The sequence below is a fragment of the Streptomyces sp. NPDC040622 genome, assembly GCF_055593965.1.
Window position 1 is genome coordinate 383,594 of record NZ_JBVIXD010000007.1, and the last position, 112,572, is coordinate 496,165.

The 112,572-nt window shown below is 72.1% G+C and carries 100 protein-coding genes, 1 tRNA gene and 1 pseudogene (1 of these 102 running past the window's edge); 46 read left to right on the forward strand and 56 right to left on the reverse strand.

Annotated features, from left to right (window positions below):
• Positions 1-126: 126 nt before the first annotated feature.
• The 5 genes from ACZ592_RS22300 to ACZ592_RS22320 all read right to left on the reverse strand — a co-directional run bounded on the left by ACZ592_RS22300 (position 127) and on the right by ACZ592_RS22320 (position 7,058).
• Positions 127-3,186 (reverse strand): NPCBM/NEW2 domain-containing protein, encoded by a 3,060-nt coding sequence (locus ACZ592_RS22300; RefSeq protein ID WP_471583327.1) that lies wholly within the window; start codon positions 3,184-3,186, stop codon positions 127-129.
• Positions 3,187-3,494: 308 nt separating this feature from the next.
• Positions 3,495-4,724 carry a cysteine--1-D-myo-inosityl 2-amino-2-deoxy-alpha-D-glucopyranoside ligase gene (mshC, locus tag ACZ592_RS22305; RefSeq protein ID WP_471583328.1) on the reverse strand — a complete coding sequence of 410 codons (1,230 nt, stop codon included), beginning with the start codon at positions 4,722-4,724 and terminating at the stop codon, positions 3,495-3,497.
• Positions 4,725-4,871: 147 nt separating this feature from the next.
• Complete coding sequence (locus ACZ592_RS22310; protein ID WP_471583329.1) at positions 4,872-5,693, reverse strand: SCO1664 family protein; 822 nt, start codon at positions 5,691-5,693, stop codon at positions 4,872-4,874.
• Entirely contained in the window at positions 5,657-6,247 is a 591-nt protein-coding gene (locus tag ACZ592_RS22315; protein WP_471583330.1) for a DUF3090 domain-containing protein, read from the reverse strand. The genes ACZ592_RS22310 and ACZ592_RS22315 overlap by 37 nt, the downstream gene beginning before the upstream one ends.
• 124 nt (positions 6,248-6,371) lie before the next feature.
• On the reverse strand, positions 6,372-7,058 hold the full coding sequence (locus ACZ592_RS22320) for a histidine phosphatase family protein (protein WP_471583331.1): 687 nt from the start codon (positions 7,056-7,058) through the stop codon (positions 6,372-6,374).
• Between the two features lie 62 nt (positions 7,059-7,120).
• Between ACZ592_RS22320 and corA the strand changes: the two genes are divergently transcribed.
• Entirely contained in the window at positions 7,121-8,122 is a 1,002-nt protein-coding gene (corA, locus tag ACZ592_RS22325; RefSeq protein WP_471583332.1) for a magnesium/cobalt transporter CorA, read from the forward strand.
• A gap of 45 nt (positions 8,123-8,167) precedes the next feature.
• Here corA and ACZ592_RS22330 read toward each other — a convergent pair whose 3' ends face one another.
• Both ACZ592_RS22330 and ACZ592_RS22335 read right to left on the reverse strand, forming a co-directional pair.
• Positions 8,168-8,956, reverse strand: a complete 789-nt coding sequence (locus tag ACZ592_RS22330; RefSeq protein ID WP_471583508.1) for a ferritin-like domain-containing protein — start codon at positions 8,954-8,956, stop codon at positions 8,168-8,170.
• Positions 8,957-9,170: 214 nt separating this feature from the next.
• Positions 9,171-10,226, reverse strand: coding sequence for an LLM class F420-dependent oxidoreductase (locus ACZ592_RS22335; protein WP_471583509.1), 1,056 nt, complete (start codon positions 10,224-10,226; stop codon positions 9,171-9,173).
• Positions 10,227-10,441: 215 nt separating this feature from the next.
• On the opposite strand from ACZ592_RS22335, the gene ACZ592_RS22340 reads away from it, so the two are divergent.
• Together ACZ592_RS22340 and ACZ592_RS22345 are read left to right on the forward strand one after the other, a co-directional pair.
• Positions 10,442-11,431, forward strand: coding sequence for an aldo/keto reductase (locus ACZ592_RS22340; RefSeq protein ID WP_471583333.1), 990 nt, complete (start codon positions 10,442-10,444; stop codon positions 11,429-11,431).
• Positions 11,428-13,734 carry a helix-hairpin-helix domain-containing protein gene (locus tag ACZ592_RS22345; RefSeq protein ID WP_471583334.1) on the forward strand — a complete coding sequence of 769 codons (2,307 nt, stop codon included), beginning with the start codon at positions 11,428-11,430 and terminating at the stop codon, positions 13,732-13,734. The genes ACZ592_RS22340 and ACZ592_RS22345 overlap by 4 nt, the downstream gene beginning before the upstream one ends.
• Before the next feature lie 75 nt (positions 13,735-13,809).
• Here ACZ592_RS22345 and ACZ592_RS22350 read toward each other — a convergent pair whose 3' ends face one another.
• Positions 13,810-14,586: a hypothetical protein gene (locus tag ACZ592_RS22350; RefSeq protein WP_471583335.1), complete on the reverse strand. Its 777-nt coding sequence runs from the start codon at positions 14,584-14,586 to the stop codon at positions 13,810-13,812.
• A 47-nt stretch (positions 14,587-14,633) separates the two neighbouring features.
• Here ACZ592_RS22350 and ACZ592_RS22355 point away from each other — a divergent pair, with 47 nt between their 5' ends.
• On the forward strand, positions 14,634-14,822 hold the full coding sequence (locus ACZ592_RS22355; RefSeq protein ID WP_471583336.1) for a DUF5703 family protein: 189 nt from the start codon (positions 14,634-14,636) through the stop codon (positions 14,820-14,822).
• Positions 14,823-14,921: 99 nt separating this feature from the next.
• Here ACZ592_RS22355 and ACZ592_RS22360 read toward each other — a convergent pair whose 3' ends face one another.
• The 3 genes from ACZ592_RS22360 to ACZ592_RS22370 all read right to left on the reverse strand — a co-directional run bounded on the left by ACZ592_RS22360 (position 14,922) and on the right by ACZ592_RS22370 (position 17,640).
• On the reverse strand, positions 14,922-15,722 hold the full coding sequence (locus tag ACZ592_RS22360; protein ID WP_471583337.1) for a chaplin: 801 nt from the start codon (positions 15,720-15,722) through the stop codon (positions 14,922-14,924).
• A gap of 139 nt (positions 15,723-15,861) precedes the next feature.
• Positions 15,862-16,095, reverse strand: coding sequence for a chaplin ChpH (gene chpH / locus ACZ592_RS22365; RefSeq protein WP_361177196.1), 234 nt, complete (start codon positions 16,093-16,095; stop codon positions 15,862-15,864).
• Positions 16,096-16,314: 219 nt separating this feature from the next.
• Positions 16,315-17,640, reverse strand: coding sequence for a M20/M25/M40 family metallo-hydrolase (locus tag ACZ592_RS22370; protein WP_471583338.1), 1,326 nt, complete (start codon positions 17,638-17,640; stop codon positions 16,315-16,317).
• Between the two features lie 188 nt (positions 17,641-17,828).
• Between ACZ592_RS22370 and ACZ592_RS22375 the strand changes: the two genes are divergently transcribed.
• Positions 17,829-17,916, forward strand: a tRNA-Leu gene (locus ACZ592_RS22375).
• A gap of 982 nt (positions 17,917-18,898) precedes the next feature.
• Here the strand turns inward: ACZ592_RS22375 and ACZ592_RS22380 are convergent.
• From ACZ592_RS22380 to ACZ592_RS22430, 11 genes are all read right to left on the reverse strand, one after another.
• On the reverse strand, positions 18,899-19,387 hold the full coding sequence (locus tag ACZ592_RS22380; RefSeq protein ID WP_471583339.1) for a glycine-rich domain-containing protein: 489 nt from the start codon (positions 19,385-19,387) through the stop codon (positions 18,899-18,901).
• Positions 19,388-19,880: 493 nt separating this feature from the next.
• Positions 19,881-20,714: a helix-turn-helix domain-containing protein gene (locus ACZ592_RS22385; protein ID WP_471583340.1), complete on the reverse strand. Its 834-nt coding sequence runs from the start codon at positions 20,712-20,714 to the stop codon at positions 19,881-19,883.
• Positions 20,704-21,228 (reverse strand): DUF6879 family protein, encoded by a 525-nt coding sequence (locus ACZ592_RS22390; RefSeq protein ID WP_471583341.1) that lies wholly within the window; start codon positions 21,226-21,228, stop codon positions 20,704-20,706. Before ACZ592_RS22390 ends, ACZ592_RS22385 begins: the two co-directional genes overlap by 11 nt.
• The gene (locus ACZ592_RS22395; RefSeq protein WP_471583342.1) at positions 21,212-21,421 is read right to left on the reverse strand and encodes a hypothetical protein; all 210 of its coding nucleotides are present in this window, start codon (positions 21,419-21,421) and stop codon (positions 21,212-21,214) included. The genes ACZ592_RS22390 and ACZ592_RS22395 overlap by 17 nt, the downstream gene beginning before the upstream one ends.
• A 339-nt stretch (positions 21,422-21,760) precedes the next feature.
• On the reverse strand, positions 21,761-22,444 hold the full coding sequence (locus ACZ592_RS22400) for a response regulator (RefSeq protein WP_471583343.1): 684 nt from the start codon (positions 22,442-22,444) through the stop codon (positions 21,761-21,763).
• Positions 22,445-22,581: 137 nt separating this feature from the next.
• Positions 22,582-23,250, reverse strand: a complete 669-nt coding sequence (locus ACZ592_RS22405) for a potassium-transporting ATPase subunit C (protein WP_471583344.1) — start codon at positions 23,248-23,250, stop codon at positions 22,582-22,584.
• A gap of 5 nt (positions 23,251-23,255) precedes the next feature.
• On the reverse strand, positions 23,256-25,409 hold the full coding sequence (gene kdpB, locus ACZ592_RS22410; RefSeq protein ID WP_471583345.1) for a potassium-transporting ATPase subunit KdpB: 2,154 nt from the start codon (positions 25,407-25,409) through the stop codon (positions 23,256-23,258).
• The gene (kdpA, locus tag ACZ592_RS22415; protein ID WP_471583346.1) at positions 25,406-27,070 is read right to left on the reverse strand and encodes a potassium-transporting ATPase subunit KdpA; all 1,665 of its coding nucleotides are present in this window, start codon (positions 27,068-27,070) and stop codon (positions 25,406-25,408) included. Before kdpA ends, kdpB begins: the two co-directional genes overlap by 4 nt.
• 8 nt (positions 27,071-27,078) lie before the next feature.
• Positions 27,079-27,168, reverse strand: a complete 90-nt coding sequence (kdpF, locus tag ACZ592_RS22420; protein ID WP_471583347.1) for a K(+)-transporting ATPase subunit F — start codon at positions 27,166-27,168, stop codon at positions 27,079-27,081.
• The gene (locus ACZ592_RS22425; protein WP_471583348.1) at positions 27,165-27,350 is read right to left on the reverse strand and encodes a hypothetical protein; all 186 of its coding nucleotides are present in this window, start codon (positions 27,348-27,350) and stop codon (positions 27,165-27,167) included. The genes kdpF and ACZ592_RS22425 overlap by 4 nt, the downstream gene beginning before the upstream one ends.
• A 71-nt stretch (positions 27,351-27,421) precedes the next feature.
• Complete coding sequence (locus ACZ592_RS22430; RefSeq protein WP_471583349.1) at positions 27,422-29,284, reverse strand: APC family permease; 1,863 nt, start codon at positions 29,282-29,284, stop codon at positions 27,422-27,424.
• 236 nt (positions 29,285-29,520) lie between these two features.
• On the opposite strand from ACZ592_RS22430, the gene ACZ592_RS22435 reads away from it, so the two are divergent.
• Positions 29,521-31,461 carry an APC family permease gene (locus tag ACZ592_RS22435; protein WP_471583350.1) on the forward strand — a complete coding sequence of 647 codons (1,941 nt, stop codon included), beginning with the start codon at positions 29,521-29,523 and terminating at the stop codon, positions 31,459-31,461.
• A gap of 107 nt (positions 31,462-31,568) precedes the next feature.
• Here ACZ592_RS22435 and ACZ592_RS22440 read toward each other — a convergent pair whose 3' ends face one another.
• Both ACZ592_RS22440 and ACZ592_RS22445 read right to left on the reverse strand, forming a co-directional pair.
• A complete protein-coding gene (locus tag ACZ592_RS22440) occupies positions 31,569-32,051 on the reverse strand; it encodes a VOC family protein (RefSeq protein WP_471583351.1) in 483 nt (160 codons plus the stop codon).
• A gap of 47 nt (positions 32,052-32,098) precedes the next feature.
• Positions 32,099-32,506, reverse strand: a complete 408-nt coding sequence (locus tag ACZ592_RS22445) for a cupin domain-containing protein (RefSeq protein ID WP_471583352.1) — start codon at positions 32,504-32,506, stop codon at positions 32,099-32,101.
• A gap of 52 nt (positions 32,507-32,558) precedes the next feature.
• Here ACZ592_RS22445 and ACZ592_RS22450 point away from each other — a divergent pair, with 52 nt between their 5' ends.
• Both ACZ592_RS22450 and ACZ592_RS22455 read left to right on the forward strand, forming a co-directional pair.
• Positions 32,559-33,674 carry a helix-turn-helix domain-containing protein gene (locus ACZ592_RS22450; RefSeq protein ID WP_471583353.1) on the forward strand — a complete coding sequence of 372 codons (1,116 nt, stop codon included), beginning with the start codon at positions 32,559-32,561 and terminating at the stop codon, positions 33,672-33,674.
• Between the two features lie 73 nt (positions 33,675-33,747).
• The gene (locus tag ACZ592_RS22455; protein ID WP_471583354.1) at positions 33,748-35,355 is read left to right on the forward strand and encodes an acetolactate synthase large subunit; all 1,608 of its coding nucleotides are present in this window, start codon (positions 33,748-33,750) and stop codon (positions 35,353-35,355) included.
• Positions 35,356-35,430: 75 nt separating this feature from the next.
• Here the strand turns inward: ACZ592_RS22455 and ACZ592_RS22460 are convergent, their stop codons facing one another.
• Together ACZ592_RS22460 and ACZ592_RS22465 are read right to left on the reverse strand one after the other, a co-directional pair.
• Positions 35,431-36,810: a hypothetical protein gene (locus ACZ592_RS22460; RefSeq protein WP_471583355.1), complete on the reverse strand. Its 1,380-nt coding sequence runs from the start codon at positions 36,808-36,810 to the stop codon at positions 35,431-35,433.
• Complete coding sequence (locus ACZ592_RS22465) at positions 36,797-39,712, reverse strand: peroxidase family protein (RefSeq protein WP_471583356.1); 2,916 nt, start codon at positions 39,710-39,712, stop codon at positions 36,797-36,799. Before ACZ592_RS22465 ends, ACZ592_RS22460 begins: the two co-directional genes overlap by 14 nt.
• Positions 39,713-40,087: 375 nt before the next feature.
• Here ACZ592_RS22465 and ACZ592_RS22470 point away from each other — a divergent pair, with 375 nt between their 5' ends.
• On the forward strand, positions 40,088-41,365 hold the full coding sequence (locus ACZ592_RS22470) for a lipase family protein (protein WP_471583357.1): 1,278 nt from the start codon (positions 40,088-40,090) through the stop codon (positions 41,363-41,365).
• Between the two features lie 72 nt (positions 41,366-41,437).
• Here the strand turns inward: ACZ592_RS22470 and ACZ592_RS22475 are convergent, their stop codons facing one another.
• Positions 41,438-41,845, reverse strand: coding sequence for a YchJ family protein (locus ACZ592_RS22475; protein WP_471583358.1), 408 nt, complete (start codon positions 41,843-41,845; stop codon positions 41,438-41,440).
• A gap of 129 nt (positions 41,846-41,974) precedes the next feature.
• Positions 41,975-42,676 carry a FadR/GntR family transcriptional regulator gene (locus tag ACZ592_RS22480; protein WP_471583359.1) on the reverse strand — a complete coding sequence of 234 codons (702 nt, stop codon included), beginning with the start codon at positions 42,674-42,676 and terminating at the stop codon, positions 41,975-41,977.
• A 138-nt stretch (positions 42,677-42,814) separates the two neighbouring features.
• Here ACZ592_RS22480 and ACZ592_RS22485 point away from each other — a divergent pair, with 138 nt between their 5' ends.
• A complete protein-coding gene (locus tag ACZ592_RS22485) occupies positions 42,815-43,336 on the forward strand; it encodes a gluconokinase (RefSeq protein WP_471583510.1) in 522 nt (173 codons plus the stop codon).
• A 55-nt stretch (positions 43,337-43,391) separates the two neighbouring features.
• A complete protein-coding gene (locus tag ACZ592_RS22490; protein ID WP_471583360.1) occupies positions 43,392-44,789 on the forward strand; it encodes a GntT/GntP/DsdX family permease in 1,398 nt (465 codons plus the stop codon).
• A gap of 175 nt (positions 44,790-44,964) precedes the next feature.
• Here ACZ592_RS22490 and ACZ592_RS22495 read toward each other — a convergent pair whose 3' ends face one another.
• The 3 genes from ACZ592_RS22495 to ACZ592_RS22505 all read right to left on the reverse strand — a co-directional run bounded on the left by ACZ592_RS22495 (position 44,965) and on the right by ACZ592_RS22505 (position 49,370).
• On the reverse strand, positions 44,965-46,530 hold the full coding sequence (locus tag ACZ592_RS22495) for an APC family permease (RefSeq protein WP_471583361.1): 1,566 nt from the start codon (positions 46,528-46,530) through the stop codon (positions 44,965-44,967).
• A 41-nt stretch (positions 46,531-46,571) separates the two neighbouring features.
• Positions 46,572-47,534 (reverse strand): hypothetical protein, encoded by a 963-nt coding sequence (locus tag ACZ592_RS22500; RefSeq protein WP_471583362.1) that lies wholly within the window; start codon positions 47,532-47,534, stop codon positions 46,572-46,574.
• Positions 47,535-47,714: 180 nt separating this feature from the next.
• The gene (locus ACZ592_RS22505) at positions 47,715-49,370 is read right to left on the reverse strand and encodes an FAD-binding dehydrogenase (RefSeq protein ID WP_471583363.1); all 1,656 of its coding nucleotides are present in this window, start codon (positions 49,368-49,370) and stop codon (positions 47,715-47,717) included.
• 233 nt (positions 49,371-49,603) lie between these two features.
• On the opposite strand from ACZ592_RS22505, the gene ACZ592_RS22510 reads away from it, so the two are divergent.
• The 6 genes from ACZ592_RS22510 to ACZ592_RS22535 all read left to right on the forward strand — a co-directional run bounded on the left by ACZ592_RS22510 (position 49,604) and on the right by ACZ592_RS22535 (position 53,595).
• Positions 49,604-50,494 carry a DMT family transporter gene (locus tag ACZ592_RS22510; protein WP_471583364.1) on the forward strand — a complete coding sequence of 297 codons (891 nt, stop codon included), beginning with the start codon at positions 49,604-49,606 and terminating at the stop codon, positions 50,492-50,494.
• A 239-nt stretch (positions 50,495-50,733) separates the two neighbouring features.
• On the forward strand, positions 50,734-51,387 hold the full coding sequence (locus tag ACZ592_RS22515) for a TetR/AcrR family transcriptional regulator (protein WP_471583365.1): 654 nt from the start codon (positions 50,734-50,736) through the stop codon (positions 51,385-51,387).
• Positions 51,384-52,154 carry a glucose 1-dehydrogenase gene (locus tag ACZ592_RS22520; protein ID WP_471583366.1) on the forward strand — a complete coding sequence of 257 codons (771 nt, stop codon included), beginning with the start codon at positions 51,384-51,386 and terminating at the stop codon, positions 52,152-52,154. The genes ACZ592_RS22515 and ACZ592_RS22520 overlap by 4 nt, the downstream gene beginning before the upstream one ends.
• A 100-nt stretch (positions 52,155-52,254) precedes the next feature.
• A complete protein-coding gene (locus tag ACZ592_RS22525) occupies positions 52,255-52,791 on the forward strand; it encodes an NUDIX hydrolase (protein WP_471583367.1) in 537 nt (178 codons plus the stop codon).
• 23 nt (positions 52,792-52,814) lie between these two features.
• Positions 52,815-53,207 (forward strand): YidH family protein, encoded by a 393-nt coding sequence (locus ACZ592_RS22530; protein ID WP_471583368.1) that lies wholly within the window; start codon positions 52,815-52,817, stop codon positions 53,205-53,207.
• 58 nt (positions 53,208-53,265) lie between these two features.
• Positions 53,266-53,595, forward strand: a complete 330-nt coding sequence (locus tag ACZ592_RS22535) for a DUF202 domain-containing protein (RefSeq protein ID WP_471583369.1) — start codon at positions 53,266-53,268, stop codon at positions 53,593-53,595.
• Between the two features lie 420 nt (positions 53,596-54,015).
• Here ACZ592_RS22535 and ACZ592_RS22540 read toward each other — a convergent pair whose 3' ends face one another.
• The gene (locus ACZ592_RS22540) at positions 54,016-54,951 is read right to left on the reverse strand and encodes an NADP-dependent oxidoreductase (protein WP_471583370.1); all 936 of its coding nucleotides are present in this window, start codon (positions 54,949-54,951) and stop codon (positions 54,016-54,018) included.
• A gap of 191 nt (positions 54,952-55,142) precedes the next feature.
• Here ACZ592_RS22540 and ACZ592_RS22545 point away from each other — a divergent pair, with 191 nt between their 5' ends.
• From ACZ592_RS22545 to ACZ592_RS22555, 3 genes are all read left to right on the forward strand, one after another.
• On the forward strand, positions 55,143-55,439 hold the full coding sequence (locus ACZ592_RS22545) for a hypothetical protein (protein WP_471583371.1): 297 nt from the start codon (positions 55,143-55,145) through the stop codon (positions 55,437-55,439).
• Between the two features lie 230 nt (positions 55,440-55,669).
• Positions 55,670-56,710, forward strand: coding sequence for a phosphotransferase family protein (locus tag ACZ592_RS22550; protein ID WP_471583372.1), 1,041 nt, complete (start codon positions 55,670-55,672; stop codon positions 56,708-56,710).
• A gap of 9 nt (positions 56,711-56,719) precedes the next feature.
• The gene (locus tag ACZ592_RS22555; protein WP_471583373.1) at positions 56,720-57,934 is read left to right on the forward strand and encodes an acyl-CoA dehydrogenase family protein; all 1,215 of its coding nucleotides are present in this window, start codon (positions 56,720-56,722) and stop codon (positions 57,932-57,934) included.
• Positions 57,935-58,460: 526 nt separating this feature from the next.
• On the opposite strand, the gene ACZ592_RS22560 is transcribed toward ACZ592_RS22555, so the two are convergent.
• From ACZ592_RS22560 to ACZ592_RS22570, 3 genes are read right to left on the reverse strand one after another with little or no spacing between them, the layout of a single operon-like run.
• On the reverse strand, positions 58,461-59,054 hold the full coding sequence (locus ACZ592_RS22560) for a TetR/AcrR family transcriptional regulator (RefSeq protein WP_471583374.1): 594 nt from the start codon (positions 59,052-59,054) through the stop codon (positions 58,461-58,463).
• Between the two features lie 21 nt (positions 59,055-59,075).
• Entirely contained in the window at positions 59,076-60,776 is a 1,701-nt protein-coding gene (locus tag ACZ592_RS22565) for a class I adenylate-forming enzyme family protein (protein ID WP_471583375.1), read from the reverse strand.
• A complete protein-coding gene (locus ACZ592_RS22570) occupies positions 60,773-61,540 on the reverse strand; it encodes an SDR family oxidoreductase (RefSeq protein ID WP_471583511.1) in 768 nt (255 codons plus the stop codon). Before ACZ592_RS22570 ends, ACZ592_RS22565 begins: the two co-directional genes overlap by 4 nt.
• A gap of 125 nt (positions 61,541-61,665) precedes the next feature.
• Here ACZ592_RS22570 and ACZ592_RS22575 point away from each other — a divergent pair, with 125 nt between their 5' ends.
• Entirely contained in the window at positions 61,666-62,919 is a 1,254-nt protein-coding gene (locus ACZ592_RS22575; protein WP_471583376.1) for an exo-beta-N-acetylmuramidase NamZ family protein, read from the forward strand.
• A 29-nt stretch (positions 62,920-62,948) separates the two neighbouring features.
• Here the strand turns inward: ACZ592_RS22575 and ACZ592_RS22580 are convergent, their stop codons facing one another.
• Positions 62,949-63,647, reverse strand: coding sequence for an alpha/beta fold hydrolase (locus ACZ592_RS22580; RefSeq protein WP_471583377.1), 699 nt, complete (start codon positions 63,645-63,647; stop codon positions 62,949-62,951).
• Between the two features lie 127 nt (positions 63,648-63,774).
• On the opposite strand from ACZ592_RS22580, the gene ACZ592_RS22585 reads away from it, so the two are divergent.
• The gene (locus ACZ592_RS22585) at positions 63,775-65,109 is read left to right on the forward strand and encodes an MFS transporter (protein ID WP_471583378.1); all 1,335 of its coding nucleotides are present in this window, start codon (positions 63,775-63,777) and stop codon (positions 65,107-65,109) included.
• A gap of 90 nt (positions 65,110-65,199) precedes the next feature.
• Complete coding sequence (locus tag ACZ592_RS22590) at positions 65,200-66,465, forward strand: serine-threonine protein kinase (RefSeq protein WP_471583379.1); 1,266 nt, start codon at positions 65,200-65,202, stop codon at positions 66,463-66,465.
• A gap of 72 nt (positions 66,466-66,537) precedes the next feature.
• Here ACZ592_RS22590 and ACZ592_RS22595 read toward each other — a convergent pair whose 3' ends face one another.
• Positions 66,538-69,369 carry a penicillin acylase family protein gene (locus ACZ592_RS22595; RefSeq protein WP_471583380.1) on the reverse strand — a complete coding sequence of 944 codons (2,832 nt, stop codon included), beginning with the start codon at positions 69,367-69,369 and terminating at the stop codon, positions 66,538-66,540.
• A 293-nt stretch (positions 69,370-69,662) separates the two neighbouring features.
• Between ACZ592_RS22595 and ACZ592_RS22600 the strand changes: the two genes are divergently transcribed.
• Positions 69,663-70,271: a hypothetical protein gene (locus ACZ592_RS22600; protein WP_471583381.1), complete on the forward strand. Its 609-nt coding sequence runs from the start codon at positions 69,663-69,665 to the stop codon at positions 70,269-70,271.
• Positions 70,272-70,283: 12 nt separating this feature from the next.
• Here the strand turns inward: ACZ592_RS22600 and ACZ592_RS22605 are convergent, their stop codons facing one another.
• Complete coding sequence (locus tag ACZ592_RS22605; protein ID WP_471583382.1) at positions 70,284-70,802, reverse strand: hypothetical protein; 519 nt, start codon at positions 70,800-70,802, stop codon at positions 70,284-70,286.
• Positions 70,803-71,014: 212 nt separating this feature from the next.
• On the opposite strand from ACZ592_RS22605, the gene ACZ592_RS22610 reads away from it, so the two are divergent.
• Positions 71,015-72,079 (forward strand): RNA ligase (ATP), encoded by a 1,065-nt coding sequence (locus ACZ592_RS22610; protein WP_471583383.1) that lies wholly within the window; start codon positions 71,015-71,017, stop codon positions 72,077-72,079.
• 21 nt (positions 72,080-72,100) lie between these two features.
• Here ACZ592_RS22610 and soxR read toward each other — a convergent pair whose 3' ends face one another.
• Positions 72,101-72,571, reverse strand: a complete 471-nt coding sequence (gene soxR / locus ACZ592_RS22615) for a redox-sensitive transcriptional activator SoxR (protein ID WP_471583384.1) — start codon at positions 72,569-72,571, stop codon at positions 72,101-72,103.
• 118 nt (positions 72,572-72,689) lie between these two features.
• On the opposite strand from soxR, the gene ACZ592_RS22620 reads away from it, so the two are divergent.
• Positions 72,690-73,154: a MaoC family dehydratase gene (locus ACZ592_RS22620; RefSeq protein ID WP_471583385.1), complete on the forward strand. Its 465-nt coding sequence runs from the start codon at positions 72,690-72,692 to the stop codon at positions 73,152-73,154.
• Here ACZ592_RS22620 and ACZ592_RS22625 read toward each other — a convergent pair.
• From ACZ592_RS22625 to ACZ592_RS22635, 3 genes are all read right to left on the reverse strand, one after another.
• Positions 73,145-73,783 carry a TetR/AcrR family transcriptional regulator gene (locus ACZ592_RS22625; protein ID WP_471583386.1) on the reverse strand — a complete coding sequence of 213 codons (639 nt, stop codon included), beginning with the start codon at positions 73,781-73,783 and terminating at the stop codon, positions 73,145-73,147. The two genes, ACZ592_RS22620 and ACZ592_RS22625, sit on opposite strands and share 10 nt — an antisense overlap.
• 117 nt (positions 73,784-73,900) lie before the next feature.
• The gene (locus ACZ592_RS22630) at positions 73,901-74,188 is read right to left on the reverse strand and encodes a YiaA/YiaB family inner membrane protein (protein ID WP_471583387.1); all 288 of its coding nucleotides are present in this window, start codon (positions 74,186-74,188) and stop codon (positions 73,901-73,903) included.
• Positions 74,189-74,280: 92 nt separating this feature from the next.
• Entirely contained in the window at positions 74,281-75,432 is a 1,152-nt protein-coding gene (locus ACZ592_RS22635) for an acyl-CoA dehydrogenase family protein (protein WP_471583388.1), read from the reverse strand.
• A gap of 105 nt (positions 75,433-75,537) precedes the next feature.
• On the opposite strand from ACZ592_RS22635, the gene ACZ592_RS22640 reads away from it, so the two are divergent.
• Positions 75,538-76,185 (forward strand): TetR/AcrR family transcriptional regulator, encoded by a 648-nt coding sequence (locus ACZ592_RS22640; protein ID WP_471583389.1) that lies wholly within the window; start codon positions 75,538-75,540, stop codon positions 76,183-76,185.
• Between the two features lie 99 nt (positions 76,186-76,284).
• Positions 76,285-76,994 (forward strand): annotated as a pseudogene (locus ACZ592_RS22645) (ArsR/SmtB family transcription factor).
• Between the two features lie 130 nt (positions 76,995-77,124).
• On the opposite strand, the gene ACZ592_RS22650 reads toward ACZ592_RS22645, so the two are convergent.
• On the reverse strand, positions 77,125-77,700 hold the full coding sequence (locus tag ACZ592_RS22650) for a TetR/AcrR family transcriptional regulator (RefSeq protein ID WP_471583390.1): 576 nt from the start codon (positions 77,698-77,700) through the stop codon (positions 77,125-77,127).
• A 69-nt stretch (positions 77,701-77,769) separates the two neighbouring features.
• Between ACZ592_RS22650 and ACZ592_RS22655 the strand changes: the two genes are divergently transcribed.
• The 3 genes from ACZ592_RS22655 to ACZ592_RS22665 are packed head-to-tail and all read left to right on the forward strand — an operon-like array spanning position 77,770 to position 80,481.
• Positions 77,770-78,372: a dihydrofolate reductase family protein gene (locus ACZ592_RS22655; RefSeq protein WP_471583391.1), complete on the forward strand. Its 603-nt coding sequence runs from the start codon at positions 77,770-77,772 to the stop codon at positions 78,370-78,372.
• Between the two features lie 32 nt (positions 78,373-78,404).
• Positions 78,405-79,355, forward strand: a complete 951-nt coding sequence (locus tag ACZ592_RS22660; RefSeq protein ID WP_471583392.1) for a DMT family transporter — start codon at positions 78,405-78,407, stop codon at positions 79,353-79,355.
• 55 nt (positions 79,356-79,410) lie between these two features.
• Entirely contained in the window at positions 79,411-80,481 is a 1,071-nt protein-coding gene (locus tag ACZ592_RS22665) for an urea transporter (protein ID WP_471583393.1), read from the forward strand.
• 22 nt (positions 80,482-80,503) lie between these two features.
• On the opposite strand, the gene ACZ592_RS22670 is transcribed toward ACZ592_RS22665, so the two are convergent.
• Positions 80,504-81,583 (reverse strand): zinc-binding dehydrogenase, encoded by a 1,080-nt coding sequence (locus ACZ592_RS22670; protein WP_471583512.1) that lies wholly within the window; start codon positions 81,581-81,583, stop codon positions 80,504-80,506.
• 46 nt (positions 81,584-81,629) lie between these two features.
• Entirely contained in the window at positions 81,630-83,018 is a 1,389-nt protein-coding gene (locus tag ACZ592_RS22675; RefSeq protein WP_471583394.1) for an aldehyde dehydrogenase family protein, read from the reverse strand.
• Positions 83,019-83,516: 498 nt separating this feature from the next.
• On the opposite strand from ACZ592_RS22675, the gene ACZ592_RS22680 reads away from it, so the two are divergent.
• Positions 83,517-84,731: a S8 family peptidase gene (locus tag ACZ592_RS22680; protein ID WP_471583395.1), complete on the forward strand. Its 1,215-nt coding sequence runs from the start codon at positions 83,517-83,519 to the stop codon at positions 84,729-84,731.
• Here the strand turns inward: ACZ592_RS22680 and ACZ592_RS22685 are convergent.
• From ACZ592_RS22685 to ACZ592_RS22695, 3 genes are all read right to left on the reverse strand, one after another.
• Positions 84,715-85,962, reverse strand: a complete 1,248-nt coding sequence (locus ACZ592_RS22685; protein WP_471583396.1) for an MFS transporter — start codon at positions 85,960-85,962, stop codon at positions 84,715-84,717. The genes ACZ592_RS22680 and ACZ592_RS22685 overlap by 17 nt on opposite strands.
• Positions 85,962-87,410, reverse strand: a complete 1,449-nt coding sequence (locus ACZ592_RS22690) for a CitMHS family transporter (RefSeq protein WP_471583397.1) — start codon at positions 87,408-87,410, stop codon at positions 85,962-85,964. The genes ACZ592_RS22685 and ACZ592_RS22690 overlap by 1 nt, the downstream gene beginning before the upstream one ends.
• Positions 87,411-87,566: 156 nt before the next feature.
• Positions 87,567-88,304 (reverse strand): TetR/AcrR family transcriptional regulator, encoded by a 738-nt coding sequence (locus ACZ592_RS22695; protein WP_471583398.1) that lies wholly within the window; start codon positions 88,302-88,304, stop codon positions 87,567-87,569.
• Between the two features lie 101 nt (positions 88,305-88,405).
• On the opposite strand from ACZ592_RS22695, the gene hmgA reads away from it, so the two are divergent.
• The 3 genes from hmgA to ACZ592_RS22710 are packed head-to-tail and all read left to right on the forward strand — an operon-like array spanning position 88,406 to position 91,799.
• The gene (hmgA, locus tag ACZ592_RS22700) at positions 88,406-89,806 is read left to right on the forward strand and encodes a homogentisate 1,2-dioxygenase (protein ID WP_471583399.1); all 1,401 of its coding nucleotides are present in this window, start codon (positions 88,406-88,408) and stop codon (positions 89,804-89,806) included.
• 12 nt (positions 89,807-89,818) lie between these two features.
• Positions 89,819-90,568 (forward strand): GntR family transcriptional regulator, encoded by a 750-nt coding sequence (locus tag ACZ592_RS22705; protein WP_471583400.1) that lies wholly within the window; start codon positions 89,819-89,821, stop codon positions 90,566-90,568.
• A gap of 25 nt (positions 90,569-90,593) precedes the next feature.
• Positions 90,594-91,799 carry a type ISP restriction/modification enzyme gene (locus ACZ592_RS22710; RefSeq protein ID WP_471583401.1) on the forward strand — a complete coding sequence of 402 codons (1,206 nt, stop codon included), beginning with the start codon at positions 90,594-90,596 and terminating at the stop codon, positions 91,797-91,799.
• Positions 91,800-92,062: 263 nt separating this feature from the next.
• Here ACZ592_RS22710 and ACZ592_RS22715 read toward each other — a convergent pair whose 3' ends face one another.
• Positions 92,063-92,332: a hypothetical protein gene (locus tag ACZ592_RS22715; RefSeq protein WP_361168343.1), complete on the reverse strand. Its 270-nt coding sequence runs from the start codon at positions 92,330-92,332 to the stop codon at positions 92,063-92,065.
• 747 nt (positions 92,333-93,079) lie between these two features.
• Here ACZ592_RS22715 and ACZ592_RS22720 point away from each other — a divergent pair.
• Positions 93,080-94,798 (forward strand): serine/threonine-protein kinase, encoded by a 1,719-nt coding sequence (locus ACZ592_RS22720; RefSeq protein ID WP_471583402.1) that lies wholly within the window; start codon positions 93,080-93,082, stop codon positions 94,796-94,798.
• Here ACZ592_RS22720 and ACZ592_RS22725 read toward each other — a convergent pair.
• Positions 94,782-95,603: an SGNH/GDSL hydrolase family protein gene (locus ACZ592_RS22725; protein WP_471583403.1), complete on the reverse strand. Its 822-nt coding sequence runs from the start codon at positions 95,601-95,603 to the stop codon at positions 94,782-94,784. The two genes, ACZ592_RS22720 and ACZ592_RS22725, sit on opposite strands and share 17 nt — an antisense overlap.
• Before the next feature lie 271 nt (positions 95,604-95,874).
• Between ACZ592_RS22725 and ACZ592_RS22730 the strand changes: the two genes are divergently transcribed.
• The 6 genes from ACZ592_RS22730 (at position 95,875) to ACZ592_RS22755 (ending at position 104,242) form a co-directional block, all read left to right on the forward strand.
• Positions 95,875-96,264, forward strand: coding sequence for a hypothetical protein (locus ACZ592_RS22730; protein ID WP_471583404.1), 390 nt, complete (start codon positions 95,875-95,877; stop codon positions 96,262-96,264).
• 1 nt (position 96,265) lies between these two features.
• On the forward strand, positions 96,266-97,366 hold the full coding sequence (locus ACZ592_RS22735) for a GNAT family N-acetyltransferase (RefSeq protein WP_471583405.1): 1,101 nt from the start codon (positions 96,266-96,268) through the stop codon (positions 97,364-97,366).
• 361 nt (positions 97,367-97,727) lie between these two features.
• Positions 97,728-98,561, forward strand: a complete 834-nt coding sequence (locus ACZ592_RS22740) for a glycosyltransferase family 2 protein (protein WP_471583406.1) — start codon at positions 97,728-97,730, stop codon at positions 98,559-98,561.
• Positions 98,558-99,559: a glycosyltransferase family 2 protein gene (locus ACZ592_RS22745; RefSeq protein ID WP_471583407.1), complete on the forward strand. Its 1,002-nt coding sequence runs from the start codon at positions 98,558-98,560 to the stop codon at positions 99,557-99,559. Before ACZ592_RS22740 ends, ACZ592_RS22745 begins: the two co-directional genes overlap by 4 nt.
• Positions 99,556-100,359 carry a polysaccharide deacetylase family protein gene (locus tag ACZ592_RS22750; protein WP_471583408.1) on the forward strand — a complete coding sequence of 268 codons (804 nt, stop codon included), beginning with the start codon at positions 99,556-99,558 and terminating at the stop codon, positions 100,357-100,359. The genes ACZ592_RS22745 and ACZ592_RS22750 overlap by 4 nt, the downstream gene beginning before the upstream one ends.
• Positions 100,352-104,242 carry a lipopolysaccharide biosynthesis protein gene (locus ACZ592_RS22755; RefSeq protein WP_471583409.1) on the forward strand — a complete coding sequence of 1,297 codons (3,891 nt, stop codon included), beginning with the start codon at positions 100,352-100,354 and terminating at the stop codon, positions 104,240-104,242. Before ACZ592_RS22750 ends, ACZ592_RS22755 begins: the two co-directional genes overlap by 8 nt.
• A gap of 52 nt (positions 104,243-104,294) precedes the next feature.
• On the opposite strand, the gene ACZ592_RS22760 is transcribed toward ACZ592_RS22755, so the two are convergent.
• On the reverse strand, positions 104,295-105,719 hold the full coding sequence (locus ACZ592_RS22760) for a GH39 family glycosyl hydrolase (RefSeq protein WP_471583410.1): 1,425 nt from the start codon (positions 105,717-105,719) through the stop codon (positions 104,295-104,297).
• Positions 105,720-105,858: 139 nt separating this feature from the next.
• Between ACZ592_RS22760 and ACZ592_RS22765 the strand changes: the two genes are divergently transcribed.
• Entirely contained in the window at positions 105,859-106,953 is a 1,095-nt protein-coding gene (locus ACZ592_RS22765) for a DUF5925 domain-containing protein (protein WP_471583411.1), read from the forward strand.
• Between the two features lie 24 nt (positions 106,954-106,977).
• On the opposite strand, the gene ACZ592_RS22770 is transcribed toward ACZ592_RS22765, so the two are convergent.
• Positions 106,978-107,358, reverse strand: a complete 381-nt coding sequence (locus ACZ592_RS22770) for a GntR family transcriptional regulator (protein ID WP_471583412.1) — start codon at positions 107,356-107,358, stop codon at positions 106,978-106,980.
• A gap of 135 nt (positions 107,359-107,493) precedes the next feature.
• On the opposite strand from ACZ592_RS22770, the gene ACZ592_RS22775 reads away from it, so the two are divergent.
• The 3 genes from ACZ592_RS22775 to ACZ592_RS22785 all read left to right on the forward strand — a co-directional run bounded on the left by ACZ592_RS22775 (position 107,494) and on the right by ACZ592_RS22785 (position 109,168).
• Positions 107,494-108,432 (forward strand): GNAT family N-acetyltransferase, encoded by a 939-nt coding sequence (locus tag ACZ592_RS22775; RefSeq protein ID WP_471583413.1) that lies wholly within the window; start codon positions 107,494-107,496, stop codon positions 108,430-108,432.
• On the forward strand, positions 108,413-108,934 hold the full coding sequence (locus ACZ592_RS22780) for a ribonuclease FAU-1 family protein (protein ID WP_471583414.1): 522 nt from the start codon (positions 108,413-108,415) through the stop codon (positions 108,932-108,934). The genes ACZ592_RS22775 and ACZ592_RS22780 overlap by 20 nt, the downstream gene beginning before the upstream one ends.
• 96 nt (positions 108,935-109,030) lie before the next feature.
• Positions 109,031-109,168 (forward strand): hypothetical protein, encoded by a 138-nt coding sequence (locus tag ACZ592_RS22785; RefSeq protein ID WP_471583415.1) that lies wholly within the window; start codon positions 109,031-109,033, stop codon positions 109,166-109,168.
• A 52-nt stretch (positions 109,169-109,220) separates the two neighbouring features.
• Here ACZ592_RS22785 and ACZ592_RS22790 read toward each other — a convergent pair whose 3' ends face one another.
• The 4 genes in view from ACZ592_RS22790 to ACZ592_RS22805 are tightly spaced (at most 1 nt apart) and all read right to left on the reverse strand, a layout consistent with a single transcriptional unit that may run on beyond the window.
• Positions 109,221-109,694: a GNAT family N-acetyltransferase gene (locus ACZ592_RS22790; protein ID WP_471583416.1), complete on the reverse strand. Its 474-nt coding sequence runs from the start codon at positions 109,692-109,694 to the stop codon at positions 109,221-109,223.
• Positions 109,691-111,199 carry a tripartite tricarboxylate transporter permease gene (locus ACZ592_RS22795; RefSeq protein WP_471583417.1) on the reverse strand — a complete coding sequence of 503 codons (1,509 nt, stop codon included), beginning with the start codon at positions 111,197-111,199 and terminating at the stop codon, positions 109,691-109,693. Before ACZ592_RS22795 ends, ACZ592_RS22790 begins: the two co-directional genes overlap by 4 nt.
• A gap of 1 nt (position 111,200) precedes the next feature.
• Positions 111,201-111,746, reverse strand: coding sequence for a tripartite tricarboxylate transporter TctB family protein (locus ACZ592_RS22800; RefSeq protein ID WP_471583418.1), 546 nt, complete (start codon positions 111,744-111,746; stop codon positions 111,201-111,203).
• Positions 111,743-112,572 carry the 3' portion of a Bug family tripartite tricarboxylate transporter substrate binding protein gene (locus ACZ592_RS22805; protein ID WP_471583513.1) on the reverse strand. Its footprint extends 154 nt past the window's final position, so only the last 830 of its 984 coding nucleotides appear in the window; its start codon lies beyond the right edge, outside the window; the stop codon is at positions 111,743-111,745. The genes ACZ592_RS22800 and ACZ592_RS22805 overlap by 4 nt, the downstream gene beginning before the upstream one ends.

Consider the following 112,572-nt stretch of genomic DNA (forward strand, 5'->3'; position numbering starts at 1 on the left):
AAAATTGACCTCGTGACCGGTTGCGGGGGGTGGGGGGGGGTGGGGGCGGAATGCTGCCTGGGGGAACGGACGGCGGCGCGGGGCGGACCCCTCCCCCCCCGCCCCCGCTTTCCGTCCGCGAAAGGCTCAGGCGCAGCTGAAGCGCGCCGCGGCCCAGTCCGCGTGGTCCCCGCTCTTGGAGCCGTTGGTGTCGGTCACCTTCAGTTCCACGTGCCGGGCGCCCCGCACGTCGACGTCCACCGGGACGGTCGCCGAGGCGCCCGTCACCTTCGGCGAGGTCCACAGCACCTTGCCGTCGGCCTCGACGGAGAAGGCCACCTCTCCGTAGCCGTTGATCTCGTCGTCGATGCCCGCGTCGGCGGTGAACTTCGTGCAGCGACCGCCCGGATAGACCTCGATCACGGAGTCGGCGTGCGTGCCGATCCCCTTCTCGTACGTCTTGCCGGCGAGGGTCAGCGTGCGGCCGTCGTCGGCGCCCGACTCACCGTTGCTGCGGTCGCGTTCGGCCGGGCCGTAGCCATTGGTCGACTTCAGCCACTCCATCTCGCTCGCCCAGGTGTCCTTGCCGGGCGCCTCGGGCATCACGCCGAGCGCGAACCGCCCGGTGGCAGTGCGGTCCTGGCCCGCCGAGCGGTAGCGGGCGCTCGCGTCGAGCGGGAACTCGCCCGGCTTCGCATCCTTGGCCGGGGTGACGGCCACCTCGACGCGGCGCGTGGCCCCCGCCGGGATCCGGCCGGCCCTCGCGGGCGCGACGGTCCACCCCTTCGGCGCGTCGACGGCGACGTCGACGCCGGTGGCGTCCGCGGTGCCCGCCGTGACGTCCACGGCGAGCTTGCCCGGCGTGCCCGCGCCGAGCTCCTGGCCCGCGGGGGCACTGACGGCCACGGCCGCGCCGGGACGGGCGCCGCCGACGGCGCTGGTGTCGTCGAGGGCCAGCTCGAAGGAGCGGTCGGTGCGCCGCGCGGGCGTCTTCACCTGCACGACACCGCCCCGGTCGTCCCGGTCGTAGAACCAGCCCTGCCCGGCCTTGTCGTACGCGCTCTTCGAGGTGAGCCGCGGCAACCGGTGCCCGTCGAGCCCGACCCGGCTCGGCGCGTCCCCGGTGTGCAGGGTGAACGCGTAGGGCCGCTTCGTCTGCTTGCCCTCGAAGCCGCCCTTGCTCGCGCCGATCCGCACGCGCACGTCACCCGCTCCCGACCGCGGCGCCCGCACGTCGGCGCGCTGCGTGGCGTACTTCCCGGCGCGGTGCTGCCGGGTCACGCCGTCGTCCTCGTACAGCTCGAAGGACGACGTGCCCTGGGGGTAGATGTCCCAGGCGAGCGGCGAGTCCGCCGTCCGGTCCTCGTAGGAGCGGATGCCGCCCGGCCACATCGGCACGGTGGCGCCGCCCTTCACAAAGAGGGGCAGGGTGTCGAGGGGCGCGCTGTAGCCGTCGATGGTGGTCGGGCCCCGGTAGGTGCGCCCGCTCCAGTAGTCGGTCCAGGTGCCCTTCGGCAGGTAGATGCCGTCGCGCGTGGTGGTGTCCTGGTAGACCGGCGCGACGAGGAAGTCCTCGCCGGTCAGGAACTCGTACTTCGCGGCGTCGGTCGCGGCCTTGGGGTCATGGGGGTACTCCAGGGCCAGCGGCCGCACCGCGCCCACACCGGTCTGCGTCGCCTCGTGGGCGTACGAGTACAGGTAGGGCAGCAGGGATTCGTGCAGCTTCAGGTACTTACGGTTGATGGAGGTGTAGGGCTCGCCCTGGCGGAAGGGCTGCTTGTCGCTGGCGGCCCAGCCGTCCATCGTCATCGTGACCGGCAGGAACATCTTCCACTGCAGATCGCGTACGTACGTCTTGGGGCTGCCGCCGAAGATGCCGTCGACGTCACCCGTCGTGTAGGCGAGGCCGGACATCGTGGACCCGGCGTACGTCGGGATCTGCCAGCGGATGTACTCCCAGCTGCCGCTCTGGTCGCCGGACCACTGCACGCCGCAGCGCTGCGCGCCCGACCAGCTCTCGGGGGCCCAGGTGAAACCGCGGGCGTCGCTGTTGTCCTCGATGCCCCGGTAGGCGTCCTTGCAGCCGTCGAGCGCCTTCTTGTAGCCGTCGCCGACCCAGGCCACGTCGAGCTTGGCGACGCGCTGGCCCGCCTTGACCTGCTCGGCGATCTTGTCGAGGCCGTCCTCGGTCCACAGGCCCGTCTTCATCTTGCGCTCGGCCAGGCCCTTGGAGGTCTCGGCGAGGTTCTCGTACCCGCAGCCGTAGCCGTCGTTGACGAGCATCCAGCCGTTGGGCATGTCGTTCTGGACGTAGCCGTCGGCGACCTTCAGGGAGTCCAGGGTGTGGCGCTCGCCGCGGTTGGCGTTGTGGAGGTAGCAGTCGGCGTCGCCGATCTCCATGCCGTAGACCGGCGGCAGGAAGGGCTTGCCGGTGAGCTTCGTGTACTGGCCGATGACGTCCTTGGCCGCATCACTGCCGCGCCCGGCGAAGTAGTAGGCGTCGAAGCGCTGTTCCTTCGCGGTGGCGGTCACCGGCTCGGCGAAGTCGTAGGTGTTGGGGGCGTAGGTGTTGCGGAAGACGCCGTAGCCCTGCGAAGACAGGTAGAAGGGCACGGAGTTGGGGTGCCCGCCGTCGTCCCAGTTGTAGTCGACGCCCACCTCGACCTTCTTGCCGCGGTGCGAGGTGTTGCCTCGGCCGTTCTGCATCCCGGCGCCGTAGAACTGCTCGTCGGCCCCGCGCGCCAGGCTCTGCGTGGTGGCGTCCTTGGTCCAGGACAGCCCCTTGGACTCGGCCCAGACGCGGCTGCCGTCGGCGCGGTGGAGGGCGAAGCGGAGCGGCGACTTGTAGGCGCGCAGCGTCACCTTGGAGGTGCTGAGCTCGTAACGGTCACCCTTGTCGGCCCACTTCGTGCGGGGCGGGTCGCCCTGCGGCAGGACGATGTCCTTGCCCGCGGGGTCGGTGAACGTCCCGTCGGGGGCGAGTTCGAGACGGAAGGTCTCCGTCGTGACGAAGCTGACGCGGGCCTCGGCCTTGCCCGCGGTCAGGTGGTAGACGGGCCCTTCGGCGTCGAAGCCGGTGACGTCGCCGACCGTGGTCGCGGGCTCGTCGGCGGCCTGCGCGGAGCCGCCGCCGGGCCCCGCGAACACCGCGAGAAGGCCCAGGAGAGCGACCGCGGCCGCCGATCTGAAGCGCGTGGGAGATCTCATGGCGGAGGTCTAGCGCCTCAAAGGCTGCCATGGCCATGGACTTTGCTGGGCCACTCCTGGATTTCCCGGAGCGGCCCAGCACGAGCTGAAGCCCGCCCGGCGCTTGCGGACGAACGGTTCAAGCCCGCCCGGCGTTCGCGGACGAACGGTTCAAACCCGCCCGGCGTTCGCGGACAAGCAGTTCAACCCGCCCGCCGCTTACGGACAAGCGGTTCAAACCCGTCCAGCGATCACGGACAAGCAGTTCAAGCCCGTCCGGCGCTTGAGGACGAGCCCGCAGGGCGATCGACCTCAGCAAAGGCCAACCGCTACAAGGCCACGCCAAGCAACGCGTCGACCGCACGGGACACCACACCCGGCGCCCCCTCGTCCGTACCGCCCTGCGCACCCTGCCGGGCGGCCCACCGGTCGACCGCGGCGAGCGCGGCCGGCGCGTCCAGGTCGTCGGCGAGGGCCTCGCGGATCTCCTCGACGAGCGCCTCGGCGGAGGTCCCGTCGGGACGGGAGACGGCCGCGCGCCAGCGGCCGAGCCGCTCGACGGCCTCTTCGAGGACGCCGTCCGTCCACTCCCAGTCCGCGCGGTAGTGGTGCGCGAGCAGGGCGAGGCGGATCGCGGCGGGGTCGACGCCGTCGCGGCGCAGCTTCGACACGAAGACGAGGTTGCCCTTGGACTTGGACATCTTCGCGCCGTCGAGGCCGACCATGCCTGCGTGGACGTACGCCTTGGCGAAGGGGTACTCGCCGGTCAGCGCCTGGGCGTGGGATGCGCCCATCTCGTGGTGCGGGAAGGCGAGGTCGGATCCGCCGCCCTGCACGTCGAAGCCCATGCCCAGGTGGTCGAGGGCGATGGCGACGCACTCGATGTGCCAGCCGGGCCTGCCGCGGCCGAGGCTCGCGCCGTCCCAGCTGGGCTCGCCCGGCCGTGCGGCCATCCAGAGCATCGGGTCGAGCGGGTTCTTCTTGCCGGGCCGGTCCGGGTCGCCGCCACGCTCGGCGGAGAGCAGCTTCATGGCGGCGACGTCGAGCCCGGACACCTCCCCGAAGTGGGCGTCGGACTCGACGGAGAAGTAGACGTCGCCCTCGAGCTCGTAGGCGGCACCCATGTCACGGAGCCGTTCGACGAGCGGCACGATGCCGGGTATCGCCTCGACGGCTCCGATGTAGTGCCGCGGCGGCAGGAGGCGGAGCGCGGTCATGTCCTCGCGGAACAGCGCGGTCTCGCCCTCGGCGAGCTCGACCCAGTCCTTGCCGTCGCGGTTGGCGCGTTCCAGGAGCGGGTCGTCCACGTCGGTCACGTTCTGGACGTAGTGAACCTGCCGCTTGGTGTCGAGCCACACGCGCTGCACGAGGTCGAACGCGTTGTAGGTCGCCGCGTGACCCATGTGGGTCGCGTCGTACGGAGTGATGCCGCAGACGTAGATACGGGCGACGGGACCGGGGTCGAGGGTGACGAGTTCACCGGTCGCGGTGTCGTGGATCCGGAGGTCGCGGCCCTTGCCAGGAAGGGCGGGGACCTCAGAAGCGGGCCAGGCATGCATGCCCTGAGCCTAACCGGACGGGCCGTCCGTATACGAGTGGGGATCTACTGGGGATCTACGAGGCGGTGGCCGATCCCGCGCTCTTGCCGGATCTGGCCCGGTGTGCGGGGCCTTTCGTGGCCCCGCACCGGATCCGCCGGACGGGCGTCAGACCGGTGGCCAGGGGATCGCGGGCCAGTCCCCGGTGGGCACCGGGTGGCGTCGCGAATCCAGGAGCGCGCCCACCCGTCCGCGCAGCGCGTCGACCTCCGCGACGGTGATCAGGGCGGCCAGCCGCTCCGCGAGGTCGGCGCCCTCCTTGAGGCCGTCCCGCAGGACCTGGAGGGCCTCGACGGCCTCCCCGGTCAGGGGCTCGCCCGCCCACCCCCACAGCAGCGTCCTGAGCTTGTTCTCGGCGTGGAAGGTGACGCCGTGGTCGATGCCGTAGAGGCGCCCCTCGGTGGCCAGCAGGTGGCCGCCCTTGCGGTCGCTGTTGTTGATCACGGCGTCGAGGACGGCGAGGCGGCGCAGCCGTACGTCGTCCGCGTGCACGAGGAGCGCCGTCCGCTCCTCGTCGACCTGCGCGAAGCCGACGGCCTTCCAGCCCTCGCCCGGTTCATCGCCGTCGACCAGGGCGAGCAGCTCGCTCTCCCCCGACGCCTCGATCCACAGCTGGCACATGCCCTCGCCGTGCGGCCCGTCGCGCAGCACGGTCGGCGGCACCAGGTCCCAGCCGGTGGCCCGCGACACCTCGTACGCGGCGACCTCGCGCTGCGCGAGCGTGCCGTCGGGGAAGTCCCACAGGGGGCGCTCCCCGGCGACCGGCTTGTAGACGCAGGCGGCCTCCTGGCCCTCGTGGGCGACCGTGCAGTAGAGCACGGCGTTCGAGGCCTCCCGGATCCGGCCGCGCACGGTCAGCTCCCCGCGGGTCAGGAGCGTGACGGGGTCGATGCTCACGCTCCCCGCCGGTATCCGTTCTGGCGCGGGCATACGTGTCCTTCCGGGTCGAGCGGGAGGCTGCACAGCGGGCACGGCGGACGGCCCGCGTTCACGACGTCGAGGGCGCGCTTGGCGAAGGCGCGGGCCTGGGCGCCGGTGAGCCGGACGCGGAGCATCGGCGGGCCGTTCTCCTCGTCCTGGAGGAGCTTCTCCTCGGCCTCGGCCAGATCGTCCTCGGATTCGGCGTCCAGCTCGACGAGCGCCTGCGCCTCGACGATCATCCGCTCCTCCTCGCCGTCCCAGGCGAGCGCCATCGTGCCGACCCGGAACTCCTCCTCCACGGGGGAGTCGAGCGGCGCGCTGTCGGCGACCTCGGTCGGCACCACGGCGGGAACGGGGGCGTTGCCTCCGCTGCGGCGCACGACCTCGTCGAGGAGCTCCTCCATGCGCTCGGCGAGCGCGGCCACCTGGGTCTTCTCCAGGGCGACGCTCGTCACCCGGATCCCCGCGGAGGCCTGGAGGAAGAAGGTGCGCCGTCCGGGCAGCCCGACCGTGCCCGCCACGAATCGCTCCGGGGGGTCGTAGAGGAACACCTGACGGGACACGTCCTGTCTCCATTGGATCGACTGCGGGGTACGGGTGCCGCGACGGGTCCGACGCGACGGCTGAACGGCCACGAGCGGGCTTCGGGGCCCGCTCCGGCCCGGTTCACCCTACTGCGGGTGACGATCACGGTGCGCCCGCACCGCCACCCACCGTGGCGTCGTCGCCCGACGGCACCTCGCGCGGCGCCAGCGAGGCGAAGTCACCGGTGTCCCCGAGGCGTACGAGGAAGGGGCGCAGCCGGGTGTAGCGGATGGCCGTGACAGAACAGGGCTCCACGGAGATGCGCTGGAAGAGGTCGAGGTGCAGTCCGAGGGCCTCCGCGACAAGGGACTTGATGATGTCGCCGTGCGAGCACATCAAGTAGACGGCGTCCTCGCCGTGCTCGCGCTCCACGCGCGCGTTCCACTCGCGGACCGCCTCGGCCGCGCGCGTCTGCATGGCCCGCATGGACTCGCCGCCGGGGAACGCGGCGGCGGACGGGTGCCGCTGCACGACCTCCATCAGCGGCTCGTCGGCGAGCTCGGCGAGCTTGCGGCCCGACCAGTCGCCGTAGTCGCACTCCCCGATCCGGTCCTCCGTGTGCTCGGGGAGGCCCGGGCGGGCGGCGAGCAGCGGCGCCACGGTCTCCCTGCAGCGCTGCAGGGGGCTCGTGACGACCTCGGCCAGGGGCAGCGCCGAGAGCCGTTCGGGCAGCGCGGCGGCCTGCGCGGCGCCGCGCTCGTCGAGGGCCACACCGGGGGTCCACCCGGCGAGCAGGCCGGCGGTGTTGGCGGTGGAGCGTCCGTGCCGGACGAGGATCAGCGTGGGCATGCGGCTCAGCCTAAGCGCCCGAGGGGGTGCGGCCGGGGTGCGGGTTGGGAAGAATGCACTGCGTGATCGTCGACTGCGCCATCTACCGCGAGGGGCGACGTACCGAGGGCCCCGAAGACTTCTCCGATGCCTTGGACGAGGCACGGGCGGCCGGGGACGCCTTCGTGTGGATCGGCCTGCACGAGCCCACGGAGGATGAGTTCGACAAGGTCAGCCAGGAGTTCGGGCTGCACCCGCTGGCCGTGGAGGACGCCCTCAAGGCCCATCAGCGGCCGAAACTGGAGGTCTACGACGACTCGCTGTTCATGGTCCTCAAGCCGGTCGTCTACGAGCCCGACAGCGACACCGTCTCCTCCGGCGAGGTCATGATCTTCATGGGCGACTCGTTCGTGGTGACCGTCCGCCACGGCGAGGGGGCGCCCCTGGGGGTCGTGCGCCACCGTCTGGAGGCCGACCCCGACGTCCTCAAGCACGGCCCGACCGCCGTCCTGTACTCGATCGCGGACGCCTCCGTGGACCACTACCTGGAGGTCGCCGACGAGCTGCAGGCCGACCTGGAGGTGCTGGAGGCCGAGGTCTTCTCCCCGGAGGGCGGCAGTTCCTCGCGGAACACGGCGTCGCGGATCTACACCTTCAAGCGGCAGATCCTCGAGTTCCGCCGCGCCACGGGTCCGTTGGCGCTGCCTCTGGCACGCCTCTCCGGAGTGGGCCCCTTCGCCCCGTCCGTGCCCTTCGTGGACGAGTCGGCGCAGCCCTTCTTCCGGGACGTCAACGACCACCTGACGCGCGTCAACGAGTCCGTGGAGGGCCTGGACCGGCTGGTGTCGGACATCCTCTCCGCCCACCTCGCGCAGATGAGCGTGCGGCAGAACGACGACATGCGGAAGATCTCGGCGTGGGCGGCGATGGCCGCGGTCCCCACGATGATCGCGGGCGTCTACGGCATGAACTTCGACCACATGCCCGAGCTGCACTGGTGGTGGACCTACCCCGCGGTGATCCTCTTGATGGCCGTCCTGGAGGTCGTCCTGTTCCGGATGTTCAAGCGGCGCGGCTGGCTGTAGCGCGCGGGGCCGGGGGCCGGTCGGGGGCCGGTTCCGGGCCCGGCCTCAGGCGAATTCGGGGGCCGGCGCCGCGGGCCCGCCCAGGGCGTCGCGCCGCTGGGGCATCTCCAGGGAGACCATCCGCCGCCAGCCACCGGCCCGCTCGACGGCGTACACCGCGTGGATGCCCGCGGTGAGCAGCTGCCGCTTGGCGTGCGGCCAGCCCAGGATGCGCCCCATGTGGTCCATCACGGCGAGGCTGACGTCGCGGTAGACGCGGATCTCGGCGAGCGCGCACTCGCGCAGGACGCGCTGGATGGCGCGGCCGTGTCCGGCGCGGGCGAACCGCAGCAACTCCTCGTGGCAGTACGCCAGGTGGTTGTCCTCGTCGTGGGAGATCATCCGCACCGCGCGCCCGATGTCCGGGTGGTCGGCGAAGTACCGGAGCAGCAGCCGCATCTGCTCGGAGGCGCGCTGCTCGGTGACCCTGCTGTGCGCGAGATAGGTGACGACGTCCCGTACGGCGAGCGGCTTGTCGCCCTTGAGCTGTTCGTGCGCGAGGCCGATGCCGTGCTTCTCCAGGAGCATCGTGTAGTCGGCCTCGTGGGGGACGTCGACGGGCCGCAGCCCGCGCTTCTTCAGCAGGGCGTGGAAGATCCTGCCGTGCTTGTCCTCGTCCGCGCCGTGCCGTGCGATCTTGGGCGCGAGCGCGCGCTCGCCCGCCGGGACGAGCGCGGCGATGCGGCCGTTCTCCCAGCCGCCCTGGGCCTCGCCGCTGGCGGCGATGGAGCAGAACAGCCGGAACGACTCGTCGTCGTCGAGGATCTCCCCGAAGACGCTCTTGGCCGACAGCATCACTGGTACCTCCATGCCCTGGGCGGGAACCTCCGCAAAGAACGAGTCAAGTGCGAGGTTCCGCATCGGGCAACAGCTGTACGGGTCTGCTGCGCCGAACGAAGGACATGACCGCCGCCACGAGGCCGTAACCGCGGGCCCGGTGACGCGTTGTTCCCCGTGACGGCCGTGGCGGGGAAGACCCCCCGAGCCCCCACCACGGCCGTGGACTTCCCTACGCGAGACCGGCGCGCTCCAGGGCCTCCGTACCGGCCCGCAGCGCGGTGAGCCGCTCCTCCAGCGTGAAGCCCGCGGGGGCCAGCGTGAGCGTGGTGACGCCGGCCGCGGCGTAGGCCTGCATCCGGTCGGCGATCCGGTCCACGGAACCGAGCAGGGTGGTGGAGTCGATCAGCTGCCGCGGCACGGCGGCCGCCGCGCCGTCCTTGTCCCGCGCCAGGTACTTGTCCTGGATCTCGGCGGCCTCCTTCTCGTACCCCATACGCTGCGCGAGCTGGTTGTAGAAGTTCTGCTTGCGGCTGCCCATACCGCCCACATAGAGCGCGGTGTACGGCCTGAACATGTCGGCGAGCGCGTCGACCTGGGAGTCCTCACCGACGGCCAGCGGCAACGTGGGGACGATGTCGAAGCCCTCCATGGTCTTGCCCGCCTTCTCGCGCCCGGCCCGCAGGTGCTTGACCGCGGTCTCCTCCAGGTGCTCGGCGGCCGGGAAGATCAGCAGGGCGCCGTCGGCGATCTCGCCGGTCTGCTCCAGGTTCTTCGGGCCGATCGCGGCGACGTACAGCGGAATGTGCTCGCGCTGGGGGTGCACGGTCAGCTTGATGGGCTTGCCGGGGCCTCCGGGCAGCGGCAGCGTCCAGTGCTCGCCCTCGTACGAGAGGCGCTCGCGGGTCATGGCCTTGCGGACGATCTCGACGTACTCACGCGTGCGTGCCAGCGGCTTGTCGAACTTCACGCCGTACCAGCCCTCGGAGACCTGCGGCCCGGAGACGCCGAGGCCCAGCCGGAAACGGCCGCCGGAGAGCGAGTCGAGGGTGGCCGCCGTCATCGCGGTCATCGCGGGCTGCCGGGCCGGGATCTGGAAGATCGCGGAACCGATGTCGATGCGTTCGGTCTGCGCGGCCACCCAGGACAGCACGGTCGCCGCGTCCGAGCCGTACGCCTCGGCGGCCCAGCACACCGCGTAGCCCAGCCTGTCGGCCTCCTTGGCGACGGCGAGATTGTCCGCGTCCATCCCCGCGCCCCAGTAGCCGAGGTTGATCCCGAGCTGCATGACCGATCCCCTTACCGCTGTACTCATGAGTAACGTTCCTGTGCCGGGGACTGTAGCGCGCGGGAATGGATCCGTCAGTGACGGAGGGAACGGGTGGCCGAGTTGTCGGGAACGGGTGACCGGATCTCCTGGAACGGGTGACCGAGATCTTCACTCTCGCTGGTTTGTCCACAGGGTCGCCCACCGCGGGGATCCGGCCAGTAATCTCAGCGCCCATGGAGCAGAGGCATCTCGGCCGGACCGGCCTGCGCGTGTCCCGCATCGGACTCGGCACCCTCACCTGGGGGCACGCCGAACAGACCGACGAGAACGACGCCGCCGACATGGTGAAGGTGTTCTGGGAAGCCGGCGGCAGCCTCGTCGACACCGCCGATGTGTACGGCGACGGGGAGGCCGAATACCTGCTCGGGCGCCTCATCGAGCGCCTCGTGCCCCGGCGCGACCTGGTCATCGCGACCAAGGCGGGCAGCGTGCCGGACCCCGAGCGGCGCTTCGACGGCTCGCGCGGCCATCTGCTCGCCGCGCTCGACGCCTCCCTCGCCCGCCTCGGCACGGACTACGTGGACCTGTGGCAGGTCCACGCCTTCGACCCGGCCACGCCCCTGGACGAGACGCTGCAGGCCCTCGACATCGCGGTCAGCAGCGGACGGGCCCGCTATGCGGGCGTCTCCAACTTCTGCGGCTGGCAGCTCGCCAAGGCCGCGACGTGGCAGCTCGCGCTGCCGGGCACCCGCGCCCGCCTGGCCAGTACGCAGATGGAGTACTCCCTCCTGCAGCGCGGCGTCGAGCGCGAGGTGCTGCCCGCCGCCCTCGATCTGGGCGTGGGCCTGCTGCCCTCCTCGCCGCTCGGCCGGGGCGTGCTCACGGGGAAGTACCGGCACGCCACGCCCGCCGACTCGCGCGGTGGCTCCGACCAGATGGCGCCCTTCGTCGCGCCGTACCTCGACGAGACGGCGAGCCGCATCGTCGACGCGGTCCGGACGGCCGCGGACGGGCTCGCGGCCACCCCGCTCCAGGTCGCCCTCGCCTGGGTGCGGGACCGCCCCGGAGTGACGGCCCCGATCATCGGCGCGCGCAACGCGCAGCAGCTCACGGCCGCATTGTCAGTGGAGACCCTTAGTCTTCCTGACGAGATCTGCCAGGCGCTCGACGACGTGTCGGCGCCCGTGCACCGCTATCCCGATCACGACTGGAGCACGCTGTGAGTACGGAACCCGCTGCCGCGGAGCAAGCGGAGTCGCCCGGCGCGGAGGACGCCACGCCGGCGGCACCGGAGGGCGGGGTCGCGCAGGACGTCGCGCAGGACACCGAGGCCACGCCGGACACCGACGCCGCGTCGGAGGACGACGCGCCCCGGGCCGCCGGCGGGGACGGGGCCGAGGACGACGGCGAGAGCGAGGGATCGGGCGAGGAGAAGGCGGCCGAGGGCACCGAGCTGTCCGAGGCCGAGGCCGAGATCGCCGCGCAGCGGGAGCTGCGGGAGCGCATCGAGGAGCGGAAGGCGTCGAAGCAGGCGCCGATCGACGCCGGGACGAAGCTGAGCGGGACCGCCGCCGACCTGCTGGCCGCCGTGCGGGCCGTGGAGAGCGGCGAGAAGCCCGTCGCGAGTGCCTTCCGTGAGCCGGCGCCCGCACCGCGCAGGCCCGCGCCGACCCGCGCGCCCGAGCCCGTGCCCCCGCAGCGGCCCGGCGCGGCGCAGGCACCCGCGGCGGAGACCGTCGAGGCGATCACCGCCGTGCTCGCCGAGGGAGGCGCACCGGCCGCGCTCGCCGCGCCGACGGCCGCCGCGCTCGGCGAGGGCGCCGAGGAACGACTGCGCGCGGACCCGTGGCAGTTGCTGCGGGTCACCGGTGTACGGCCCGAGCAGGCCGACGGGTTCGCCAGGGCGCTGCTCGGCGCGGAGTGCGGGCCCGCCGACGAGCGCAGGGGCCGGGCGGTCACCGTATGGCTCCTGGAGCAGGCGGCCGTCGCGGGGCACACGGCTCTCGACGCGGCGGCCCTGACCGCCGCCCTCGGGCAGCGCGCGGTGCCGGACCCGGACGCGGCCGTGCAGAGCGCCCTCGCCGAGGGCGATGCCCTGGTCTTCCAGGACGCCCTCGAAGGGACCGACGTGCCGGTCCAGCGCTCTCAGGCCGAGGGTGCGCGGGGCGCGGAGGAAGGCGAGGGGAACCAGGGGGGCGAGGACGAAGGGGACGGCACGGAGCCGGAGCGCCCGGTCCGCGTCCTGATCGGCCTCGAGCGGTACGCGCTCGCGGAGGAGAGCCTTGCCGACGGCCTCGCCCGCGTGATCAACTCCCTGTCCGGCGAGGGCGGCCCGGGCGCCGGGGACGCGGACTGGGAGGCCGCCGCCGCGCAGGCGTCGGGCTCCACGGCCGAGCTGATCCGCGCCACGGCGGGGCACGGCCTCGTCCTGCACTCCGGCGGCGAGGAGGCACGCGCCGAGCCGGCCGCGCTGGCCGCCGCCGCGGCAACCCTTGGCCTGCGGGTGTGTGCCGCCGCCCACAGCGCCGACGGGCGCCGCCGCCTGGCACGGGCGACGGGCTCGGAGGAGGCCGCGGTGACCGTGGCGGGGCTGCTCTCCGGCGCCGAGGGCCCCGGACGCGACGCGGACGGCGCCCTCGCCCTCGACCTCCTGGTCGTCGTGGACGCGCCGCAGCTGGACGTCGAGAGCGCGGCGATGCTCGTGGAGTCCCTGCCGGACGGCGCCCGCCTGGTGCTCAGCGGCGACCCGGGGGTGCTGTGGTCGGCGGGCCCCGGCCGCGTCTTCGCCGACCTGCTCTCCGCTCGCTGCTGCCCGCACATCGTCTCGCGCACCCCGGACCCGGGCCCTCTCGGCGAGCTGACGTCCGGCATCGGCATCGGCGAGCTGAACCAGGTCGACGCGCCCGGCAAGGAGGTCGTCCTCGTCCCGGTGCGCGACGCCCCCGAGGCGATCCACCGGACCGTCCAGCTCGTCGCGGACTCGGTGCCGAGGGCGATCGGGGTGCCCGCGGAGCAGACGCAGGTCATCACGCCCGGACACGGCGGTGCGGCGGGCACCCGCGCGCTCAACGCCGCTCTGAAGGAACGGCTGAATCCGGGCCCCGGCCGCTTCGGCGGATTCGACCCGGACGACCGGGTCGCACACGTCCCGGCGGCCGGCCGCACGACACTCGGCCGGGTCGTGCGGGCCGACGCGGAAGGGCTGCACCTGGAGTGCGACGGCGCCCCCGTCGTCGTGCCCAAGGACCGCGTGGAGCGTGAGGTGCGGCACGGCTGGGCACTCACCGCGCACCAGGCGACGGGGCAGCGCTGGCCCGCGGTGGTCGTGGTGCTGCCGGGCGACGCGGCGCAGTCGCTGACCAGGCCGTGGGTCTACACCGCGTTCAGCCGAGGCGAACGGCACCTGTCGGTCGTGCAGGGCGTGGAGCAGGAGCTGCCGCGGGCCGTGGCGGAGCGCCTCTGGAAGGACCGTACGACGCGGCTGCAGACCCTCCTGCGCCCGCAGGTGCCGGCCACGACGGCCTGAGCCGCGCCGCCGATTCACCGCGCCGCCGCTCCCGCCGCCTCTTGCAGGCGGTGGGAGCGGCGGCGGAGCGGGTGGTCAGCGCCCGGCCTTCCGGACGCCCCGCCCCTCCCCGTCGACACCCTGGTCCGCGTCGTCGGCGTCATCCGAGTCGTCGGCGTCATCGATCTCGTCGAGCGGCACCGCCACGTCCGGGTCGATGTCCACGTCCACGTCCGCGTCGAGGCCGTCGAGCCCGTCGTCGTCCAGTTCGTCGTCGAAGACCACGCTGACGTCGAAGCGGCACACCACCCGGTGCGGGTCGGCCTGGTCGAAGGGGGCGTCGAGCCACTCCCCCGGCTCGGCGGGGGCGTCCACCGCGTTGACCCAGAGGGTGGAGTCGCCCTCCTCCAGGCCGAACTCCTTGTGCCGGGAGGAGATTTCGTCCGGTTCGAACTCCCCGAAGAGGACGCCGAGCGCGCTGTGCACCGTGTCGGCCGAGCCGGCGCTCCTCTCCCTGCCCGCGTCGAGGTCGGCGACCCGCTGGGCCTGGGCGAGAAGTCGCTGCGGCTCCACCACGCTGTAGTCACGGCGGATCAGCACGCTCAGCGCGTTCGCCTCCTCCGGGCCCTGGTACGGCGGCAGTGCGTCCTCCGTGCCGGGGATCTCGAAGGGGGTGACCTCGTCGTATCGGTCGTAGAGGAGTTCGTCGTACTCCTCGGCCGCGGCGGCGAGCTCGTTGAACGCTTCGTAGACGGCCGGATCGTCCTCGCCCGACCTGCGTTCGACCGCGGCCAAGTGGCGGTCGAGCGCGGTCTTGACCGCCTCGGCGGCGGCACGTACCTCGGCAGCGGTGGGCTGCGCAGCATCAGACATAGTGCAGACGCTATCCGTACCGGGCCCATGCCCGCACAATAGATGCGATGCCGGAATACGAATTTGTCGACGTGTATGTACCGCGCGGGGTCACCCGCAAGGAAGCCACACGCCTGCTGACGGACCACGCGGAGTACGGACTCTGGGAGTTGGACCGCCTGAGTCTGCACCGGGACGGCAGCCGCAGAGTGCGGCTGAAACGACGGATCATCCGCCAGGTGAGAGCCACCTGGTGAGCCGTCGGTACGGATACGACTGAGCGGGACAGGGGAAACGGAGCGGGCCCCGCCACAGCGGGGCCCGCTCCGTTCGGCGTCCTCGGGACGCAGGGTGTCTCAGGCGGCGGCCCGAGCCCTGCGGTAGAGCACGGTGCCCGCGAGCAGCGCGCCCGCGCCCACCGGCAGCACGAGGCCGAGCGGCAGTTCGCTGCCCGTCGAGGCGAGGCGCGCGGTGCCCTCGGGGCCCGTCGACGCGAGCTGCGACGTGCCCTTGGGCGGCGTGGCGGCCTGGGCACCGGGGTGGTTCGGGATGGCGCGGTCCTCGATCGGGCCGCCGGGCTTGCCCGGGTGCGCCGGCTTGACCGGGTTTTCGGGCTTACCGGGGTGTTCGGGGTGTCCCGGGTTGCCGGGCTGCTCCGGCTTGCCCGGGTGTTCGGGGCCCGTCGGGGGCTTCTCGCCGCCGGGCGGGGTGGTGACCGAACCACCGGAGTCGTTGGCGCACTCGTTGCCCAGGGCGGCGTTGCCGAGGCCGCCGATGGTGACGCTGTTGCCGCAGGCGTTCACCGGCGCCTGGACCGGTGCCTGCACGGTGTTGCCGGAGCCGACACCGGGTGAGTCGCCGCTGTGGCCGTTCGCCTGGGCACCGCCGCCGGACGGCTTGTGCCCGCCGCCGTGGGAGGTGTTGGCGCACTTGTTGCCCGCCGCCGGGTTGAGGACCCCGACCACATTGACGGTGTTGCCGCACACGTTGAGCGGAACGTGCACGGGAACCTGGGCGGTGTTGCCCGCCAGTACGCCGGGGGAATCCGAACTGCTCCCGCTGGCACCCGAGTCCGCGTGTGCGTAACCGCCGGTCGCGGCGAGCACGCCGGTCGCGGCCGCCACGGTGATCAGGCCCTTGCGCGTGACCTGTCGCATAGCTGTTCCCTGCCTTTTGCCTACCGGAATACGTACGGGCCCACTTGCCCGGACGCGCAATGCCCGTCGGCCCCGGAGCGCATGGCACGCACTCCGGGGCCGACGGCCTCAGCCCCTCAAGGGGTGAGGCACCACAACGTCACTTGTTGATGCAGGTGTTGCCGAAGGTGGGGTTCAGCAGCCCGATCACGGAGACCGTGTTGCCGCAGGCGTTCACCGGCACGTGCACGGGCACCTGGATAACGTTGCCCGAGACCACACCGGGGGACTTCACGGCGGCACCCTGGGCACCGGCGTCGGCAGCGGCGATGCCCGCACCAGCGAGCACGAGACCACCAGTAGCAGCCGCAGCAGCGACGACCTTCTTGATCATTATTCCTCCTTGTTGGCAATGCAGTCCCAGCCGCGGACTGCACCACCTGTAACGAGGGGGAAGTAGTGGGGCTACGAGCCTATGGTCCCTTTCACTCTTTTCAGTCAAGTACGCACGCGCTGACGATTGTTGGAGAGTCGTTTCAGCACGCAAAGCGGCCGGATTCCGCAGGGTTTCCGGCCGCAGTGCGTCGGGAGCCGTCGCCTCGGGCCCGTCGCGTCAGGAAGCGTCGATGAACCGGTCGAGCACCCGGACCCCGAACTTCAGGCCGTCCACCGGCACGCGCTCGTCGACACCGTGGAACATGCCCGCGAAGTCCAGCTCCGGCGGCAGCTTCAGCGGCGCGAAACCGAAGCCGCGGATGCCGAGGTCGTCGAACGACTTGGCGTCCGTGCCGGCCGACAGCATGTACGGCACGGCGCGGGCGATCGGGTCCTCGGCCCGCAGCGCGGTCTGCATCGCGTCGACGAGCGCGCCGTCGAACGTGGTCTCCAGGGCCTTGTCGGCATGCACGTCCTCGCGCTTGACCCGCGGGCCGAGGATCCGGTCCAGGTCGGCGAGGAACTCCTCCTCGTACCCCGGCAGGTAGCGGCCGTCGACGTGCGCGGTGGCCTGCCCGGGGATCACGTTCACCTTGTAGCCGGCGCCGAGCTGCGTCGGGTTGGCGGTGTTCTGCAGGGAGGCGCCGATGAGCTTGGCGATGCCGCCGAGCTTGGCGAGCGTCGCGTCCATGTCCTCCGGGTCGAGCTCGGTGCCGAGGGCGTCGCCGAGCTCGTCGAGGAAGTGCCGCAGTGTCTTGGTGACCCGCACCGGGAACTTGTGCCGCCCGAGGCGGCCGACCGCCTCCGACAGCTCGGTGATCGCGTTGTCCTTGTGGATCATCGAACCGTGGCCCGCGGTGCCGTCCACGGTCAGCTTCATCCAGTGCATGCCCTTCTGGGCCGTCTCGACCAGGTAGAGCCGCAGGTTCTCGTTGACGGTGAAGGAGAAGCCGCCGACCTCGCTGATCGCCTCCGTGCAGCCCTCGAAGAGGCCGGGGTGGTTGTCGACGAGGTGCCGCGCGCCGAACGTGCCGCCCGCCTCCTCGTCCGCGAGGAACGCGAGCACGATGTCGCGCGGGGGCTTGCGGCCCGTACGCATCCGCTCGCGCACGACCGCGAGGGTCATCGCGTCCATGTCCTTCATGTCGACGGCGCCCCGGCCCCACACACAGCCGTCCGCGATCTCCCCGGAGAAGGGGTGGTGCGTCCAGTCCGCGGCGTTGGCCGGCACGACGTCGGTGTGGCCGTGGATGAGGAGCGCGGGCCGCGACGGGTCCTCGCCCTCGATCCTGGCGACGGTGGAGGCCCTGCCGGGGTGGGACTCGAAGATCTTGGGTTCGAGACCGACCTCGGCGAGCTTCTCGGCGACGTACTCGGCGGCCTTGCGCTCCCCCGGGCCCGAGTGGTCGCCGTAGTTGCTCGTATCGATCTGGATCAGTTCGCGACAGAGGTCGACGACCTCGTCCTCACCGGTGACGGCCTTGCCCGTGCTGGACCCGCTCACGCTGGCTCCTCCCGCATTCGCTGCTGGTGGTCCCCTTCATCCTCTCTCTCCGGGGCTTCGCACCCAAGGCCGGGCGGGTGTCGTCATCAGCCGTTCACAGCTGATCACGGGGGTGATCGAGTACCCCGGGAAGCCTGGTAATGTTCTCTGTGTCGCCGCGGGGAACACACCGCCGCGACAGACACCTGGTCCGGGTGGCGGAATGGCAGACGCGCTAGCTTGAGGTGCTAGTGCCCTTTATCGGGCGTGGGGGTTCAAGTCCCCCCTCGGACACCAGCTAAGACCCCAGTTCACCTGGGGTTTTTTGCTTTTCTGGGCAGTGGCGTGCCCAACGGTCCAGAATCTTCCCAGGTCAGACCAGGCATGACAGGCCGGAATCTGACGGAGGAGGCTGGCGGGGATGCCGTCGGTCTCTTCCGCCTCGTTCATCAGCCTGCCGATGGCCCCCGGATCACCGTCCACGTTGGATCCGAGGGTCAGCTCGGAGGGGCCGTAGTACTGCGCCCAAGGACGCCCGACTCATGTGGCGCACCGTGCGCCGATACGCGCGCATCCTGGGTGAGACCCTGCCCGAAGCTCAGGCCGTGTTCATCGAGCGAACCGCAGAGCAGACACTCAGGGTCGCGGTGCCTCGCCGACAGGATCCGCGCGCGGATCGAACTGCCCGGCAGTGTCGGCACGGTGGAGGGGCCGGGGAAGACGGGGCGTCCTGCCACCGTTTTCACTCTCCACGGTGACGATTCCCGTCACTCTGTGTCGCGGCCGGCCAACTCTCAGCGTGACCAGAACCCTGCCACGGTCGTGCAGATGGACGCCTACCGTTCGGCACCCGCGCAGGCCCCGGGGCCCGCTCCGGAACCGAAGCGTTCGGAACCGCTCGCCGCCAGCCCGTTCCGCGCGTTGCTGTGAACCGATCGAACAAACCGAAGAACGCCCTTGCCGCGAATGGCAAGGGCGTTCGTTTGTTGGTCAGCGTCGCAGACTCTCAGCCATCCTTGGGCGGAACGATAAAACCTCGCATCGGTCCTGAACCCGGTTTCCCCTCCGGGAACTTGGCGGCCACAGATGCGAGCGCATCAGCGGTCACGTCCCGGCGCGTGGCCGGGTCGGCCGTGTCGTACACGCGCCAGGGCCCTGCCGTGTTCTCCGGGTCCTCTGGTGCGACCACACCGGGGATACCCAACTGCCTCAGCACGGCGTCAACTTGCCGGGCCTGCTCAGCATTCACGCTTCCGCCTTCCGTCTGCTCGCGGCCAGCCTAGCTACCGCCATCGCCCGAGCAGTGCGAAGCGCACTTGCCCGGATTGATCGGGCCACAGCCGCCGGGCTTCGGTGTGTGGGAGCAGTTCGCCGCCACCGATACCAGGGCCTTGGCAGGGCCCGTCCACAGTTCGCTGTCCACGGCGTGCCCGGCCTGCTCGATGATCGCCACCGTGCGCGTGAGCGCGTGTTCGTCGTGCCGCTCGGCGTCAGGACGCTCGGGCCAGTGATGCACGAACCGCCCCAGACGCTCGCACAGCTTCTCGTACAGGTTCGTATGCAGGATCAGCGCGTGCCATCCCTCGTCCACCACGTTGGAGGGCGTGATCCTGACGGTCGGGAACTGCGCGGCGGTGTCCATGAACTTGAGCGCTTCCACCACGATCCGCTCGGCCGTAGCCTCCTCCATGCCGGGGTTGTTGTCGATGACGGTTGCGACGACACCCCCGAACGCGGCAGGGGTGAGTAATGCGCGTACATCGTGCATGTGCGTTCCTCCCTGTTGTGGCACTTCACAACCCGCCCCGGTAGCTCGACTCGCCGAAGTTTCCGCTACCGGGGCGGGATGGGCCGGTAGTCCGTCACGGGGACGACGGACGCACCGGAGCCTTCTCAACCCGTTGCACGGAATCTGGCGAGACCAGCCACTCAGCGCCGCCGGACTCCGGCCGCAGAAACGTCGTCGGGCGCTTCCGGCGCTCCTGCGGCAGGTCGGCGGGCTCCTCGAAGTCCGGGATCACATCACGCAGCACTCCGACCCTGCCCCACGCATCCGTGACGAGGGCCCCGATGTCTCGGGCCGTGACCATCAGTGGCCCTCCGGATGCCGCCGCAGGAATGAGGACGCCGCGAACTGCCTAGCCTCTTCTGTCGATTTCGTCCCGCTCGCCATTCCGATTACCTCCCCGCGATCCGTGGGACTCGATAATCCCCCGGACCGGAGCGGGTATCCCACTGTATTGGCGTAGCGGGGTAGACGATCACGCGCGGCAGTCTGCGGCCCACTGTCCGAGCAAGGCTCTGACTTCCTCGCCGAACAATGCGTGACGCTCGTACGTGCGGAAAACTTCGAGGTGTTCCGCGATATCCCTGGCGTCCTGGAAGACGATTCGTCCGGTGAATGTCTCGACAGTTGCCAGCCGTTGGTCGTAGACGGTGAATGTGTTCATTGGTCCGCGACCCACAACTGTCCCCGTGGGGATGACCCCGATACGCACGTTGGGCAGGTGGGAGATTGAGGCGAGCCGATCCATCTGAACGGCCATCGCCGCAGGCGGGACCATGGCCCACCTCACGGCTTGTTCTGTCAGCAGGAAGGTGAAGTGCTTCGTGCTGTCGTAGAGGACCGCCTGCCGTTCCAGCTTCCTCGCGACCGTCTTGGTGGTATCCACTGGGGAGTTACTGAGGCTGGCCCTGATGTATTCGGGTGTGGCCAGGAGCCCCGTCACCATGGCAGGCAGGAAGTATCGAAGCGCCGAGGCTTCGCCTTCGAGGCTGGCCAGCTCGGCTTGTCGCTTCTCCAGGCCTCTTCGCCAAGATGCCCGCTTACCCTGCCACTCCGTATTGGCGAGCCGCGCCAGGGCGGCAACTTCGGCCAGGAGTTCCGGGGGTGCGTCGAGGGCTCGAAGAATCAACTCAACATCGACAAGGCCGGGGGTGACTCGTCCGGTCTCGATGTTGCTCAGCTTGGTCTGAGAAATATTGCAGCGATGAGCGAGCCAGACTTGGGTGCGCCTGGCTCGCTTTCGCATGCTGCGGAGCGCCTCTGCCAGGTCAGCCTTTGACTGGCCTAGCTGGTCAGGGTCAAGCGTCAAGACCCTTCACGTACTCCTCGAAAGGTACTGCGTACTCCAGGGCGACCCGCTTCCACTCCCGATAAGACCCCGGATCACCTTCGTACGCTTCGCGATTGATCTGAGTTCCGTCCGGGCGAAAATTCAGGTGGGCGATGCGGGACTCGTCGAACATCCACCAGTCGCACCCGGAGAGCGGCAGGCCGTATTCCTCCCGCGTCACATCCAGTACGCGGATGTCCTCTCCGGCCGCGATGTTGCCGGGGATGCCCCAAGCGAATTGATAACGCTGGTAGTCGGTGAGCGGTTGACGCACGATGCGGACACGTCCGATGCGCTTGCCGGATTCGACGTACCCGCGTACTCGCTTGTGCCAGCGGGCATTGTGGCCGGTGGGCTTGTCCTCGCCGCGCAGGAAGCGGGCTACGTTCTCCTGCTCCTTCGGCATGGTGTACGTAGGCTGCGCCTCGAATCGCCACGCTTCGCGCTCGAAGGCGTCGAAGAACCGGCGCCAGTCGTCACCATCCAAGAGCACGGACAGCCTCCCTCAGAATGTGCTCGGGGATCTCCACCAGTCCCTCGCCCGAAGGCGGAGTGAACGCGTCGGACACGTCGCCCTGGACGACGATCGAACCGCTCTTGGTCCGGTAGACGTTCGGGCAATCGTCGTCGTCACAGTTGGTTCCGCCGGCGTTGCCGGTGAGGCGGGTCAGTTCCTCACGCGCCATGGTTCCCCTCCTCGGGCTCAGGGGCGTTCCCTGCCGCCATGAGGACGGTAGGCCGGGTCCGCGTACCAGGTCTACGGCACTTCGCCGATATTCGCGTTGCCGGGTAGACGATCTTGAGAACCCCTGCCGGGTATGGGGCGAGTGAGGGTTGGCCAGGTGACCGACCCAGTCCGTCAAGTACGGACACTCAGGGGCAAGTTTTCTCAGGTCAGCCAACCAATGAGCCAGTGCCCGAGTGGAGAGTTCAAGTCCCCCTCGGACACCGGCAGAGGCCCCAGTCGAGGGACTGGGGCCTCTCACGTGTGGGACACGCCCCGGCCCGCCCCGGGGGCGGGCCGGTCACTCCTCGAAGCGATACCCCATCCCCGGTTCCGTGATCAGGTACCGCGGGCGCGAGGGGTCCGCCTCGAGTTTGCGTCTCAGCTGGGCCATGTAGACCCGCAGGTAGTTCGTCTTCGTGCCGTGGGACGGGCCCCAGACGTCGAGCAGCAGCCGGTGCTGGGTGATGAGGCGGCCCGGGTGGCGGATGAGGATCTCCAGGAGTTGCCACTCCGTGGGGGTCAGGCGTACGTCGTGGCCACCGCGCCGGACCTTCTTGGCGATCAGGTCGACGGTGAAGTCGTCGGTGGTGACCACGGCGGTCTCCTCGGCCGCGGGGACGGGTTCGGTGCGGCGGACCGCGGCGCGCAGCCGGGCCAGGAGTTCGTCCATGCCGAAGGGCTTGGTGATGTAGTCGTCGGCGCCGGCGTCGAGCGCCACGACCTTCTCCGCGGAGGCCCGCCGTGCGGTGAGGACCAGGACCGGGGCGCGCGTACGGCCGCGCAGGTCCCTCAGCACGTCGATGCCGTCCATGTCGGGCAGGCCCAGGTCCAGGATGACGACGTCCGGCTGCCGGGCGGCGGCCAGGCGCAGCGCGGTGGCTCCGTCGGGGGCCGCGTCCACTCCGTACTTGCGTGCCCGGAGGTTGATCACCAGGGCCCGTACGAGCTGCGTGTCGTCCTCCACCACCAGCACCCGGGTCATCCGTGTGCCGCCTTCTTCCTTGTCGGTGTCGGCAGGTGTGCCGGGGTGTGTGCCGGGGTGTGTGCCGTGGGCGTGGGAGCCGGCGGGGCCGGGGCGTTGCCCGGGGCGCCGGCTCCCACGGCTGGGGGATAAGGCCATCAGCCCTTCTCGGTGAGTTCCTTCAGGGCGATGTTGAGCTGGAGGACGTTGACGCGCGGCTCGCCCATGAAGCCGAGGATCCGTCCGTCGGTGTGGTCGTCGACCAGCTTCTGGATCCGCGCGACGCTCAGGTGGTTCCTGTCCGCGACGCGGTGCACCTGGAGGTCGGCGTACTCCGGGGAGATGTGCGGGTCGAGGCCGGAACCGGAGGAGGTGACCGCCTCGGCGGGCACGTCCGAGGGGGCGACCTTGTGGCCGGGCGTGGAGTTGTCCTTGATGACGGCCGCCTTGGTGTCCTTCACCTGCTGGATCAGGTCCTTGTTGTCGCCCGAGAGGTTGGTGGCGCCGGAGAGGATCAGCTTGTACCGGGTGTTGACGCTGTTCTCGCCGAGTCCGTTGGAGGGGCGCGGCTGGAACCACTTGAGGTCCGGCGCGGCCGTCTCCTGGCCCTTCTTCAGCGGCAGGTCGTAGCGCTGGCCGATGAGTTCGGAGCCGACGGTCCTGCCGTCCGCCGTCACCTCGGATCCGTTGGCCTTGTCGTGGAAGAGGGCCTGGGCGACGCCGGTCACCGCGAGCGGGTAGAGGACGCCGCAGACCACGGTCAGGACGAGCAGGGCACGCAGGCCCGCGCCCATCAACCGGGCGGAGTTTCCTACGGAGTTGTTCATGGCGCTCAACCGATTCCGGGGATGAGGGAGAGGAGCAGGTCGATGATCTTGATGCCGATGAAGGGGGCGACGAGCCCGCCGAGGCCGTAGATGCCGAGGTTGCGCCGCAGCATCCGGTCCGCGCTCATCGGCCGGTAGCGCACGCCCTTCAGGGCGAGCGGCACGAGGGCGATGATGATCAGCGCGTTGAAGATGACCGCGGAGAGGATCGCGGACTCCGGCGAGGCCAGGCCCATGATGTTGAGCTTGTCCAGGCTCGGGTACGCCACGGCGAACATGGCCGGGATGATCGCGAAGTACTTCGCGACGTCGTTGGCGATCGAGAAGGTCGTCAGCGCGCCCCGGGTGATGAGGAGTTGCTTGCCGATCTCGACGATCTCGATGAGCTTGGTCGGGTTGGAGTCGAGGTCGACCATGTTGCCGGCCTCCTTGGCGGCCGACGTGCCCGTGTTCATCGCGACACCGACGTCGGCCTGCGCGAGGGCGGGCGCGTCGTTGGTGCCGTCGCCCGTCATCGCGACCAGCTTGCCGCCGGCCTGCTCGCGTTTGATCAGCGCCATCTTGTCCTCGGGCGTGGCCTCGGCGAGGAAGTCGTCCACGCCCGCCTCGTCCGCGATGGCCTTGGCGGTCAGCGGGTTGTCGCCCGTGATCATGACGGTCTTGATGCCCATGCGGCGCAGCTCGTCGAACCGCTCGCGCATGCCCTCCTTGACGACGTCCTTGAGGTGGATCACCCCGAGGACCCGAGCGCCTCCGGCGTCCTCCAGGGCGACGAGCAGCGGTGTGCCGCCGGCCTGGGAGATCCGGTCGTTGAGGCGCTGCGCGTCCTCGGCGACCTCGCCGCCACGCTCCTTGACCCAGGCGATGACGGAACCGGTCGCGCCCTTGCGGACCTTGCGTCCGTCGACGTCCACGCCCGACATGCGGGTCTGGGCGGTGAACGGCACCCAGTCGGCGCCGGTCAGCTCGCCCTGGTGGCGTTCGCGCAGGCCGTACTTCTCCTTGGCGAGTACGACGATGGAGCGGCCCTCGGGCGTCTCGTCGGCCAGTGAGGAGAGCTGGGCGGCGTCGGCGAGCGCGGCCTCGGTGGTGCCCCGCACCGGCACGAACTCGGCGGCCTGGCGGTTGCCGAGGGTGATGGTGCCCGTCTTGTCCAGGAGCAGTGTCGAGACGTCGCCGGCGGCTTCGACGGCGCGTCCTGACATGGCCAGGACGTTGCGCTGGACCAGGCGGTCCATGCCCGCGATGCCGATGGCGGAGAGCAGGGCGCCGATGGTCGTCGGGATCAGGCAGACGAGCAGTGCGGTCAGGACGATCATCGAGGTCTGGTCGTCGGCCCCGGCGTAGATCGCGAAGGGCTTCAGCGTGACGACGGCGAGCAGGAAGACGATGGTGAGGGACGCGAGGAGGATGTTCAGCGCGATCTCGTTGGGCGTCTTCTGCCGGGCGGCGCCCTCGACCAGGTTGATCATGCGGTCGATGAACGTCTCGCCGGGCTTCGTCGTGATCTTGATGACGACGCGGTCGGAGAGGACCTTCGTACCGCCGGTGACGGCCGAGCGGTCGCCGCCGGACTCCCGGATGACGGGGGCCGATTCGCCGGTGATCGCGGACTCGTCGACGGAGGCCACGCCCTCGACGACGTCTCCGTCGCCGGGGATGATGTCGCCGGCCTCGCAGACGACCAGGTCGCCGATGCGCAGGCCGGTGCCGGGCACCGGCTCCTCGGTGCCGCCGGTCAGGCGGCGGGCGACGGTGTCGGTCTTGGCCTTGCGCAGGGTGTCCGCCTGCGCCTTGCCGCGGCCCTCGGCCACGGCCTCGGCGAGGTTGGCGAAGAGCGTGGTCAGCCAGAGCCAGGCGGTGATCGCCCAGCCGAACCAGTCGCCCGGGTCCTTGACCGCGAGCACGGTGGTGACCACCGAGCCGGCCAGGACGACGAACATGACCGGCGACTTGACCATGACGCGCGGGTTCAGTTTGCGGAAGGCGTCCGGCAGGGACTTCAGGAGCTGGGCGGGGTCGAAGAGACCCGCGCCGACCTTGCCGTCGTCGGCGGACTTGTGGCCGGTGGGGACGTCCTGGTGGGGGGCGCGCTCCGCGGTCGCGACCGCTGCCCCGCCCCGGTCGTCCCGTTCGTGCTGCGTGGTGTGAGTGCTCATGACGCCAGCCCCTCGGCAAGCGGTCCCAGCGCGAGCGCGGGGAAATAGGTGAGACCGGTGATGATCATGATGGTGCCGACCAGCAACCCGGTGAACAGCGGCTTCTCGGTACGCAGGGTGCCCGCGGTCGCCGGGATCGGCTTCTGTTCGGCCAGCGACCCGGCGAGCGCGAGGACGAAGACCATCGGCAGGAAGCGGCCGAGCAGCATGGCGAGACCGATGGTGCTGTTGAACCACTGCGTGTCGGCGTTGAGCCCTGCGAAGGCCGAACCGTTGTTGTTGGCCCCGGACGTGTAGGCGTACAGGATCTCGGAGAAGCCGTGCGCGCCGGAGTTCGTCATCGAGTCGCCCGGTGTGGGCAGGGCCATCGCGACGGCGGTGAAGCCGAGGACGAGGGCCGGGGTGATGAGGATGTAGCAGGCCGCGAGCTTGATCTCGCGGGTGCCGATCTTCTTGCCCAGGTACTCCGGCGTACGCCCGACCATGAGACCGGCGATGAACACCGCGATGATCGCCATGATCAGCATTCCGTAGAGGCCGGAGCCGACGCCGCCGGGGGCGATCTCACCGAGCTGCATGCCCAGCATGTCGATGCCGCCGCCGAAGCCGGTGTTGGAGGAGTGGAAGGAGTTGACCGCGCCGGTCGAGGTCAGCGTGGTGGCGACCGAGAAGATCGCCGAACCGCCGATCCCGAAGCGGGTCTCCTTGCCCTCCATCGCCCCGCCGGCCAGGTCGAACGCCGGGCCGCCGTGGTGGAACTCGGTCCACATCATCAGCGCGGTGAAGCCGAGCCAGATCGTCGCCATCGTGGCGAGGATCGCGTAGCCCTGGCGGACCGAGCCGACCATCGTGCCGAAGGTCCGCGTCAGCGCGAAGGGGATCACCAGGATCAGGAAGATCTCGAAGAGGTTCGAGAAGGCGTTGGGGTTCTCGAAGGGGTGGGCGGAGTTGGCGTTGAAGTAGCCGCCGCCGTTGGTGCCCAGCTCCTTGATGACCTCCTGGGAGGCGACCGCGCCGCCGTTCCACTGCTGCTCGCCGCCGGTGAACTGGCCGACCTCGTGGATCCCCGCGAAGTTCTGGATGGCTCCGCAGGCGACCAGGACGATCGCGCCGACGACGGCGATCGGGATCAGGATGCGGACGGTGCCGCGCACCAGGTCGGACCAGAAGTTGCCGAGTTCACCGGTGCGGGAGCGGGCGAAGCCGCGGACGAGAGCCACCGCCACGGCGATCCCCACGGCCGCCGAGACGAAGTTCTGCACGGCGAGGCCGCCGGTCTGCACGACGTGGCCCATGGCCTGTTCGCCGTAGTACGACTGCCAGTTGGTGTTCGCCACGAAGGACGCGGCGGTGTTGAACGCCTGGTCCGGGTCGATGGCCTTGAAGCCGAGCGAGCCGGGCAGCGAGCCCTGCAGGCGCTGCAGCAGGTAGAGGAAGAGGACACCGGCCGCGGAGAAGGCGAGGACGCCGCGCAGGTAGGCGGGCCAGCGCATCTCCGTGTCGGGGTCGGCACCGATGGCCTTGTAGATCCACTTCTCGACGCGAAGGTGCTTCTTCGAGCCGTAGACCCGGGTCATGTGGTCACCGAGCGGGCGGTATGCCAGAGCGAGCGCCGCTACGAGAGCGAGCAGCTGGAGCACACCGGCAAGGACGGGGCTCATATCCGTACTCAGAACCTCTCCGGGAAGACGAGGGCGAGGACGAGATAGCCCAGCAGGGCGACGGCCACGACGAGGCCGGCGATGTTCTCGGCGGTCACAGCTTGGTCACCCCCTTGGCGACGAGTGCCACCAGCGCGAAGACCGCGATCGTGGTGACGACGAAGGCCACGTCGGCCATCGTGAGCTCCTGAAGGAAGAAGTGGATGCGTGAATCACGTGCTCGGACGATTAGAGGAAACCGCCGTTTCGGCCGCCCGCGACCTGCGTTGACGCCCTCCATACGCCGCTTTCGGCCGTCTTGACGGCTCTCTTACGGTGCGCGGCGAGCTGCCCGGCAGGTCGGCTTCGGCGTCAGCCCCGGCCGGCCGGAATCCGCAGGCGCAGCCGGCAGATCACGGCGTCGGTGTCGCGCCGCACGGCGTGCGCGAGGACCGCGCCCCGCTGGTTGTGCAGGATCCGCTGCCAGGCGTGGGCGGGCTCCACCTCGGGGATCAGGACGGTGACGCGGGTACCGGGTGCGGCGGCCGCGACGGCGCGTACGTACGCGGCCACGGGGCGGCCCACGGCGCGCCGGGCGGAGGGCAGGCGGACCAGGTCCACGCCCGGGTTCCACAGGGCCCAGTCCCGCTCCAGGGCCTCGGCCTGCGCGCGGTCCTCGGCGTCGGCGTGGCAGACGGTCACGGCGCGGACCTCGTCGCCGAGGGAGACGGCTGCCGTCAGGGCCTCGCTGGTCAGGCGGGACAGGGAGGAGACGGGGACGATCACCAGGGAGCGGTCGCGGTGCGGGCAGTCGGGGACGCGGCCGAGGCCGAGACGTGCGCCGATCGCCGCGTAGGCGCGGTGGACCGCTTCGAACGCGGCGACGAGGACGGGCAGCGCGACCACGATCAGCCAGGCGCCGTCGTGGAACTTGGTGGCCGTCACGACGACCGCGCAGACCCCGGTGAGGACGGCGCCCAGGCCGTTGAGGACGGCCTTGCCGCGCCATCGCGGGCCGCGCTCGCGGCGCCAGTGGACGACCATGCCGCTCTGCGCGACGGTGAAGCCGACGAAGACGCCGATCGCGAAGAGCGGGACGAGGGTGTTGGTGTCGCCGCCGGAGAGGACGAGGAGCGCCGCGGAGACGCCGGCGAGGGTGAGGACGCCGTAGCGGTGGACCTGGCGGTCGGCCTTCAGGGCGAAGACGTGCGGCAGGTAGTTGTCGCGGGCGAGCAGCTTGAGGAGCACGGGCAGGCCGCCGAAGGAGGTGTTCGCGGAGAGGGCGAGCAGGATCATCGTGGCGAACTGGATGACGTAGAACGCCCCGTTGTGGCCGAGGGAGGCATCCGCGAGCTGGGCGAGGACGGTGACGCCCTCGACCGGCTGGAGGTGGAAGCGGGAGATCAGCACGGCGAGGCCGACCAGCATGACTCCCAGCACGGCGCCGAGGGCGATCTCGGCGTGCTGGGCGCGTTTGGCGCGCGGGGCGCGGAAGGACGGCACGGCGTTGGCGATGGCCTCGACGCCGGTGAGCGCGGAGCAGCCCGCGGCGAAGGCCTTCAACAGAAGCAGGGCGCCGACGGTGGTGGCGTTGTCCGCGACGACGGAGGCGTGGCCCTCGGCGGCCTCGGTGCTGAGGGGACCGGAGCGGAAGAGGCCGACGGTGATCAGGGTGAGCATCGAGAGGACGAAGACCGCGGTCGGGGCGAGGAAGGCCTTCGCGGAGTCGGCGATGCCGCGCAGGTTGACGGCGGTGACCAGGACGAGGACGGCCAGGCAGATCCAGAGCCGGTCGCCGTACAGGCCGGGGAAGGCCGAGGTGAGGGCGGCGACGCCGGCGGTCACGGCGACCGCGACGTTCAGGACGTAGTCCAGGACGAGGGAGGCGGCGGCGACCAGACTGGCGCGCCGGCCGAGGTGGGTCCTGGCCACGGCGTAGGAGCCGCCGCCGTCGGGGAAGGCCGCGATGACCTGGCGGTAGGAGGCGACGAGGACGGCGAGCAGGGCGGCTATCGCGAGGGTGACGGGCAGGGTGAAGCCGAGACCGTGGCCGCCGGCGGCGGCCAGCACGAGCACGATCGCCTCGGGGCCGTAGGCGACGGAGGCCATCGCGTCCAGGGAGAGCGCCGCGAGCCCCGTGACGGCGGTGAGCCGGTGGCGTTCACCGCCGTCGGGGGTGTCGGGCGGTTCCTCGTCGCGGGGTGCGGTTCCCGGCTCGGTGGTCAGGACGGACATGCGCGTACTCCTTCGGGGCCCGGGGCGGGGGCCCGGGTTCGAGGGCCCGGGTTCTAGGGGCCGGGGCCGGGCGGACGACAGGGCGCCCCGGTGCTCCGGGGCGGCGGACCCGTTCGTGGGCGGGTGCGCCCAGGTTCTGTCCGGTGCGGTGCGGCCGAGGGCTTCCCTTGCGCGTTCTTCGCGCGAAACGGCCCGGTCTTCACGGACTTCTGACGCCCCGGGGTGACGATGTGCGGATGACCGCGAAGTCCCCCCACCGCCTGCGTGCCTGGCTCCTCGACGGACTGACCGAGCGGACGGCGCGGCACCAGGGGCCGCACGGCACCCCGCCCGCCGAGCACGAGGGCCACCGGTGGTGGCGCGTGATGTGCCTGACCGGCGTCGACTACTTCTCCACGCTCGGCTATCAGCCGGGCATCGCGGCGCTGGCGGCCGGGCTGCTCTCGCCGCTCGCCACCCTCGTCCTGATCGCCCTGACGCTGCTCGGGGCGCTGCCCGTCTACCGGCGGGTGGCCAAGGAGTCCCCGCACGGCGAGGGCTCCATCCACATGCTGGAGCGGCTGCTGCCCTGGTGGTCGGGGAAGGTCTTCGTCCTGGTGCTGCTCGGCTTCGCCGCCACGGACTTCATCATCACCATCACCCTGTCGGCGGCCGACGCCGCCGCGCACGTCGTGGAGAACCCGTTCGCCCCGCACTGGCTGGACGGCGAGAACGTCCCGATCACCCTCGTCCTGGTCGCCGCGCTCGGCGCGGTCTTCCTCAAGGGCTTCCGCGAGGCGATCGGGGTCGCGGTGACGCTCGTCGGCGTCTTCCTGACGCTGAACCTCGTCGTCCTGGTGACCGCGGCCTGGCTGGTGCTCACCGAGCCCGTGCACGTCGAGGACTGGTGGAGCGCGATGACGGCCGAGCACTCCTCGCCGTTCGTGATGATCGGCGTGGCGCTGCTGGTCTTCCCGAAGCTGGCGCTCGGCATGTCCGGCTTCGAGACCGGGGTCGCGGTGATGCCGCAGGTGCGGGGCGATGTCACGGACACGTACGAGAAGCCGGCCGGGCGCATCCGTGACACCCGCAAGCTGCTGACCACGGCGGCCGTGATCATGAGCTGTTTCCTGCTGCTCTCCAGCCTGGCGACGACGATCCTCATCCCGCAGGACGACTTCAAGAAGGGTGGCCCGGCCAACGGGCGGGCCCTCGCCCACCTGGCGCACGAGCGCCTCGGCGAGGTGTTCGGCACGGTCTACGACGTCTCCACCATCGCGATCCTGTGGTTCGCCGGCGCCTCGGCGCTCGCCGGGCTGCTCAACATCGTGCCGCGCTATCTGCCGCGTTACGGCATGGCGCCCGAGTGGACGCGGGCGGTGCGGCCGCTGGTCCTCGTCTTCATGGCGGTCGCGGTCGGCATCACCCTCTGGTTCAACGCCGACGTCGACGCGCAGAGCGGCGCGTACGCCACCGGCGTCCTCGTCCTGATGCTCTCCGCCTCCTTCGCCTCGACCGTGGCGGTGCACCAACGGGGGCACCGCGGGGCGGCCGTCGGCTTCGGGCTGATCACCGCGGTGTTCGCGTACACACTGGTGACGAACGTGGTGGAACGGCCCGACGGCATCAAGATCGCGGCTCTGTTCATCCTCGCGATCGTGCTCACCTCCTTCGCCTCGCGCGTGCACCGCGCCTTCGAACTGCGCTCGGCGGGCGTGGAGTTCGACGAGGAGGCGGGCCGCATCATCGACGCGGCCGCCGCGGCGGGCCCGGTGCGGATCATCGCGAACGAGCCGCAGGAGCACAGCACCGCCGAGTACCGGGCCAAGGAGTACAGCCAGCGCGAGCACACCCACATCCCCGGCGGCAAGCCGGTGCTGTTCCTGGAGGTCTTCGTGCGCAACTCATCCGACTTCACCGCCGAGTTGAGGGTCCAAGGCGACGAGAAGCACGGTGCGCGCAGGCTGCGCGTGGCGGGGCCCGGGGTACCGAACACCATCGCGGCGGTCCTCATGAGCATCCGTGACCGCACGGGGCAGGTCCCCCACATCTACTTCAACTGGACCGAGGGCGATCCGCTCGGCCACCTCCTGCGCTTCCTGGTCTTCGGCGACGGCGAGGTCGCGCCGGTGACCCGCGAGGTGCTGCGGCGCGCGGAGTCGGACCCGGCGCGCAGGCCCTGGGTGCACGTGGGCTGAGCGCGCGCCCGCTCCCCCGGGCTGTTCGCGCGGCTCGGCCAGGCGGACCAGGGCGTCGCGCGCCGACGCGCGCTGCGCGTCGGCGAGCCGGAGGCCCGCGGCGCGGGTCAGCAGCCCCTCGGCGAGGCCGTCGTCGCCGAGGCGCCGGGCAGGTCCTCCTCGGAGTCGGCGAACAGGTCGGCCATGTGCAGGGCCTTCGCGAAGATCCGCGCGGGCACGGGACGGTGGGACTGGTCCTCGCCGGCCCGCTGCCCGACGCGGATGCTGTTGCCGCCGGGGTCGGTCATCGGGAACTGCCGCATGCCGTACGACATGTCCTCGATCGGTCCGATGCGGGGCAGGCCGCGGGTGGGGATCCTGCCGTGCGCCGCCTTCAGCCCGGCGCGGAAGGCGGTGTGCAGCGTCGCCACGTCGTCCGTGACGACGCAGCAGCCGGAGGACGACTGCTGGGGGTCGTACTCCTTCATGCCGAAGAACTGCAGCTCTGTGCTGCCGCGTTCGACGACGGCGTACGGGTACGGGCTCCACTGGAAGAAGGTCGTCTCGAAGCCCAGCACGGTGGAGAAGTCGACCACCGGCCGGATGGCCATGCACGGGAGGAGCGGGATCATTCTCCCGGCCATGCGACCCGGTCCAGTCAAACTTGCACAGGGAGCGTCAGGGCGTGCCCCGTCGTCACGTCCACGTGGTCCGGGATCTCGTCGTGACGGTCGCCGACCGTCGGCGTCCCGGTGGGCTCGAAGAGGAGGATGCGGGCTCCTCGCGGCGCGCAGGGCCGGTGCTCGGTGCCGCGCGGGACCGTGAAGACCGAGCCCTGCGCGAGCGTGACCCTGCGCTCCCCCGCCGGCTCGCGCAGGTCGATGTGCAGCTCGCCGCCGAGCACCAGGAAGAACTCGTCGGTGTCGTCGTGGACGTGCCAGACGTGTTCGCCCTCGACCTTGGCGACGCGTACGTCGTAGTCGTTGACGGAGGTGACGATGCGGGGGCTCCACAGGGCGTCGAAGGAGGCGAGGGCGCGGTCGAGGGAGACGGGTTCGTTGGGCATGGTGCGATCCTCCGCCGCGCACGGGAGCCTGCGTGAGTGCTAGAAATCGCACATGGCGCAAGAATCCTCTCACCCGGCCCCGGCCCCGGCCCCCGCCCCGGAGCCCGTCCCGGCAGCCACGCCGGGCCTCACGCCCCGGCCGCACCGCGTCGTCGTCATCGTCGACGAGAACTCCAATCCCTTCGAACTCGGCTGCGCGACCGAGGTGTTCGGACTGCGCAGGCCCGAACTGGGCCGGGAGCTGTACGACTTCGCGCTCTGCTCGCCGGAGCCCGGCACCCTGATGCGGGACGGCTTCTTCACACTCACCGGAGTGGCCGGGCTCGAAGCGGCCGACACCGCGGACACGGTGATCGTGCCCAACCGGCCGGACACCGACGTACCGCGGCGGCCCGCCGTCCTGGCCGCCGTCCGGCGGGCGCACGCGCGCGGCGCCCGCCTGGTGGGTTTCTGCAGCGGGGCGTTCACGCTCGCCGAGGCGGGGGTGCTCGACGGGCGCCGGGCCACCGCGCACTGGCAGTGGGCCGACTCCTTCAGGGAGCGGTTTCCGGCCGTGCGTCTCGAAGCGGACGTGCTCTTCGTGGACGACGGCGACATCCTCACCGCGGCGGGCAGTTCGGCCGCCCTGGACCTGGGCCTGCACATCGTGCGCCGCGACCACGGCGCCGAGGTCGCGGCCTCCGTGAGCAGGCGGCTCGTGTTCGCCGCCCACCGGGACGGCGGGCAGCGGCAGTTCGTGGAGCGGCCCGTGCCCGACGTGCCCGATGTCTCCCTCGCCCCGCTCCTCGCCTGGGCCCAGGAGCGGCTCGGCGAACCCGCGACACCGTCACCGGCCCCGCCCGTGCCCCTCACCGTGGCCTCGCTCGCGGCCCGCGCCGGGGTCAGCCCCGCGACCCTGCACCGCCGATTCCGCGCCCAGCTCGGCACCACCCCGCTGGCCTGGCTCACCGGCGAGCGCGTGACGCTGGCCTGCCGACTCATCGAGCGCGGCGAGGAGCGCCTCGACGTGGTCGCGCGCCGCAGCGGCCTCGGCACGGCGGCCAACCTGCGGGCCCGGCTGCGCCGCGAGACGGGGCTCAGCCCGTCCGACTACCGGCGCAGGTTCGGCCCCACCGCACCCGCGGCGGCTGGCCGGATCCCGGCTGCCGCCGCGGCCCGCACCCCGTGAAGACTGGCCTCCCCCACGCACCGGGCGCCGCCGCCCACCGCGCGCCCTCGCCACCGAGCAGAGGCGGACCGCCATGCCCAACGGAGCGCAGATCCTGATCAACGGCCTCGTGGACGGGGGCGTCCGCGCGTGCTTCGCCAACCCCGGCACCTCCGAGATGCACTTCGTGGCCGCCCTGGACCGGACGCCTGACCTGCGGCCCGTGCTGTGCCTGTTCGAAGGCGTGGCGACCGGCGCCGCCGACGGGTACGGGCGGATGACCGGACACCCCGCGTGCACCCTGCTCCACCTCGGTCCCGGACTGGCGGGCGGCCTGCCCAACCTGCACAACGCGCGGCGCGCGGCGACGCCCGTCGTCAACGTCGTCGGCGACCACGCCCTGGACCACAAGCGCCTCGACGCGCCCCTGGAGTCCGACATCGGGGCGCTCGCCCGCACCGTGTCGGCCTGGACCCGGCGTACGTACTGCGCCGCCGACATCGCCGGCGACGTCGCGGCCGCCGTCACCGCCGCGTGCGGGCCGCCCGGGGCCGTCTCCACGCTGATCGTGCCCGCCGACGTGTCCTGGACGCGGACGGACCGCCCCGCCGCCGCGGCACGCCCCGCCCCGCCGCGGCGCGGCCTGGTCTCCGTGGACGCCGTGACGAGTGCCGCGGGCGCGCTGCGGTCCGGCGAGGGCGTCGCCCTGCTGCTCGGCGGCGAGGCCGTACGCGGTGCCGGGCTCGCCGCGGCGGGGCGGATCGCCGCGGCGACGGGGGCGACGCTGCTGTGCGAGACCTTTCCCGCGCGCCTGGAGCGGGGCGCGGGGCGTCCCGCCGTCGAGCGCCTCGGCTACCTCGCGGCGGGCGCGCGGCGGCAACTGGCGGGCGTACGGCACCTGGTGCTCGCCGGAGCCGCGTCGCCGGTGGCCTTCTTCGCGTATCCGGAGCAGCGGGGCGTGCTGGTGCCCGAGGGCTGCGCGGTGCACGCCCTCGCGGCCGGCGCGGAGGACGTGACGGCGGCGCTCGAAGGGCTTGCCGAGGTGGTCGGGTCCGGCGCGGGGGTCACGCGGTCCGGCATGTCCGGCCTGTCCCCCCTGTCCGCGCCTGCCGGGCGGGAAGCGTGGGCCCGGCCCCCGCTGCCGACCGGTGACCTGACCGCCGAGTCGGCGGCCGCCGTGATCGGGGCGCTGCTGCCCGAGGACGCCGTCGTGGTCGACGAGGCCAACACCTCGGGCCTGTGGCTGCCCGGCGCGACCGCGGGCGCGCCACCGCACGACTGGCTGACGCTGACCGGCGGAGCGATGGGGCAGGGGCTGCCGCTCGCGGTGGGGGCGGGGGTGGCCTGTCCGGACCGGCCCGTGCTGACGCTGGTCGGGGACGGGGCATCCATGTACACGCTGCAGGCGCTGTGGACGCAGGCGCGGGAGGGGCTCGACGTCACGACCGTCGTCTTCGCCAACCGTTCGTACGCGATCCTCAATCTGGAGCTGGGGGCGGTGGGGGCGGTCGCCGAGGGCACGCGGTCCCGTCGACTTCTCGACCTGTCCGGACCCTCGCTCGACTTCGTCGCGCTGGCGCGCGGCATGGGGGTGCCCGCGGAACGGGCCACCACGGCCGAGGAGTTCGCGGTGCTGCTGAAGCGGGGGCTCGCGGAACCGGGACCGTTTCTCGTGGACTGTGTGGTGCCGGCGCTGGGGTGAGTGCGGGGTTCCTTGGCCCGGCCCGTCACCGGCTCCGCCGAGTTCGCCCTCAGACGCCGGACGGGCCGGAACTCCTCATGTGTCCCACACGCTCTCGTGGCCGCGGTGCGCCCCCGTCAGGCCGTTCGCGAAGAACGTGTCGTAGTACTCCGTCTCCACGTGGTGGACCTGCAGCCACACCCCCGGTACGTGGATCGCGTCCGTGTGGGCGGGGAAGCGGCGGTGTGTCGTGAGGATGTACTCACAGATGTCCCGTGCGCAGTCGATCACCCGGTCCTCGTACGCGCTCGCCTCCGCCAGGTACCGCCCGCCGTATCCCTCCTTGTAGATGCGGGTGAAGACGTCCTTGTCGTCGTAGACGCCGCCGGGGCCGAACTTGGCGCGGATCACCGCGTCGACCGCCTCGCTCATCGTGCGGTGCGCGGGTGGGCACGCCGCCTCGATGAGGGGTTCGCCCGTGGGTGAGCGCAGGCCGACCGGGTGGGAGCGCAGGGCCGCGTACTTGGGAAGCGGGACGTGCCAGCGCCACACGTCCGGCAGGCGCCAGCGCGGGGTGACGAAGGTGAAGCCGAGCATCCTGCCGTAGGCGCGGGAGAACTTCGGGTCACCGAGGGCGATCTGCGGGTTGACGGAGGCGTGGATCCAGGCGCCGAGGCCCATCGCCTCGGCGGTCAGCATCAGGTTCTGCAGGAGCAGGTCCGCCTCGATCTGGGTGCGCAGCGGGCCGAGGGCGCCCAGCGGCAGCTTCAGGTCGCCGTTGAGGAAGCCGTTGCGGACCCACTTCCGCACGCCGGCGGGACGGTGGAAGTTGCGGTCGTCGACCAGGGTGGGGCGGGCGTCGTCGGGCTGGGTGAGCAGGTACATCAGGGCGTTGACGTACTGGTGGGAGAGGTCCACGACCGGGAAGAGGAGCGTGGTGCCGGGGAGGTTGGACAGGAAGCGGTTCGAGTCCAGGTAGGCGGGAAAGTCGCGCAGGCCGTCGGCGACGTCCAGGCGGTGGTCCAGGACGCGGACCTTGGCCTGCCGGGCGCGCGCCACCAGGCCGGCCGCGTCGAGGGGTTCGGACGGCGCGGGCGGCAGTCTGCGCAGGAAGTACGTGCCGGAGTCGTTGATCAGGAAGAAGTGCGTGCCCTGGGCGTTGTCGGGGCTGCCCGCGGTGCGGCCCGCCATCGTCATGTTGGGCTTGGCCATGATGGGCTTGCCGTCGCGCGGGTCGTCGAAGGGCCGGTCCGGCATGGTCAGTCCGGTACAGCCGGTCAGCGCGATCAGCACCGCCTCCTCCAGTTCGGTCAGGGGGCGCGGAGCGTGCGGCGAGCGGTAGCTCATCGAGCCCGCGGGGACGGCGGCGCCGCGGCTCACCCGGTGGGTGCGGCGGCGCCAGACCGTCTCCAGGAGGGGCCTGGAGAACAGGTCGTCCAGGCCCGGGTGGCCGAAGCCGCCGTCAGCCGCCGGCACGTGCGCTCCCGTCGCTCACCGGCTGCACCTGGCGCCAGGGCGCGAACGCGCTCGCGCCACGCGGCAGCAGGCCCGCGAGTTCGGGGCAGTGGCGCAGCAGGACGGAGTTCATGCCGCCCTTCTGAACCCAGTCGATGCCGAGCGGCGTGTAGATCTCGGGGCGGAAGTCGACGGTCAGGAAGCGGTCGCTCTGCAGCCGCCGGGTGGCCATCAGGATGAAGATGCGGAAGGCCGTGTCGCTGAAGCCGAAGCCGTGCGGCGGGTTCTCGGCGAACAGGCCGACGACGGTGTCGATCTCGTCGACCGAGCGGTAGACGTCCCTGAGCGCGGCGACGGTGCCGGGGTCCTGCGACAGGTCCTCGAAGCGGCGGATGCGCTGCTTGTGCAGGCCCGCGCGGAAGTCGTTGTAGCGGGGCACGCCGCGCCTGCGGGTGCGGACGAGGTCGACGACGGACAGGTCGATGATCTCCCCGTCGCGCTCGAAGTGCTGGAGGGCGTGCGGGAAGTTGTGCAGGGTGATCGCGCCCGGGTGGGCGATGCCGAAGGAGTACAGGGCGTCGGCGAGTCCCGTCTTGCGGATGGCGGCCTCGGCGGCGGCGCCCTGGATGTCGCGGAAGCCGAGGGTCTCCACACGCTGCCCGAAGTGGTGCTCGCGCATCTCGAAGTCGTCGGGGATCAGCGGGTGCATGCGGTAGACGGTGACGAAGTCCTCGGTCAGCGAGTACGGGGCGCCGTGGTGGTCCGGCAGCGTCGCGGGGATGCCCGTCAGCGAGTGGGCCTCGAAGAGCCAGAGGCCGAGCTTGTTGAGCCAACTGCTGGGCGGTCCTTCCCAGTTGGTGCGCAGGCCGATGTCGATGGCCTCGGTGGCGAGGACCGCCGGGGTCCACTCCACCGTGTGGATCTTGGCGATGAGGGCGGAGACGACGAGGCGCGCCGTGTGGTAGACGCTCTCCTCGCCCATCGAGGGGTAGGCGTGCCGCAGCGCGTCGCAGACCGCGTTGTGCTCGCGGGCGAAGAGGGTGTGCAGGGCGCTGAGGCCCAGCCACCAGCTCTCGGCGAAGCCGGTGAGGGGGATGCCGTTCTGGCCGATGGGCAGGTGGCCCTCGTCCAGGCGGAGGGTGGCGCCACCACCCGGCTCGCGCAGGAACCGTGCGGTGTGTTCGTTCTCTCCGTACACCTCGGAGCCGTCCCACCAGTGCGACGCGGTGTTGGCGAAGAGGAGCGGCGGCTGGTCCCCGGGCAGTTCGATGCCCTCGTCGTCGGCGAAGCGCATCACGTGCTCGGCGGGCCCGCCGGGCGTGTTGAACCAGGTGGTGCCGGGCGGCAGCGGAACCTCGACGGCCTTGCCGCCCGGCTTGTGGCGGCGGTGGTTGACCCAGTCGTGGACCTGGAACTGGATCCAGGCCGCGGCCAGGACGTTCAGCGAGGTGGCGGGCAGGAAGGTGTCGCGGTGCAGCAGTCGGCGGCTGACCGTGACCGGGTTCGGGACGTCGAAGAGGTCGGGCCGGTAGACCGGCTTGAGGTTGCGGCCGAAGGCGGCGCCCACGGCGCCCATGGTGGGCTTGGACAGGTCGTTGTACGTCCCGTCGAAGGAGCGGACGGTGCGCAGCTGTTCGTCGAAGGGGGCGGGTGCGGGCCCGGTCTTCGGGGGCGCCTCGGGCACGTCGGTGTCGATGAGGTTGTGGCGGCGCAGCGCCTTGCGGAGGAAGACGAGGTTGAGCAGGCCCGCGTCCACGGGCAGCTTGTGCCAGGGCACGGAGCGGTTCAGGAGCCGGAAGACGGCACCGAGGGGCGCGCCGAGCACCTTGTTGCGCAGCGGTTCGCCGGTGACGAAGCGCAGGCCTTCCCGGTACGCGGCGCCGGCCTCGTAGGCGGCCTTGCGGGCGCGGTTGAGGTTGCCGAGCGGGCGGAAGTCCTCGGTGCTGAACCAGGGGTTGAACCCGGTCGCCTCGACACGTCGGGCGGCGCCGCGCGCCTCGGCGGTGTCGAGGTCCTGGCTCGGCACGGTGAGCCGGGCGACGGGCACGGCGGGGGCGACGGACTCCAGCCACTCCACGGCGCCGTGCTCGACGGGGGTGCGGCGGCCGTCGACGTAGCGCTGCACGCACAGGTCGAAGGTGATGTCCTGGCGGGCCAGGCGGGTCTCCAGCTCCCTGCGCAGGTACTGCGGGTCGCGGCGTCCGGGGTCGGACGTGCCGGCGGCGCCGCTGATGCCGCCGACCCCGCCGACCCCGCTCACTCCGCTGTCAACAGGACGCAGCAGGTAGCGGACCGGGCCCGCCTCGCCCCACAGGATGGCGCTGCGGCTCCAGTACGTCTCGGCCGCGAGGCTGTGCACGGGGTGCCGGGTGGCGGCCCGGATGTTGCGGCGCATGCGGGCGGCCGAGGTGAGGCCGACGGCGAGCGGGAGTGTGACGAAGAGGCCGACGGCCTTGCGCAGCGTGGTCGTGGCGCCCGCCATGGCCTTGGCGAAGGCCACGAACTCGCGGGCGTCGCGGGCGTGCGAGACGGGGTGGTTGGTGGCGAGCAGGTCGTGGCTCTCCTCGGCCGAGACCGTCACGCGCACGGCGGCGCCGCGCAGGTCGGGCGCCCCGTCGGCCTGCCGGATGCCGGCGGCGTTGGAGAGCCGCAGGGTCGCCGGGTAGTCGGCGCCGGGCTGTGCGAAGCCGTGGCGAAGGTCCTCGGGGAGGTCGTCGAAGAAGCGCAGGCGGGCGTTCTGCACGCCGAGCGCCGCCTTGGCGTGCAGGGCCCGCTCCACACCCGCGGCCCGCGCCGCGCGGCGGTTCTTCTCCTGGACCTTCATCAGTTCCAGGGCCAGGCGCTCGAAGAGCCGGCGCTCCGCTTCAGGGCTGCCGCCCAGGTAGCGCTCGTAGCTCTGCTGATGCTGTCCGGTGTCGGCCATCGGGCGCCTCTTCCTTCGCACAGCTGGTTGCGGACTGCGTACGGACAGGTGGGCAGGCAGACACTATTGGCGGCGTCGGCCGGCCGCAGCGGCGGTTCCCGCCTATGTGCACGGCCCCTGAGCCGCCTCGAACTGGCGGCCGGGCCAGGGCGTTTGGGCCCGTGGGCGGCCCGCCCGCACCCTCGGCGGACGGGCGCCGGGCCTGCCGCGCACCCCGGGTGAATCCCCGCTCCCCAGCAGCCCCACGCGCGCGGGGTGCGCGATGGCCGGGTCCCGACGGGTGCGGGCGGCCGGTGCGCCGTCGAGTTGACGGTGCGCCGGGGTGGTGGTGTGCTCGCACCTCCGGTGCAGCCACCGCTCGTTGTGGGGGACGCCATGCGGGACGACTTCGCCAGGGGACCGGGCTTCGCCGAGCTGCGGCCGCTCAAGGAGCCCACCGGGGGCGGTCCCGGCCGGCCCGGCTTCCCCGTCCACGAGCACCTGGCGGACCTGCTGGCCGCGGACCGGGGCAAGCCGGACACCGAGGGCCCCGTCCCGCACACGATGGCGACCTGTGCCGCGTACGCGTACGCCGGTGCCGGGCGGGTCGGCGACCCGAGGACCGTCGCCATGATCATGTCCCGGCTCGGTCTGGAGGAGAACCGCTGCCGGCTCTTCGAGCAGCGCGTGGACGCCATGTACATCGCGTCGGCCGCGTACCTGATCCAGGACAGGGACCGGCGCGTGGTGATCCTCTGCTACCGAGGCACCCAGCCCGAGGACATCATCAGCATCCTCACCGACGCCGACGTGCACCCCGAGACGCTCTCCGTGGACCTCGCGGGCGAGCGCCACCAGGTGCACGCGGGCTTCTACCGCAACATGCGCGCCACCCGGCACCTGGTCATGCAGGCCCTGGTCAGGGCGGCGCGCGGCGAGTCGGTCGACCCCACGGAGAAGGGCGTACGGGGGGACGGCATGGAGGCGCTGTACATCACGGGGCACAGCCTCGGCGGGGCGATGGCGGCCCTGATGGGCGTCGTACTGGCCCACGAGCCGCGCTACCAGGACGTCGCCGACCGCCTGCGGGCCGTCTACACCTTCGGCCAACCGCTGCTCGGCGGGCCCGAGTTGGCGGCCGCCTGCGCGCGGGCGACCGACCACCGCGGCGAGCACGTGCTGGGCGAACGGCTGCTCCGCTACATCTTCGACCGTGACGTCGTGCCCGCGCTGCCGCCGCGGCCCGTCGGCCCCTACGCCCCCTTCGGCCGCGAGTTCCACTACCGCAGGCCGCGCGGCGTCGCGGAGGGGGCGCTCGCCCTCGCCGCGGAGACCGCGATCGACACGGTGTCGCTCCCCGGGGACCTGCTGCGCGGGCAGCTGCGGAGCATGGCGGGGCGCAGGGCGCGGGCAGCCGGGCGCTCGCTGGCCGCGCTCGCCCGGGGGCCGCGGGAGGGCGGCTGGGCCGAGGTGCGCGATCCTGGCCTGCACTATCCGCAGATGGACAGCCTGGCGGGGCTCGCCGTGGTCGCGCCGCTGGCGTTCTTCGCGGCACGCCTCGCGCTGACCCGGACGATCCCCTTCACGTACTCCTTCGAGGACCACGGCCCGGGGCACTACGTCAACGCGCTGGCTCCGCCCGGGGTGCTCAGCGAGTACGGCGACGTGCTGTGACGCACCGTCCCGCGGCGGCTCCCGCGACCGCTCGTTCTACCCGATCTATTCGGTCTACCCGATCTACTCGATCTACTCGATGAACGTGCCGTCGACGTACACCCACGCCCCGTCGACCCGTTCGAACCGGCTGCGTTCGTGCAGGGAGTCAGGGCGGCCGCCGTCGGTGTACCGGGCCCGGAACGTCACCGTGCCGGTGGTGTGGAACGCGGTGCCCTCGGACGTCGCACCGATCTCCAGGCCCACCCAGCGCAGCGCCGGGTCGAACTCCACGCGGGGCGGCCGGGTGCGCGGGTGCCAGCTGCGCAGCAGGTAGTCCTCGTCCCGCACGGCGAAGGCGCTGTAGCGGGAGCGCATCAGCTCTTCGGGGGTGCTCGCCGCGGCTTCACCCCGGTGCAGCCTGCCGCAGCACGTGTCGTACGGCTGGGGGTGCCCGCAGGGGCAGGGCGTGGCGGTGGGGCGTGCGGCGCGTCGGGACATGGCACCCATTCTCGCCGACCCGGGGCGGCGGTCCGGAGCAGGGGGCGGCGTGGGGCAGGAGGCGGCGCGGCACAGGAGGCGGCGCGGCACAGGAGGTGCGGGGCAGGAGGCGGCGCGGCGGGCCCGGCCTCAGGGCGCGAGGACGTCCAGCTCCTCCAGGGCGCCCAGGGCGATCTCGCGCGTCAGCGCCTCGGCACGGACCGCGTCGCCCTCCCTGACGGCCTCGGCGACCTTGACGTGCAGGGTGACGGCGGGCGGGTCCGGGTCCTCGAACATCACCTGGTGGGCGGTGCGGCCGGTCAGGACCTCGGCGACGACATCGCCGAGGCGGGCGAACATCTCGTTGCCGGACGCGTTGAGGATGACCCGGTGAAAGGCGACGTCGTGCTTCAGGTAGCCCTCCAGCTGGTGGCCGCGCGAGTGGGCGACCATGCCGAGGGCGCACTCGGTGAGCTCCGCGCACTGCTCGGCCGTGGCGTACCGGGCGGCGAGGCCCGCGGCGACCGGCTCGACGGCGGAGCGCAGGACGGTCAGGGAGCGCAGCTGGCGGGGCCGGTCGGCGCCGGCCAGGCGCCACCTGATGACCTGGGGGTCGTAGACGTTCCACTCCTCGGTGGGCAGCACCGTCACGCCCACCCGGCGGCGGGACGCGACCAGGTGCATGGACTCCAGGACCCGGACCGCCTCCCGCATCACGGAGCGGGACACCTCGAAGCGCTGGCCCAGCTCGTCGGTGCGCAACACGCTGCCCGGCGGATACTCGCCCGCGGTGATGGCGGGCCCGAGGCTTTCCAGTACGCGGGAGTGCAGCCCTCGGGCAGGTGCGGTCATGCCGAAAGCCTACGAGGAAGAGGCCGGGAACAATAAGTCAGACTTTTATGTCACAGACTCTTGAATTCGTCAGACCTAATGGGTTTCAGTGACGTGAACAACCGACCGATGTCGATGAAGACAGCGAGGCAGGACGCGATGCAGGAACGGCGCACCCCCCACGTCGTCGTAGTCATGGGCGTGGCAGGGACCGGCAAGACCACGATCGGCCCCCTCCTCGCGGACCGGCTCGACGTGCCCTACGCCGAGGGCGACGACTTCCACCCGCCGGCGAACATCGAGAAGATGTCCTCCGGCACACCGCTCACCGACGACGACCGGTGGCCCTGGCTCGACGCCATCGGCGCCTGGGCCCACGGACGGGCCGGGCTCGGCGGGGTGGTCAGCAGCTCCGCGCTCAAGCGGAGCTACCGCGACCGGCTGCGCGCCGCGGCTCCCGACATCGTCTTCGTGCACCTGACGGGTGACCGCGAGCTCATCGAGGACCGGATGTCGCACCGGCAGGGCCACTTCATGCCGACCGCGCTCCTCGACTCCCAGTTCGCCACGTTGCAGCCCCTCGGGGCGGACGAGGCGGGCGTGGACGTCGACGTCGCCGGCACTCCCGAGGAGATCACCGCCCGGGCCGTCGCGGCCCTGCGCCCTCTCGCCGCCGCCTGACACGGCCGCGGGACCGCACCGCACCTTCACCGACCCCACGTACAAGGAAACGACCGTGACCAGTCTCAGCGTCGAGATGCTGGCAGCGGACCCCGTCGAACCGATCACCTCGGCGGGCCACGCCCAGCTGGGGATCGCCGTCCTCGCGGGCATCGCCGTCATCGTCCTGCTCATCACCAAGTTCAAGCTGCACGCGTTCCTCGCGCTGACCGTCGGGTCGCTCGCGCTCGGGGCCTTCGCGGGCGCACCCCTCGACAAGGCCATCACCAGCTTCACCGGCGGGCTCGGCGACACCGTCGCGGGTGTCGGTGTGCTCATCGCGCTCGGCGCGATCCTCGGCAAGCTGCTCGCCGACTCCGGGGGCGCCGACCAGATCGTCGACACGATCCTCGCCAAGGCGGGCGGTCGCGCGATGCCCTGGGCGATGGTCCTCATCGCCTCGGTGATCGGTCTGCCGCTCTTCTTCGAGGTCGGCATCGTGCTGCTGATCCCGGTCGTCCTGATGGTCGCCAAGCGCGGCAACTACTCGCTGATGCGGATCGGCATCCCGGCGCTCGCCGGTCTCTCCGTGATGCACGGGCTCATCCCGCCGCACCCCGGTCCGCTCGTCGCGATCGACGCGGTCAAGGCCAACCTCGGCGTCACGCTCGCGCTCGGCGTCCTCGTCGCCATCCCGACGGTGATCATCGCGGGCCCGCTCTTCTCGAAGGTCGCCGCCCGCTGGGTGGACGTACCGGCCCCCGAGAAGATGATCCCGCAGCGGCCCTCCGAGGACCTGGCCAAGCGCCCGGGCTTCGGCGCCACGGTCGCCACCGTGCTGCTGCCCGTCGTCCTGATGCTGGCCAAGGCGCTGGTGGACATCGTGGTCGACGACCCCGGCACCACCGTGCAGCGGGTCTTCGACGTCATCGGCTCACCGCTGATCGCGCTGCTCGCGGCCGTGATCGTCGGCATGTTCACGCTGGGCCGGGCGGCCGGCTTCACCAAGGACCGCCTGTCGACCACCGTCGAGAAGTCGCTCGCCCCGATCGCGGGCGTGCTGATGATCGTGGGTGCGGGCGGCGGCTTCAAGCAGACGCTCATCGACGTCGGCGTGGGCCAGATGATCCTGGACTTCTCCAAGGACTGGTCGATCCCGGCACTGCTCCTGGCCTGGCTGATCGCGGTGGCCATCCGGCTCGCGACGGGCTCCGCGACGGTCGCCACGATCTCCGCGGCCGGCCTGGCGGCGCCGCTGGCCGCCGACATGTCGACCTCGCACACGGCGCTCCTCGTGCTCGCCATCGGCGCCGGTTCGCTCTTCTTCTCCCATGTGAACGACGCCGGATTCTGGCTGGTGAAGGAGTACTTCGGCCTGGACGTCGGCCAGACGGTCAAGACGTGGTCCGTGATGGAGACGATCATCTCGGTGGTCGCGGGAGGCCTGGTCCTGATCCTGTCACTGATCATCTAGCGAAGCCGCGGCCGCACTGAGGACGGTCCGGTGCGGCCGCGGCACGCAGCCGGCCGGACCGAGGCACATCCAGCACGGTCAGGCCACATCCAGCACGGTCAGGCCATATCCAGCCCGTCCGGCGCTTGAGGACGAACTCGGCGAAGCCGGTGACATGACCGAGCCCCGCCCCCCGTCACGCCCCCGGCGAGCCCGACGCCTTCTCGAGCTGGAACGCCTCGTTGCCGAGCCCGATGCGGGCGTGCGCGGCGGGATTCCGGGAGCGCAGGACCGCGCCGTGGACGACGCCGATCAGCGCCGCGGCGAAGATGACGCCGGGCAGCACCCAGCTCAGCGTGGAGCCCTCGCCCGCGCCGACCAGGACATCGAAGTCCTTGACCGTGTAGCCCGCGATGACGAGCAGGCCGACCGTGGCGAGCGCCGACGCCGTGATGCGCCAGGCCTGGGCGCGCGCGGCGCCGCGCCGGGCGAAGAAGGCGATGACGGCGACGGACGCGGTCGCCATCAGCAGGATCACGCCGAGCGCGCCGATGTTGCCGCCCCAGGTGAACAGGTGCAGGACGGGCGCGGTGGGGTCGCCCGCCTTGCCGTCGTCCGCGACGGCGAAGCCCACGACGACCACGACGGAGATCGCGGTCTGCAGCAGCGAGCCGGTGCCCGGGGCGCCGGTGGAGGTGTTGGTGCGGCCGAACGCGGCGGGCAGCAGTCCCTCACGGCCCATCGCGAAGGCGTACCGCGCCACGACGTTGTGGAAGCTGAGGATCGCCGCGAACATGCCGGTCACGAACAGCACGTGCAGGACGTCGGTGAAGGTGGACCCGAGCCGGGACTCGGTGAGACCGAAGAGCAGCCCCGCGCTCTGTTCCTGGGCCGCGGGCACGATGCCGGAGGGCCCGGCGGCGACCGTGAGCGCCCAGGAGCTGAACGCGAAGAAGACCGCCACGAAGCCCACGGCGAAGAACATCACGCGGGCGACGACGACCTGCGGCCTGCTGGTCTCCTCGGCGTACACGGGGGCCTGCTCGAAGCCGGTGAAGGCGGCGATGCAGAAGCAGAGCGAGGTGGCCACGCCCGCGCCGGTGAGCGTGTCGGGGTTGAACGCGTGCAGCGACAGGCCCTCCTTCGCCGGGTCGACGACGGCGGCGATGTCGAAGATGACGACGAGCGCCACCTCGATGAGGAGCAGCACACCGAGCACGCGCGCGTTCAGGTCGATCTTCAGCCAGGCGAGGACCGCGACGACGGCGACGGCGACGAGCGCCGGGATCCACCAGGCGACGTCGACCTCGAGGTAGGTCTGCAGGAGCCCGGACACCTCGAAGCCGAGCAGCCCGTACAGGCCCGCCTGCAGGGCGCTGTAGGCGACGAGCGCGACGAGTGCGGCGCCCGCGCCCGCGGTGCCGCCGAGGCCGCGGGATATGTAGGCGTAGAAGGCGCCGGCGTTGTGGACGTGCCGGCTCATCTCGGCGTATCCGAGGCTGAAGAGCGCGAGGACGACACCGAGGATGAGGAAGAGCAGCGGCTGGCCGACGACGCCCATGACGCCGAAGGTGGTGGGCATGACGCCGGCGACGACCATCAGGGGGCCGGTCGCGGCGAGCACGGAGAGCAGCAGGCCCGCGGTGCCGAGCCGGCCCGCGCGCAGCGCCCGCTCCTGCCCCTTGTACGTGCTGATCCCGCTGTCACCCGTGGGGCCGCCGGGTGATCTGGTGCCGCTGGGGCTCGAACTTCCCGTCGCCATGGCGCGGTTGTCCTTTCGGAGGTGCTGATCGGGGACGATTCTCAGGCCGAGCCGAACGCGGTGGCCCGCGCGGCGGCGAACGCCTCGTACGGGTCCCGGTCGGGGTAGGACCAGGGGGCCGGGGTCGCGTGCCGTCCGATGCGGTGGAAGAGCGCGGCGGCCTCGGCCGCCCTGCCCTCGCAGGACTTCGCGTGGGCAAGGAAGTTCAGGTCGACCTGGCAGCGCGGATGGCCGGGGCGGTCGGGCGACACCCACTCCAGCCACCAGTCGAAGGCGGCCTTCATGACCCCGCGGGCGCGTCGGCCGACCCAGTGCCCGGACGCGGCCGGGTCCGGCGTCTCGAGGCCCGCGGTGGCGAGGACGCGGTAGCGCTCGGCGTGCGCGACGACGGGGAGCACCGCCAAGGGCGAGTCGGCGGGCGCCTGTTCGGCGGCCCAGGACGCGAAGTCGTACACCTCGTGCATGGGGTCCTGGCCCGCACCGGGACGCCGTTCGGCGAGCCGGGCGACCATCAGGTGGTGGGCGTGGTGGTGTCCGGGGTGGCGGTGGCGGATCTCGTCGAAGAGGCGTACGACGTCCTCCTCCCGGCCCAGCGAACGTTCGAGCAGGAGCAGCGCGAGCCAGGGAGTGGGGTCGGCGGGGACGCGTGCCGCCGCGTCGCGGCACTTGGCACGCGCCTTGTCCGAACGTTCCTTGCCACGCAGCGCCTTGTGCACGGCGGCGAAGACGAGCAGCACCTCCGCGTCGTGGCTCTCGGGCTCGGCGAGCCGCCAGTCGCGGGCCCACGCGGTGGTGGTGGGCTCCTGCCCGAGCACGTCGAAACGGTGTCCCCTGCGGTCCCAGTCGTCGCCGGTGGCGGCGAGCAGCGCGCGGACCTCGCTCCAGCGGCCCTGCGCCAAGGCCCCTCGTGCGGTGACGAGTTCGGCGTCGTCGAGGGCGGCGTCGAAGCTGTGGCCCGCCGCCTTCTTGCGGGAACGGCCCAGTGGGGGCGGGGGTGGTGACACCGCGGGACGTCCTCCCCGGCGCGGCTTGCGTACGGATGATCACGCACAGCAAAGCGGTACGCACCGCTCCACGTCAAGGCCCGGTGGTTCCACCGCCTTCACCAACTCATTTCAAAATCGGCAGACTTCGCCCCTCACCTGCGAATACCTCTCTTCACCGAAGGCCCGCTCGAATCCCGCTCAATTCACCGCGCGGGCCGCGGCACGGCCCGCCGTGCGCCCCGAGAAGAGGCAGCCGCCGAGGAAGGTGCCTTCGAGCGAGCGGTATCCGTGCACTCCGCCGCCGCCGAACCCGGCGGCCTCCCCCGCCGCGTACACACCCGGCAGCGGCTCGCCGCCCTCGGCCAGGACGCGCGAGGAGAGGTCGGTCTCCAGGCCGCCGAGGGTCTTTCGGGTGAGGATGTTGAGGCGCACGGCGACGAGCGGGCCCGCCGCGGGGTCCAGGATCCGGTGCGGGGCGGCGGCCCGGATGAGGCGGTCGCCGAGGAACTTGCGGGCGCCGCGGATGGCCGTGACCTGGAGGTCCTTGGTGAAGGGGTTGGCGATCTCACGGTCGCGCGCGGTGATCGTCCGGTGCAGGGCGGCCTCGTCGATGAGCGGCTCCTTGGTCTTCGCGTTCATGCCGCGCACGAGGGCGCCGAGGTCCTTCTCCACGACGAAGTCGACGCCGTGGTCCATGAACGCCTTGACCGGGCGCGGCACTTCGGCGCGCGCCCGGTCGATGACGCCGCGCACGGACTTGCCGGTCAGGTCGGGGTTCTGCTCCGACCCGCTGAGCGTGAACTCCTTGCCGATGATGCGCTGGTTGAGCACGAACCACGTGTAGTCGTAGCCGGTCTTCATGATGTGGTCGAGGGTGCCGAGGGTGTCGAAACCGGGGAAGAGCGGCACCGGCAGGCGGTCGCCGCGGGCGTCGAGCCACAGGGACGAGGGACCCGGCAGGATGCGGATGCCGTGCCGGTCCCAGATGGGGTTCCAGTTCTCGATGCCCTCGGTGTAGTGCCACATGCGGTCACGGTTGATCAGGCGCGCCCCGGCGTCCTCGGCGATGCCGAGCATCCTGCCGTCCACGTGCGCGGGCACCCCGGAGATCATCTTCTCGGGCGGGGTGCCGAGTCGCGCGGGCCAGTTGGCGCGTACGAGGTCGTGGTTGCCGCCGATGCCGCCCGAGGTGACGATCACCGCCTGGGCGCGGAGCTCGAAGGTGCCGGTCACCGTGCGTCCACTGGCCGTGCCGCGCTCGGCGGCGGAGGGTTCGAGGATCTCGCCGGTGACCGTGTCGACGCTCCCGGCGCTGCGGCCGAGGCCCGTGACGCGGTGCCGGAACCTCAGCTCGACCAGGCCGCGCGCGACGCCCTCGCGCACCCGCCGCACGAACGGCGCGAGCAGCCCCGGGCCCGTTCCCCAGGTGATGTGGAAGCGGGGCACCGAATTGCCGTGGCCCTGGGCGTCGTAGCCGCCGCGCTCGGCCCATCCGACCACCGGGAAGAACCGCACGCCCTGCCCGTGCAGCCAGGAGCGCTTCTCGCCGGCCGCGAAGTCGACGTACGCCTCGGCCCACTTGCGCGGCCAGTGGTCCTCCGGCCGGTCGAACGCCGCCGTGCCCAGCCAGTCCTGGAGGGCGAGCGCGTGCGAGTCCTTGATCCGCAGCCGCCGCTGCTCCGGCGAGTTGACGAAGAAGAGCCCGCCGAAGGACCAGTGCGCCTGACCGCCGATGGACTGTTCGGGCTCCTGGTCGACGAGGACGACCCGGCGCCCCGCGTCCACGAGTTCCGCGGTCGCCGCGAGTCCGGCGAGCCCCGCCCCGATCACGATCACATCTGCGTCGTACGCCATTGAGGTCGTCCTCCTCGACAAGGTCCCGCAAGGTTACCGGCGGGTCAGATCCCGGACAGGTCAGATCCTGAACAGCTCCGTGACGCACGTCAACCGACAGAGTGGAGGAATGCGTCAACCTCCGGGGCGCGGGGTGGGCGGATCGCCGCTATCGTCGGCCAAGTCACCCTTTGCCGCCCCGGCTTGCCGATCTCCGGCGCAGGGGCTCCCGTCCCCGTCCCCAGGTGTATGACGTGTCGGTTCTGGTTCTCGCCCTCGCCGTCGGCGCCGCCTGCTGCCTCGGCCTCGGCTTCGTCCTCCAGCAGAACGTGGCGCGGCACGCACCCCTGGGCGACTTCCTCTCGCCCCGGCTGCTGCTCGACCTGGTGCGGGTGCCGCGCTGGCTTGCCGGGATCGGCCTGATGGCGTGCGGGATGGCCCTCGGCGCGGTCGCCCTGGGGCACGGGGAGGTCTCGCTCGTCGAACCGCTCCTCGCCACCAACCTCCTCTTCGCCCTCACCCTCTCCCGCCACCAGACCAAGCAGCCGCTCGGCCGCCAGGGGTGGGCCGGGCTCGCGCTGCTCGCGGGCGGCGTCACGGCGTTCATCGTGGCGGGCGAACCGCGCGGCGGCGACGCGGTCACCGATCCGGTGCGGCACTGGCTGATCATCGGCGTGATGGTGGGCGCCGCGCTGCTCCTGACCGCGTGCGCGAAGCGGTCCCGGCTCGGCGCGGGACCCGTCCTCCTCGCCCTCGCGGCGGGGCTGCTGTACGGCGTGCAGGACGCGCTGACGCGGGTGAGCGGGCAGCGGCTCTCCGAGGGCGGCATCGCCGCGCTGCTCACGGGATGGCAGCCGTACGCGGTGCTGGTGCTCGGCGTGACCGGGCTCGTCCTCGTCCAGAGCGCGTTCGAGACGGCACCGCTGCGGATGTCGCTCCCCGCCCTCACCGCCGCCCAGCCGCTGGCCGGGATCGCGTGCGGCGTCGGCTTCCTCGGCGACCGGCTGCGGGCGGACGCTGGGGCGCTGGCGTGGGAGGCGGCGGGGCTCGCGGCGATCGTGGCGGGGGTGGTGCTGCTGGGGCTGCATCCCGCCATGCCTGGCGCGGGGCGCGGGCCGGAACGGGTGCTTCTTCAGCGGCGATGAGGGGTGGGGCGGCGATGAGGGGCTGAGGCCTGCCGCCGGCCGCGCCGGGCTCGTCCTCCATCGCCGGACGGGCCTCAGCTACCTGCACGGACAGGCTCCAGGCGCCTCCTCGGACGGGCTCCGGACACCTGCTCGGACGGGTTCCGGACACCTGCTCGGACGGGCTCCGGACACCCGCTTCAGAGTCTGCGTCCCGTCGTCGCTCGCGTTTTAATAATGGGCAGCATTAGAATGGGTGCATGGCCAGAACATCGGGTTCCGACACCCGGGAGAAGCTCATCCGTGCGGGCGAGGAGGTCTTCGCCGCACAGGGCGTGGACGGGGCCCAGCTCAGGGACATCGTCCGGCTCGCGGGCCAGAGCAATCCGTCCGCCGTCCAGTACCACTTCGGCTCGCGCGGCGGTCTGCTCGACGCCGTGATGGCCGAGCGCCAGCGCCGCACGGAGCAGGTGCTCGCCGCCGAGCTGGAGCGCGCCGGGGACGCCGCCGCCGATCTGCGCGGGCTGCTCACCGCCCTGATGAACGCCGAGGCCAGCGAGTTGCGCACGGAGCGGGGGCGGCGCTGCCTGCGTGTCTCGGCGCAGCTCAGCCACGAGAGCGGCGTACGCACCCGCACGCCGCACCCCACCCTCGACGGCACCGTCTACTGGACGCTGATCGGGCGGATCGAGGACTGCATGGCCCGCCTTTCGCCCGCGCTCCCCGAGCCGATCCGCCTGGAACGCCTCGACCTCGCGCTCACGATGATCGGCGCCGCCCTCGGCGACCGCGCCCGGCAGTACCTGACCGGCAGCACCCCCCTGACCGGCGAGGACGTCTTCCTCGCCGATCTCGTCGAGACCTCCGCAGCGCTGCTGCGGGCCCCGCAACCCACCCTTGGAGACCCCTCATGACCCAGCACGACCTCACCGGGCGGACCGTCATCATCACCGGCGCCGCGCGCGGGCTCGGCGCGGAGGCCGCCCGTCAGGCCATCGCCGCGGGCGCCAACGTCGTCCTCACCGACGTGCTCGACGAGGAGGGCGGGGCCACCGCCGCCGAGCTCGGCGAGCGGGCCCGCTTCGCACACCACGACGTCACGTCCGAGGAGGACTGGCAGCGCGTCGCCGACCTCGCGGTCGCCGAGTTCGGCGGCATCCACGGCCTGGTGAACAACGCCGGCATATCCACCGGCCAGTTCCTGGAGTCGGAGTCCGTCGAGCACTTCCGCAAGGTCCTCGACATCAACCTCACCGGCGTGTTCATCGGCATGAAGACCGTCGTGCCCGCCATGAAGGAGGCCGGCGGCGGCTCGATCGTCAACATCTCCTCCGCGGCGGGCCTGATGGGCCTCGCGCTCACCGCCGGGTACGGCGCATCCAAGTGGGGCGTGCGCGGGCTCACGAAGATCGGCGCGGTCGAGCTCGGCACGGCCCGCGTGCGCGTCAACTCCGTCCACCCCGGCATGACCTACACCCCGATGACCGCCCAGGTCGGCATCGAGAAGGGCGAGGGCAACTACCCGAACACGCCGATGGGCCGGGTGGGCGAGCCGCACGAGATCGCCGGCGCCATGATCTTCCTGCTCTCGGACGCCGCGTCCTACGTGACCGGCGCGGAGCTCGCCGTCGACGGCGGCTGGACCGCGGGCCCCACGGTCAAGTACGTCATGGGGCAGTGAGACGGCCCCTCGTGGGCAGGGGGACAGCGGGGCAGCTGGCCGGTGGGGCGGTTCCGCCCCCTCACGATCTTGTTCGGGGACGTGGGGTTGGATGGTCGGCATGACTGATTCCGCCGCCGGTCCTTTCGACCCCCGCGAAGAGATCCTCGCCGTCGTCGACGAGCACGACGAGGTCGTCGGCGAGGCCCCGCGCGCCGAGGTGTACGCGCGGGGCCTGCGTCACCGCTGCGTGTTCGTCCAGGTGCGGGAGGCGCGGGGCCGGGTCTTCGTGCACCGCCGCACCCCGGTCAAGCTGGTCTTCCCCTCGCTGTACGACATGTTCGTGGGCGGTGTGGTGGGGGCGGGCGAGTCGTACGACGACGCGGCGCTGCGCGAGGCGCAGGAGGAGCTGGGCGTCGAGGGACTGCCCCGGCCCACGCCCCTGTTCAAGTTCCTCTACGACGACGGCGCCGGGCACTCCTGGTGGTCCTCCCTCTACGAGGTGCGCTGCGACCTGCCGGTGAACCCGCAGGTCGAGGAGGTCGCCTGGCACGCGTTCATCACCGAGGAGGAGTTGGAGGAACGGCTCGGCACGTGGGAGTGGGTACCGGACGGACTCGACGCCCACCACCGCCTGAGGGCCTTCCGCGCGAGCTGATCACCACGGCTTATGGTGCGGCCGTGAGCAACTTCGTACAAAGCCTTCGCCTGTGGTTCGCCCCCGAGCGCATCCGCGAGGAGGGTGACACCCCCGACTACCGCTTCTCGCTCGCCAACGAACGCACCTTCCTGGCCTGGCTGCGCACCGCCCTCGCGCTGATCGGGGGCGGCTTCGCCGTCGACCAGTTCCTGCCGGACCTGCGGTGGGGCTGGCGGATCGGGCTCGCGCTCGCGCTGCTCGGCGCGGGCGTGCTCAGCTCGCTGCGCGCGGTCAACCACTGGGTCCGCTGCGAGCGCGCCATGCGGCGCGGCGCGGACCTGCCGGCCAGCCGCTTCCCCATGGTGCTCAGCCTGGCGGTGGCGGTGGTCGCGCTCGCCATGGTGGTGGTCGTGCTGTTCGGGTGGGAGGGGTGAGGGGTGAGGGTGGTCAGGCCCTTCGGGTGGGCGGGGTGACAGGAGTCGCGCTCGTCGGGTGGCAGGAGTGACGGGGGCGCCGGCCACGGTTCGTGATCCCGGGCTCCAGCCGGAACGGACGCGGCTCGCCTGGCGGCGTACGACACTCTCCTTCACGGTCGCCGCGGTGCTCGCGGGGCGCGCGGTCCTGCACGGCGGGGCGACCGCGACCGGCGTTCTGGCCTGCGCCCTGTGCCTGCTGCTCTGGCTCGGTTTCCTCGCGGTCGCACATCGCAGGATGGTGGCGCTCACCGGGACCAGGCCCCGGGCACTGACGGCCGGAGGCGCCCGCACGGCGGCCCTGTGCACGCTCGCCCTCGCGGTGTGCGCGGCGGCGATGGTGTTCTGAGGGGGCGTCGGGGGGGGGCTCGGCGCGGTGCGAGTGCGGCGGGGCCGGGACGAGCGCGGCACGGAGGCCCGGCCGAACGGGCGCGGCGTGGAGGTGACGGGCCGACCGCAGGCCGGTCGGGTGCGCCGGGTCGGCCGGACGCGACGCGGGGATGAGGAGCCGGGCACGACCATGACGGACCACGGCGGTGAGAGGTCCCGCCCGAACGTGCCGGACCGCAGACGTCAGGGGCGCGGCGCGACCGTGCCGGCCCGGCCGGACGCGGAGCGGATGCACCGGGCCTGCCGGATGCACCGGGTCTGCCGGGCCTGCCGGGTCTAGCGGGTCTAGCGGACGCACCGGACGCGCCGGACGCGCCGCCGGCGGGGGTGACGGGCCGACCCACAGGAGGCAGCTGCGCCCACCCCACCGCACGCCCTGTCAGTCCTCCCAGGCCACCGTCACGACCACCTTGCCGCGGGTGCGGCCCTCCGCGCTCAGGCGGTGGGCCTCGGCGGCCCGTTCCAGGGGGAACGTCTCGTCGACGTGGACGGTCACGACGTCCTGTTCCACCAGCTCGGTCAGGCGTTGCAGGTCGGCGGCGTCGGGGCGGACGAAGCAGTAGTGGCCGCCCAGGCCGACCACCTCGCTGTCGGCGATGGACGCGAGCCGGCCGCCGGGCGCGAGCAGGTCGGCGGACGCCTTGAGCGTGTCGCCGCCGATCGTGTCGAAGGCCGCGTCGACGCCCTCGGGGGCGAGCGCGCGGACCCGCTCGACCAGGCCGTCCCCGTAGGTGACCGGTTCGGCGCCGAGCTCCCGCAGGAAGTCGTGGTTGCGTTCGCTCGCCGTGCCGATGACGCGGGCGCCCGCGTGCCGGGCGAGCTGCACCGCGATCGAGCCGACACCGCCCGCCGCCGCGTGCACGAGGACGACGTCCCCCTCGGTCACCGCCAGCGCCCCCGTGACCACCTGGTAGGCGGTGAGACCGGCGAGCGGCAGGCCCGCGGCCTCCTCGAAGGTGAGGTTGCGGGGCTTGCGGGCGAGGGTGCGCACGGGCGCCGCGACGTACTCGGCGAAGGTGCCGCGCGAGAGGAAGTCCTCCCGTACGTAGCCGATGACCTCGTCGCCGACGGCGAACTCGGGTACGGAGGCGCCCGGTTGCACCACGACGCCGGAGACGTCCCAGCCGGGGATCACGGGGAAGACCGGGTCGAGGGCGCCGTCGAGGTACCCCTCGCGGCACTTCCAGTCGACGGGGTTCACGGCGGCGGCCCGCACCTTCACCAGGACGGAGTCGGGGCCGACCTTGGGGTCGCGCACCTCGCCGTACTCGAGGACTTCGGGTCCGCCGTAGCTGCGGTAGCTGATCGCCTTCATGGGAGTCGCCTTCGCGGAGGTCGGGGGGGAACAGGAGAACGGGGAGAACGGGGAGAACGGGGAGAACGGGGGAACGGGGGAACGGAGGAACACCGCCGGGAGCGACAAGGGTCCCATAACGGAATTAACGGGGCATCGGGGGCTAGCCTGAGAGGGTCAACCCCTCCCGGCAGTCACAGAAGGTGCGCGTCATGACCACGCTCCACCACGAACACCCGGTGCACGACCACGTCCACGGCCCGGCCTGCGGTCACCCCGAGGTGCCGCACGGCGACCACGTCGACTACGCGCACGACGGCCACATGCACCGTCTGCACTCCGACCACTACGACGAGTGCGAGCCGACCGGCCACACCGCGCACCAGGGCCACGACCACCGGCACGGGGACGGCTGCGGCCACGACGCCGTCACGCACGGCGACCACGTCGACTACCTCCACGACGGACACCGGCACGCGGAGCACGACGGCCACTGGGACGACCACTAGGGCCCGTCTTCACACCCCTGGCCCGGCCTCGCCGCGTCAGGCCTCGCGACGCGGCCCGCGTCTTCCCCCGCACCGCCGCCGACTGGCAGGCTGGTGCGGGGGATCACTCCTTTTCCGGGTCCTTTCCCGATCTTTTCCGGACCCCGGGGCGGGGCAGCCTCTGGACGACATACCGACTGGTCGGCATCATGTGGGGGGACAGCCACCTCCCGTCCGATCAGGAGCGCATGATGAGCTCAGACCACCCGCCCGGCCTCGACCTGGACCAGTTGCGCGGCCATCTCGACCGCGAGCGGCCCGGCCTGGTCGGCGGACCGCTCACCGCCCGGCTCATCGAGGGCGGCCGGTCGAACCTCACGTACGCGGTCACGGACGGCGCCTCGCGCTGGGTGGTGCGGCGTCCCCCGCTGGGCCACGTCCTGGCCACCGCGCACGACATGAAGCGCGAGTACCGGGTGATCGAGGCCCTGCACCCGACGGACGTGCCGGTGCCCGCTCCCCTGCTCCTGGGCGAGGCGGCCGAGGACAACGCGGCCCTCGGGGCGCCGTTCTACGTGATGGAGTTCGTCGACGGGACGCCGTACCGCACCGCCGAGGAGCTCGCCCCGCTCGGCCCCGACCGCACCCGCGCGGCGGTGCTCGGACTCGTCGACACCCTCGTCGACCTGCACGCCGTGGACCCCGCCGCGGTCGGGCTCGCCGACTTCGGTCGCCCCGAAGGGTTCCTGGACCGGCAGCTGCGCCGGTGGGGCAAGCAGCTGGACGCGTCCCGCAACCGCGAGCTCGCCGGCATCGACGAGCTGCACGCGGCGCTCGGGCGTGCGCTGCCAGACTCCCCCGCGGCGACCGTCGTGCACGGCGACTACCGCCTGGACAACGTCCTGATCGGCGACGACGACCGGATCAAGGCCATCCTCGACTGGGAGATGTCCACGCTCGGCGATCCGCTCACCGACCTCGGCCTGCTCGTGATGTACAGCGCGAAGCTGGAGGTGGCCGAGTCCCCCGTCAGCACCACGTCGGGCGCGGCGGGCCACCCCGACCCGGCCGAGCTGATCGAGCGGTACGCCGCGCGCTCGGGGCGCGACGTGTCGGCCGTCTCCTGGTACACGGCGTTCGCCTGGTTCAAGCTCGCCGTGATCCTCGAGGGCATCCACTACCGCTACACGCTGGGCCAGACGGTCGGCGCGGGTTTCGACCGGATCGGCGAGCTGGTGCCGGTGTTCATCGAACACGGCCGCCACACGCTCCAGGGACGACAGGAAGGCTGAGACAGCGCCATGGACTTCGCATTCGACGCCCGCACCGAAGAGCTGCGCGAGAAGCTGCTCGCCTTCATGGACGCGCACGTGTACCCGGCCGAGGCCGTCGCCGACGAGCAGCGCGCCGCGCTGGACTCGCCGTGGGACACGCCCGCCGTGGTCGGGGAGCTGAAGGCCGAGGCCCGCAGGCAGGGCCTGTGGAACCTCTTCCTGCCGGACGCCGAGCACGGCGCCGGGCTGACCAACCTCCAGTACGCGCCGCTGGCCGAGATCACCGGCCGTTCCCCGCAGCTCGCGCCCACGGCGCTGAACTGCGCGGCGCCCGACACCGGCAACATGGAGGTGCTCGCACAGTTCGGCACCGACGAGCAGCGAAAGCGGTGGCTGGAGCCGCTGCTGGCCGGTGAGATCCGCTCGGCGTTCGCGATGACCGAGCCGGAGGTGGCCTCTTCGGACGCCACGAACATCACGACGGTGATCGAGCGGGACGGTGACGACTACGTCATCACGGGCCGCAAGTGGTACATCTCCGGCGCGATGAACCCCGACTGCAAGATCTTCATCGTGATGGGCAAGACCGACCCGGACGGCGCCGACATCCGCCGCCAGCAGTCCATGGTGCTGGTCCCGCGCGACGCCCCGGGCCTCGAAGTCCGGCGCGCCATGCGGGTGTACGGGTACGAGGACCACTACCACGGCGGGCACGCCGAGGTCGTCTTCGACCGCGTCCGCGTCCCCGCCTCGCACCTCGTCGGCGAGGAGGGCGGCGGCTTCGCCATCGCCCAGGCGCGGCTCGGGCCCGGCCGCATCCACCACTGCATGCGGCTGATCGGCATGGCCGAGCGGGCCATCGAGCTGATGTGCGCGCGGGCGGTGTCGCGCACGGCGTTCGGCAAGCCGCTGGCGCAGCAGGGCGTCGTGCAGGAGTGGATCGCGGACGCGCGGGTCGCCGTGGAGCAGCTGCGGCTGCTCGTCCTCAAGACGGCCTGGCTGATGGACACGGTCGGCAACAAGGGCGCGCACACGGAGATCCAGTCCATCAAGATCGCGACGCCGCGCGCGGTGGTCGACATCCTGGACCGTGCGGTGCAGCTGCACGGCGCGGGCGGCGTCAGCCAGGACTTCCCGCTGGCCGAACTCTGGGCGGCCGCGCGGACGTTGCGCCTGGCCGACGGTCCCGACGAGGTGCACCAGCGCTCCCTCGCGCGACGGGAGCTGAAGAAGTACCGGTGAAGTACCGGTAGCCGCGCGGGGCGCGTGTGCCCTGGGGCCCGCCCCCGCGCACCTCCTCCGGTCGTCGCCGCGGAGCCCGGGCTCGGCGGCAACGACCGGAGGGCGGGGAACTGCGTGCGCGAGACGCGGAGTGCGGCGGAGCGGGAGACGGCGGTGCGGGCCGTCGCCGGGCGCCGGGCCCCCACGGGTCCGGCCGCGCTGCAGCGGCGGCGCGGCGAATGCCGCGGTGGCGCACTGGGCGCAGCGCCGGGCTGGCTGGCTGGCTGGCTGGCTGGCTGGACGGGCACTACGCCACGCGGCCCACCGAGCACCCCCAGTGGGGACCGGACCAGGAGCTGACGTAAAGCCGCGGGCATCCCCCGGGACGCGGCCGACGCGGCCTGGCAGCTCCTGCCCGGCGGGTTCGACTCGCAGGGTGGGCTGAACGACGAGGCCGCCGCCGCCCACGCGAGCATGGAACAGCTGCTCGTCACGCACGGCCACGAGGACGCCGACTGAGGCCTGCCGGCCCGGTCACCCGCTCATCTCACGGCCGCAGCGCCCGCAGCAGCAGGTCGGCCAGGTGGTCGGCGACCTGCTGCCGGGTGAGCGGTCCTTCGGGGCTGTACCAGGTGGAGAGGTGGTGGACCGAGCCGAAGTGGTAGTCGACCACGAGGTCCGCCGGGGTCGCCGTGGAGAAGACGCCCGACTCCTGACCCTCCTCGATGAGGGCCCGGAAGCGCTCGTGGTAGCGGCGCCGCTCGGCGCGGACCTGCTTGTTCTTCTCCGGGCTGAGGTGGTGCATGGAGCGGAAGAAGATCGAGGCGTCGTCGAGGTTGTCGATGGTGGTGACCACGACGTCCGCCGCGGCGTCGCGGACCCGCTCGGCGACCGGTGCGTCCGAACCCGCGATGGCGTCGAGCCGCTCCTGCTGGACGCGGAGCATGCGGGCGTAGACCTCGTGCAGGAGGTCGTCCTTGGAGCCGAAGTAGTGGTAGAGCGCGCCCTTGGTGACGCCGGCCGCCTCCACGATCTCCTGCACCGACGTGCGGTCGTAGCCCTGGTCGGCGAAGAGCCGGGTGGCGGCGGCGAGGAGCCGTTGCGGGACGGGCGTGCCGTCACCGTCCGTCGTTCGGGCCACTGCCGCCACCTGCCTTTCGCGTCACTTGCTGTTCCGTGCGCGGGAACGCAGTTCCCGCCGGAGGATCTTCCCACTTGTCGTCTTCGGCAACTCCGCGAGGACCTCGACCTCGCGCGGGTATTTGTACGCGGCCAGCCGCTCCTTGCAGTACGCGGTCAGCTCGTCGGGTCCGGCGTCGCCGCCGGGACGCAGGCTGACGTACGCCTTGACGCTCTCGCCCCGGTAGCTGTCGGGGATGCCGACGACGGCCGCCTCGCGCACGGCGGGGTGGCTGTAGAGGACGTCCTCCACTTCGCGCGGCCACACCTTGAAGCCGGACGCGTTGATCATGTCCTTCTTGCGGTCGACGACGTAGAGCCAGCCGCCCGTGTCCATGAAGCCGATGTCGCCGGTGCGCAGTTCGCCGTCGGGGAAGGTGTCGGCGGTGGCGTCGGGCCGTCGCCAGTAGCCGGGCACCACCTGCGGGCCGCTGACGACGATCTCCCCCTGCTCGCCGAGGGGGACCTCGTGGCCGAGGTCGTCCACGATGCGTACGACCGTCTCGGGACCCGGGACGCCGACGGCGAGGGTGGCGGAGACCGGGTCGACCGGTGCCTCCTGTCCGGGCGGCACGGAGGCGCAGGGCGCGGTGCACTCGGTGAGGCCGTAGCCGTTGTGGAGGTAGGGGCCGAAGGAGGCGCGGAACTTCTCCACCAGCGCCGGGGGCAGCGGCGCGCCGCCCGAGGAGATCATCACGAAGGAGTCGAAGTGCGCGCGGGTCACCGAGGGGTGGGCGGCCAGCGCCATGAAGGCGGTGGAGGGGCCGACGGTGTACGCGGGGCGGTGCTCGGCGAACGCGTCGAGGACCACGCCGGCCTCGAAGCGGTAGGCGAGCGCGAGCGTGCCGGCGTTGGCGATGCAGGCGGCGACCTGGGCGACCATGCCGGTGATGTGGAAGAGCGGCGCCATCGCGAAGTAGCAGGCGCCTTCCGCGATGCCGGAGCCGGTGCGCTGGCGTTCGGCGTTGTAGGTGATGTTGCCGTGGGTGTTCATGGCGCCCTTGGGGGTGCCGCTGGTGCCCGAGGTGTAGCTGATGAGCGCGACGTCGGACGGGCCGAGCGTGCGGTCGGCGGGGGCCGGGAGTCCCTGCCGGGCGACGGCCAGCAGGTCGTCGGCGTCGTCGGCCTGCGCCAGGCGCTCGAAGTCGAGGACGCGGGGGTCGTCGCGGGTCTGCAGGTCGAGCTGGCATGCGGTGAGGACCACCTCGACCCTGGAGCCCCGAGAGCCCTGCGAACCGGCCGCGGTCTCGCGCAGGTACGTCTCCCAGGCGCGGTCCGAGCAGATCAGCGCGCTCACCCCGGCGTCCGCCAGGACGTGCCGGACCTCGGCCGCCTTGTACATCGGGTTGACGGGGACGACCGTGGCGCCCGCCTTCCACGCGCCGAGCAGCGCGAGCACGAAGTGCGGGGTGTTCTGCAGGAGGATCGCGACGCGGTCGCCGCGGGCGATGCCGCGTGCGGCGAGGTGTCCGGCGACGGAGTCGCTGAGCTCGTCGGTCTCCCGGTAGCTCAGGCGCCCGTCGAAGTAGGCGAGGGCGGTGTGTCCGGGGGCCCGCGCGACGGCGTCGCGGAAGGCGTGCGGCACGGAGGCGGCGGGGTGCACGGGGCCGCGCTGGGCCTCGTTGAGCCGGGCGAGCCAGGGCTTGGCGGCGTACGGGGATCCGGTGGGGGGAAGGGTGCTCACCGCTCGGTCTCCTCCCACTTCTGCTGGAGGTGGTTCATGCCCGAGAGCCACTTGTCGGGGGTGGCGGACCGCGCCTGGTAGTACGCGGCGACCTCGGGGTGCGGCAGGATCAGGAAGCGGTCCTCCGCCATGCCGGCGAAGAGCGCGGCGGCGACGTCGTCCGGTTCGATCGCGGTGGGCGTGAGCACGAGGTCGCCGGCGGTGCCGGTGGCGGCGAGCATGTCGGTGCGCACGCCCTGCGGGCAGATCGCGTGGACCTTGAGGCCGCGGTGGCGGTACGTGAGCGAGAGCCACTCGGCGAAGGCGTACGCGCCGTGCTTGGTGACGCTGTACGGCGCGGCGCCGATCATGGTGAGCAGGCCGGCCGCGGAGACGGTGGAGACGAAGCGGCCGCCGCCGCGCTCCAGCCAGTCGGGCAGCAGGGCCTGGGCCGCCCGCACGTGTGCCATCACGTTGACGTCCCAGGCCGCGGCCCAGACCTCCTCGGGCGCGGCCTCGCTGCCGCCGGAGCCGAGCCCGGCGTTGGCGCAGTACACGTCGACCGTGCCGCCGAGCGCCTCGCGGGCCTCGGGCACGACCACGGACGCGTCGCCCGGCACCGCGATGCCGCCCACCTCGTCGGCGACGGCCTTCGCCTTGGCGCCGTCCAGGTCGTTGACGACGACGCGCGCTCCTTCTTCGGCGAAGCGGCGGGCGAGTGCGGCCCCGATCCCGCCTCCCCCGCCGGTGACGACGACTCCCTTGTCCTGCAGGGTCTCCACGATGGTTCTCCTTCGGCCCGCGGCTCGGCTTCGCTGGCAGACTAACCAGTCGGTATGTCGTGGCGAAAGGGGTGCGCGCGGGCCGGGTTCGTTCGTCCGCGGGGCACGGGGCACTAGCGTGCGGAGCCATGAACCTCTCCAGGCGAGGGCTGCTCGCCGCGACCGCGGGCACCGCGGGCACCTTGCGCACCGCGATGGTCCCGCCCGCCCCGGGAGCCCCATCCGCCCCGGCGTCCCGGACGCGTACCGGCTTCGAGCGCCTGGCCGACGACGGCTACGCGCTCCTGGCAGGGCGGCGGATCGGCGTCGTCACCAACCCCACGGGCGTGACCCGCGACGCCCGCCACATCGTGGACGTCCTGCACGCCGACGCGCGCGTGGACGTGGTCGCGGTGTTCGGCCCCGAGCACGGCTTCCGCGGCACCGCGCAGGCCGGCGGGTCCGAGGGGCGGCACGACGACCCGGCGACCGGACTGCCCGTGTACGACACGTACCGGAAGAGCGGCAAGGAGCTCGCGGAGACCTTCGCGGGCTCGGGCGCGGACACCCTGGTCTTCGACATCCAGGACGTGGGCGCCCGCTTCTACACGTACATCTGGACGCTGTACGACTGCATGGTGGCCGCGCGGCGCGCGGGCCAGCGCTTCGTGGTCCTGGACCGGCCGAATCCGGTGACGGGCCGGGAGGCCCGCGGACCGGTCCTGGAGCGGAAGTTCGCGAGCTTCGTGGGGCGGGAGCCGATCGCGCAGGCCCACGGGATGACGGTCGCGGAGCTGGCCCTGCTCTTCAACGGGGAGTTCCTGGAGCGCCCGGTCGAGCTGGAGACCGTGCTGATGCGGGGCTGGCGGCGCGCCGACTTCTTCGACGCGTCGGGCCTGCCGTGGGTGCCGCCGAGCCCGAACATGCCGACGCCCGACACCGCCCTGGCCTACCCGGGCACCTGTCTGTTCGAGGGCACGAACCTGTCGGAGGGGCGCGGCACCGCCCGCCCCTTCGAACTGCTCGGCGCGGCGGGCATCGACCGGCGGTGGGCCGCGGAGCTCGCCGGACTGGACCTGCCCGGCGTGCACTTCAGGGAGGCCTACTTCTCCCCCACCTTCTCCAAGTTCGAGGGGAAGACCGTCGGCGGCGTCCAACTCCACGTCCACGACAGGGAGTCGTACGACCCGGTGCGCACCGGCATCGCGCTCCTGGTGACGGCGAAGAAGGTGTGGAGCGGCTTCGCCTGGCGCTCCGACCACTGGATCGACAGGCTGACGGGGTCGGCGCGGGTGCGCACGATGATCGACGCCGGCGCGGGCCACGACGAGGTGGCGGGCGCCTGGCAGGACGGCCTCGACCGCTTCCGCGCGGTGCGCCGGAGGTATCTGCGCTACGCGTAGGGCCCGTGCGTCAGGGCGCCCGCCGGACTCTAGCCGCGCACGCTCGCGTGCAGGATCCTGGCCAGCTCGCGGGGCTGGGAGAACATCGGCCAGTGTCCCGTGTCCATCTCGACGAGCCGCCAGCGCTCGCTCTTGAGCAGCTCGGCCACGTCGTCGTTCGGGTCCTCGCCGTCGAGCAGACACTTGATGTAGGTCGCGGGCAGCTCGCCGAGGTTGCGTTCCAGGACGGCGGGCTCGGTCAGGCTGGCGCCGGGGTGCGGGGTCGAGCCGCTGGCGATGCGGGCGACCTGCTCGCTGTCCAGGCCCTGCCCGTCGAAGTCGGCCGCGTTCAGGGGCGACCAGTAGCCCTCGCCCTCGGCGAGCTGGGCCTCGAAATCCGGCTGGCCCCGCCACCACAGGGAGGCGAAGGACTCGCCGTCGACGGGGACGCCGGCGTCGACGAACACGACACGGTGGAGCCGGTCACCGATCCGCTCGGCGGCCTGGCCGACGGGGATGCCCGCGTAGCTGTGCCCGACCAGGACGACATCGCGCAGGCCGAGGCGCTCGACCTCCTCGACGACGTCCCGCACGTGGGTCTCCTGACCGGCCGGCACGTCCTGCTTGTCGGCGAGGCCCGACAGCGTCAGCGGGTGGGCGCCGTGTCCCGCGTTCCGCAGGTCCAGCGCCACGTCCTCCCAGGCCCACGCGCCGAGCCACGCTCCTGCCACGAGAATGAAATCCGCCATGGCGCAGAACGTACACGTCCCGGCCGTGGCGGGGCAGACCCCTCGGCCCCCTGACGGACCCGCGAACGGCCCGGTCTCAATGACCGAGACGCCCCGTCCCAGGTATTGACTGGCCCATACATCCACCATGAGAGTGCCGCTCGTGCACAGCGAAGCGACAGCAAGCGAGAAACAGCAGGTCCAGGATGCGGACGGCAGCCCGGAGAGCCTGCGCCGGGTGGCGGTGGCGTCCTTCATCGGGACGGCCATCGAGTTCTACGACTTCTACATCTACGGCACGGCGGCCGCCCTCGTCCTGAACGAGGCGTTCTTCCCGACCCTCGACCCGGTCAACGCCACCCTCGCGTCGTTCTCGACGTACGCGGTGGCGTTCGCGGCCCGGCCCATCGGCTCGGTGATCTTCGGGCACTTCGGCGACCGGGTGGGCCGCAAGTCCGTCCTGGTGGCCTCGCTGCTCCTGATGGGCCTGTCGACCGCCCTCGTCGGACTCCTGCCCGGCTACGGCACCTGGGGCATCTGGGCGCCCCTGCTGCTCATCCTGCTCCGCTTCCTCCAGGGCATCGGGCTCGGCGGCGAGTGGGGCGGCGCGGCGCTGCTCGCGGTGGAGCACGCGCCGAGGAAGAAGCGCGGACTGTACGCGGCCTTCCCCCAACTCGGCCCGTCGGTGGGGTTCTTCGCTGCCACGGGTGTCTTCTGGCTGCTCTCGTCCGCGCTCTCCGACGACGCGTTCCGCTCGTGGGGCTGGCGCGTGCCGTTCCTGCTCTCCTTCCTCCTCGTCGCCGTCGGCCTGTTCGTGCGGCTGCGGATCAGCGAGACGCCGGTCTTCGCGAAGGTCATTCAGGCGCAGGAGGCCAGCAAGGTGCCCACGCTCGACGTGCTGCGCCGCCACCCCCGCGAACTGCTGCTCGGCGCCGGCGGCATGGTCGTCGCGTACGGCCTCTTCTACACCGCCACGACCTACTGCCTCGCCTACGCCACCGGCACCCTGCACATCTCCCGCAACACGATGCTCGGCCTCTCGATGGTGGCGTGCCTCTTCCTCGCGGCCGGCACCTGGCTCGCCGCGACGCGCTCCGACGGGGCGGGGCGGCGCAGGCTGGTCCTCGCGGGGACGGCGCTCGCGGTGGTGTGGGGGCTCGTGCTCTTCCCGCTCCTGGACACCGAGCAGCCGGTGCTCGTCGCGCTCGCGATCGGCGGCGCGCTGTTCTGCATGGGGGTGGTCTACGGCCCGATGGGCGCCTACCTGCCCGAGCTGTTCGCCACCAGCGTGCGCTACTCGGGCGCCTCGCTCGCCTACAACCTGGGCGGTGTCCTCGGCGGCGCGGTCTCGCCGCTGGTGGCGACCCGACTGCAGTCGGAGTTCGGTTCCTCGTCGGTGGGCTGGTACGTGAGCGCGATGGCCGTCGTCTCCCTGCTGTGCGTGCTCGGGCTGCCGGAGACGCGGGAGCGCGAACTCGCCTGAACCGCGCGCGGCAGAAGCGACCTGACCGGCGGGAGGGCAGAACGTGCGCGGCATCTGGCCAGGTGGCCCGGGCCGCAGGACCATACCGGCGTGGAGCCCTACTGGGAATTGACCTTCGACGCCGACGGCGACGTCGACACCGCGCAGCGCGCGCAGCTGCTGGCCGGCGCGGAACGTGAGAACGTGACCGATCTGCTGGTCTTCGCGCACGGCTGGAACAACGAGAAGAAGGACGCGCGCAAGCTGTACCAGCGCTTCTTCGCGCCCTGCCAGGACCTCGCGGGGGCCGGGGTGCGCCTCGGCTACGTCGGGGTGCTCTGGCCCGCCATCCGCTTCCCCGACGAACCGATCCCCGACCTCGACCCGTCGGCCGCCGCCGTCGCCGCCACCCCACCGGGCGAACCCGTCCTGGACGCGGCCACCCGGCAGGCGCTCGACCGCGCCTTCCCCGACCACGCCCAGACCCTCGACCGGATCGCCGAACTCCTCGCGGAGCGCTCCCAAGTACCCTCGCGCGTCTACGAGTTCGGCAGGCACGTCCGTGAACTGGTCTCCCTGCGCGAGACGCATCCGGCGCGGCACTTCGGCCAGGACACCGGCGCGGGCGAGCCCGCCATGCTCACCGACGACGCCGTCCAGGTCTGCGAGATCTTCGCCGCCGCGCGCGCCGACATCGGGGATCCCGCCCTGCTCGGACGGCTCCGCGAGCGACTGTGGGACGGCGCGCACGAACTCCTGCGGCAGGGCACGTACTACGCGATGAAGCGCCGGGCCGGCGCGGTGGGGCAGCTCGGGCTCGGGCCCGCGATCGGGCTGCTAGCCGCCGACGTGCCCACGATCAAGGTGCATCTCATCGGGCACAGCTTCGGCGCCCGCCTCGTCTCGTACGCGCTGCGCGGCATGCCCGCGGACGTGCGCGCGGTGAAGTCGGTGACGCTGCTGCAAGGGGCCTTCTCGCACTACACGTTCGCCGAGCGGCTGCCGCACGACACGTCGCGGGGCGGCGCCCTGCACGGCATGCAGCACCGCGTCGACGGCCCGCTGGTCTCCTGCCACTCCCGCTTCGACGACGCGCTGGGGCGGATCTACCCGCTGGCTTCGAAGCTGGCCGGCGACTCGTCGGGCTTCCTCGACCTGTGGGAGCGGTGGGGCGCCATCGGCTACAACGGCGTCCGTTCCGTGACCGGCACCAAGCGCATCAAGCTGGGCCAGAAGATACCGGCGAAGGGGTGCGTGAGCCTCGACGCGGCGTCGGTGGTGCGGCGGGGCGGCCCGCCCTCCGGGGCGCACAGCGACGTGTGCCACGAGGAGCTGGCACGGGTCGTGTTCGCCGCGGGGCGGATCGCGCGCGCCTAGGGCGCGACGCACCTGGGCCGCGCCCGGGGCCTGTCCGGCGGACAGGCCCCGGGCTGCCGGAACGGTGGCCGGCTACTCGCGGTGTCGCGGGAATTCCACGACCTGCTGGTACGTCGGGCGGTTCTGCCACTGGATCGGCTTGTGCGTGATGCCGCCCAGCGCCCGGTGGACGACCGAGTCCGCGCACCACTGGTCGCCCGCCTTGCACGCGTCGTCACCGGGGTAGACCTCGGTGGCGGGCTTGGCGACGGCCCGGGCGAGCGTGCCGAGCAGGGCGTCGCGGCAGGCGTCGAGCTTGCCGTCGCCGCAGTAGGACTCGGCGAGCTCGCCCCGCACGGGCTGTCCGAGGACCTTGCGCAGGTCCTTGTCGGCGTAGCCCCACCAGCCGTACTGGAAGGCCGATCCGGCGTGCGCCCCGGTGGGCCCGTGCCCGGCCGATGGCGCCTCGTCGGTGGCGAGCTGGGACGTGAGCGCGTCGTAGAGGTCCGCACCGAGTCCGGGCTTGAACTCGGCCTCGACGAGCAGCGGCCACCAGGCGTCCATGACGCGCACGGCGTCGGGGTGGGCGTAGGTCCTGGAGCCCGCCGACGTCTGGTTGCGCTGTGTGCCCGCCTTGCGCCAGGCCTCCAACTGCTGCACGGCCTTGGCCAGTTGCGGGTCGGTGACCGGCTTGCTGCGCAGCACCTTGAGGAGCTCGGGCAGTACCTGCTCGCCGCGCAGGTCGGTGACGGCCGCCTCCGACATGGCCTGGGTGAGCGAGGCGCGGGTGACGCCGCCCTCCTCGGTGAGCTTCTTGACGCGCCCGTCCAGCAGGTCACCGCGGTGCACGGCGCTCACGCCGAATCCGGCGGTGCTGAAGTCCTTGGCCTGTTTGTTGTTCCAGGAGATGTAGTAGTCCTGGTTGACGGACTGCGGGTGCTCGGCGGGCGGGGTCTGCGCCGAGGTGTTGTCGGCGGGGTCGAAGTCCCGCCACTCATTGGCCTGTTCGGCCTTGACGGGCAGGGCGGGGTCGATGTTCTCGGCGCGCTCGGGGTTGGCGCCGCTGTTGTAGTACGCGATGTCGCGCGAGTCTGCGTAGAACCAGTTGAACGCGTAGCTGATGTGCTGCGCCGCTTTCTTGAACGTCGGGACGTCCTTGACGTACGTGGGGTCGTTCAGCATCTGGAAGCCGATGATCGAGTCGGCCTCGTGGCGGTAGGTGGAGCGCAGCGAGACGTAGGCGACGGGCTTGCCCCCGGCGCTCGCGCGGTGTGTGACGACGCCGTACTTCGTGCGGAAGACCTGCATGCGGTAGGAGCCGGCGGCCGTGGAGTCGGCGAGCGTCGGCTTCCAGGCGTTCTTGCGCTCCAGCTTCTCCATGGGCGTGCACGTGCCCTGGTAGAGATAGCCGGTGGACTGCTTGGTGGGCGTGCCGCCGCCCGGCTCGCACAGCTCGACGGCGTAGGTGTCCGTGATGTCCTGCCCGGCGGAGGTGGCCGACCACGCGTAGTCCTGGCCGCGCCCCAGCTGGACGTACATCCCGACGCCCGCGAAGGAGACGCCCCGGGCGCTGATGCCGGGCCCCTGGAGCTCCTGCTGCATGAGGAGCTGCGGTGCGAAGTAGCCGGTCTGGGGGCCGAAGACGGCGACGGGGTTGCCGCTCGCGGTGTGCTTGCCGGAGACCAGCAGCGCGTTGGACATGCCCTTCTTGTGGCCGTCCCGGCGGAAGAGGTCCGAGGGCAGCACACCCTTGTCGTACATGCCCTGGAGCGGCTTGAGCTTCTTGGGCGCCCGCACCGGGTCCTTCGCGCCGGTCCTGGCGCCGCCCTCGCGGTCGTACACGAGCTGTTCGCGCTCGACCGAGCCGGCGTCGGGCATCGCGGTGCCGCGCGCCGTGTCCGGCTTGCCCGCGTAGGGGAAGCTCGTGCCGTCGTGGATGGTCTGGACGGCCTCGGGGTCGTTGCGGGCGCGGAAGGACTCCCAGACCTTCGTGCCCTTCTCCACGCCGTACTTCTCCTGGGCCTTGAGCAGGGAGACGGCCGACTCGACCTCGCCGCCGCCGCCGTTGCCGAAGAGCCCGCCGACCACGGAGGCCAGGGCGATCATGTCGGTGATCTTGAAGGGTTCGATCTCGCCGGCGTTGGTGATCGCGTCGATCTTGCCGGTGAGGACGTACTCGCCGGGGAAGTAGCGGCCGTTCTTGGACTTCACGCGGTAGGCGTTGAGACCGTCGATGTAGGCCTGCGCGTCCTCCATCGCCTGCTTGCCGCGCTCGCCCTGGGTCGACCTGATGTACTCGACCTGCTTCTCCAGGTCCTCTTCGGTGTACGGGGCCTGCGGCCAGAACTGCTGCTCCAGGCCCTGGTTGGCGAGTGCGCCGCCCGCGAACGACGTCAGCTGTCCGCGCCCGATGTGCCGGAAGAGGTCGATGAGCCAGAGCCGGTCCTGTCCCGCGGCGAAGCCCGCTCCGTACTCGGTGCCGTAGCGGGTGGTGCCCTTGATGTGCGGGATGCCGTACTTCTTGTCGCGGGTGATCGTCACGTCGTCGCGCGGCTTGGTGACGGAGGCGACCTGGCCTTCGCCCACCCCGAACGAGGCGTCGTTGAAGAACTCGGTCAGCCGGTCGTCGGTGAGCGAGGGATAGCCGGAGGAGAGCGCGTCGTAGGGGCCCAACTGGTCGTCCGCGTGCGCGGGTTGGGTGCCCAGGAGCCGGTGGGCGAGGATCTCCGCGAGCGTCGCGCCGCCGTTCGCGCCGGGCGGCAGGACGTCCGCGCACTGGCCCGCGCAGTAGTCCGTGGCCTCCTGTCCCGGGGCCGGCTCGCGCGCGGCGGCCGCGGCGCCCGACTGGGGCGCGAGGAGGCCGGCGGCGAGCGCCAGCGCCGCTCCCGCCGTGAGAGTTCTGAGCCTGACGTTGCGTCGTCGCATGGGTGCTCCTCCGGGTCCTGCGGAAGGCCGATGCGGCGGAGGCTACTGGCGGGTTGGCGAACCCGAAAGATGAACATGCGTCGCCTTTTCCGAATCACCACAACGCGCCCCCCTTGTGTCTGCATCACACCAGCTCACCGGGGCAGGCGAAAAACGGTGGCGGGATGAGGGAGCCGATTCGCGTGTCGATACGTCTACTCGGCGACGTCGTTTCGAACTCGATCGACCTCGACGCCGGCGATAACGGAACACGGGGACCAGTACGGAAGTACGTGTGACGGAGGTGCAGGGCGATGGCCGGATTCCGGAGTCTCGCGAGACAGGTGCGTGATCCGCAGAGCGATCTGGCACTGCGGCGGTACTCGCTGCGCAAGTGCCTGGAGAGGTTCGCCCCCTACGGACACCGGGCGACCTGGGACCATCTGTGCTCCCGGGCGGGCTTCGCCCCCGAGGACAGGTCTCCCGACCCGGCGCGGCTGGTGGCCGCGCTGAACGAACTGGAGGCGGCGCGAGCGGTCTGGCTCGCCTACGAGGCGGGCTTCGCGGAGCGCCGCCGCAAGGAGAAGCACGACGGGCTCAGGCGCCCCGGCAGCACCGACGACTGGCACCGCTGCACGTGGGGCGGGTGCGGGGTCGCCTGGTGCGACGACCCGGACGTCCACCCGCGGGAATCCCTCGCCGAAGTCCTGCGCCGGCTCATCGCGGCCCTGGAGAGGGAGCCGGGCACGTCCTGCCCGGTCTGTGCGGACACCGCCCTCGTCTGGATGCACGGCCTGGCGCACGAGCCGTCCTCGGGGGCGGTCTGCACGGGCTGCGGCATCGTCGTGCCCGGCCCCGTCCTCACCGAGGACGCGGTGTCCCGGGCACGGGTGAGGCGGCTTCGCCCCCTGGTGTCGGCGTGAGGTGCGCCGCGTTCAGGGCGTGACCACGTCCGTGTGGATGGCCAGCTTGAACTGGGCGTGAATCAGCGGCGTGGCGAGCTTCACGTCTCCCGCGCCGCGTGCCGAGACCTTCACGCCCAGGGGCGTGTCCGGGTGCACGAACATCTGCCAGAGGTAGGTCCGGTACTGCCCTCCCCGCGTCGGCGTGGAGTCGGTCGTCGCGGTCGAGTCGTACCCCGTCGACAGGCTGAGCGGGTCGCGGACGTAGCGCGCGCGGAACTCGGTCGCCCGGGAATCCGGCTTCCAGAAGACCATCGCGGAGAGCAGGGCCCAGCCGTCGTGGCTCGGCCAGATCAGTCCCGAACGGGCGTCGGGGAACTTCGACGGGGACGTGAGGCCCTTCGACGGGTCGTGCATGCGCCACGGGTCGTAGGACTCGTCACCCGCGCCGTACGGGAAGCGCACCAGGTGATAGCCGTCACTGTCGTACGTGACGGACTGCGGACCGTGCCGTGCGGCGTCCCACAGCAAGGAGCAGATGGCGACGGACATGGGCTTCCCCCGATCGGCGTCGACGTGCGCTGGGTGCTGGCTCGTGCGTCCTCGTGCTTCCTCGTACGTCCTTATGCAGAACACACGTTGGTACGTCCCGCCCGGTTTCGGCCAGACCTAGCACAGGGAAATTCCGGTGGTCATGTCGTTTTGCGGCACGGCAGGGTGATCGCCGGTGACGGACACCGGTGATCCCTGAGGAGAGACAGGCCATGTCGACGCTGCGCGTCACCGCCGAAGTACTGACGATCCACGAGCATCCGGGCGCCGACGCCCTCGAACTGGCCCAGGTGGGCCTGTACCGCGCGGTCGTCGCCAAGGGCGCCTACCGCACCGGCGAGAGCGCGGTGTACATCCCCGAGCAGGCGGTGCTGCCCACCGCGCTCATCGAGGAGTTGGGGCTCACCGGGCGTCTCGCCGGCGGCAACGGCGACCGGGTCAAGGCGGTTCGGCTGCGCGGCGAGCTGTCGCAGGGCATCGTGTGCCGGCCCGCCGCACTGGCCGGCGTCGACCTGGCGCGGGCCGCGGCCGACGGCACGGACTTCGCCTCCTGGCTCGGCATCACCAAGTGGGTGCCGCCGATCCCGCCGACGATGAACGGCGACGTGGAGGCCGCGCCCGACCTGCTGCCGTGGGTCGACATCGAGAACATCCAGCGCCACCCGGACATCTTCGCGCCCGGCGAGCAGGTCGTCCTCACCGAGAAGCTGCACGGCTCGGCCTGCCTGGTGACGTACGTCGCCGGCACCGGCCGCACGTACGTCTCCTCGAAGGGGTTCGGCGCCAAGTCGCTGGCCCTGCGGGAGGACCCGCGCAACCTGTACTGGCGGGCGGTCCGCGGCCACGGTGTCGCGGCCGCCGCGGCGAAGCTCGCGGAGCGGCTCGGGGCGCGCCGGGTCGGCATCTTCGGCGAGGTGTACGGCGCGGGCGTGCAGGACCTGACGTACGGCGCGGACGGCAGGCGCGACACCCTCGGGTACGCGGTCTTCGACGTCGGCGTGGACATCGCAGGACGGCTGGGCTGGCTGGACCCCGCGGAGCTGGAGGGCGAACTGCCCCTGGTGCCACGCCTGTACGAGGGCCCCTACGACGCCGGCCTCGTCCTGGAGCTCGCGTCGGGCCGCGAGACCGTCTCGGGGCGCGACCTGCATCTGCGCGAGGGCGTCGTGATCCGGCCCGCCGTGGAGCGGTACAGCCCGGTGACCGGCGGGCGGGCCATCGCGAAGGCGGTCAGTCCGGCCTATCTGACGCGCAAGGGCGGCACGGAGTACGAGTGAGACACCGGCCCCGGCGGACCCTCACGTCCGCCGGGGCCCCCGGTCCACCATCAGGCGGGAGCCGCTGTGCCGCTCGCCGAAGACGTCGTCGGGGTTGGAGAGCACGCAGGTGTCCAGGGACAGGCAGCCGCAGCCGATGCAGTCCGTGAGGTGATCGCGCAGCCGGCCCAGCTGCTTGATGCGCTTGTCCAGCTCCGAGCGCCAGCCCTCCGAGAGCCGCGCCCAGTCCTCGCGGTTGGGGGTGCGCTCCTCGGGGAGCGAGTCCAGGGCCTCGCGGATCGTGGAGAGCGGGATGCCCACGCGTTGCGAGGCGCGGATGAAGGCGACGCGGCGCAGCGTGTCCCGGTGGTAGCGGCGCTGGTTGCCGGAGGTGCGGCGGCTGCTGATGAGGCCCTTGGACTCGTAGAAGTGCAGGGCGGACACGGCGACACCGCCGCGGTCGGCCAGCTGGCCGACCGTGAGTTCGTGGACCTTCTCCGGAATCTGGGGCACCCCTCAAACCTACTGGCAGGTCCGTTGACACGCGTCGGCACACCCCGCATGCTGAGCAAGCGCTTAGTCTGCGCACGTTTCTGCATGCGTTGCTGCATACGTCTAGGAGGCCAGGGACATGGCGGAGCCGAGGATCTTCACGTCGGCCGAGGAACTGCGAGCCGGGGTCGGCGAGCCGCTCGGGCCCAGCGACTGGCTGGAGATCGACCAGAAGCGGATCGACCTCTTCGCCGAGGCCACGGGCGATCACCAGTGGATCCACGTGGACGCCGGGAAAGCGGCGCAGGGCCCCTTCGGGACCACCATCGCGCACGGCTACCTGACCCTGTCGCTGCTGCCGAGCCTGGTGCCGCAGACGATGCGCGTCGAGGGCATGAAGATGGGCATCAACTACGGCACGGACAAGGTCCGTTTCCCCTCCCCGGTGCCGGTCGGCTCACGGCTGCGCGCGAGCGCCGTGCTCACCGACGTGACACCGACGAAGGACGGCGGCGTCCAGGTGACGGCCAAGGTCACCGTGGAGCGCGAGGGCGGCGACAAGCCCGCGTGCGTGGCGGAGTCGGTGTCCCGCTACTACTTCTGAGGTTCCCCGGGCCGCGCGCCCACCATCCGCAGCACGAGGTCGGCGTAGAGCGCGCCGACCTCGTCGGGGGTCCGGTGTCCCGCCGTGTTGAACCAGCGGGCGACGTCGATGCAGAGCGAGAGCACGGCGAGCGTGGTGCCCGGCACGTCGGGAACGTCGAACTCCCCCGACCGCACGCCGTCGTTGATGATGTCCCGCACGGCCGCGTCCGACCTGCGGCGCAGCGCGACGATCTCCGTGCGGTGCTCCTCGCCGAGGGCGTCGAGCTCGTACTGCACGACCCGCGCGGTCATGTGGTGGGCGGCGTGCCAGCCGACGAAGGAGCGCACCGCCGCCGCCAGCCGCTCGGCGGGGCCGCCCTCGCCGTCCGCCGCGGTCCGCAGGATGGCCAGGGCCTTGTCGTGGCCGATCCTGCTGATCCGGTGGAGCAGCTCTTCCTTCGTCTTGTAGTGGATGTAGAGCGCGGCGGGGCTCATGCCGGCGCGGCCCGCGATGTCCCGCGTCGTCGTCGCGTGGTAGCCGCGCTCGGCGAAGGCCTCGACGGCGGCGACCAGCAGCCGCCTGGCCGCGTCGGGGCTGACCTCGCCCCACGGCTGCTCCTCGCCGCCGGTCTCCTCCGCCGCACCCATGCCCACTCCTTCGTGCCTGCCCCGGTCTGCCGGGAGGGACACCATACCCCTGTCGGTGAGCAAGCGCTTAGGGCGGCGGCGGGCGGGCGTGGGAAGGCGCGGCCGCGGAGGGCGCGGTCAGGGCTTGGCGAACGGGTCGTGTTCGGCGAGCAGCCGGTCGACGCGGGCCTGGTCGACCCTGCTGACGATCTGCTCCACCTCCTGACGGTCCCTGATCACCTTGGCCAGGGTGAACGCGGAGGTCGTCAGGTAGAGCACCGAGATGGCCAGGAAGCCCCGCACCCAGGCGGAGGCGTCGAGGTAGCCGATGCCGACGGACACCGCGCCCAGGGCGACGGAGAAGGAGGCGATGGCCTGGCCGTAGAAGGCGGCCGTGGTCTGCTGCTTGACGGGAGGCTCGGTCATGGAGGCAGTGTCGGGCGCCGGTGGCCCCCGCCGCATCCGCTCGTGTACTCAGCCGCGTACTCAGACGGGACCGGTCCCCCGCGCCCCGGCCCTCAGAAGGCCGAAACCCCGGTCAGCGCACGGCCGATGACGAGCTTCTGGATCTGGCTGGTGCCTTCATAGAGGGTCATCACGCGGGCGTCGCGCAACAGCTTGCCCGCCGGGTACTCGTCGATGTAGCCGTAGCCGCCGAACACCTGCAGGGCGTTGTTGGCGGCGCGCACGGCGGCCTCCGAGGCGAACAGTTTGGCCTTGGAGGACTCGGTGGCGAAGGGCTGGCCGCGATCGATGAGGTCGGCGACCCGCCACGTCAGCAGGCGCGCGGCGTCCACGTCGACCGCTATGTCGCTGAGGAGCTCCTGCACCAGCTGGTGGTGGGCGATGGTCTTGCCGAACTGCTCGCGCTCGGTCGCGTACGCGACCGCCGCGTCGAGGGCGGCCTGGGCGATGCCCACGCATCCGGCGGCGACCGACATCCGTCCCTTGGCGAGGGCCGACATGGCGACCGAGAAGCCCTTGCCCTCCGGCGCCATCATGGCCGACGCGGGGACGCGGACGTCCTCAAGGACGAGTTCGGCGGTGGCCTGGCCACGCAGGCCGAGCTTGCCGTGCAGGGTGCGGCGGGTGAGGCCGGGAGTGTCGGTCGGGACCAGGAAGGCGGACACGCCCTTGTGGCCCGGGGCGTCGCCGGTGCGGGCGAAGAGGAGGACGACGTCGGCCCAGGTGCCGTTCGTGATGAACATCTTGGTGCCGTTGACGACGTACGAGTCGCCGTCGCGCACGGCGCGGGTCGTGAGGCTGCCCGCGTCGGATCCGGTGCCCGGCTCGGTGAGCCCGAAGCAGCCGACGTACTCGCCGGAGGTGAGCCCCGGGAGCCACTGCCGCTTCTGCTCCTCGCTGCCCCAGTGCGCGATGGTCTTGGCGACCAGGCCGAGCGAGACGGAGACGATGCCGCGCACGGAGGAGTCCCCGCGGCCGAGCTCCTCGGTCACCAGGCAGTACGCGAGGTGGTCGCCGCCCGAGCCGCCGTACTCCTCGTCGACGGTGAGCCCGAGGAAGCCGACCTCGCCGAGCTTCTTCACGACGGCCCGGTCGACGCTCTCGGCACGGTCCCACGCGACGACGTGCGGGGCGATCTCGCGCGCCACGAAGTCCTTGGCCAGCCGGCGGACGGCGGTCTGCTCGTCGCTGAGCTCCAGGTTCATCGCGGGCACCTCTCCACGGTCGGATCACGGCCGAGATCCGAAGCGTCACGGTCGAGATTTAAATTAGCACTGCTAGTTTGTTGCGGCAGCCCTACTATGTGCCGCATGGCCCGACCGCGCAAGCCCCTCCTCAGCAGAGAACGCATCGTCGAGACGGCGCGCGCGCTCGTGGACTCCGAGGGACTCGCGGCCGTCTCCACCCGCCGCCTCGCCGCCGAGCTCGGGGTGAGCGGGCCCTCCCTCTACAACCACTTCCGCACCAAGGACCAGATCCTGGAGGCGGTCGCGGATTCGGTGAGCGCCCAGGTCGACCTGTCGATGTTCGACCCCGGCGACGGACGCGGCTGGCGCACGGCGCTGCACGACTGGGCGGTCTCCTACCGGGCCGCCCTGACGCTGCACCCGAACATCGTGCCGGTGCTGGCCGGCGGCCCCGGCCGCCGCCCGGCCGGACTGCGGCTGGCCGACGCCGTGTTCGGGGCCATGGTCGACGCGGGCTGGCCGGCCGCACAGGCCACGTCGATCGGCGCGCTGATGCGCTACTTCATCATGGGCTCCGCGCTCGGCTCGTTCGCCGGGGGCTTCGTGGACGACGAGACCGCCTACGACCCGGCCGACTACCCGCACCTGGGCCAGGCCCACCTGCTCGCCGACCGCCAGGAGGTCATCGACGAGCGGGCCTTCGAGACGGGCCTCCAGGCGCTGCTCGACGGCCTCGCGCTGCAGTACGAGCAGGTCGCGGCGCGCACCTGACGGGCCGCGCCCGACGGGCCGCACCGGTCCGGCACGCGCCGCTCACGCCGGCCGGACGGTTCGGTGCGCGCCGAAGGGTTCCTGACCGATCCTGGGGACATGAAGCCGGGTCACTCGAAGAACGCCGTCGCTCCCGCCCTCGCCTCCCTGGCCGCGCTGTTCGCGGACGAGACGCGGGCGGCCTGTCTGCTCGCGCTGCTCGACGGGCGGGCCTGGACGGCGGGCGAGCCGGCCCGGCACGCGGGCGTCGCGGCGTCGACGGTCAGTGAGCACCTGGGCCGGCTGGTGGCGGGCGGCCTGCTCGCCGAGGAGCGGCAGGGCAGGCACCGCTATGTGCGGCTCGCCGGCACACGGGTCGCGCAGCTCGTCGAGGACCTGGCGGGCCACGCGGCCCCCGGGGCGCGGGCGCGGCCCCGCACGCTGCGCGAGGCCGGCGCCGCGGGCGCGATGGCGCGGGGCCGCACCTGCTACGACCACCTGGCGGGGCGGCTCGGGATCGCGATCACCGGGGCGATGACGGAGCGGGGCTGCTGCGGCAGGACACCGGGTTCGCGCTGACCGACCAAGGGGTGGCGTGGTTCGGTGAGTTGGGGATCGAGTTGACGCACGGCGGGCGGCGGCCGCTGGCCCGGTACTGCGTCGACTGGACGGAACGCAGGCCCCACCTGGCGGGGGTCGCGGGGGCGGCCCTGTGCCGGCACGCGCTGACCACCGGCTGGTGCGAGCGGATCGGTTCGGAGCGCGCCGTGCGCGTCACCCCGGCGGGGGCGCGGGCGTTCGCGGCACACCTCGGCATCGAGGACCTCTGAGACGGCCGTTCCCGAGGCTGCGTTGTCCGAGGCCGTCGCCTCCGAGGCCGTCGTGTCCGAGGCCGTCGTGTCCGGACTGAGGCCGCGCGCCCGCGAGTTCACCCACCTTCCGGAGCGCCAACAGCCTCGCTCACTCCGTCACGACACGCTCCACCGCCGCCACGACGATCGCCTCCCTCTCCTCCTCCGAGAGCACGTCCGGCAGCGTGAGCTGTTCGACGATGAGCCAGTTGAAGGCCAGGTACAGGAGCTTGACCGCCATCGCGTCGCCCGGCAGACCGGATTCCGCGTGGTACGCGAGGTTGGCGTCGAGGTCGGCCCGGACGCGCTCGGTCAGGACGGCGCGCAGCTCCGGCCGCCGGGTCGCCTCCAGGCGCAGTTCGAGCAGGGCCAGATAGCCGGTGCGGAAGCCGCTGACGCGCCCGACGACCTCACGCATCAGCTCGACGTAGGTCTCCTTGTCGCGCCCGGCGGTGCGCTGCCGCTCGACGGCCGCCGCGTCGGGCGTGAGCCGTTCGTAGACGCGGGAGCCCGCCTGGGTGAGGAGGTCGTCGCGGTTGCTGAAGTAGTTGGAGGCCGTGCCGGCCGGCACCGCGGCCTCGGTGTCCACCGCCCGGAAGGTCAGCCCGCGGGCCCCCTCCCTGGCGAGCACCTCGATGGCGGCGTCCACCAGGGCCGCCCGCCGGCCGTCGTTCCTGCGCACCATTGACACCACTCCATCTGCAGTACTATGTTCCAACCACTACAAAGAGAGTACTACAGGGGGAGTTACCAGTTGCGCAAGCTTGTGTACTACATCGGCACCTCCGTCGACGGATACATCGCGGGACCCGGGGGCGAGTTCGACTTCTACCCCGTGGGCGACGAGGAGCAGGCCACGGCGTACGCGGCCTCGATCAACGCCCGCTACCCCGAGACGGTCCCCACGGCCCTGCGCCCGCACGTGGGCCTCGCGAACGCCCCTGGCAAGCGCTTCGACACGGTGGTGATGGGCAACGGAACCTACCGCCAGGCGCTCGCCCACGGCACCCCGAGCCCGTACGCGCATCTGCGCCAGTACGTCCTGTCGCACACCCCGTCCGCCGCCCCCGACCCGGCGGTCACCGTGACCGGCGGCGACCCGCTCGCGCTGGTCCGCGACCTCAAGCGGCAGCAGGGGCAGGACATCTGGCTGTGCGGGGGCGGCCAGGTCGCGGCCGCGCTGCTGCCCGAACTGGACGAGCTGATCATCAAGAGCTACCCCGTGGTCGCCGGCGCGGGAGTCCCCCTCTTCGGCGGGAGGTTCGACCCCACGCGGTTCCGCGTGACCGCGCGCGAGTCGTTCCCCAACGACGTACTGGTCACGTGGTTCGAGAGGCGGCCGGCGATAATTCGGTGAGGACCGAAGCGTCCGGGCCCTAATCTCTGCGCATGCCTTCCTCCCGCCCCACCTCGCCCCGGGCCCGCACGGCCCGCCGCCCCGAACTGCTCGCGGCGGCCGCCGCCACGTTCACCGTCGTGATGTGGGCCTCCGCGTTCGTGTCCATCCGCAGCGCGGGCACCGCCTTCTCGCCCGGCGCGCTCGCACTCGGCCGCCTCCTCGCCGGAGCGCTGGCGCTCGCGATCATCTGTGCGATCCGCAGGGAAGGACTGCCGCCGCGGGCGGCCTGGCCGGGGATCGCCGTGTCCGGGCTGCTCTGGTTCGGGGTGTACATGGTCGTCCTCAACTGGGGCGAGCAGCAGGTCGACGCGGGGACCGCCGCGCTGCTCGTGAACATAGGGCCGATCCTCGTGGCCCTGCTCGGCTCCAGGCTGCTCGGCGACCCGCTGCCGCCGCGCCTGGTCGCGGGCATGGCGGTGTCGTTCTCGGGCGCGATAGCCGTCGGCTTCTCGATGTCCGGGGAGGGCGACGCGTCCGTCCTCGGCGTGGCGCTCTGCCTGATCGCGGCCGTGGGGTACGCGGCCGGGGTCGTCGCCCAGAAGCCCGCGCTCGCCAGCGCGAGCGCGCTGCAGGTGACGACCTTCGGATGCCTGACGGGCGCGGCCCTGTGCCTGCCGTTCGCGGGCCAGTTGGTGGACGAGCTGGGCCGGGCGCCGGCCTCCGCGACCCTCAACATGGTCTACCTGGGCATCTTTCCGACCGCGCTGGCGTTCACGACATGGGCGTACGCGCTGGCCCGCACGACCGCGAGCCGGATGGGCGCCACCACGTACGCCGTGCCCGCGCTGGTCGTCGTGATGTCATGGCTGGCGCTGGACGAGGTACCGGGCGCCGTCACCCTCGGCGGCGGCGCGCTCTGCCTCGCCGGAGTCGCGGTGGCGCGTTCTCGCCCCCGTGCCCGTGTCACGGCCGCCCCGGAGGCCGCGCCGTCGGCGAAGTAGATGTACTCTGCATCCGTCCTGCCGGACGAAACATGGACGTAACACGGGAGTGGCCGTGGGGCACGCGACGGATGCGATGCACATCGAGGGCTCAACCCTGCCCGGAGGGCGGCCCGTTGGCCTCTCGCGGGCCCGCGATTTCGCCGCGTCGGTGCTGCGCGGCCAGGCGCAGGTCACCTTCCTGCCGAGCGTCGCGGCGGGCGCGGTGTTCTGTGCCGCGCTGTTCGCCGCGGGCTGGCAGTACGGCCTCTACGGTCTCGTGGGCACCGCGGTGGGCACGGCCACCGCACGGCTCCTCGGCGCGGACCGCGGCCGGGTCACGACGGGGCTCGAAGGGTTCAACGCCTGCCTGACGGCGCTCTGTTTCGCCGTGTTCCTGGGCGCGGGACACCTCTCCACTGCACTGCTCGCCCTCGGCGGCTGCGTGGTCGTCACGGTGGTGACCGCGGCCGTGGTCAACCTGCTCGGCGTCTGGGGGCTGCCCTCGCTCACGATGCCGTACTGCCTGATCGCGAGCACGATGACCATCGCGGCGCCCGGCTTCCAACGGGTCTGGCACCAGGGCGAGGCGCTCGCGGGACTGACCCGCGCGGCGAGCGGCCCCACCGTCCTGCGCCCCGCCGAACTGGCCAGGGCGTTCTTCGCGGACTTCGCCCAGATCTTCTTCATGCCGCAGTGGTACGTGGGGGCGCTCCTGCTCGCCGGGCTGCTCATCGCCAGCCGGCGCGCGGCCGCCGTCGCGTGCCTGGGCAGCGCGGTCGGCATCGCCACGGCCTGGGTCCTCGGCGCCCCCGCGGCCCAGATCACCGACGGTTCGATGGGATACAACTCCGTCCTCGTGGCGCTCGCCCTGTGCGGCGTCTTCCTGCCCGCGCGGGCGGCGACGCTCACGTACGCACTCGTGGGCGCCGCCACCGCGACGGCGGTCGGCTCGGCGATGTCGGCGCTCTTCGCGCCGTCCGGCGGGCACACCTTCACGTGGCCGTTCGTGCTGACGACGTTCGTGTTCCTGGCCGCGGCCACGTCCTTTCCGCGGCTCACCGGTCCGGCGCGGGCCGCCCAGGGCCCGGCCTCACGACCCTGCCCGCCCGCGACGCCCGGCGCGCACCCTCGCCACTCGGGGTGAACACCCGGGCGACCGGATCCGGTCAGAAGATGACCAGCGCCCGGCCGCCCTTGCCCGCGAGCATGTTCTCGAAGGCCGCCGGTATGCCGTCGAGGCCGATCCGGTCGGTCACCAGGGCGTCCAGGTCAAGGCGGCCCGCGCGGACGTGACCGGCCAGGACCGGCAGGTCCACCGCCGGGTCGGCGTTGCCGTACACGCATCCCGCGAGGGTCCTGCCCCAGTGGAAGAGCTCCAGGGCGTTGAAGGTGACCTGCTGGTCCTTGCCGCCGATGCCGACCACCGTGGTGCGGCCGCCGCGCCGCGTCGACTCCCAGGCCGTGCGGATCGTCACCGCGCGGCCCACGCACTCCACGGCCACGTCCACGCCCTGGCCGCCGGTGAGCCCCCGGATCTCCCGGGCCGTCGTCCCCGAGGCGACCACGTAGTCGGTGGCGCCTGCCGAGCGCGCCAGCTCCTCCTTCTCCGGCGACACGTCGACCGCGACGATCCGCGCGGCGCCCGCGATCCTGGCCGCCTGCAGGGTGGCGAGGCCCACTCCCCCGACGCCGAAGACGGCGACCGTCTCGCCCTCGCGGACCTTCGCCGCGTGGTGCACGGCGCCGTACCCGGTCAGGACCGCGCAGCCGAGCAGCGCAGCGTCGACGAGGGGGACGCCGTCGGGCACCGGCAGCACGCAGTTGGCCGCGACCACCGTCTCCTCGGCGAACGCGGCGACGTTCAGGCCGGGGTGCAGGTCGCTGCCGTCCGCCCGGTGCGCGTAGACGTCGCCCGCGCCCGCGAGGGCGTTCGCGCACAGCCATACCTCGCCGAGCGAACAGGCGTGACACCTTCCGCAGGACGGAGCCCAGTTCAGGACGACTCCGGCACCGGGCGCGACGTGCGTGACGCCCTCCCCGACGGAGACGACCGTCCCCGCGCCCTCGTGACCGAGGACGGCGGGCACCGGCACCCGCATCGTGCCGTTGGACAGGGACAGGTCGGAGTGGCAGACCCCGGCTGCGGCGAGGCGTACCCGGACCTGGCCGGGGCCCGGCTCCGGGAGGTCGATCTCGGCGATCTCCAGCGGAGAGCCGACGGCGGGAAGGATGGCGGCGCGGACCACGTTCACGTACTCCTTGGGGAAGGTGGCGGGCTCGGGGCCCGGCGGGTCAGAACTGCAGGGACTTCGTCTGCAGGTACTCGGTGAGGCCGTGGGCGCCCAGCTCGCGGCCGACGCCCGACTGCTTGTAGCCGCCGAAGGGGGCGAGCGGGTTGAAGCTGCCGCCGTTGATGTCGACCTGGCCGGTGTCCATGCGGCGGGCGAACGCCGCCGCCTCCGCGTCGTCGGCCGCCCACACCGCGCCCGCGAGCCCGTACACGGTGCCGTTGGCGATGCGCAGGGCGTCCTCCTCGTCCTCGTAGCGGATGATCGAGACCACTGGGCCGAAGATCTCCTCCTGGGCGATCGTCATCTCGGGGGTGACGTCGGCGAACACGGTCGGCTGGACGAAGTAGCCCTGTTCCCGGGGCGCTTCGGGGCCGCCTGCCACGATCCGGGCGCCCTCCTCGACGCCCTGCTCGATGTAGCCGCGCACGCGCGCCTGCTGCTTGGCGTTGACGACGGGGCCGATGCGGGGGCCGTACTTGGCGGCCGCGGCCGAGGCGAGCTCGACCGCCTCGTCGTAGCGGTCGGTGTGCACGAGCATGCGGGTCCAGGCGCTGCACGTCTGGCCGGAGTTCGACATGACGTTGGCGACGCCGACGTTGACGGCCTTGGCGAGGTCGGCGCTCGGCAGGATGACGTTGGCGGACTTGCCGCCGAGCTCCAGGGCGACCCGCTTGACGGCCGCGCCCGCGGTGGCGCCGATCTGCCGGCCGACCGCCGTGGAGCCGGTGAAGGAGACGAGGTCGACGCCCTCGTGCTCGGCGAGCGCCTGGCCCGCGACCGGGCCAAGGCCGGTGACGAGGTTGAACACGCCCGCGGGTACGCCCGCCTCGTGCACCGCCTCGGCGAAGAGCTGGGCGGTGAGCGGGGTGTCCTCGGCGGGCTTGAGCACGACCGTGCAGCCCGCGGCGAGCGCCGGGGCCACCTTGTTGACGATCTGGTGGAGGGGGTAGTTCCAGGGCGTGATCGCGCCGACCACGCCGACCGGCTCCAGATAGACGGTGGAGTTGCCCACCTTCTCCTGGAAGGGGTGGGTCGCGGCGAGCTCCGCGTACGAGCCGGACACCAGGATCGGCACACCGGCGTGCACGGCCTGCGAGAACGGCAGCGGCGAGCCGAGCTCCGCGGTGACGGTCTCGGCGATCTCGTCCTTGCGGGCGACCAGGCGGTCGCGGAGGGCGCCGATCAGGGCGGCGCGGTCGGCGGGCGGGGTGGCCGCCCAGCCCGGCAGCGCGGCGCGGGCGGCACGGACCGCGGTGTCGACGTCCTGCGCGGTGCCCGCGGGGACCCGGCCGACGGGCTGCTCGTCGGCGGGGTTCAGGACCGTGATGGTGTCGGTGCCCGCAGCCGGTCGCCAGGCACCGTCGATGTACATCCCGTCGTGGGCCTTCATGGCATTCCTCCAGGTAGTCGTCCACGCTACAAACTAGCGCTGATAGTTTTCGGGCACCAGGGGCACCCCGGGACCGGGCCGGGCGACCTCCCGGGGCCGGGGCGGGACGGCATCCCGCCCCCGGCGGACACCTCCCGCCCCGCCGCGGCCCACCCTCCGCTCAAGCCCTTCTCCACCCCGGCGCAAGACCGGCGCAAGGCCCTGACCTGCGGGCCGACCCCTCGCGGACCGGACACTTTGGCGCATTCACGCCCCGCGCCGCCCCGATCTGTTATCCGGACACACCCCCCGCATTCGTCCCGTATTCGATTTCAAGTACGTGACATACGCATGACAAGGCGTCAACTCCCTTGATCTAGACCTGTGTTGCGGCCACGCTACTTATCGCGACGGGAGCGGCACTCACCGCTCCCTTCTGTGTGTGCGATCTCGCGCGCACCCCCCACAGTCGCGTCGCCCGACCACGGGCACGCCGCCTATGAGGAGGACTCCCTCGTAATGGCCATGCTTCGCAGCAAGAAGACTGTGATCGCCGCGGCGATCTCGACCGCCACCGCCGCCGCCGTCATCGGTGCGGTCACCGCCCTGCCCGCCCAGGCCGCCCCCGCCGAGGGCACCGTCATCGCGGCGGGCTCCGCCGACGCGGTGCACGGCAGCTACCTCGTCACGCTGAAGAACGGCTCGGGCCTCAAGGCCGCCACGAGCCAGGGCAAGGACCTCATAGCCGAGTACGGCGGCTCGGTGCAGAAGACCTTCACGTCCGCGCTCAACGGCTACTCCGCGAAGCTGAGCGAGACCGAGGCCAAGAGACTCGCCGCCGACCCCGCGGTCGCCTCCGTCGAGCAGAACCAGAGAGTCCACGCGAGCGCGACGCAGTCCAACGCCCCCTGGGGCCTGGACCGCATCGACCAGCCGAAGCTGCCGCTCTCCGGCACCTACACCTACCCGGACAGCGCCGGTTCCGGCGTCACCGCGTACGTCATCGACACCGGCGTGCGCATCACGCACTCCGAGATCAGTGGCCGCGCGGTGAACGGCTACGACGCCGTGGACGGCGACAACACCGCCCAGGACGGCAACGGCCACGGCACGCACGTCGCGACGACCATCGCGGGCAAGACGTACGGCGTGGCCAAGAAGGCCAAGATCGTGGCCGTCCGCGTGCTCGACAACAACGGCTCCGGCACCACCGCCGGCGTCATCGCGGGCATCGACTGGGTGACCGGCAACCACGCGGCCGGCGCCCCGGCCGTGGCCAACATGTCGCTCGGCGGCGGCGCCTCCACCACGCTGGACAACGCGGTGAAGAAGTCCATCACCGACGGCGTCACCTACGCGGTCGCGGCGGGCAACGCCAACACCAACGCCGCCAACACCTCCCCGGCCCGGGTCTCCACGGCCATCACGGTCGGCGCGACCAGCAACACCGACGCCAGGGCCAGCTTCTCCAACTACGGCTCGGTCCTGGACATCTTCGCGCCGGGCGTGAACATCACGGCGGGCTGGAACACCAGCGACACGGCGACCAACACGATCTCCGGCACGTCGATGGCCACCCCGCACGTCGCGGGCGCGGCGGCGGTCTACCTGGCGGGCCACACCTCGGCCACGCCGGCGCAGGTCTCCACCGCCCTGGTGAACGGTGCCACCCCGAACGTCGTGACCAGCCCCGGCTCGGGTTCCCCGAACAAGCTGCTCAGGATCGTTCAGTAACACGCCCGCTCTGACGGGTCGGTGCGGGCGATCCGTCTGAACCGGCCGTCCCCCGGGGTCTCTTGGCGCCCCCGGGGGACTTGCGCGCGCCGAGCCCCGCTGCGACGACCAGCAGCCCGCCGAGCATCACGAACGGCGCGGCCACCCCCGCGACCCCGGCGACCAGCCCCGCCGACGCGGGCGCGGCGACCTGCCCGAGGCGGTTGCCGGTGAGCCGCAGGGCCAGCGCCGTCGAGCGCGCCCCGTCGGGCGCCGCCCGGACGACGGTCGTCATGGAGAGCGGCTGGCCCACCCCGAGGCAGAAACCCAGCGCGCCGAGCATCAGGGCGAGCCCCCATACCGGTACGGGCGCCGCCATGCCCGCGCAGAGCAGCCCGCCGAGCAGACAGGTGCCGGTCAGGAGCACGGTCCTGCCGAGCCGTCGGATCATCGGGGTCATCACCAGCCGGCAGGCGATGGTGGCCGCGGCCCGCAGCGAGAGCAGCAGCCCGACGATGGCGGGCGCGATGCCCCGGTGCTCGCCGACCACCGGGAGGTAGGCCGTGAGGATGTCCGTCGCGGAGAGCACCGCGAGGCTGATGAAGATGCCCGCGGGCACGCCCCGGGTGCGCAGGATCCCGAGGACCGGCACCTTGTCGCCCCGCTCCGCGGGGCCCGCGCCGGGACGCACGTGCTCGATGCGCCACAGCGAGGTGAGCGAGACCGCGGCGACCGCTCCGGAGACGAGCAGCGCGAAGGCGCTCGTACGCCCCATGTCGCCGCCGATGAGGGAGCCCGCGGCGATCGGCCCGACCAGCTGCCCCAGCGAGGCGCCGATCGTGAAGTGCCCGAAGTTGCGGTCCTGTTCGTGCGGCGCGGACTGCCGGGCCACGATCGACTGCGCGCCGATCACGAAGCAGAGGTGGCCGAGCCCCATGACCCCGCTCCAGGCGGCCATCGCCACCAGGGAGTCCGCCGTTCCGCTCAGCGCGCAGCCGCCGGCGATCAGGGCGACGCCGACGGGCAGCAGCGGCGCGCACCGCCCGTGGTCCGTCCTGCGCCCGAGCGGCACGGCGGCGAAGAGCGGGAGCAGGGCGTAGACACCCGCGATGATGCCGATGGCCCGTTCGTCGGCGCCCAGCGAGAGGGCCCGGTAGGAGACGGCGGGCCGCGCCATCGACACCGCCGACTGCGCGAAGCTGAAGGCGATGACGAGGCGCAGCAACCAGGCACGGCCGGGTGACGACGGCATCAGATGATGCCGAAGAGGATTCCGGCGCCGAGCACCACGAGCGAGGTGAGCACGGCCCACTTCACGGTGAACTTGGTGTGGTCGCCGAACTCGACCTTGGCCATGCCGACCAGGACGTACACGGCGGGCACCAGCGGGCTCGACATGTGCAGCGCCTGTCCGGCGATGGAGGCGCGGGCGATCTCCAGGGTGCTGACGCCGTGCGCCTGGCCCGCCTCGGCGAGGACCGGCAGCACGCCGAAGTAGAAGCCGTCGTTGGACATGAAGTAGGTGAGCGGCAGCGAGAGGAGGCCGGTCACCAGGCCCATCTGCGGGCCCATGCCCTCGGGGATGGCGTCGACGAGCCACTCAGCCATGTGGTCGACCATGCCGGTGCCCTGCAGGACGCCGGTGAAGACGGCGGCGGCGAAGACCATGCCGGTGACGTTGAGGACGTTCTCCGCGTGGGCGGCGATACGGGCCTTCTGGTCGGGCATGTGGGGGAAGTTGACGGTGAGCGCGAGTGCGGCGCCGAGCAGGAAGAGGACCGGGATCGGCAGCCACTCCATGATCATGGCGGTGAGCAGCACGACGGTCAGGGCCGCGTTGAACCAGTAGAGCTTGGGGCGCAGCGTCGCGCGGTGGGGGTCGAGCCCCTGCAACCCGTCGTCGGCATCGTCGGCGTCGCCATCGCCGTCCCGGGCGTCGAGGCCGTCCGTGCCGGTGCCGGCACCGGATCCGCCGGTGGTCTTCTTCGTGAGCGACGTACGCCCGCCGCCGCCCGCGCCCACGAGAACGGTCTCGTCGGCCGTTTCCGTCTCCGTCTCCTTCTCCAGAACCTCGTCGAGGGAGAGCACGCCGAGGCGCTTGCGCTCGCGCAGGCCCAGTGCGTACGAGAGGAGGAACACGGCGACCAGACCCATGGCGAGCGCCGGGATCATGGGGACGAAGATGTCGGCGGCGTCGACCTTCAGCGCGGTCGCGGCGCGGGCCGTCGGACCGCCCCAGGGCAAGGTGTTCATGACGCCGTTGGCGGTGGCGGCGACGCCGGTCATCACGACGAGGCTCATCTTGAGGCGCTTGTACAGCGGATACATCGCCGAGACCGTGATCATGAAGGTCGTCGAGCCGTCGCCGTCGAGCGAGACGATCGCGGCGAGCAGCGCGGTGCCCACCACGATGCGCACCGGGTCCGCCTTGCAGAAGCGCAGGATGCCCCGGACGATCGGATCGAAGAGACCGACGTCGATCATGACGCCGAAGTACACGATGGCGAACATGAGCATGGCCGCCGTGGGCGCCAGATTGCCGACGCCTTCGAGGACGTAGTCCCCGAGATGGGCTCCCTTCCCGACGAACACGCAGAAGAGCGCGGGGATCAGCACCAGTGCCGCGATCGGCGACATCTTCTTCATCATGATCAGCACCAGGAAGGTGGCGATCATGACGAATCCGAGGATTGTCAGCATGGGGGCTACCTAACGTTCACCATCGAACTCCCACCAGGTCTGGCGGTCCGGATGACGTTAGGACCGGCTATCCGGCGTTAACAAGATGTTGACGCGCGAGCAATAGGCGCAAAACTCCTGGTCACGGGCGGGTGCCGCCCGTGAGGGCGCCCGCCCTCAGTCCAGCGACCGCGCGAAGTACGCGTGGAGCAGCGTCCTCGCCTCGTCGACCAGGGCCCCGTCGCCCGCCGGGTCGGCACGGAAGGCCAGTTGGAGGACCGCGTCGACCGCCTCCACACCGACCAGGATCGTGCGGCGCAGGGCCGCGTCCAGGGGGCGGCTGAGGTGTCCCGCGAGGACGGCGGCCACCCGCTCGGCCACCTGCGAGTTGGCGTCGGGCATGGCGTCCGGCGCCGAGGGGACGCCGAAGTCCACGAGGCCGAAGCCGGGGACCGTGCGCATCATCGCCAGGTACTCGTCGAAGGCGGCGTCGACGGCGCCGCGCCAGTCGCCGGGCTCGACGCCGCTCACGCGCGCGGCCACGCGTTCCGCGTACGCGTCCAGGTTGCGGTGGGCGAGCGCGTCGGTGAGGGCGCGCTTGTTGCCGAAGAAGCGGTAGACCGAGCCGATCGGGACGCCCGCGCGCTGGGCGACCGTGCGCGTGGTGAGGCCTTCGTAGCCGACCTCGTCCAGGACGGCCGCGCAGGCGTCGAGGATCCGGGTCAGCCGCTCGGCGCTGCGCTCCTGCACGGGGACACGGCGCAGGGAGGCCGGGGGGCGGGGGGTCCTGGCCCTGTCCGGGTGGGTCTGGGGGCGGTCCGGGTGGGCCTGAGGGCGGTCTGAGCGGTCCGCGGGCGGGTCCGAGGGGCCTTCGGGCGAGTCCGGACGGTCCTCGGGCGGGTTCGGGTGGCGCATCCCGGGAGAGTAGAGCACCGCTCACATTCCTGGCTTCCCCTTGCGGAAAGAAAACGCGAATCCTACGGTGTCCCATAGGAATCATTGACGAGGGAGCGGTGATGAGCGGGGACCACGCAGAGAGCCGGGACAACGCGGACCGGGCGGACAGTGCGGACCGGGCGGACGCGAACGACGCACGGAAGGCGGACGCGAACGACGCACGGAAGACCGCCGAAGGGCTGGCCTATCTCTCCGGCTTCGGCAACGAACACAGCTCCGAGGCAGTGCCCGGCGCCCTGCCGCACGGCCGCAACTCTCCCCAGCGCGCCCCCCTCGGCCTCTACGCCGAGCAGCTGAGCGGCTCCGCCTTCACCGAGCCCCGCGCGCACAACCGCCGCTCCTGGCTGTACCGCATCCGCCCCTCGGCCGCGCACCCGAAGTTCGCGCGCGTCGACAACGGCGCGATCCGCACGGCCCCCTTCACCGAGTCGGTGCCCGACCCGAACCGGCTGCGCTGGAACCCGCTCCCCGAGCCCGCGCCCGGCACGGACTTCCTCGCGGGCCTGTGGACGCTCGGCGGCAACGGCGACGCGACCCAGCGCACCGGCATGGGCATCCACCTCTACCACGCCAACTCCTCCATGCGGGACAGGGTGTTCAGCGACGCGGACGGCGAGCTGCTCATCGTGCCCGAGCACGGCGGGCTGCTGCTGCGCACCGAGTTCGGGCTGCTGCACGCGCAGCCCGGCGAGGTCGCGCTGATCCCCCGCGGCGTCCGCTTCCGCGTGGAGCTGCTCGACGCGAGCGCCCGCGGGTACGTCTGCGAGAACCACGGCGCGCCCTTCCAGCTCCCCGACCTCGGCCCGATCGGCGCCAACGGCCTGGCGAACGCACGGGACTTCAGGGCGCCGGTCGCCGCGTACGAGGACGTCGAGGGCCCGGTGGAGGTGGTCAACAAGTTCTGCGGCAACCTGTGGCGCGCCACGTACGACCACTCCCCGCTCGACGTCGTCGCCTGGCACGGCAACCATGTCCCGTACGTGTACGACCTGCACCGCTTCAACGTGATCGGTTCGATCAGCTACGACCACCCGGACCCGTCGATCTTCACGGTGCTCACCTCGCCGTCCGACACCCCGGGCCTCGCGGGCGTCGACTTCGTCGTGTTCGCGCCGCGCTGGCTGGTGGGCGAGAACACCTTCCGGCCGCCGTACTTCCACCGGAACGTGATGAGCGAGTACATGGGCCTGATCGAGGGCGCGTACGACGCGAAGGCCGAGGGCTTCGTGCCGGGCGGCGGATCGCTGCACAACATGATGTCCGCGCACGGTCCCGACCGCGAGACCTTCGAGAGGGCGTCGGCCGCCGAGCTGAAGCCGCAGAAGATCGACGACGGCCTCGCCTTCATGTTCGAGACGCGCTGGCCGGTGACGGCCACGGAGCAGGCGGCGACCGCGTCCCACCTGCAGCGCGGCTACGACGACGTGTGGCAGGGTCTGGAGCGCCACTTCCGTAACTGATGCGGAGAGACCGTGACCGCTTTCGCCCCGGACTCGATCGTCCTGAACCGGAAACTCCCGCTCTGGTACCAGGTGTCGCAGTCCCTGCGTGCCTCGATACTGGGGCGCACCCCGGACTCGCCCCTCCGGCTGCCCACCGAGGAGCAGTTGGCGGGGCACTACGGGGTGAGCGTGCTGACCATGCGGCAGGCGCTCAAGGAGCTGGAGGACGAGGGGCTGATCACCCGCCACCGGCGGCGCGGCACGTTCATCGAGCCGAGTGCGCAACGCGGCTCCCCCGTCCGGTTGCTGGGCTCGGTCGACGCGATCGTGGCCCAGCAGTCGGGCATGACCACCGAGCTCCTCTCGCACGGCACGACGGCGCCGCCCGCCGAGCTCGCCGAGCACTTCCCGGGCGCGGCCGAGGTGGCGGCGTACCACCGGCTGCGCAGTGACGAGAAGACGGGCGAGCCGACGAACCACGCCCGCAACTACGTCCGCCCCGAACTGGGCGCCCGCATCGACCCGGACGACCTGGCGCGCTGGCCCATGACGAAGGTCCTGCGCGACGTGGTGGGCGTGCGCATCAGCCGCATCACGGACACCGTGGAGGCCACGCTGGCCGACCCGGAGACCGCCCGGCTCCTCCAAGTGCCGCTGCTCAGCCCGATCCTGCACTACACGGGCATCACCTACGACGAGGCGGGCCGCACCCTGGACGTGGCCCGCATCCACTACCGGGGCGACCGGTTCTCCTTCTCGGTCACGCTCGACGCGACGTGACGGGGCACGGTCCGCACGTCGTACGATGCCGGGCGTGACGCACGACGAAGCGCCGCTGCTCGCGGACCTCATGCCGTGGTCCGTCGCACCGCTCCGGCCGGGCCGCGGGTGGCCGATGGGACCGGATCCCGCCTCACTCAAGGCCCGCTGGAACGCGCTGCTGCGCGCCGAGGGACCGGCCCGCGAGGTCCTGTTCCGCCCCACGCGCGCCCGCACCCCGCACACGGCGGTCGCCCAGCTTCCCGGCCACCGCGGCGGAACGGGCCGCCTGGCCAGGGAGAGCGGCCCCTGCCCCGAGCCGGTGCGCGTCCTGCACGGCCCCTTCGACGAGCAGTGGCTGATCCCCGACCACCGCCTCCTGGACGTCGCCCGTCCCGAGCTGTGGCGGGTGGCGGGCGAGGGCCAGCTCTTCGCGGTCGAGCAGGGGTACGTTCCCGGGTCCGCGGGGCCCGCCGTCCTCGCGTCGGGCGTGCTGCCCGACGGACGCTCACCGGCGGGCAGGCCCGGACGGATCCGGCCGCTGTTCCGCCGTCCCGGGGGGCTGGAGCCCAATGTGGCGCCGGGCCTGCTCGCACACCTCTCACAGGTGCTGGGCGAGGAGGTCACGGAGCGCGCGCTGCTCGCCTGGGTGCTCGCGGCCGGCGCCGGGTCGGCGGCGGGCTGCCGGGTGCCGCTCACCCGCGACCCCGGCCGCTGGGCGCGGGGCGTGGAGCTGGGGCAGCGACTCCTGAGGCTGCAGCTGCGCGGCGACGGCACGCGCCCGAAGCTGCCCGGCGGCCGCAGGCCGTACGTCCGGGCGCCCCTTCCCGCGCGGCCCGACACGCTGTCGTACGACGCCGGGGAGGAGGTGCTCAGGGTCGGCGACGAGGGCGTCATCTCGCCGGTGCCGCGTCAGGCCTGGGAGTACGAGGTGAGCGGGGTGCGCGTCATGGAGCGCTGGTTCGCGCAGCGCACGGAGGCGGGCGAGGCGGGGACGCTCGAGGCGATCCGTCCCGGGGCGTGGACCCGGGCGTGGACGTCCGAGCTGCTCGAACTGATCACGATCCTCGCGCTGCTCGCGCATACGCACCCCGAGCAGGCGGATCTGACGGCTTCCCCGGACGCCGGCGTCCTCACCGGGGAGGAGCTGCGCCGGGCGGGTGTCCTGCCCGTGCCCGACGCGGCACGGCGGCCCGCGTCGGTCCTCGACCACCACGAAGAGGGTCCGGACGGACAGTTCGCGCTGATCTAACCGCACCGGCTCCAGCTGCGCGGCGCGCGAAGGGCATGACGGGTGCGCGGGAGGGGACGCCTGGCGCCAAAACCGCACCGACCGGGGGAGTTTGGGCGTGACGGCCCAGCGGTCGGTGCGGATGTGGCCGAAACTTTTCGGCGTCAACAGGTGTACGGGGCAGGGGTGTTACCGGGAGTGGTGGTGACGGAGGACGGTGAGAGCGGGGTGGCTGGGAAAGATCCGCCGCAGAGCGGCGGTTCCGTCCCGGGGACCACCCGCGGTCAGCGTCCGCCGAACAGCGAACGCCGCAGCCTGCGCAGCGGCGCGAAGAGCGAGACTCGCCTCACCCGGGCACCCCTGCTGCTGCGGGCGTGCGCGGCGTCACGTGAGGTCAGCTCACGCATCAGCAGCGTCGCCTCGTGCGACTCCCGCTGCGGGACGGCGGGGCCGCCCAGCACCGAGAGATGACGGTCGAGACGCGAACTGCTCGCGCTGCTGCCACAAGTGATCGCAGGGACACGCGCCCTGCTGCGCACTGTTATCTGTTCCATGTCACTCCCCACCCGTACGAGGGCACCCGGCCCAGGGCAGGTTAACCCTATCGCCCCATCGTGACACGCGTGTATCCCGGTCACAGGATTCACCTGCCCCACAAGGAGGTTGACGATTACTCTCCGAATCCAACTGATTCCAGGGCGAGTTGGACAGGCGGCCTGACGGCGGGGTCCGCGCGGTCGGCGCGGGGCCTCGCGGCGCCCACGGATGCGCTGCTCAAAGCGTCCACGAGGGCGGCCGTGCGGTCGGCGGCGGGGCCTGGAGGACGGGGCCGACAGAGGGCAGCCCCTCGCGGCGACGTGCACAGTCAGTAATCACCGCCCGGTGACAGCGCTCCCGGGCGCCCGTCGGCGACCACGGCGCGTTGCGGCACGGCGGCGCCCGCGCGACCGACGCCCACGCCCCATGAGGATCGCGCGCGACGGGGGGCCGCGCCGGGGCGGCCCCGGGACCGGCGGCGGACCGCGGGCCGGAGGCCGCGCACCGGCTGCCGCGGCGCGGACGTGGGCTATCTCACGTGCAACCCTCCGCCCGCCGGTCCGCCGGGCGCCGCCTCGCGGCCCGGGTACGGACAGGCGCCTGCCGGGCCTCCGTGCGCGACGTGCTGCCGCTCGCCGCCGCTGTCCTCGCCGCCGCCGCGGCACCGGGAGAGGCCGTCCCCGCCCTCGGGTGCGGATTGGTGTTCAAGGGGGCCGCAACAGCGCTCGGTTGAGCTACTTTTGTGAAGAATCGCACCGCTGCGGATGGGGGCGCCCGTGAGCCAGCCAGAGCGCGTGATCGCCGGGCGGTACCGCCTGCTGGCGCCGTTGGGCGAAGGCGGGATGGGCACCGTGTGGCGTGCCCGCGACGACGTGCTCGGGCGCGAGGTCGCCGTCAAGGAGGTGCGCGCCCCCGCCGGGCTCCCCGCGGGCGACGTCGACCGGCTGTACGCCCGCCTGGAGCGCGAGGCCTGGGCCGCCGCCCGCATCCCCCACCGGAACGTCGTGACGGTCTACGACGTCGCGAACGAGGTCGGCCGTCCCTGGATCGTCATGGAGCTGGTGCGCGGCCTCTCGCTGTCCGACGTGCTGGACGCCGAGGGGGCCATGCCGCCGCAGCGGGCCGCCCACATCGGCGCCGAGGTCCTCGGCGCCCTGCGCGCCGCCCACGACGCGGGTGTCCTGCACCGCGACGTCAAGCCCGGCAACGTACTGATCGCGAACGACGGCCGGGTCGTCCTGACGGACTTCGGCATCGCCCTGGTCGAGGGGAGTTCGGCGCTGACCATGACCGGCGAGGTCGTCGGGTCCCCCGAATTCCTCGCACCGGAGAGGGCGTTGGGGCACCGCCCCGGCCCCGCTTCCGACCTGTGGTCGCTCGGCGTGCTGCTGTACGCGGCGGTGGAGGGCAGCTCGCCGTTCCGCCAGGACACCCCGCTGAGCACCCTGCGCGCGGTCGTGGACGAGGCGCTGCCGCCCGCCCGCAACGCCGGGCCCCTGACCCCGGTCATCGAGGGGCTGCTGCGCAAGGATCCGGACGAGCGGATGTCCGCCGCCGACGCCGAGCGCGACCTGCGGATCGTCGCCGCCGGCGGCACCCCGCGCACCGAGACCGCGCTCCCCTACATGCCGACGACCACGGCCCGGCGGCAGCCGCCGGGACCGACGCCGCCCGTCCCGCTCCCCGTCCCGCCGCCGCGGCCCGGCACGACCACGGCCGCCTCCGCGCCGGCAGGACCGGCAGGACCTGACCGCTCCCGGCGCGCGAAGGTCGCCCTGGTCGCGGGGCTCGTCGCGCTGGCCCTCGCCCTGGGCGGGATCACGTACGCACTGGTCAACCGGGACGACGGCGGTGGCGGTGGCAGCAGCGAGGGGTCGCAGGGCGGCGGGACCACGGGAGGCGGCGGGGGCGGCGCTTCGGAGAGCTCGGACGGCGATTCCGACGGCGACGGCTCGACCGGCTCCTCGGAAGGGAACGGCGACGGCGGTGCCGCGAACGGCGGCGACGGGGGCAAGGGCGGGAGCGGGAACAACGGCGGCGACGGGGGCAAGACCACCCGGCCCGTCCAGTCCGTGAAGGTGCACGTCTCCGGCGCCCGCACGCAGTACGAGGGCGCCTGCCCGCCGGTGGCGGGTCAGGCGCCCTCGTTCACCGCGACGTTCACGGTGGGGCGCGGGCCGGCCACCGTCGAGTACCGCTGGGTGACGAAGTCCGGCGAGCCCGGCGAGCCGGGCTGGAAGACGCTGTCCTTCTCCTCCGGGGGCGCCAGGTCCCGGCAGGTCAATCACGTCGAGACGGCGTACGACCCGGGCGGCGGGACGTACGAGAACGCGATCAGTGTCGAGGTGCGCGCCCCGGTGGCGGCCACGTCGAACTCGGTCGCGTACACGGTGGCCTGTGAGCAGGAGACCCCGACGGGCGGGGCCTCCTCCTACGCGCCGAACGCGTACGTACAGCCGGCGGGGGTCAGGCCGCCGAGGTGAACACCGGGAGGTAGCCACCGGACTGTCCGGCGGCGGTGGGGTGGTAGGACTCGCCGATGTTGGTCCAGTTCACGCTGTGCAGCCAGGCGCTGCCCGAGCAGATCTCGTGCCCGGCGAAGCTGGTCCTGACGTCGCCGAACGCGAAGCCGTGGTCGGCGGCGCGCTTCGCGGTGGCGGTGTTGAGGTAGTCGGACGCGTCGTTGATGGCGGTCCGCTCGCGCTCGGAGAGGCCGGCGAGACAGCTGCCGCCGAGCTTGTAGAAGCGGGGGTAGCCGAGGACCACGACGCGGGCGGCGGGGGCCTTGGCGCTGATCGCGTTGTAGACCTTGTCGAGGTTGCCGGGGAGGGTGGAGTCGACGTACGCGCGTGCCTGGTTGACGCGGGCCAGGCAGTTGCTCTCGGACTGCAGGACGCAGGTGGTCATGACGTCGGCGAAGCCCGCGTCGTTGCCGCCGACGGAGATCGAGACGAGGCCGGTGCCGGAGCCGAGCGAGCCCAGCTGGTTCGCCAGAACATCACCCGTACGAGCACCCGAGCAGGCCGCGAAGTTGAAGCTTGAGGGTGAATGCGCGGCCGCCCACAGCGCGGGATAGGCGCGGGTGCTGCGCTTGCAGTCGCCGCTGCCGCTGTCGTAACTGCCGGCGCCGACACCCGAGGAGTAGGAGTCGCCGAGGGCGGCATAGCCGGTGGCGGCGGCCCGCCGGTCGGCCGACTGGTCTGCGTGCGCCGCCGCCGCCCCGGTGAGGGCGAAGGCGACGGCGAGGAGGAGCGAGGACATGTATGCCGTGATGCGGGACAATTTCATGGAACCTCCCTTAGCAGGATTTCTGCCTCGACCGTGGTAGCACGCACCCCCGGCCGTCGATAGTGTTCATGTCAATGAGTTCCTCAACAATTCCCTTGCCCGCGCGGGGAGTTCACCACCCCTCCAAGGGGTGTGGCGGGGAACATCTGCACGCCCCCTCCGCATCTTGACGGGGCGTCGGAAACTGGGCCACATTGAAGCCCGGCATCCGGCGCGTCGGGGGGCAAAGACGCCAATGCAGACCATCGGGAACAAAGTGCCGCCATCAGGCATGGGGCAGCACACCGGACAGGACGCCAGGAAGGACCTGCCGCCACTGCTCGCCGGGGCGGCCCTCGCCGTGGGCGGCGTCGGCGCGGTGCTCGCGCTCGTCGATCTGGACTCGCCGCTGCGCGCGCCCTTCACCCTCTTCTTCCTGCTCGCCGCTCCGGGAGCCGCGATCGCCTGCACGCTGCGGGCCCTCTCGCCGTGGGGCCGGGCCGTGGTCTGCGTCTCCGGAGCCCTCGCGGTCAACCTGCTGGTGGCGCAGGGCATGCTGGCGCTGCACGTGTGGTCGGTGCGCGGTGGTGTCGCCGCGATCGCCGCCCTCAGCACGCTCGCCCTCGCGCTGACCGGAGCACGGCACCTGCGCCGCCGTACGGCGAGAAGGTGGACCTCCTGACGTGAACATCACCGTGCACCGCCCCGGCGACCTGACCGCGGCCGACCGGGCGGCGTGGACCGCGCTGCAGTCCAAGGCCCACCTGAACGGTTCGGCCGAGCTCGCCAACCCCTTCCTCTCCCCCGAGTTCACGCTCGCGACCGGGCACGAGCGGCGCGGGGTGCGGATCGCCGTCGTGCGCGAGGACGGCGAACCCGCCGCGTTCCTCCCCTTCCAGAGATCCGTCACCGGCGTCGGCCGGGCCGTCGGCCTCGGCGTCTCCGACTGCCAGGGCCTGGTGCACCGGCCGGGCTTCGCGTGGGACGCAAGGGAGCTGGTGCGGGCCTGCGGGCTCTCCTTGTGGGAGTTCGACCACCTGGCGGGCGGCCAGGCCCCGTTCGCGGCGAGCGCCACGGGCACCTTCGCCTCCCCGGTCATGGACATCGACCGGGGCTACGAGACCTATCTCGGCCACCTCCGCGCCCAGGCACCGAAGTTCACACGTACGACACTCGCCAAGGAGCGCAAGCTCGGCCGCGACCACGGCCCGGTGCGCTACGTCCACGACGAGCGCGATCCGGCGGCCCTGGCCACGCTGATGGGCTGGAAGTCCGCGCAGTACCGCAGGACCGGCCGCAGCGACCGCTTCGCTCATCCCTGGATCGCCCGGCTCGTGCGCAGGCTCTTCCACACCCGCTCGGACTCGTTCGCCGGCGTCCTGTCCGTGCTCTACGCGGGGGACGCGCCGATCGCCGCGCACTTCGGGCTGCGCTCCGAGCGGATCCTCGCCTGCTGGTTCCCGGCGTACGACCCGGCGTTCTCGAAGTACTCGCCGGGCCTGGTGCTGCATCTGCGCATGGCCGAGGCGGCCGCCGCCGACGGGATCGCGTACCTCGATCTCGGCCGCGGTCAGAAGGCGTACAAGGACTCCCTCAAGACACGCGAACTCACCGTGTCGGAAGGGTGGGTGGCGCTCCGCCACCCGGTCGCGCTCGGACACCGGGCCCGACGTGCCCCGGTCAGGGCGCTGCGGAACACCGTGCAGTCACGGCCGGAATTCTTCGAACCGGCCGACAAACTGCTCAAGAGAGTGGGCCGAATTCGATCCATGAGCAAGGAATAGTGCGGTCCGAATGTGATCGCACAGATTACCCAAATCGTGAAAGACGTGGGACCGCGTTCCAGGTCTTGCCATACAGTCCCCATCATCAATACCTTCGTACATCCACCCGCAACGGTCCATCACGCAATGCGATCCAGGGGAGGGCTCAAGATCGCGGTGGTGCCGTTCGGGGCGCGGTAGGGGGGTGCCGTGCTCGGTCTCCGCTCAGCAGCCGAGTCACGTCCCGCGCAACGCCAGCTCACTCGGCATGCACGGAGAACCATTTCGTCATGCTCAAGTGTGAACCCCCCTTTCGAACCGGATCAATTACCGGACCGCCCGGGGGCGGGCGATCCACCGGACGAGAGGGACCACCGGACTCATGTCTTCTTTTGTGCGCCCGGCCGACACCGGCCAAGACCCGTTGGACGGGATCTCCAGAAACTACCGGCCGATCTCCACACACCTCGCGATCACACCGCCGGTCAGTGTGGTGATTCCCGCCATGAACGAAGCGGAGAATCTTCCCTACGTCTTCAAGACACTTCCCGACTGGATCCACGAAGTCGTCCTCGTGGACGGAAATTCCACCGATGACACGGTGGCCGTCGCCAAGGAACTGTGGCCCGGCGTAAAAGTCGTGCGTCAGCTCGGCAAGGGCAAGGGAGACGCCCTCATCACCGGCTTCGCCGCGTGCACGGGTGACATCATCGTGATGGTCGACGCCGACGGCTCGGCCGACGGCCACGAGATCGTCTCCTATGTGTCCGCCCTCGTCTCGGGCGCGGACTTCGCCAAGGGCTCGCGGTTCGCCAACGGCGGCGGCACGGACGACATGACGCCGATCCGCAAGCTCGGCAACCACGTCCTGTGCTCCGTCGTGAACACCAAGTTCGGCGCGCGCTACACCGACCTGTGCTACGGCTACAACGCGTTCTGGCGGCACTGCCTCGACAAGATCGAGCTCGACTGCACCGGCTTCGAGGTCGAGACCCTGATGAACATCCGGGTCGTCAAGGCGGGCCTGAAGGTGCAGGAGATCCCGAGCCACGAGTACCTGCGGATCCACGGCACCAGCAACCTCCGTGCCGTGCGCGACGGCATCCGCGTGCTGAAGGTGATCCTCTCCGAGCGCTCCCGACGCGGCAGGCGCGGCGCGCGGCGCAAGGCCGCCCGGGTCCTGCCCTTCCGCGGCGGTCAGGGAGAGGTGTCTTGAGCGCGGAGATCTCCGTCGTCGTCTGCGTGTACACCGAGGACCGCTGGCAGGACATCCTCGCGGCGGTCGCCTCGGTGCGCGCGCAGTCGCTGCCCGCCGCGGAGACCCTCCTCGTGGTCGACCACAACGCCCCGCTCCTGGACCGGCTGGCCAGGGAGTACAAGGAGACCGAGGGGGTGCGGGTGCTCGCGAACGCGGGCCCCCGCGGCCTCTCGGCGGGGCGCAACACCGGCATCGCGGCCTCCCGGGGCGCCGTCATCGCCTTCCTCGACGACGACGCCGTCGCCGAGCGGGACTGGCTGCGCCACTTCGCCGAGGGGTTCGAGGATCCGCGGGTCCTGGCCGTCGGCGGCCGCACCCTGCCCGCCTGGGACTCCGGGCGGCGGCCCGGCTGGTTCCCCGAGGAGTTCGACTGGGTCGTCGGCTGCACGTACAGGGGGCTGCCCGCGGGCCGGGTGCGGGTGCGCAACGTCCTCGGCGGGAACGCCTCGTTCCGGCGCTCCGCCTTCGAGGCGGCGGGCGGCTTCGCCACGGGCATCGGACGGGACGGCGACAAGCGGCCGCTCGGCTGCGAGGAGACGGAGTTCTGCATCCGCCTCGCCCGCGCCAGGCCCGACGCGGTCCTGCTCATCGACGACCGCTCGGTGATCCACCACCGGGTGCCCGCCGCACGGGAACGCTTCGGCTACTTCCGTACGCGTACGTACGCCGAAGGCCTCTCCAAGGCCCTGGTCGCCCGCAGTGTCGGCGCCGCCAAGGGCCTGGAGTCCGAGCGGCGCTACACCACGCGCGTGCTGCCCGCCGGCATCGGCCGCGGCCTGCGCGACGCGGCCCTGGGCAGGCCCGGCGGCGCGGGCCGCGCGGGGGCCATCGTGGCGGGAGTGCTCACCGCGGCCGGGGGGTACGTACTCGGCAGCGTCCGTGCGCGCAGGGGAGGCGCCACGTTCTCCGTCGTGGAGATCGGGGAGGGCACGGGCGGCGAGGGGGCTGCCGCATGAGCACGGAATCCGTACCGATACTGATGTACCACTCCGTGGCCGGCGCACCGAACGAGGCGACGCGCGACCTCTCGGTCTCGCCGGCCGCCTTCGAACGCCAGATGGAGGTGCTCGGTGAACGGGGCTTCACCCCGCTCACCACCGCCCAACTGGCCGCCGTCTGGCGTTCGTCCGGCGGACCGCTGCCCGAGCGTCCCGTCCTGATCACCTTCGACGACGGCTACGAGGGCGTGCACCGGTACGCGCTGCCCGTACTCGCCAAGCACGGCTTCGCCTCGACGGTGTTCGTCTCCACGGGCTGGCTGCGCGGGGAGTACGACACCGGGGGCGGCCCGGACCGCATGCTCGACTGGGACCAGGTGCGCGCGCTCGCCGCCGCGGGCGCGGAGATCGGCGGGCACAGCCACACCCACCCCGAGCTCGACCAGCTGCCCGACGAAGCCGTCCTGTTCGAACTGGGGCGCTGCCACGACATCGTCGCCGACGAGCTGGGCACCCGGCCCGTCTCGTTCGCGTACCCGTTCGGCTACTCAAGCCGCCGGGTGCGCGAGCGCGTGCGCGAGGCGGGCTTCGGCCAGGCCCTCGCCGTGGGCAACGGCCTGGCCCGCCGAGCCCAGGGGCCGTACGCGCTGCGGCGCGTGACCGTGCGCCGCTCCACCGGCGCCGAGGAGTTCGAGCAGCTCGTGTCGGGCCGTTCGATAACCCGTACCTTCGCCAGGGACCGCGCCCTCACCAAGGGGTACGCCATGGTCCGCAGAGCCCGACAGGTCCGCCGGAAGGCAATTCGTTCCCGTGTCTGACACGACCACGGCCCAGGCCGGCCTGCCCGGCTCGGGCGCCGGGGGGCAGCCGCCGTCCGGCAAGTCCGGCAGGCCCCGCAGGATGCGCCTGCCGGACCGGGGCGGCGGCCCCAGCCCGCTGTTCCGCAACGCGTACGCGCTGATGCTCAACACGGGCATCTCCGGCGTGCTCGGCGTGGGCTTCTGGCTGGCCGCCGCCCGGTACTACTCGGAGTCGGCCGTCGGTCAGGGATCGGCGGCGATCGCCGCGATGAAGCTCCTTGCGGGGCTCACCGCCGTGACGTTGACGGGCGCCCTCGCACGGTTCATCCCCATCGCGGGGCGTGCCACGGGCAAGCTCATATTCCGCACGTACGCGGGCAGTTCGGTGGCCGTGGCGCTCGCCGCCGTCGTCTTCCTGCTCACCCTCGACCTCTGGGGCCCCTCGTACCGCTTCCTGCACGGCCCGGTCCACGGCATCGGCTTCGTCCTCGCCGTCGTGGCCTGGTCGGTCCTCACCCTCCAGGACGGCGTCCTGACCGGGCTGCGCAACGCGCTCTGGGTGCCCGTCGGCAACACCGCCTTCTCCGTCGCCAAGCTCGGGCTGCTCATCGCGATGGCCGCGGCGATCCCCACCGCCGGCGTCTTCGTGTCCTGGGTCGCCTCGATCCTGGTGTCGGTGATCCCGCTCGGCTGGCTGGTCTTCCGGCGCCTGGTACCGCGCCACGTGAAGGCCACCGACGGCAAGGCGCAGCCGCCGTCGCTGCGCGAGATCGGCCGCTTCCTGGCCGGCGACTACACCGGTTCGCTCTTCTCGCTGGCCGTGGTCTACCTCGTCCCGGTGATCGTCGCCTCGCAGGTCAGCTCGGTCGACAACGCGTACTTCTACATCACCACCACCATCGGCGGCACCGTCAACCTGCTCGCCATCAACATGGGCGCCTCGCTGACCGTCGAGGGCGCGCACGATCCGGCGCTGCTCGCCGCCAACACCCGCTCCGCGCTGCGCCGGATGGCGACGATCATGCTGCCGGTGTGCGGGATCCTCTTCCTGGCAGCGCCGTTGATCCTGCGCATGTTCGGACAGGGGTACGCGGACGCGGCCACCGTGCTGCTGCGCTGGTTCGCGGTGGGCGCGCTGCTGCGGGTCGCCATGGAGACGTACTTCGCGGTGCAGCGCGCGCAGAGCAGGACCTCAGGGATCGCCTGGCTGCAGGGCCTGCTGTGCGTCCTGGTGCTCGGCCTCACGCTGATCCTGCTGCCGCGGATGGGGCTGACGGGCGCGGGCATCGCGGAGATCTCCAGCCTGGCGGTGATCGTGGCCATCGCCGCGCCGAAGCTGTACCGGGTCGTACGGGCCGTGCCCGCGGGGCAGGCCGCGGGGGCGGCGCCGGACGGGGACCTGGCCGACCTGGGGACGCCGGACGCGCCCGCCGCGCGGGTACGGGCCCGGGCCGGGGGGCCCACGGACCGGGCCGAGGGCGGGGGCCGGGAGCGGGGGGAGCATCACGGACCCGCCTGGGCGCTGCGCGAGTCGCTGGACTCGGACACCCTCCAGCTCGCCGTGCAGCTCGACTTCGACCACCAGGAGCGCAGGCCGGACGTGCGGCCGGGTCCTGGCACGCCCGCCGCCGGGACGCCGGTGGCGCGGGACGAGGCGCACGAGGCGCACGAGGCGGACGAGGCGAACGACGCGGACCACCGGCCGACCTGGGCACTGAGGTTCCCGGCGCGGCCGGGCGGCACGGGGGGCACCCCTGTCGCGGCGCCCGGCCCGGCCGTCCCGGAGCCGGCCGCCCCGGAGCCGGTCGCGGCGTCCGCTCCGGCGAACCGGCCCACCACGCCGGAGCCCCCGGCCCCGGGGGCACCCGCCGACGTCCCGGAGCCGCGCACCCCCCGCCGCGCCGTCCTCGTCGTGGCGCTGCTCCTGGTCGCCGCGCTCCTCCTGTACTGGCTGCCCGTCCTCGGCCTCGGCGAGAAAGACCTCGACCGGATGGGCGGGCTCGGACTGATCTCCGTGCTGCCGGCGCCGACGCTGCTCGGCGCCGCCCTCCTGGTCGTCGTGTTCGCCGTGCTGCTCTGGATGGACCGCCCGGTCAGGAGCCTGCTCCTGCTGACTCTGCTCGCCACCGTCGTGTCGCTGCACGCGCTGCCCGCGGTCGTCGAGACCGAACCGCGGTTCGCCACGGCCTGGCAACACCTGGGCTTCATGGAGTACATCGACCGGACGGGCACCGCGGTGCCCGACCTGGACGCGCGCTGGAGCTGGCCGGGGTTCTTCGCCGCGGCCACGTTCCTCGCGAAGGCCTGCGGCGTCTCGGACATGACCGAGGTGATCCGCTGGTGGCCGACGGCCGTCCAAGTGCTCTACCTGGCCCCGATGTTCCTGCTCGTGCGCTCCATGCGGGCGTCCTGGCGCGCCAAGTGGACGGGTCTGTGGATCTTCGTCCTGAGCGGCTGGGTCGGCCAGGACTACTTCTCCCCGCAGGGCTTCACCTACCTCCTCTACATCGCCTTCGTCGCCGTCCTCCTGGTGTGGTTCCGGGCGCCGCGCGTGCTGTGGGCCAAGCGGCGGCCGGGCGAGAGCGAGGTCGAGCCGACCGGCCGCGGGGAGCGCGCGGTCCTCCTGATGGTCCTGATCGGCCTCTTCGCGGGGACGGTTCCCGCGCACCAGCTGACGCCTTTCGTGATGCTCGGCGTCCTGACGGTGCTCGTCCTGGTGGGCCGTTCGGAGCTGCGCGGCCTGCCGATGCTCTTCGGCGTGCTCGTCGTGGTCTGGCTCGGCTTCCTCGCCGAGCCGTACTGGTCGGGGCACTTCGACGACCTGTTCGGCGGGGTCGGCGGGGTGGGCGGCAATGTGTCCTCCTCGGTCTCCGGGCGCATCGAGGGCGGCAGTTCGACGCATCAGCTCGTGCTCTACGCGCGCGTGGCGATGGCCGGCAGCGTCATGGCGTTCGCCTGCTGGGGCTGGTGGCGGCGGCGCTGCTACCAGTACGGCGAGCGCTCGCTGCTCGTCCTGACCTTCGTGCCGTTCCTGGGCTTCGGCATGCAGTCGTACGGCGGCGAGATGGCGCTGCGCGTCTTCATGTTCGCGCTGCCGGGCGCGGCCCTGCTCGCCGCTCTCGCGCTGTTCCCGCGCGCGGGCATCACGCCGGACGAGCGCGACCGCGACCGGGTGAGCCTCGCACCGCTGGCCGCGCTGATGGCCGGGCTCGTCCTGATGGGCGGCTTCCTGGTGGCCCGCTGGGGCAACGAGCCCTTCGAGCGGATCCGCCCCGGCGAGGTCACGGCCATGGAGTACGTGTACGCGCGGGACGAGCCGACGGCGCGGCTGCTCTGGATGAGCGACGACACGGTCAACAACGTGACGCCCGCGATGCCGTGGGGCGCCCGCGACATGGAGCGGATGGAGTACGTCCCCACGCTCGCGCCCGCCGACCCGGTCCTGGTGTCGGGCCTGGTGAAGGCGCTCAAGGACGCGGGCCCCAACTCGTACTTGATGATCAACCGTAGCCAGACGACGTACCTGGAGCTGGACGCGGGCTACTCCAAGACCTGGGAGCCGCGGCTCATCGACAACCTGGACGACCGAAGGGACCTCAAGAAGGTCTTCGGCAACGCGGACGCGACCGTCTACACGCTGAGCGAGCGGCCGGACGGCCCGGTCGCGAAGGCCGATCCGGGTCCGGTCGGTCCGAAGGTGACCTGGACGCCGTGGTCGGTGGTCGGCGGGCTCGCCGCCGTCGCGCTCGTGCTGCTGCTCACGGCGCGCGAGGTGGTGCGGGTCGCCTCGGCGCCGAGCGTGCGCCAGCAGCGCCGGCTGCAGAGCAGCTTCTGGTTCTCGCTGCCGCTGCTCGCGGTGCTGCTCGCCTCGCTGATCCAGCGGTTCGTGACGATGGCGTGAGCGGGGCGGGTACGGGTGCCGGTACGAATACAGGTACACGTACAAGTACGGCTCAGCGCTTGAGCCACTTCACCTCGTAGCCCGCCATCTCGAGGCGCCGCCCGTCGACCTTCGCGCTGATCTGCCGGTCGAGGGTGTTCACCACGAGGACCGCGTCGTCGTCGGCGAGGACCCGGACGTTCGCCCGGTCGTCGGCGGCGACCGACACCTTCGCGTACGTCGTGCCGGGACCGAATTCCTTGCCGAACCGTTCGACGAGCCGCAGCATCGGCAACTCCGCGCCGCCGTCGGCCCGTTGCGTGGGCGTCCAGAGGCAGCCCGCGCACTTGGCGCCCCGCTTCTGCGGGTTCCAGTAGAAGCCGCTGGTGGCGCCGCCGCGGACCATCGCCATCAGGCCGGACGCGTGGACGGCGACGCGGTGCGCCTCGGACCAGTCGTCGCGGTTGTCCCGGCTGTCGCCCGGCTCCACGTAGTACTCGGCCCACCACAGCGGCAGGTCCCCGGTGCGTTCGCGCACCCACGCGCCGACGGCCGTGAACTTGTCGGTGGCCCTGAACTCGTCGGGGAGCAGCTCGTCGTCCTCGGTGTAGCTGGAGCCGTCGACGACGACGAAGTCGGCGCCGGCCTTCTCCTTGTTCCAGTGGTCGAAGGCGTCCAGGACCCGCTGGTCCATGCGGCCCCACGGGCCTTTGAGCTCCTTCGACACATCGTGGGTCTGGCGGGGGTCGACGCTGTTCATGACCAGGTAGGGGCCGCCGACCAGGATGTCCTTGTCGACCTTCTTGAGCTCCTTGTAGACGAGGTTGTACAGCTCGGTGTACCCCTCGTAGTCCCAGCGGCCCTGCTCGTCGTTCCAGAAGCCCTTGAACTCGTTCCACACGACGAAGTGGCGTACGTCCGGGTAGCGCCTGGCGACGGTCGCGGCGAGCTTGGCGAAGTCCTTGTAGTGGGCGCGCTCCGGGGCGGTCTCCAGGGCCTGCTGGCTCCAGTCCGTGTGGTCCGCGCCGGGCTCGCCGCCCTTCATCCAGTCGGGCGCGCAGCACAGCGTGACGACGGGGGTGCCCTCGCTCGCCCGGACGAAGTCCATCCGGCGGTCCATCGCCGAGAAGTCGTAGCGGCCCTTCACCGGCTCCGGGTTGCCCGCGCCCCAGCCCATGATGTGCTGGATCTGCGGGATGGGCCGTCCCTGTCCCGCGAGCTGGGCGCGGACGCGCTCGACGGCCTCGTCCTCGCCCGCGTCCGCGCTGTACTGGGTGTGGGTGAAGCCCCAGCCCACCCGGGGTTCGGCGGCACCGGGCGGGACCGAAGGGGTGCCGTGCACCTTGGCGCCGTCCGGGGTGGTGCCCGCGGTGCCGCCCTCGTTCCCGGGCATCGTGTTCACCAAGGTGATCACCAGGGCCAGTACGGCCAGAGCCACTCCGAGCAGAGCGGTGAGACGCCACCGCCGTGCCTGCGCATTCCACCCATGACGTGCCATCAGCGGCCAGCGTATCGGCGGAGGCTGACGGCCGTGCCGGTTCCGGGCGACAAGTACGCCACAGTTCCCGGAACGGGACACAAGGGACGCACTGCGGAAACCGGATGCGCGACCCGGATGTGTGCCGGATCATGTCGGCATGTCTGCGAAACCACAGGACGCCCTGCCGATCCGGCTCAACGTCGACGACAGCGACTCCCCGTCGGATGTCGTGGACGCCCTGTTCCTCGGCCGTTTCGCCACCGGCGAGCAGCCGTTCTCGCACAGCGCGAACATCGAGCGGGTCAAGTCCGGATCCACCCTGCTGCCGCCCGGCGCGAGGGTGCTGCGCGCGGCCCGCGACGACGACCGCAGCGCCACGCTCGCCGAGGGCGACGGCTGGACGCTGCTGGTCTCGCGCTGGAACCGCGGCGCGGACGTCACGGTGACGGCGACCACCGCCGACCTCGCCGAGAAGGTCCTGCAGCAGGCCACGGACGACGCGCAGGACGAGCCCGAACCCCAGCCGGAGAACGTGACCATGGGGTTCTGGTACGTCTCCCCGCGGCGCGGCCCGCACCGCACCACCCGGCAGATCTCGGCCGGCACGTGGGAGGAGGTGCGGGCCAACTACACGGCACCGGTCGCCGACGCCATGGACGGCCTGATGAAGACGGTTCCCGAGGACATCTCGGGGCGGCTGCTCCTGCTGCACGGGCCGCCGGGCACCGGCAAGACGTCGGCCCTGCGGACGCTGGCGCGGTCGTGGCGGGACTGGTGCCAGGTGGACTGCGTCCTGGACCCGGAGCGGCTGTTCAGCGACGTCGGGTACTTGATGGACATCGCCATCGGCGAGGACGACGGGACGGCGAAGGGCCGCTGGCGGCTGCTGCTCCTGGAGGACTGCGACGAGCTGATCCGCGGCGAGGCCAAGCACACGGCGGGGCAGGCGCTCTCGCGGCTGCTCAACCTCACCGACGGGCTGCTCGGCCAGGGCAGGAACGTCCTGGTGGGCGTGACGACCAACGAGGACCTGGAGCGCCTGCACCCCGCGGTGGTCCGGCCCGGCCGCTGCCTGGCCCGCATCGAGGTCGGCGCGCTGACCCGCCCCGAGGCGGTGGAGTGGCTCGGCACGGAGGAGGGCGTGGGCCGCGAGGGCGCGACCCTCGCGGAACTCTTCGCCCTGCGCCGCGGCACGACCCCCACCTCGGTCCCGGACCAGCGGGAGGGCGCGGACGCGGGGCTGTACCTGTAGGGCGGCCCGCTTCCGGCACCGGCCCTAGCCGGAGCTCCCGTACGCCGCGCGCAGCGCGTCCCGCACGGCTGCCAGGGCGTCCTTCTCGGAGAGTCCGAGCCGCTTGGCCCGCTCGGCGAACGCCTGCGCCTCGGCCGACGCGGCCCGGGCGGCCGCGTCCCCGGCCGCGGCGACGAACGTCCCGTTCCTGCCGCGCGTCTCGATGACGCCGTCGGCCTCGAGCGCCCGGTAGGCCTTGGCGACCGTGTTGGCCGCGAGCCCGAGCGACTCGGCGAGCCCGCGCACGGTGGGCAGCTTGTAGCCGACCGGCAGCGCCCCCGCCCTGGCCTGCTCGGCGATCCGGGCCCGCACTTGCTCGTACGGCGCGTCGCCCGCGCCCCCATCAATGTCGATCTTCAGAGTCACGGAGCGATTGTCCCGCACTTGCCCGCTTGCGGCGGCCCGCCCGCGCGCGGGGGCTCCCCCGCGGGGCTCCCCCGGCAGGGACCCGGCGGAAAATGGGAGGCAGCCCGGCGCGCCCCGCGCGTAGCGTGCGGCCCCATGACTGTGATCGTCCGAGCCCTCAGCCCCGATTCACCGTCCGCGGCGGCGGACGACGCGGGCTTCGCCGCCGTGCGCCGGGCCTGTGTCCCCGCGATGCTGGCCACCCCCGCCTCGGTCGCCTTCGACCGGGCGCACGCCCATCCGGACTCCGGCTACCGGCAGTTGATCGCCGAGGTGGACGGCGAGGTCATCGGCACGGCGCAGGTCGGCCTCGCCCACGACAGCCCCGAGCCGGGCCAGGGCTTCGCCAACGTCTACGTCCACCCCCAGCGCCTCGGCAGGGGCGCGGGCACGCTGCTCCTGCGCACCGCGGAGGAGTACCTGGCCGACGCGGGCGTGCGGACGGTCTACTCGTGGGTCCTCGACGAGCCCGCGCACCGCGCCTTCGCCGAGAGCCGCGGCTACCGGGCGCGGCGCAGCGCGCACTTCCTCCGCCTGGACCTGGCGCACGGCACGCTGCCGCCCCGCCAGGAGCCGCCGGCCGGGGTCGAGCTGGTCGGCGGGTCGGTGTACGCGGACGACGCGCGGCCCCTCTTCGCGCTGGACGCGGAGACGGTCGCGGACGAACCGGGCGATCTGGCAGCCGAGTTCACGGACTACGAGCACTGGCTCTCCGAGACCTGGCGCCACCCGCTGGTCAGTCAGGAGCTGACGACCGTGGCCCTGGTGGACGGCCGTCCCGCGGCGTTCAGCCTGGCCCGCGTGGACGGCGCGGGCCGCTACGCCTCCGGCATGACGGGCACCGCGCGCGCCCACCGCGGCCGAGGCCTGGCCAAGCTCGCCAAGAACGACTCCCTGCACCGGGCCCGCGCGGCCGGCTGCACGGAGGCGTTCACGGGCAACGACGCGGGGAACGAGCCGATGCTGGCGGTCAACAAGTGGTTCGGCTACGAGATCTGCGAGACGGAGGTCCGCCATGTCCGCACCCTCGGCTGACGCGACCGGCCCGACGGGGGTGGCGGCGGGCGCGTCCACGCTGGACATCGCCCTCGTGAAGGCGGGCCGCACCAAGATCCGCTACCCGGCGCGGCTGCTCCGCGACGACGGCACGCGGATCACCGTCCGGGCCCCCTGGGCGGCGCCCGGCGTCCGTGACTTCGGCTTCGTGCGCTTCGAGCCGGGCGACGTCTTCACCGAGCACTACTGGCGCGACCGCTGGTACGCGATCAAGGAGGTGTACGCCTCGGACGGCACCCTCAAGGGCTGGTACTGCGACGTCACACGCCCCGCGGTCCGCGACGGCGCTCTGCTCACGGTTCAGGACCTGGACCTCGACCTGTGGTGCTCGGCGGACCGCACGACCGTACTGCGCCTGGACGAGGACGAGTTCGAGGAGAGCGGCCTGTCGGCCACGGATCCGGCGGCGGCCGAGGCGGCGCTCCGGGCCCTCGACGACCTGGAGTCGCGGGCCCGCGACGGGGGCTTCGACCTGACCTGAGACCGTGCTCGATCAGAAAGCGGGCCGCGGGAGGTCTACGACACGTCGGAAATGGACATCGGTAAGGCAGGGAGCCGGGACGCCAGGGAGGCCGCGATGCGCCGAGTGACCACGCACAAGCCCGTGAGGACCGTCAGTCGTCGAGTGCGGGAGCGCCAGGAGGCGGAGGTCACGCCGCGCGAGAGGCCCGAGGTCCGCAAGGACGTCCAGCGGACCTGGTGGCCGGACGGGTGATCCTCCCGTCCCCGGGCCCTTCGCGGTCCGCCGGACGGTCCGGGGCGCGTCGTCAGTCGTCCCGGAGCCGCTTGCGGTAGTGGAGGCGGTCGTAGGGGCCCTCCACGCGCCGTTCGACGACCTCGTAGCCGTACCGGGCGTAGATCTCCTGGTTCTCCCGCATCAGCGCGTTGGTGTAGAGCCTGATCTCGATGAGGCCCAGCGCACGCGCGTGTGTCTCCACGAAGGCGAGCAGGCGTCGGCCCACCCCCTGCCCCGCGGCATCGGGGTGGACCGCGATCGACTCCAGCAGGATCGCGCCCTCGTAGGGGCGCGGGACGAGCACCAGGAGACCCACCACGGGGTCTCCGGTGACGTACACGAATCCCGCCGCCACATCGGCCGCGTGGTCGGCCTCCATCGGGGCGGGGACGAGCCCGATGCGTGCGATGCAGGGGTGGTAGGCCGCCTGCGTGACCGCGCGCACGGCGGGCACGTCGGCGGCGGTGGCCTGGCGGATGTCGGCGGGGGCCTTGGGTGGGGTCATGCCTCTACGTCTACGTCACGGCGCCGTGCCCGCACCACCGCCTTCGTGACCAAGGGCCACGCCACGATCAGGACGATGAGGCCGTAGACCGTCACGGAGAACGGTGTGTCGACCAGGCCGCGGACGCTGCCGTCGCTGATCTGCAGGGCGCGGCGCAGCTGTTGCTCGGCGTTCGGGCCCAGGATGACGCCGATGACGGCGGGCAGGATGGGCAGCCCGTAGCGCCGCATGCCGAAGCCGATCAGGCCGATGACGAGCAGGATCACGAGGTCGACGGGCTCGCCGCCGACCGCGTAGGCGCCGACGGCCGCGAAGAAGAGGATGCCCGCGTAGAGGTAGGGCCGCGGGATGCGCAGGAGTTTCGCCCAGACCGGGGCCAGCGGCAGGTTGAGGGCGAGCAGCAGCACCATGCCGACGAAGAGCGAGGCGATGAGGCCCCAGACCAGGTCGGGTTCGCGTTCGAAGAGCAGCGGTCCCGGCTGGATGCCGTACTGCTGGAACGCGGCGAGCATCACGGCGGCGACGGCGGTCGTGGGCAGGCCGAGCGTCAGCATGGAGACGAGGGTGCCGGCCGCGGAGGCGGAGGCGGCCGATTCGGGGCCCGCGACGCCTTCGATGGCACCCTTGCCCCACTCGTCCTTGTGCTTGGACAGGCGCTTCTCGGTGACGTAGGAGAGGAACGTCGGGATCTCCGCGCCGCCCGCGGGGATCGCGCCGAAGGGGAAGCCGATGAGCGGGCCGCGCAGCCAGGACTTCCAGGTGCGCCGCACGTCCTTCTTCTCCAGCCAGGGGCGGCCCACGGGGATCGCCTGCCCGCTGGTGCGGCGCAGGTGGGCGGCGACCCACAGGGCCTCGCCGATCGCGAAGAGGCCGACCGCGACGATCACCACGTCGATGCCGTCCGCGAGTTGGAGGGAGCCGAAGGTGAGCCGCTGCTGGCCCGTCATCTGGTCCAGGCCGACCAGGCCGATGGTCAGGCCGATGAGGAGCGAGGCGAGCCCGCGGATGCGGGAGGATCCGAGCACCGAGGTGACCGCGATGAACGCGAGCACCATGATGGCGAAGTAGTCGGGCGCCCCGATGTCGACGGCGAGGTCGGCGACGGTCGGCGCGAGGGCGACGAGCAGCAGCGTGCCGATCATGCCGCCCGCGAAGTGGCCGACGGCGGCGGCCGCGAGGGCCTGGGCGCCCCGCCCCGCCCTGGCCATCGGATGGCCTTCCATGGCGGCGACGACGGCGGCGCTCTCGCCCGGGGTGTTGAGCAGGATCGAGGTGGTCGAGCCGCCGAACATCGCGCCGTAGTAGATGCCGGCGAACATGATGAAGGCGCCGGTGGGTTCGAGTCCGTACGTGACCGGGAGCAGCAGGGCCACCGCCATCGCCGGGCCGATGCCGGGCAGGACGCCGATCGCGGTGCCGAGGAGGACGCCGACCGCGGCCCACAGGAGGTTGACCGGGGTGAGGGCCGTGCCGAAGCCGTCCATCAGGGAGTTGAAGGCGTTCATGTCACAGCACTCCCATCAGGGGGCCGCCCGGCAGGGGCACGCCGAGCAGGTTGTTGAAGACTTCGTACGTGACGACGGAGAGCGCGGCGGCGATGAGCGGATCGCGGTCGAGGTGGCGGCTGCCGAGCGCGTGGGCGGAGCCCCAGAAGAGCAGGGCGCCGGTGATCGGGAAGCCGAGCGGTTCGATGAGGACGGCGGTGGCGAGGAAGACGCCGGCCAGGAGCAGCACGGTGCGCCAGTCGGCGGGTTCGGAGAGGTCGACGTCCTCGCCGCTCTCGGCCTCGCCCCGGCCGCCGCGCAGCACGTCGACGGCGAGCAGGAGGGCGACGACGAGGAGTCCGGCGCCGACCGCGATGGGCACGGTCTTGGGGCCGATGGGGCCGCGCTGGGCCATCTCCACGTCCATGGTGAGCGCGTCGGTGAGGACGAGGGCGCCGAGGGCGAGCAGCAGGACGCAGACGCCGAGTTCGGAGTGCTCGCGCAGCCAGGCGCGGCGGCCGGCGGGGCGGCCGGCGTCGTCCCGGTCCGGGAGGTCGGTGGTGGTCACAGCCCCAGCTCCTTCAGTACCGAGACGACGCGCTTGTCCTGGGCGGCGAGGAAGTCGCCGAACCTCTCGCCGGTCAGGAAGGCGTCGTCCCAGCCGTTCGTCTTCAGTGACTTCTTCCATTCGGGCGAGGCGTGCAGTTTCCTGACCAGGCCGGTGAGCTTCTTGCGCTCGGCGCCGCTGAGGCCGGGCGGGGCGACGATGCCGCGCCAGTTGGTGAAGTTCACGTCGTAGCCGGACTCCTTGAGGGTGGGGCCCTCCAGGCCCTTCACCCGCTTCGGCCCGGTCACGGCGAGCAGCCGCAGCTCGCCCGACTTGATCTGGTCCAGGTACTCGCCGACGCCGGAGACGCCGAAGGCGACCTTGCTGCCGAGGATCGAGGCGAGCAGTTCGCCGCCGCCGTCGAAGGGCACGTAGTTGACCTGCTTCGGCTCGATGCCGGCCGCGCGGGCCATCAGCATCGGGGCGAGGTGGTCGGGCCCGCCGGGTGACGAGCCGCCGCCGACGGGGACCTTGCCGGGGTTCTTCTGCCAGGCGTCCACGAGCTGCCCGATGGTCTTGTACGGGGAGTTCTTGGCGACCACGACGACGTCCTGCTCCTCGGTGAGCCGGGCGATCGGTGTGGTGTCGGCGAGGGTCTTCGGGGAGTGGTTGGAGCGGGCGGCGCCCACGACGCCGAGGCCCATGGACATGGCGAGCTTGCCGTTGCCGTGCTCGCCGACGAGCCGGGTCAGGCCGACGGTGCCGCCGGCGCCGGGCAGGTTGAACACCTCGATGTTGTGGGTGAGTCCGGCGTCCTCGGCGTTCTTCGCCGCGGTGCGGGCGGTGA

Bases quoted from the DNA above. Each gene is read 5' to 3' on its own strand.
- ACZ592_RS22300 (WP_471583327.1), bottom strand. From the start codon at position 3,186: ATGAGATCTCCCACGCGCTTCAGATCGGCGGCCGCGGTCGCTCTCCTG.
- mshC (WP_471583328.1), bottom strand. From the start codon at position 4,724: ATGCATGCCTGGCCCGCTTCTGAGGTCCCCGCCCTTCCTGGCAAGGGC.
- ACZ592_RS22310 (WP_471583329.1), bottom strand. From the start codon at position 5,693: ATGCCCGCGCCAGAACGGATACCGGCGGGGAGCGTGAGCATCGACCCC.
- ACZ592_RS22320 (WP_471583331.1), bottom strand. From the start codon at position 7,058: ATGCCCACGCTGATCCTCGTCCGGCACGGACGCTCCACCGCCAACACC.
- ACZ592_RS22330 (WP_471583508.1), bottom strand. From the start codon at position 8,956: ATGCTGTCGGCCAAGAGCGTCTTCGGGGAGATCCTCGACGACGACGAG.
- ACZ592_RS22335 (WP_471583509.1), bottom strand. From the start codon at position 10,226: ATGCAGCTCGGGATCAACCTCGGCTACTGGGGCGCGGGGATGGACGCG.
- ACZ592_RS22340 (WP_471583333.1), top strand. From the start codon at position 10,442: ATGGAGCAGAGGCATCTCGGCCGGACCGGCCTGCGCGTGTCCCGCATC.
- ACZ592_RS22350 (WP_471583335.1), bottom strand. From the start codon at position 14,586: ATGTCTGATGCTGCGCAGCCCACCGCTGCCGAGGTACGTGCCGCCGCC.
- ACZ592_RS22355 (WP_471583336.1), top strand. From the start codon at position 14,634: ATGCCGGAATACGAATTTGTCGACGTGTATGTACCGCGCGGGGTCACC.
- ACZ592_RS22360 (WP_471583337.1), bottom strand. From the start codon at position 15,722: ATGCGACAGGTCACGCGCAAGGGCCTGATCACCGTGGCGGCCGCGACC.
- chpH (WP_361177196.1), bottom strand. From the start codon at position 16,095: ATGATCAAGAAGGTCGTCGCTGCTGCGGCTGCTACTGGTGGTCTCGTG.
- ACZ592_RS22380 (WP_471583339.1), bottom strand. From the start codon at position 19,387: ATGCACGATGTACGCGCATTACTCACCCCTGCCGCGTTCGGGGGTGTC.
- ACZ592_RS22395 (WP_471583342.1), bottom strand. From the start codon at position 21,421: ATGGCGCGTGAGGAACTGACCCGCCTCACCGGCAACGCCGGCGGAACC.
- ACZ592_RS22400 (WP_471583343.1), bottom strand. From the start codon at position 22,444: ATGACCCGGGTGCTGGTGGTGGAGGACGACACGCAGCTCGTACGGGCC.
- ACZ592_RS22405 (WP_471583344.1), bottom strand. From the start codon at position 23,250: ATGAACAACTCCGTAGGAAACTCCGCCCGGTTGATGGGCGCGGGCCTG.
- kdpB (WP_471583345.1), bottom strand. From the start codon at position 25,409: ATGAGCACTCACACCACGCAGCACGAACGGGACGACCGGGGCGGGGCA.
- kdpA (WP_471583346.1), bottom strand. From the start codon at position 27,070: ATGAGCCCCGTCCTTGCCGGTGTGCTCCAGCTGCTCGCTCTCGTAGCG.
- ACZ592_RS22425 (WP_471583348.1), bottom strand. From the start codon at position 27,350: ATGGAGGGCGTCAACGCAGGTCGCGGGCGGCCGAAACGGCGGTTTCCT.
- ACZ592_RS22430 (WP_471583349.1), bottom strand. From the start codon at position 29,284: ATGTCCGTCCTGACCACCGAGCCGGGAACCGCACCCCGCGACGAGGAA.
- ACZ592_RS22435 (WP_471583350.1), top strand. From the start codon at position 29,521: ATGACCGCGAAGTCCCCCCACCGCCTGCGTGCCTGGCTCCTCGACGGA.
- ACZ592_RS22440 (WP_471583351.1), bottom strand. From the start codon at position 32,051: ATGGCCATCCGGCCGGTGGTCGACTTCTCCACCGTGCTGGGCTTCGAG.
- ACZ592_RS22445 (WP_471583352.1), bottom strand. From the start codon at position 32,506: ATGCCCAACGAACCCGTCTCCCTCGACCGCGCCCTCGCCTCCTTCGAC.
- ACZ592_RS22450 (WP_471583353.1), top strand. From the start codon at position 32,559: ATGGCGCAAGAATCCTCTCACCCGGCCCCGGCCCCGGCCCCCGCCCCG.
- ACZ592_RS22455 (WP_471583354.1), top strand. From the start codon at position 33,748: ATGCCCAACGGAGCGCAGATCCTGATCAACGGCCTCGTGGACGGGGGC.
- ACZ592_RS22465 (WP_471583356.1), bottom strand. From the start codon at position 39,712: ATGGCCGACACCGGACAGCATCAGCAGAGCTACGAGCGCTACCTGGGC.
- ACZ592_RS22470 (WP_471583357.1), top strand. From the start codon at position 40,088: ATGCGGGACGACTTCGCCAGGGGACCGGGCTTCGCCGAGCTGCGGCCG.
- ACZ592_RS22475 (WP_471583358.1), bottom strand. From the start codon at position 41,845: ATGTCCCGACGCGCCGCACGCCCCACCGCCACGCCCTGCCCCTGCGGG.
- ACZ592_RS22480 (WP_471583359.1), bottom strand. From the start codon at position 42,676: ATGACCGCACCTGCCCGAGGGCTGCACTCCCGCGTACTGGAAAGCCTC.
- ACZ592_RS22485 (WP_471583510.1), top strand. From the start codon at position 42,815: ATGCAGGAACGGCGCACCCCCCACGTCGTCGTAGTCATGGGCGTGGCA.
- ACZ592_RS22495 (WP_471583361.1), bottom strand. From the start codon at position 46,530: ATGGCGACGGGAAGTTCGAGCCCCAGCGGCACCAGATCACCCGGCGGC.
- ACZ592_RS22505 (WP_471583363.1), bottom strand. From the start codon at position 49,370: ATGGCGTACGACGCAGATGTGATCGTGATCGGGGCGGGGCTCGCCGGA.
- ACZ592_RS22515 (WP_471583365.1), top strand. From the start codon at position 50,734: ATGGCCAGAACATCGGGTTCCGACACCCGGGAGAAGCTCATCCGTGCG.
- ACZ592_RS22520 (WP_471583366.1), top strand. From the start codon at position 51,384: ATGACCCAGCACGACCTCACCGGGCGGACCGTCATCATCACCGGCGCC.
- ACZ592_RS22525 (WP_471583367.1), top strand. From the start codon at position 52,255: ATGACTGATTCCGCCGCCGGTCCTTTCGACCCCCGCGAAGAGATCCTC.
- ACZ592_RS22540 (WP_471583370.1), bottom strand. From the start codon at position 54,951: ATGAAGGCGATCAGCTACCGCAGCTACGGCGGACCCGAAGTCCTCGAG.
- ACZ592_RS22545 (WP_471583371.1), top strand. From the start codon at position 55,143: ATGACCACGCTCCACCACGAACACCCGGTGCACGACCACGTCCACGGC.
- ACZ592_RS22550 (WP_471583372.1), top strand. From the start codon at position 55,670: ATGAGCTCAGACCACCCGCCCGGCCTCGACCTGGACCAGTTGCGCGGC.
- ACZ592_RS22555 (WP_471583373.1), top strand. From the start codon at position 56,720: ATGGACTTCGCATTCGACGCCCGCACCGAAGAGCTGCGCGAGAAGCTG.
- ACZ592_RS22575 (WP_471583376.1), top strand. From the start codon at position 61,666: ATGAACCTCTCCAGGCGAGGGCTGCTCGCCGCGACCGCGGGCACCGCG.
- ACZ592_RS22580 (WP_471583377.1), bottom strand. From the start codon at position 63,647: ATGGCGGATTTCATTCTCGTGGCAGGAGCGTGGCTCGGCGCGTGGGCC.
- ACZ592_RS22585 (WP_471583378.1), top strand. From the start codon at position 63,775: ATGAGAGTGCCGCTCGTGCACAGCGAAGCGACAGCAAGCGAGAAACAG.
- ACZ592_RS22595 (WP_471583380.1), bottom strand. From the start codon at position 69,369: ATGCGACGACGCAACGTCAGGCTCAGAACTCTCACGGCGGGAGCGGCG.
- ACZ592_RS22600 (WP_471583381.1), top strand. From the start codon at position 69,663: ATGGCCGGATTCCGGAGTCTCGCGAGACAGGTGCGTGATCCGCAGAGC.
- ACZ592_RS22605 (WP_471583382.1), bottom strand. From the start codon at position 70,802: ATGTCCGTCGCCATCTGCTCCTTGCTGTGGGACGCCGCACGGCACGGT.
- ACZ592_RS22610 (WP_471583383.1), top strand. From the start codon at position 71,015: ATGTCGACGCTGCGCGTCACCGCCGAAGTACTGACGATCCACGAGCAT.
- ACZ592_RS22620 (WP_471583385.1), top strand. From the start codon at position 72,690: ATGGCGGAGCCGAGGATCTTCACGTCGGCCGAGGAACTGCGAGCCGGG.
- ACZ592_RS22625 (WP_471583386.1), bottom strand. From the start codon at position 73,783: ATGGGTGCGGCGGAGGAGACCGGCGGCGAGGAGCAGCCGTGGGGCGAG.
- ACZ592_RS22630 (WP_471583387.1), bottom strand. From the start codon at position 74,188: ATGACCGAGCCTCCCGTCAAGCAGCAGACCACGGCCGCCTTCTACGGC.
- ACZ592_RS22635 (WP_471583388.1), bottom strand. From the start codon at position 75,432: ATGAACCTGGAGCTCAGCGACGAGCAGACCGCCGTCCGCCGGCTGGCC.
- ACZ592_RS22640 (WP_471583389.1), top strand. From the start codon at position 75,538: ATGGCCCGACCGCGCAAGCCCCTCCTCAGCAGAGAACGCATCGTCGAG.
- ACZ592_RS22650 (WP_471583390.1), bottom strand. From the start codon at position 77,700: ATGGTGCGCAGGAACGACGGCCGGCGGGCGGCCCTGGTGGACGCCGCC.
- ACZ592_RS22660 (WP_471583392.1), top strand. From the start codon at position 78,405: ATGCCTTCCTCCCGCCCCACCTCGCCCCGGGCCCGCACGGCCCGCCGC.
- ACZ592_RS22675 (WP_471583394.1), bottom strand. From the start codon at position 83,018: ATGAAGGCCCACGACGGGATGTACATCGACGGTGCCTGGCGACCGGCT.
- ACZ592_RS22680 (WP_471583395.1), top strand. From the start codon at position 83,517: ATGGCCATGCTTCGCAGCAAGAAGACTGTGATCGCCGCGGCGATCTCG.
- ACZ592_RS22685 (WP_471583396.1), bottom strand. From the start codon at position 85,962: ATGCCGTCGTCACCCGGCCGTGCCTGGTTGCTGCGCCTCGTCATCGCC.
- ACZ592_RS22690 (WP_471583397.1), bottom strand. From the start codon at position 87,410: ATGCTGACAATCCTCGGATTCGTCATGATCGCCACCTTCCTGGTGCTG.
- ACZ592_RS22695 (WP_471583398.1), bottom strand. From the start codon at position 88,304: ATGCGCCACCCGAACCCGCCCGAGGACCGTCCGGACTCGCCCGAAGGC.
- hmgA (WP_471583399.1), top strand. From the start codon at position 88,406: ATGAGCGGGGACCACGCAGAGAGCCGGGACAACGCGGACCGGGCGGAC.
- ACZ592_RS22710 (WP_471583401.1), top strand. From the start codon at position 90,594: ATGCCGGGCGTGACGCACGACGAAGCGCCGCTGCTCGCGGACCTCATG.
- ACZ592_RS22715 (WP_361168343.1), bottom strand. From the start codon at position 92,332: ATGGAACAGATAACAGTGCGCAGCAGGGCGCGTGTCCCTGCGATCACT.
- ACZ592_RS22720 (WP_471583402.1), top strand. From the start codon at position 93,080: ATGGGGGCGCCCGTGAGCCAGCCAGAGCGCGTGATCGCCGGGCGGTAC.
- ACZ592_RS22725 (WP_471583403.1), bottom strand. From the start codon at position 95,603: ATGAAATTGTCCCGCATCACGGCATACATGTCCTCGCTCCTCCTCGCC.
- ACZ592_RS22730 (WP_471583404.1), top strand. From the start codon at position 95,875: ATGGGGCAGCACACCGGACAGGACGCCAGGAAGGACCTGCCGCCACTG.
- ACZ592_RS22740 (WP_471583406.1), top strand. From the start codon at position 97,728: ATGTCTTCTTTTGTGCGCCCGGCCGACACCGGCCAAGACCCGTTGGAC.
- ACZ592_RS22750 (WP_471583408.1), top strand. From the start codon at position 99,556: ATGAGCACGGAATCCGTACCGATACTGATGTACCACTCCGTGGCCGGC.
- ACZ592_RS22760 (WP_471583410.1), bottom strand. From the start codon at position 105,719: ATGGCACGTCATGGGTGGAATGCGCAGGCACGGCGGTGGCGTCTCACC.
- ACZ592_RS22765 (WP_471583411.1), top strand. From the start codon at position 105,859: ATGTCTGCGAAACCACAGGACGCCCTGCCGATCCGGCTCAACGTCGAC.
- ACZ592_RS22775 (WP_471583413.1), top strand. From the start codon at position 107,494: ATGACTGTGATCGTCCGAGCCCTCAGCCCCGATTCACCGTCCGCGGCG.
- ACZ592_RS22780 (WP_471583414.1), top strand. From the start codon at position 108,413: ATGTCCGCACCCTCGGCTGACGCGACCGGCCCGACGGGGGTGGCGGCG.
- ACZ592_RS22785 (WP_471583415.1), top strand. From the start codon at position 109,031: ATGCGCCGAGTGACCACGCACAAGCCCGTGAGGACCGTCAGTCGTCGA.
- ACZ592_RS22790 (WP_471583416.1), bottom strand. From the start codon at position 109,694: ATGACCCCACCCAAGGCCCCCGCCGACATCCGCCAGGCCACCGCCGCC.
- ACZ592_RS22795 (WP_471583417.1), bottom strand. From the start codon at position 111,199: ATGAACGCCTTCAACTCCCTGATGGACGGCTTCGGCACGGCCCTCACC.